108 protein-coding genes, 1 tRNA gene, 3 pseudogenes and 2 riboswitches (1 of these 114 only partly in view) are annotated in these 113,346 nt (G+C 73.2%); of the genes and pseudogenes, 64 read left to right on the top strand and 48 right to left on the bottom strand.

The genetic code is table 11. The annotated features are described in order from the left end of the window. The 4 genes and pseudogenes from AB0K25_RS22310 to AB0K25_RS22295 all read left to right on the top strand — a co-directional run. Positions 1-104 carry the final stretch of a MarR family transcriptional regulator gene (locus AB0K25_RS22310; protein WP_219462137.1) on the top strand. 421 nt of this gene lie to the left of the window's left edge, so 104 of the gene's 525 nt are visible here — the last part of the coding sequence; the start codon falls outside the window, past its left edge; it ends in the stop codon at positions 102-104. A 139-nt stretch (positions 105-243) separates the two neighbouring features. Beyond that, positions 244-1,860 carry a serine/threonine-protein kinase gene (locus AB0K25_RS22305; protein WP_219462135.1) on the top strand — a complete coding sequence of 539 codons (1,617 nt, stop codon included), beginning with the start codon at positions 244-246 and terminating at the stop codon, positions 1,858-1,860. An 82-nt stretch (positions 1,861-1,942) separates the two neighbouring features. Further along, a pseudogene (locus AB0K25_RS22300) lies at positions 1,943-2,662 on the top strand (hypothetical protein); the annotation flags it as partial. 551 nt (positions 2,663-3,213) lie between these two features. Further along, on the top strand, positions 3,214-4,488 hold the full coding sequence (locus tag AB0K25_RS22295) for an MFS transporter (protein ID WP_357538404.1): 1,275 nt from the start codon (positions 3,214-3,216) through the stop codon (positions 4,486-4,488). Between the two features lie 107 nt (positions 4,489-4,595). Here AB0K25_RS22295 and AB0K25_RS22290 read toward each other — a convergent pair whose 3' ends face one another. The 6 genes from AB0K25_RS22290 to AB0K25_RS22265 form a co-directional block, all read right to left on the bottom strand. Further along, positions 4,596-4,991: a YchJ family metal-binding protein gene (locus AB0K25_RS22290; protein WP_208570799.1), complete on the bottom strand. Its 396-nt coding sequence runs from the start codon at positions 4,989-4,991 to the stop codon at positions 4,596-4,598. Positions 4,992-5,088: 97 nt separating this feature from the next. Further along, positions 5,089-5,739 carry a C39 family peptidase gene (locus AB0K25_RS22285; RefSeq protein WP_219462126.1) on the bottom strand — a complete coding sequence of 217 codons (651 nt, stop codon included), beginning with the start codon at positions 5,737-5,739 and terminating at the stop codon, positions 5,089-5,091. Between the two features lie 576 nt (positions 5,740-6,315). Further along, a complete protein-coding gene (locus tag AB0K25_RS22280; protein WP_357533370.1) occupies positions 6,316-7,425 on the bottom strand; it encodes a magnesium and cobalt transport protein CorA in 1,110 nt (369 codons plus the stop codon). A 77-nt stretch (positions 7,426-7,502) separates the two neighbouring features. Next, entirely contained in the window at positions 7,503-8,135 is a 633-nt protein-coding gene (locus AB0K25_RS22275; RefSeq protein WP_219462124.1) for a class F sortase, read from the bottom strand. A gap of 137 nt (positions 8,136-8,272) precedes the next feature. Then, complete coding sequence (locus AB0K25_RS22270) at positions 8,273-8,761, bottom strand: hypothetical protein (protein WP_219462122.1); 489 nt, start codon at positions 8,759-8,761, stop codon at positions 8,273-8,275. 334 nt (positions 8,762-9,095) lie between these two features. Continuing rightward, a complete protein-coding gene (locus AB0K25_RS22265; RefSeq protein WP_357533372.1) occupies positions 9,096-9,956 on the bottom strand; it encodes a class I SAM-dependent methyltransferase in 861 nt (286 codons plus the stop codon). A gap of 111 nt (positions 9,957-10,067) precedes the next feature. On the opposite strand from AB0K25_RS22265, the gene AB0K25_RS22260 reads away from it, so the two are divergent. Next, positions 10,068-11,330 (top strand): MFS transporter, encoded by a 1,263-nt coding sequence (locus AB0K25_RS22260; RefSeq protein ID WP_357533374.1) that lies wholly within the window; start codon positions 10,068-10,070, stop codon positions 11,328-11,330. Here the strand turns inward: AB0K25_RS22260 and AB0K25_RS22255 are convergent. Next, entirely contained in the window at positions 11,313-12,383 is a 1,071-nt protein-coding gene (locus AB0K25_RS22255; protein ID WP_219462116.1) for a Gfo/Idh/MocA family oxidoreductase, read from the bottom strand. The genes AB0K25_RS22260 and AB0K25_RS22255 overlap by 18 nt on opposite strands. A gap of 73 nt (positions 12,384-12,456) precedes the next feature. Further along, complete coding sequence (locus tag AB0K25_RS22250; protein ID WP_363822392.1) at positions 12,457-13,554, bottom strand: serpin family protein; 1,098 nt, start codon at positions 13,552-13,554, stop codon at positions 12,457-12,459. Positions 13,555-13,683: 129 nt separating this feature from the next. Here AB0K25_RS22250 and AB0K25_RS22245 point away from each other — a divergent pair, with 129 nt between their 5' ends. Together AB0K25_RS22245 and rnhA are read left to right on the top strand one after the other, a co-directional pair. Further along, positions 13,684-14,871, top strand: a complete 1,188-nt coding sequence (locus tag AB0K25_RS22245; RefSeq protein WP_219462112.1) for a lycopene cyclase family protein — start codon at positions 13,684-13,686, stop codon at positions 14,869-14,871. A gap of 47 nt (positions 14,872-14,918) precedes the next feature. Continuing rightward, positions 14,919-15,395, top strand: coding sequence for a ribonuclease HI (gene rnhA, locus AB0K25_RS22240; protein WP_219462111.1), 477 nt, complete (start codon positions 14,919-14,921; stop codon positions 15,393-15,395). A 95-nt stretch (positions 15,396-15,490) separates the two neighbouring features. On the opposite strand, the gene AB0K25_RS22235 is transcribed toward rnhA, so the two are convergent. Further along, complete coding sequence (locus tag AB0K25_RS22235; RefSeq protein ID WP_357533382.1) at positions 15,491-15,742, bottom strand: hypothetical protein; 252 nt, start codon at positions 15,740-15,742, stop codon at positions 15,491-15,493. Positions 15,743-15,905: 163 nt separating this feature from the next. After that, positions 15,906-16,769: a pentapeptide repeat-containing protein gene (locus AB0K25_RS22230; protein WP_363822387.1), complete on the bottom strand. Its 864-nt coding sequence runs from the start codon at positions 16,767-16,769 to the stop codon at positions 15,906-15,908. A 156-nt stretch (positions 16,770-16,925) separates the two neighbouring features. Here AB0K25_RS22230 and AB0K25_RS22225 point away from each other — a divergent pair, with 156 nt between their 5' ends. Both AB0K25_RS22225 and AB0K25_RS22220 read left to right on the top strand, forming a co-directional pair. Then, positions 16,926-18,401 (top strand): NAD(P)/FAD-dependent oxidoreductase, encoded by a 1,476-nt coding sequence (locus tag AB0K25_RS22225; protein WP_363822384.1) that lies wholly within the window; start codon positions 16,926-16,928, stop codon positions 18,399-18,401. A 57-nt stretch (positions 18,402-18,458) separates the two neighbouring features. Next, on the top strand, positions 18,459-19,367 hold the full coding sequence (locus tag AB0K25_RS22220; RefSeq protein ID WP_363822381.1) for an SDR family NAD(P)-dependent oxidoreductase: 909 nt from the start codon (positions 18,459-18,461) through the stop codon (positions 19,365-19,367). Between the two features lie 25 nt (positions 19,368-19,392). On the opposite strand, the gene AB0K25_RS22215 is transcribed toward AB0K25_RS22220, so the two are convergent. Then, positions 19,393-20,841 (bottom strand): cryptochrome/photolyase family protein, encoded by a 1,449-nt coding sequence (locus AB0K25_RS22215; protein WP_219462097.1) that lies wholly within the window; start codon positions 20,839-20,841, stop codon positions 19,393-19,395. A 299-nt stretch (positions 20,842-21,140) separates the two neighbouring features. On the opposite strand from AB0K25_RS22215, the gene AB0K25_RS22210 reads away from it, so the two are divergent. The 5 genes from AB0K25_RS22210 (at position 21,141) to AB0K25_RS22190 (ending at position 25,564) form a co-directional block, all read left to right on the top strand. Further along, a complete protein-coding gene (locus AB0K25_RS22210; protein WP_363822378.1) occupies positions 21,141-22,523 on the top strand; it encodes an MFS transporter in 1,383 nt (460 codons plus the stop codon). Between the two features lie 68 nt (positions 22,524-22,591). After that, a complete protein-coding gene (locus tag AB0K25_RS22205; protein WP_208565879.1) occupies positions 22,592-23,680 on the top strand; it encodes an S-(hydroxymethyl)mycothiol dehydrogenase in 1,089 nt (362 codons plus the stop codon). Next, the gene (locus tag AB0K25_RS22200) at positions 23,677-24,306 is read left to right on the top strand and encodes an MBL fold metallo-hydrolase (RefSeq protein ID WP_219462094.1); all 630 of its coding nucleotides are present in this window, start codon (positions 23,677-23,679) and stop codon (positions 24,304-24,306) included. The genes AB0K25_RS22205 and AB0K25_RS22200 overlap by 4 nt, the downstream gene beginning before the upstream one ends. Before the next feature lie 59 nt (positions 24,307-24,365). After that, the gene (locus AB0K25_RS22195) at positions 24,366-24,683 is read left to right on the top strand and encodes a hypothetical protein (RefSeq protein ID WP_363822375.1); all 318 of its coding nucleotides are present in this window, start codon (positions 24,366-24,368) and stop codon (positions 24,681-24,683) included. Between the two features lie 188 nt (positions 24,684-24,871). Then, positions 24,872-25,564 carry a hypothetical protein gene (locus AB0K25_RS22190; RefSeq protein WP_219462092.1) on the top strand — a complete coding sequence of 231 codons (693 nt, stop codon included), beginning with the start codon at positions 24,872-24,874 and terminating at the stop codon, positions 25,562-25,564. A gap of 107 nt (positions 25,565-25,671) precedes the next feature. Here AB0K25_RS22190 and AB0K25_RS22185 read toward each other — a convergent pair whose 3' ends face one another. Both AB0K25_RS22185 and AB0K25_RS22180 read right to left on the bottom strand, forming a co-directional pair. Next, positions 25,672-27,093, bottom strand: coding sequence for an MFS transporter (locus tag AB0K25_RS22185; protein ID WP_308290747.1), 1,422 nt, complete (start codon positions 27,091-27,093; stop codon positions 25,672-25,674). Positions 27,094-27,238: 145 nt separating this feature from the next. Then, a complete protein-coding gene (locus AB0K25_RS22180) occupies positions 27,239-27,475 on the bottom strand; it encodes a hypothetical protein (RefSeq protein WP_204928348.1) in 237 nt (78 codons plus the stop codon). 139 nt (positions 27,476-27,614) lie between these two features. On the opposite strand from AB0K25_RS22180, the gene AB0K25_RS22175 reads away from it, so the two are divergent. Beyond that, positions 27,615-28,778 carry a geranylgeranyl reductase family protein gene (locus AB0K25_RS22175; protein ID WP_219462088.1) on the top strand — a complete coding sequence of 388 codons (1,164 nt, stop codon included), beginning with the start codon at positions 27,615-27,617 and terminating at the stop codon, positions 28,776-28,778. A 21-nt stretch (positions 28,779-28,799) separates the two neighbouring features. On the opposite strand, the gene AB0K25_RS22170 is transcribed toward AB0K25_RS22175, so the two are convergent. Beyond that, positions 28,800-29,834, bottom strand: coding sequence for an NAD(P)-dependent alcohol dehydrogenase (locus AB0K25_RS22170; protein WP_363822371.1), 1,035 nt, complete (start codon positions 29,832-29,834; stop codon positions 28,800-28,802). Between the two features lie 79 nt (positions 29,835-29,913). Between AB0K25_RS22170 and AB0K25_RS22165 the strand changes: the two genes are divergently transcribed. Next, complete coding sequence (locus tag AB0K25_RS22165) at positions 29,914-30,090, top strand: hypothetical protein (RefSeq protein WP_219462084.1); 177 nt, start codon at positions 29,914-29,916, stop codon at positions 30,088-30,090. A 68-nt stretch (positions 30,091-30,158) separates the two neighbouring features. On the opposite strand, the gene AB0K25_RS22160 is transcribed toward AB0K25_RS22165, so the two are convergent. Continuing rightward, positions 30,159-31,961, bottom strand: a complete 1,803-nt coding sequence (locus AB0K25_RS22160) for a 5'-nucleotidase C-terminal domain-containing protein (RefSeq protein WP_363822369.1) — start codon at positions 31,959-31,961, stop codon at positions 30,159-30,161. 234 nt (positions 31,962-32,195) lie between these two features. On the opposite strand from AB0K25_RS22160, the gene AB0K25_RS22155 reads away from it, so the two are divergent. Then, a complete protein-coding gene (locus tag AB0K25_RS22155) occupies positions 32,196-33,098 on the top strand; it encodes an SDR family oxidoreductase (protein WP_308290746.1) in 903 nt (300 codons plus the stop codon). A gap of 77 nt (positions 33,099-33,175) precedes the next feature. On the opposite strand, the gene AB0K25_RS22150 is transcribed toward AB0K25_RS22155, so the two are convergent. Further along, complete coding sequence (locus AB0K25_RS22150; protein WP_208565889.1) at positions 33,176-33,829, bottom strand: nucleotidyl transferase AbiEii/AbiGii toxin family protein; 654 nt, start codon at positions 33,827-33,829, stop codon at positions 33,176-33,178. Further along, positions 33,826-34,158, bottom strand: coding sequence for a hypothetical protein (locus AB0K25_RS22145; protein WP_357533401.1), 333 nt, complete (start codon positions 34,156-34,158; stop codon positions 33,826-33,828). Before AB0K25_RS22145 ends, AB0K25_RS22150 begins: the two co-directional genes overlap by 4 nt. Positions 34,159-34,532: 374 nt before the next feature. On the opposite strand from AB0K25_RS22145, the gene fdh reads away from it, so the two are divergent. The 8 genes from fdh (at position 34,533) to AB0K25_RS22105 (ending at position 44,030) form a co-directional block, all read left to right on the top strand. After that, the gene (fdh, locus tag AB0K25_RS22140; RefSeq protein ID WP_357533403.1) at positions 34,533-37,838 is read left to right on the top strand and encodes a formate dehydrogenase; all 3,306 of its coding nucleotides are present in this window, start codon (positions 34,533-34,535) and stop codon (positions 37,836-37,838) included. After that, positions 37,831-38,922, top strand: coding sequence for a 4Fe-4S dicluster domain-containing protein (locus tag AB0K25_RS22135; protein ID WP_357533405.1), 1,092 nt, complete (start codon positions 37,831-37,833; stop codon positions 38,920-38,922). Before fdh ends, AB0K25_RS22135 begins: the two co-directional genes overlap by 8 nt. Further along, positions 38,919-40,106 carry an NrfD/PsrC family molybdoenzyme membrane anchor subunit gene (gene nrfD / locus AB0K25_RS22130; protein ID WP_219462076.1) on the top strand — a complete coding sequence of 396 codons (1,188 nt, stop codon included), beginning with the start codon at positions 38,919-38,921 and terminating at the stop codon, positions 40,104-40,106. Before AB0K25_RS22135 ends, nrfD begins: the two co-directional genes overlap by 4 nt. Positions 40,107-40,151: 45 nt before the next feature. After that, a tRNA-Sec gene (locus tag AB0K25_RS22125) sits at positions 40,152-40,247 on the top strand. Positions 40,248-40,269: 22 nt separating this feature from the next. Further along, a complete protein-coding gene (gene selA / locus AB0K25_RS22120) occupies positions 40,270-41,568 on the top strand; it encodes an L-seryl-tRNA(Sec) selenium transferase (RefSeq protein ID WP_357533408.1) in 1,299 nt (432 codons plus the stop codon). Between the two features lies 1 nt (position 41,569). Next, positions 41,570-43,330 carry a selenocysteine-specific translation elongation factor gene (gene selB, locus AB0K25_RS22115; RefSeq protein ID WP_219462074.1) on the top strand — a complete coding sequence of 587 codons (1,761 nt, stop codon included), beginning with the start codon at positions 41,570-41,572 and terminating at the stop codon, positions 43,328-43,330. A gap of 183 nt (positions 43,331-43,513) precedes the next feature. Continuing rightward, positions 43,514-43,711, top strand: a complete 198-nt coding sequence (locus AB0K25_RS22110) for a hypothetical protein (RefSeq protein ID WP_091240450.1) — start codon at positions 43,514-43,516, stop codon at positions 43,709-43,711. A 142-nt stretch (positions 43,712-43,853) separates the two neighbouring features. Next, entirely contained in the window at positions 43,854-44,030 is a 177-nt protein-coding gene (locus tag AB0K25_RS22105; protein WP_208565895.1) for an amidophosphoribosyltransferase, read from the top strand. 89 nt (positions 44,031-44,119) lie between these two features. Here AB0K25_RS22105 and AB0K25_RS22100 read toward each other — a convergent pair whose 3' ends face one another. Then, complete coding sequence (locus AB0K25_RS22100) at positions 44,120-44,776, bottom strand: hypothetical protein (protein ID WP_357533410.1); 657 nt, start codon at positions 44,774-44,776, stop codon at positions 44,120-44,122. Between the two features lie 139 nt (positions 44,777-44,915). Between AB0K25_RS22100 and AB0K25_RS22095 the strand changes: the two genes are divergently transcribed. After that, complete coding sequence (locus tag AB0K25_RS22095) at positions 44,916-45,116, top strand: hypothetical protein (RefSeq protein WP_208565897.1); 201 nt, start codon at positions 44,916-44,918, stop codon at positions 45,114-45,116. 184 nt (positions 45,117-45,300) lie between these two features. Here AB0K25_RS22095 and AB0K25_RS22090 read toward each other — a convergent pair whose 3' ends face one another. Then, positions 45,301-46,182, bottom strand: a complete 882-nt coding sequence (locus tag AB0K25_RS22090; RefSeq protein WP_219462072.1) for a universal stress protein — start codon at positions 46,180-46,182, stop codon at positions 45,301-45,303. A 245-nt stretch (positions 46,183-46,427) separates the two neighbouring features. On the opposite strand from AB0K25_RS22090, the gene AB0K25_RS22085 reads away from it, so the two are divergent. From AB0K25_RS22085 to gcvP, 16 genes are all read left to right on the top strand, one after another. Further along, positions 46,428-47,603 (top strand): PP2C family protein-serine/threonine phosphatase, encoded by a 1,176-nt coding sequence (locus tag AB0K25_RS22085; RefSeq protein WP_219462071.1) that lies wholly within the window; start codon positions 46,428-46,430, stop codon positions 47,601-47,603. Between the two features lie 47 nt (positions 47,604-47,650). Next, the gene (locus AB0K25_RS22080; RefSeq protein ID WP_208565900.1) at positions 47,651-48,118 is read left to right on the top strand and encodes a MarR family transcriptional regulator; all 468 of its coding nucleotides are present in this window, start codon (positions 47,651-47,653) and stop codon (positions 48,116-48,118) included. 275 nt (positions 48,119-48,393) lie between these two features. Then, positions 48,394-49,026: a CDP-alcohol phosphatidyltransferase family protein gene (locus AB0K25_RS22075; RefSeq protein ID WP_363822359.1), complete on the top strand. Its 633-nt coding sequence runs from the start codon at positions 48,394-48,396 to the stop codon at positions 49,024-49,026. Continuing rightward, entirely contained in the window at positions 49,023-49,973 is a 951-nt protein-coding gene (locus AB0K25_RS22070) for a DUF881 domain-containing protein (RefSeq protein ID WP_219462070.1), read from the top strand. The genes AB0K25_RS22075 and AB0K25_RS22070 overlap by 4 nt, the downstream gene beginning before the upstream one ends. Then, positions 49,970-50,302, top strand: a complete 333-nt coding sequence (locus AB0K25_RS22065; RefSeq protein WP_067311500.1) for a small basic family protein — start codon at positions 49,970-49,972, stop codon at positions 50,300-50,302. Before AB0K25_RS22070 ends, AB0K25_RS22065 begins: the two co-directional genes overlap by 4 nt. A gap of 9 nt (positions 50,303-50,311) precedes the next feature. Next, positions 50,312-51,277, top strand: a complete 966-nt coding sequence (locus AB0K25_RS22060) for a DUF881 domain-containing protein (RefSeq protein ID WP_363822357.1) — start codon at positions 50,312-50,314, stop codon at positions 51,275-51,277. Positions 51,278-51,333: 56 nt separating this feature from the next. Continuing rightward, the gene (gene gcvH, locus AB0K25_RS22055) at positions 51,334-51,714 is read left to right on the top strand and encodes a glycine cleavage system protein GcvH (protein ID WP_208565904.1); all 381 of its coding nucleotides are present in this window, start codon (positions 51,334-51,336) and stop codon (positions 51,712-51,714) included. A gap of 220 nt (positions 51,715-51,934) precedes the next feature. Then, entirely contained in the window at positions 51,935-52,387 is a 453-nt protein-coding gene (locus AB0K25_RS22050; protein ID WP_067311506.1) for an FHA domain-containing protein, read from the top strand. Between the two features lie 50 nt (positions 52,388-52,437). Further along, positions 52,438-53,133, top strand: coding sequence for a MerR family transcriptional regulator (locus tag AB0K25_RS22045; RefSeq protein ID WP_208566438.1), 696 nt, complete (start codon positions 52,438-52,440; stop codon positions 53,131-53,133). 181 nt (positions 53,134-53,314) lie between these two features. Next, positions 53,315-53,779 (top strand): bifunctional nuclease family protein, encoded by a 465-nt coding sequence (locus AB0K25_RS22040; RefSeq protein ID WP_088647333.1) that lies wholly within the window; start codon positions 53,315-53,317, stop codon positions 53,777-53,779. Between the two features lie 165 nt (positions 53,780-53,944). Then, positions 53,945-54,556 (top strand): MerR family transcriptional regulator, encoded by a 612-nt coding sequence (locus AB0K25_RS22035; RefSeq protein ID WP_208565905.1) that lies wholly within the window; start codon positions 53,945-53,947, stop codon positions 54,554-54,556. Between the two features lie 404 nt (positions 54,557-54,960). After that, a complete protein-coding gene (locus AB0K25_RS22030; RefSeq protein WP_357533418.1) occupies positions 54,961-56,145 on the top strand; it encodes a nitric oxide synthase oxygenase in 1,185 nt (394 codons plus the stop codon). A gap of 2 nt (positions 56,146-56,147) precedes the next feature. Beyond that, a complete protein-coding gene (locus AB0K25_RS22025) occupies positions 56,148-57,377 on the top strand; it encodes a globin domain-containing protein (protein ID WP_208565906.1) in 1,230 nt (409 codons plus the stop codon). After that, a complete protein-coding gene (locus AB0K25_RS22020) occupies positions 57,374-58,012 on the top strand; it encodes a hypothetical protein (protein ID WP_357533420.1) in 639 nt (212 codons plus the stop codon). Before AB0K25_RS22025 ends, AB0K25_RS22020 begins: the two co-directional genes overlap by 4 nt. 49 nt (positions 58,013-58,061) lie before the next feature. Further along, a complete protein-coding gene (locus AB0K25_RS22015) occupies positions 58,062-58,961 on the top strand; it encodes an NAD-dependent protein deacetylase (protein WP_308290744.1) in 900 nt (299 codons plus the stop codon). Positions 58,962-59,039: 78 nt separating this feature from the next. Beyond that, positions 59,040-59,137, top strand: a riboswitch (glycine riboswitch). A gap of 79 nt (positions 59,138-59,216) precedes the next feature. Further along, the gene (gene gcvP / locus AB0K25_RS22010; RefSeq protein WP_363822348.1) at positions 59,217-62,039 is read left to right on the top strand and encodes an aminomethyl-transferring glycine dehydrogenase; all 2,823 of its coding nucleotides are present in this window, start codon (positions 59,217-59,219) and stop codon (positions 62,037-62,039) included. A 116-nt stretch (positions 62,040-62,155) separates the two neighbouring features. On the opposite strand, the gene AB0K25_RS22005 is transcribed toward gcvP, so the two are convergent. Further along, positions 62,156-62,356, bottom strand: a complete 201-nt coding sequence (locus tag AB0K25_RS22005; RefSeq protein ID WP_067311530.1) for a DUF5999 family protein — start codon at positions 62,354-62,356, stop codon at positions 62,156-62,158. Positions 62,357-62,479: 123 nt separating this feature from the next. Here AB0K25_RS22005 and AB0K25_RS22000 point away from each other — a divergent pair, with 123 nt between their 5' ends. Genes AB0K25_RS22000 through def form a run of 3 tightly spaced genes read left to right on the top strand, consistent with a single transcriptional unit; the run spans position 62,480 to position 65,007 of the window. Then, on the top strand, positions 62,480-63,673 hold the full coding sequence (locus tag AB0K25_RS22000; protein WP_363822345.1) for a chorismate-binding protein: 1,194 nt from the start codon (positions 62,480-62,482) through the stop codon (positions 63,671-63,673). Between the two features lie 28 nt (positions 63,674-63,701). Beyond that, a complete protein-coding gene (locus tag AB0K25_RS21995) occupies positions 63,702-64,487 on the top strand; it encodes a TetR/AcrR family transcriptional regulator (protein WP_219462062.1) in 786 nt (261 codons plus the stop codon). Between the two features lie 10 nt (positions 64,488-64,497). Further along, entirely contained in the window at positions 64,498-65,007 is a 510-nt protein-coding gene (gene def / locus AB0K25_RS21990) for a peptide deformylase (RefSeq protein ID WP_219462061.1), read from the top strand. A 9-nt stretch (positions 65,008-65,016) separates the two neighbouring features. Here def and AB0K25_RS21985 read toward each other — a convergent pair whose 3' ends face one another. Next, entirely contained in the window at positions 65,017-65,790 is a 774-nt protein-coding gene (locus AB0K25_RS21985) for a GNAT family N-acetyltransferase (protein WP_363822341.1), read from the bottom strand. A gap of 3 nt (positions 65,791-65,793) precedes the next feature. Next, on the bottom strand, positions 65,794-66,141 hold the full coding sequence (locus AB0K25_RS21980; protein WP_208565914.1) for a helix-turn-helix domain-containing protein: 348 nt from the start codon (positions 66,139-66,141) through the stop codon (positions 65,794-65,796). 97 nt (positions 66,142-66,238) lie between these two features. On the opposite strand from AB0K25_RS21980, the gene AB0K25_RS21975 reads away from it, so the two are divergent. Then, complete coding sequence (locus AB0K25_RS21975; protein ID WP_208565915.1) at positions 66,239-66,853, top strand: malonic semialdehyde reductase; 615 nt, start codon at positions 66,239-66,241, stop codon at positions 66,851-66,853. A gap of 46 nt (positions 66,854-66,899) precedes the next feature. On the opposite strand, the gene AB0K25_RS21970 is transcribed toward AB0K25_RS21975, so the two are convergent. Then, the gene (locus tag AB0K25_RS21970; RefSeq protein ID WP_363822338.1) at positions 66,900-67,658 is read right to left on the bottom strand and encodes a TSUP family transporter; all 759 of its coding nucleotides are present in this window, start codon (positions 67,656-67,658) and stop codon (positions 66,900-66,902) included. A gap of 189 nt (positions 67,659-67,847) precedes the next feature. Here AB0K25_RS21970 and AB0K25_RS21965 point away from each other — a divergent pair, with 189 nt between their 5' ends. Further along, positions 67,848-68,627 (top strand): endonuclease/exonuclease/phosphatase family protein, encoded by a 780-nt coding sequence (locus tag AB0K25_RS21965; RefSeq protein ID WP_357533427.1) that lies wholly within the window; start codon positions 67,848-67,850, stop codon positions 68,625-68,627. 11 nt (positions 68,628-68,638) lie between these two features. On the opposite strand, the gene AB0K25_RS21960 is transcribed toward AB0K25_RS21965, so the two are convergent. The 3 genes from AB0K25_RS21960 to AB0K25_RS21950 form a co-directional block, all read right to left on the bottom strand. Then, positions 68,639-69,535, bottom strand: a complete 897-nt coding sequence (locus tag AB0K25_RS21960; protein ID WP_357533429.1) for a tetrahydrofolate dehydrogenase/cyclohydrolase catalytic domain-containing protein — start codon at positions 69,533-69,535, stop codon at positions 68,639-68,641. Positions 69,536-69,548: 13 nt separating this feature from the next. After that, a riboswitch (ZMP/ZTP riboswitch) is annotated at positions 69,549-69,630 on the bottom strand. A gap of 93 nt (positions 69,631-69,723) precedes the next feature. Beyond that, complete coding sequence (locus AB0K25_RS21955) at positions 69,724-70,653, bottom strand: hypothetical protein (RefSeq protein WP_219462055.1); 930 nt, start codon at positions 70,651-70,653, stop codon at positions 69,724-69,726. Positions 70,654-70,728: 75 nt separating this feature from the next. Then, on the bottom strand, positions 70,729-72,054 hold the full coding sequence (locus AB0K25_RS21950) for a PLP-dependent aminotransferase family protein (RefSeq protein WP_219462053.1): 1,326 nt from the start codon (positions 72,052-72,054) through the stop codon (positions 70,729-70,731). Positions 72,055-72,272: 218 nt separating this feature from the next. On the opposite strand from AB0K25_RS21950, the gene AB0K25_RS21945 reads away from it, so the two are divergent. Further along, positions 72,273-74,171 (top strand): hypothetical protein, encoded by a 1,899-nt coding sequence (locus AB0K25_RS21945; RefSeq protein ID WP_219462051.1) that lies wholly within the window; start codon positions 72,273-72,275, stop codon positions 74,169-74,171. Here the strand turns inward: AB0K25_RS21945 and AB0K25_RS21940 are convergent. From AB0K25_RS21940 to AB0K25_RS21930, 3 genes are all read right to left on the bottom strand, one after another. Continuing rightward, the gene (locus AB0K25_RS21940) at positions 74,156-75,160 is read right to left on the bottom strand and encodes a tyrosine-type recombinase/integrase (protein WP_219462049.1); all 1,005 of its coding nucleotides are present in this window, start codon (positions 75,158-75,160) and stop codon (positions 74,156-74,158) included. The genes AB0K25_RS21945 and AB0K25_RS21940 overlap by 16 nt on opposite strands. 542 nt (positions 75,161-75,702) lie before the next feature. Next, complete coding sequence (locus AB0K25_RS21935) at positions 75,703-76,629, bottom strand: hydrolase (RefSeq protein WP_363822334.1); 927 nt, start codon at positions 76,627-76,629, stop codon at positions 75,703-75,705. Between the two features lie 91 nt (positions 76,630-76,720). Then, the gene (locus AB0K25_RS21930; RefSeq protein ID WP_219462046.1) at positions 76,721-77,449 is read right to left on the bottom strand and encodes an SDR family oxidoreductase; all 729 of its coding nucleotides are present in this window, start codon (positions 77,447-77,449) and stop codon (positions 76,721-76,723) included. 148 nt (positions 77,450-77,597) lie between these two features. Between AB0K25_RS21930 and AB0K25_RS21925 the strand changes: the two genes are divergently transcribed. Both AB0K25_RS21925 and AB0K25_RS21920 read left to right on the top strand, forming a co-directional pair. Beyond that, a complete protein-coding gene (locus tag AB0K25_RS21925; protein WP_308290743.1) occupies positions 77,598-78,056 on the top strand; it encodes a peroxiredoxin in 459 nt (152 codons plus the stop codon). A gap of 67 nt (positions 78,057-78,123) precedes the next feature. After that, a complete protein-coding gene (locus AB0K25_RS21920) occupies positions 78,124-78,828 on the top strand; it encodes a hypothetical protein (RefSeq protein WP_363822331.1) in 705 nt (234 codons plus the stop codon). Between the two features lie 154 nt (positions 78,829-78,982). Here AB0K25_RS21920 and AB0K25_RS21915 read toward each other — a convergent pair whose 3' ends face one another. The 3 genes from AB0K25_RS21915 to AB0K25_RS21905 all read right to left on the bottom strand — a co-directional run bounded on the left by AB0K25_RS21915 (position 78,983) and on the right by AB0K25_RS21905 (position 82,712). Then, a complete protein-coding gene (locus AB0K25_RS21915; protein WP_363822329.1) occupies positions 78,983-80,185 on the bottom strand; it encodes a GNAT family N-acetyltransferase in 1,203 nt (400 codons plus the stop codon). 116 nt (positions 80,186-80,301) lie between these two features. Beyond that, the gene (gene cydB, locus AB0K25_RS21910; RefSeq protein WP_363822327.1) at positions 80,302-81,300 is read right to left on the bottom strand and encodes a cytochrome d ubiquinol oxidase subunit II; all 999 of its coding nucleotides are present in this window, start codon (positions 81,298-81,300) and stop codon (positions 80,302-80,304) included. Between the two features lie 14 nt (positions 81,301-81,314). Beyond that, positions 81,315-82,712: a cytochrome ubiquinol oxidase subunit I gene (locus tag AB0K25_RS21905; RefSeq protein ID WP_363822325.1), complete on the bottom strand. Its 1,398-nt coding sequence runs from the start codon at positions 82,710-82,712 to the stop codon at positions 81,315-81,317. Positions 82,713-82,884: 172 nt separating this feature from the next. Here AB0K25_RS21905 and AB0K25_RS21900 point away from each other — a divergent pair, with 172 nt between their 5' ends. The 4 genes from AB0K25_RS21900 to AB0K25_RS21885 all read left to right on the top strand — a co-directional run bounded on the left by AB0K25_RS21900 (position 82,885) and on the right by AB0K25_RS21885 (position 86,667). Continuing rightward, positions 82,885-83,661, top strand: a complete 777-nt coding sequence (locus tag AB0K25_RS21900) for a lysophospholipid acyltransferase family protein (RefSeq protein ID WP_219462036.1) — start codon at positions 82,885-82,887, stop codon at positions 83,659-83,661. A gap of 69 nt (positions 83,662-83,730) precedes the next feature. Beyond that, positions 83,731-84,498 carry a glycerophosphodiester phosphodiesterase gene (locus AB0K25_RS21895; protein ID WP_219462035.1) on the top strand — a complete coding sequence of 256 codons (768 nt, stop codon included), beginning with the start codon at positions 83,731-83,733 and terminating at the stop codon, positions 84,496-84,498. 15 nt (positions 84,499-84,513) lie between these two features. Continuing rightward, a complete protein-coding gene (locus AB0K25_RS21890; protein WP_219462033.1) occupies positions 84,514-85,905 on the top strand; it encodes an MFS transporter in 1,392 nt (463 codons plus the stop codon). Positions 85,906-85,950: 45 nt separating this feature from the next. Next, positions 85,951-86,667 (top strand): thymidine kinase, encoded by a 717-nt coding sequence (locus tag AB0K25_RS21885; protein ID WP_208565933.1) that lies wholly within the window; start codon positions 85,951-85,953, stop codon positions 86,665-86,667. A 10-nt stretch (positions 86,668-86,677) separates the two neighbouring features. Here the strand turns inward: AB0K25_RS21885 and AB0K25_RS21880 are convergent, their stop codons facing one another. Next, on the bottom strand, positions 86,678-87,136 hold the full coding sequence (locus AB0K25_RS21880; RefSeq protein ID WP_219462031.1) for a hypothetical protein: 459 nt from the start codon (positions 87,134-87,136) through the stop codon (positions 86,678-86,680). Positions 87,137-87,246: 110 nt separating this feature from the next. Between AB0K25_RS21880 and AB0K25_RS21875 the strand changes: the two genes are divergently transcribed. Beyond that, positions 87,247-88,953, top strand: a complete 1,707-nt coding sequence (locus tag AB0K25_RS21875; protein ID WP_363822322.1) for an acyl-CoA dehydrogenase family protein — start codon at positions 87,247-87,249, stop codon at positions 88,951-88,953. Positions 88,954-88,986: 33 nt separating this feature from the next. Here AB0K25_RS21875 and AB0K25_RS21870 read toward each other — a convergent pair whose 3' ends face one another. The 9 genes and pseudogenes from AB0K25_RS21870 to AB0K25_RS21830 all read right to left on the bottom strand — a co-directional run bounded on the left by AB0K25_RS21870 (position 88,987) and on the right by AB0K25_RS21830 (position 96,439). Continuing rightward, the gene (locus tag AB0K25_RS21870; protein ID WP_255597580.1) at positions 88,987-89,517 is read right to left on the bottom strand and encodes a TetR/AcrR family transcriptional regulator; all 531 of its coding nucleotides are present in this window, start codon (positions 89,515-89,517) and stop codon (positions 88,987-88,989) included. Between the two features lie 108 nt (positions 89,518-89,625). Then, positions 89,626-90,624, bottom strand: a complete 999-nt coding sequence (locus AB0K25_RS21865; RefSeq protein ID WP_219462024.1) for a tyrosine-type recombinase/integrase — start codon at positions 90,622-90,624, stop codon at positions 89,626-89,628. A gap of 97 nt (positions 90,625-90,721) precedes the next feature. After that, the gene (locus AB0K25_RS21860; protein ID WP_219462022.1) at positions 90,722-91,144 is read right to left on the bottom strand and encodes an Hsp20/alpha crystallin family protein; all 423 of its coding nucleotides are present in this window, start codon (positions 91,142-91,144) and stop codon (positions 90,722-90,724) included. A 187-nt stretch (positions 91,145-91,331) separates the two neighbouring features. Continuing rightward, positions 91,332-92,030: a response regulator transcription factor gene (locus AB0K25_RS21855; protein ID WP_363822319.1), complete on the bottom strand. Its 699-nt coding sequence runs from the start codon at positions 92,028-92,030 to the stop codon at positions 91,332-91,334. 2 nt (positions 92,031-92,032) lie between these two features. Next, a complete protein-coding gene (locus AB0K25_RS21850) occupies positions 92,033-93,259 on the bottom strand; it encodes a histidine kinase (protein ID WP_363822317.1) in 1,227 nt (408 codons plus the stop codon). A gap of 88 nt (positions 93,260-93,347) precedes the next feature. Then, positions 93,348-93,944, bottom strand: a pseudogene (locus AB0K25_RS21845) (DUF998 domain-containing protein); the annotation flags it as partial. 173 nt (positions 93,945-94,117) lie between these two features. Beyond that, complete coding sequence (locus tag AB0K25_RS21840) at positions 94,118-94,507, bottom strand: cupin domain-containing protein (RefSeq protein WP_219462016.1); 390 nt, start codon at positions 94,505-94,507, stop codon at positions 94,118-94,120. A 44-nt stretch (positions 94,508-94,551) separates the two neighbouring features. Beyond that, positions 94,552-95,037 (bottom strand): GNAT family N-acetyltransferase, encoded by a 486-nt coding sequence (locus AB0K25_RS21835; RefSeq protein WP_219462014.1) that lies wholly within the window; start codon positions 95,035-95,037, stop codon positions 94,552-94,554. A gap of 454 nt (positions 95,038-95,491) precedes the next feature. Then, on the bottom strand, positions 95,492-96,439 hold the full coding sequence (locus tag AB0K25_RS21830; protein ID WP_363822314.1) for an alpha/beta hydrolase: 948 nt from the start codon (positions 96,437-96,439) through the stop codon (positions 95,492-95,494). A gap of 105 nt (positions 96,440-96,544) precedes the next feature. Between AB0K25_RS21830 and AB0K25_RS21825 the strand changes: the two genes are divergently transcribed. Beyond that, on the top strand, positions 96,545-96,736 hold the full coding sequence (locus AB0K25_RS21825) for a hypothetical protein (RefSeq protein ID WP_357533443.1): 192 nt from the start codon (positions 96,545-96,547) through the stop codon (positions 96,734-96,736). A 158-nt stretch (positions 96,737-96,894) separates the two neighbouring features. On the opposite strand, the gene AB0K25_RS21820 is transcribed toward AB0K25_RS21825, so the two are convergent. Continuing rightward, the gene (locus tag AB0K25_RS21820; RefSeq protein ID WP_357533445.1) at positions 96,895-97,623 is read right to left on the bottom strand and encodes a TetR/AcrR family transcriptional regulator; all 729 of its coding nucleotides are present in this window, start codon (positions 97,621-97,623) and stop codon (positions 96,895-96,897) included. 88 nt (positions 97,624-97,711) lie between these two features. On the opposite strand from AB0K25_RS21820, the gene AB0K25_RS21815 reads away from it, so the two are divergent. Both AB0K25_RS21815 and AB0K25_RS21810 read left to right on the top strand, forming a co-directional pair. Beyond that, positions 97,712-98,608 (top strand): NAD(P)H-binding protein, encoded by an 897-nt coding sequence (locus tag AB0K25_RS21815; RefSeq protein ID WP_363822311.1) that lies wholly within the window; start codon positions 97,712-97,714, stop codon positions 98,606-98,608. 52 nt (positions 98,609-98,660) lie between these two features. Continuing rightward, the gene (locus tag AB0K25_RS21810; protein WP_357533449.1) at positions 98,661-99,245 is read left to right on the top strand and encodes a maleylpyruvate isomerase N-terminal domain-containing protein; all 585 of its coding nucleotides are present in this window, start codon (positions 98,661-98,663) and stop codon (positions 99,243-99,245) included. 46 nt (positions 99,246-99,291) lie between these two features. Here AB0K25_RS21810 and AB0K25_RS21805 read toward each other — a convergent pair whose 3' ends face one another. Together AB0K25_RS21805 and AB0K25_RS21800 are read right to left on the bottom strand one after the other, a co-directional pair. Beyond that, positions 99,292-99,765, bottom strand: coding sequence for a DUF1992 domain-containing protein (locus tag AB0K25_RS21805; protein WP_357533451.1), 474 nt, complete (start codon positions 99,763-99,765; stop codon positions 99,292-99,294). Positions 99,766-99,861: 96 nt separating this feature from the next. Further along, positions 99,862-100,410, bottom strand: a complete 549-nt coding sequence (locus tag AB0K25_RS21800; RefSeq protein WP_219462005.1) for a GNAT family N-acetyltransferase — start codon at positions 100,408-100,410, stop codon at positions 99,862-99,864. Between the two features lie 140 nt (positions 100,411-100,550). Here AB0K25_RS21800 and AB0K25_RS21795 point away from each other — a divergent pair, with 140 nt between their 5' ends. Next, positions 100,551-101,201 (top strand): LysE family translocator, encoded by a 651-nt coding sequence (locus AB0K25_RS21795; RefSeq protein WP_363822308.1) that lies wholly within the window; start codon positions 100,551-100,553, stop codon positions 101,199-101,201. Between the two features lie 5 nt (positions 101,202-101,206). On the opposite strand, the gene AB0K25_RS21790 is transcribed toward AB0K25_RS21795, so the two are convergent. Both AB0K25_RS21790 and AB0K25_RS21785 read right to left on the bottom strand, forming a co-directional pair. Beyond that, entirely contained in the window at positions 101,207-102,493 is a 1,287-nt protein-coding gene (locus AB0K25_RS21790) for an O-antigen ligase family protein (RefSeq protein ID WP_308290739.1), read from the bottom strand. Between the two features lie 83 nt (positions 102,494-102,576). Further along, positions 102,577-104,607 carry a beta-galactosidase gene (locus AB0K25_RS21785; protein ID WP_219461999.1) on the bottom strand — a complete coding sequence of 677 codons (2,031 nt, stop codon included), beginning with the start codon at positions 104,605-104,607 and terminating at the stop codon, positions 102,577-102,579. 415 nt (positions 104,608-105,022) lie between these two features. Between AB0K25_RS21785 and AB0K25_RS21780 the strand changes: the two genes are divergently transcribed. The 4 genes from AB0K25_RS21780 (at position 105,023) to AB0K25_RS21765 (ending at position 112,226) form a co-directional block, all read left to right on the top strand. Then, positions 105,023-106,243: an ROK family transcriptional regulator gene (locus AB0K25_RS21780; protein WP_363822306.1), complete on the top strand. Its 1,221-nt coding sequence runs from the start codon at positions 105,023-105,025 to the stop codon at positions 106,241-106,243. Between the two features lie 234 nt (positions 106,244-106,477). Continuing rightward, positions 106,478-108,955, top strand: coding sequence for a glycoside hydrolase family 3 C-terminal domain-containing protein (locus AB0K25_RS21775; protein ID WP_363822303.1), 2,478 nt, complete (start codon positions 106,478-106,480; stop codon positions 108,953-108,955). Continuing rightward, entirely contained in the window at positions 108,952-110,010 is a 1,059-nt protein-coding gene (locus AB0K25_RS21770; RefSeq protein WP_357533458.1) for a LacI family DNA-binding transcriptional regulator, read from the top strand. The genes AB0K25_RS21775 and AB0K25_RS21770 overlap by 4 nt, the downstream gene beginning before the upstream one ends. After that, complete coding sequence (locus AB0K25_RS21765) at positions 110,007-112,226, top strand: glycoside hydrolase N-terminal domain-containing protein (protein WP_363822300.1); 2,220 nt, start codon at positions 110,007-110,009, stop codon at positions 112,224-112,226. Before AB0K25_RS21770 ends, AB0K25_RS21765 begins: the two co-directional genes overlap by 4 nt. Positions 112,227-112,263: 37 nt before the next feature. Here the strand turns inward: AB0K25_RS21765 and AB0K25_RS21760 are convergent, their stop codons facing one another. Continuing rightward, complete coding sequence (locus AB0K25_RS21760) at positions 112,264-112,773, bottom strand: NUDIX domain-containing protein (protein WP_219461990.1); 510 nt, start codon at positions 112,771-112,773, stop codon at positions 112,264-112,266. Between the two features lie 98 nt (positions 112,774-112,871). On the opposite strand from AB0K25_RS21760, the pseudogene AB0K25_RS21755 reads away from it, so the two are divergent. After that, positions 112,872-113,346: pseudogene (locus AB0K25_RS21755) on the top strand (hypothetical protein); the annotation flags it as partial.

Below are 113,346 nucleotides of genomic sequence, written 5' to 3'. Positions count from 1 at the left end.
CCGCGCTGCGGCAGCGGCCGATGCGGCAACGCATCGCCGACATCGCCCCGCAGTTCGCCCGTCCGCCCGCGACGGGCGGACAGCCCCCGACCCCACCCCGGTGACCGAAAGTAATCTTCGCAGCCGGACGACCGGAGGCGAGGAAACAACCGTTGCGCCGATTCACCGCAGCTCCCGCCGGGTAAGAATGATCAGTGTGGCCCTGACCTGTGACCAGTCCCGGCGGACCGGAAAGGCCGGCGGGTGACCGGCGACTGGCGGTTGTCCGGCTACACCCCGGTACGGCAGCTCGGCGCGGGCACGTCCGGCCCGGTGCTGCTCGCCACCCACGACGCCACCGGCACCCCGGTCGCCATCCGCTACCTGACCCCGGCCCTCGGCGGCGATCCGGCCTTCCGGATGGCCCTGCGCGAGCAGGCGCGACTGCTGGTCGAGGTGGACGACCCGCACGTCTGCCGCCTCTTCGAGTACGCCGAGACGCACGCCGCCGCGGCGATCGTGGTGGAGCTGGTCAACGGCGTGCCGCTGCGTCAGCTGCTGCGCACGCGCGGCCCCATCGGTCCGGAGGCCGCGCTCTGCGTCCTCAAGGGCTCCCTCGCCGGGCTCGCCGCTGTACACGCCCGCGGTGTGGTGCACGGTGACCACCGCCCCGACAACGTGCTCGTCACCCGCGACGGGTGGCCCACGCTCACCGACGTCGGCATCACCCCGCCCACCGGCAACCGGCACTACCAGGCCCCCGAGCAGTGGACCGGGGCCCCCGCCGAGCCGGCCGGTGACATCTACGCCGCCACCGCGACCTTCTTCGAGTGCCTCACCGGCCGACCTCCCTACGACGGACGGGACCTGGCCACCCTGCGCGCGCAGCACAGCGCCACCCCGATCCCCGGCACCCCGACCCCCGCCCCGGTGCACGACCTGCTCCGCCACGGCCTGGCCTGGTGCCCCGCCGACCGGACCCAGCCCGCCGAGATCTTCCTCACCGAGCTGGAACACACCGCCGCCCGCTCGTACGGCGGGGAGTGGGAGGAACGGGGGCGGCGTCAGCTGGCCCAACGGGTCGCGCTGCTCGCCGCCTGCCTCCCCTTCCCCGAGGGTGCCCCCGGGCACGTCGACCCGGCCGCCGTCGACCCCGCCGGGCCCCACCCGGGCCCCCGGCGCGGCGGCACCCGCAACGCCCTGGTCGGTGTCGGGCTGACCGCGGCACTGCTGGTCGGCGTCGTCGGGCTGGGCTACGTCGCCCGCGGGCCCGGGGCGTTCACCCTCGCCGACGGTGCCGTCGGGCCGGGAGCGACCGCCGCCACCACCCGCAGCCCCGCGCCGCTCGCCGCCGCCCCGGCCATCAGCGTCGTGCCGCCGGAGCCGAGCCGCAGCCCCACCCCGGCGGCGACCACGACGGACCCACCGCCCACCAGCCCGGCCCGGTCGGCCACCGCCGCCACCACCCGGGTACGCACCCCGAGTCCCACACCACCGGCCACGCCGATCAGCCCGCTGCTGCCCCCCGACGTGTTCCCGCCGACGGTGTCGGCCGTGGACGCCAGCCCGGCCACGGTGGAGCCGAAGGGCTGCCCCGACGTGGCCACCTCGACCACGGTCACCGCCCGGGTCCTCGACGACGGGGCTGCCGGCGACCTGCTGCGGGTGTCGTTGCGCTACACCCTCGACGGGGCCACCCGCACGGTCGCCATGACCCAGACCGGCCCGGACACCTTCGCGGGCACCCTCGGCGACCTGCCGACGCCCCCGGCGACCACCAGGATCCCGGTCCAGGTGATCGCCGTCGACGACGCCGGCAACGCCTCCGCCCCCACCGGCCCGGTGGTGGTGTCACTGCTGCCCACCTGCACGTCGGGCTGACCGTCCGGTCCGACCGGAGTTTCCAACGCACCGGCCGGGGGTAGCTTCGGGGGTCGACCGAGCTGACGGTGGAGGACCACGGATGACAGACAACTTCGGCGACGCGGCGGGTGACGCCCTCCGCGCGGTGCTGCTGTTCCTGCCCAAGGCGGTCGCCTTCGTGGCGATCCTGGTGGCCGGCTGGCTGATCGCGAAGGCCGTCCGCAGGATCGTCGACAAGGTGCTGGAGCGGGTGCACTTCGACCGGGCCGTCGAGCGTGGCGGCATCAAGACCGCCCTGGCCCGCTCCCGCTACGACGCCAGCGACATCGTCGCCAAGCTCGCCTACTACGGGGTGCTGCTGGTGACCCTCCAACTCGCCTTCGGCATCTGGGGGCCCAACCCGATCTCCGACCTGATCGCCGGGGTGATCGCCTGGCTGCCCCGGGCGTTCGTCGCCATCGTCATCGTGGTGGTCGCCGCCGCGATCGCCAACGCGGTCAAGGACATCATCAGCAGCGCGCTCGGCGGCCTGTCCTACGGCCGGGTGCTGGCCAACATCGCCTCGGTGTTCATCCTCGGGCTCGGGGTGATCGCCGCCCTCAACCAGATCGGTGTCGCCACCGCGGTCACCACGCCGGTGCTGATCGCCGTCCTCGCCACCGTCGGCGGAATCCTCGTCGTCGGGGTCGGCGGCGGACTGATCCGTCCCATGCAGGCCCGCTGGGAGTCCTGGCTGACCCGTGCCGAGCAGGAGTCCCGCACCATCGCCACCCACGCCCGTGCCTACCAGGCGGGCCGGCAGGACGTCGCTGCCCGGTTGGGCCCGTACGCGCAGGCCGAGCGCACCCCGCCGGTGCCCACCGCCGCCACACCCACCCCACCGACGTCGCTGGACGACGACGCCGAGCGCACCCAGGTGGTGACCCGCCCCGACGACGCCGAGGCGACCCAGGTCCTGCCACGGTCCGACGAGGCGGAGCAGACCCAGGTCGTGTCCCGTCCTGCCGACCCGGAACCGACCCCACCGGCAGCGCCGGGCGCGGACCGGGACGTCACCGACACGTCAGGCGTCGCGGTGCCGCGCCAGGCCGGGCCGGTGGACGGCTCCACCACCGACAGTGAGGCCACCATGGTCATTCCCCCGCTGGACCCGGGCACGCCCCGAGGCTGAACAGCGCAGGCGGCGGGGCGGGACCGGACCAGGGTCCCGCCCCGCCGCCGTGTGCACCCCGCAGGGCCGCACCCCAGGGCCGGGACGGGCTAGCATCGGCGGATGACCTGGCGATGTTGATCCGGCCCTGAAGGCCGAAGCCGCGGGCCGCCGCGGACGCCGTACCTCCCGCGTCCGTTCCGTCCCGTGGAAAGGCCCTGATGACCCTCACCTGCACACGGGTGCCCGACACCCGTGTCCGCCGACTGTCGACCACGCTCTACTGCTACCTGTTCCTCGACGACCTTGTCCTGCTCTATCCGGTGTACGTCCTGCTGTTCAGCGACACCGGCCTCACCGTCGGGCAGATCTCCGGGCTGTTCGTGCTCTGGTCGATGACGGCTGTCCTGCTGGAGGTCCCGTCCGGGGCCTGGGCCGACACCGTCTCCCGCCGCCTGCTGCTCTGCCTCGCGCCGCTGCTCACCGGGGCCTGCTTCACGTTGTGGGTGCTGGTGCCGTCGTGGTGGGCGTTCGCGCTCGGCTTCGTGCTCTGGGGTGCCGCCGGCGCGTTCGGCTCCGGCGCCCTCGAGGCGTTGGTCTACACCGAACTCGACCGGCTCGGCGCTGCCGGACGGTACGCCCGCACGATGGGCCGGGCCCGGACCGCCGGGGTGCTCGGCGTGCTCGCCTCGCTCGGTCTGGCCGGCCCGGTCCTCGCCGTCGGTGGGTGGCCGGTGGTCGGCGCGGCGAGCGTGCTGTCCGGTGTGCTGGCCGCCACCGTGGCCACCCGGTTCCCGGAACACCGTCCCGCCGCGCCGGCCGCCGGCTCGTCGACCGTGCCGGTCCCCGGGCCACCGGACGGCGCGGAGGCCGAAGTGGGCTGGTGGGCGAGCCTGCGCACCGGTCTCGCCGAGGCACGCGCCGACCGGCGGGTACGTGCCGCCGTGCTGCTCGTCCCGGCGGTGACGGCACTCTGGGGCATCCTCGACGAGTACACCCCGCTGCTGGCCCGGGACACCGGTGTCCCGACGTCCACGGTGCCACTGCTGCTCCTGCCGGTCTGGCTCGGGATGACCGTCGGCGGCCTGCTCGCCCCGACGGTGGAGCGCCTGTCCACCCGGGGGTACGCGGCGCTGCTCGCCCTGGCCGCGGTCGCGCTGGCCGGCGGGGCCGTCGTACGACATCCGGGCGGCTTCGTGCTGCTCGGCGTGGCGTTCTGCGCCCTGCAACTGGCCACGGTGCTCGCCGACGCCCGGTTGCAGGCCCGGATCACCGGCCCGGGGCGGGCGACGGTTACCTCGCTCGCCGGGATGGGCACCGACCTGGCGATGATCGTCGCCTACGGCGGTTACGCGCTGGTCGCCACGACGGGCGGGCACGCGATGGCGTTCGCGGCGGCGGCCGGGCCCTACCTGCTGGTCGCCGCCGCGTTGCTGGTGTCGGGGCGGTCCGGTGCGGTGCCGCGGCCCCGCCCGCCGGGGGAGGTGGTTTCGTGAGCCGGCACCGGGGCGGTGAGCGGGCGGCGGCGGACGTGCGCCGTTGCCGAGGGGCCGACGCCCGCCGCCGGGGCTCCCGGGCCCGGGCGCGATCGGCGTCGCCGGGATCAGCCCGGCAGCGCGTCGAGGTAGACCCAGTTGCCGTCCTCCCGGACGAACCGGCTGTGCTCGTCCACGGTGCCCGGCTGCCCGGCGTCGCGGTAGTGGGCGCGGAACGCCACAGTGCCGGTGCTGTCGAGCAGGCCGCCGCGCGTGCGTTCCACGATCTCCAACCGGGTCCACCGCTGGGCGGGATCGAGTCGTAGCCCGCCCGGCCGGGTGCGGGAGTGCCAACTGCGCAACAGGTAGGCGGGGTCGCCGACGGCGAAGGCGCTGAACCTGGACCGCATCAACGCCTCCGCCGTCGGGGCCGTACCCTCGCCCCGGTGCAGCGGCCCGCAGCAGTCGTCGTACGGCAGCCCGGTGCCGCAGGGGCAGGACCGCCGGGATGCGTCTTTGGCCATGACGCCCATCCTGCCGCACGCCCCGTGACCGACGATCGGGCCGCCCCCTGGGTGGGGGCGGCCCGTGTCGGTGTTCGAGGTCAGGACGAGTAGCGGGTCAGGAGGTGTAGCCGCGGGTGGCGATCCAGTCGGCGAGGTTGTCGACGCTCATCCGGTAGGACGCGGTGTTCGGGTTGGCGGAGTCGCCGATGGTGACGGTCTTGCCGGCGTCGCGGTAGCCGATGACGCTGATGTAGTGGCCGCCTTCGAAGGCGTGGGTGGTGCCGTCGGTGTCGGTGGCGGTGCCGGCGATGTTGGCGACTACGGCGCGGCCGTCGTCGATGGTGCGGACGATGTCGGTGCGGAGTTCGTTGGTCTGCTTGTCGTCGGCCTTGGTGGTGCGGATTTCGGTGCTTTCGTAGGCTTTGCGGCCGGTCTGCTTGTTGAGTACGGGGGTGATGTCGTTGATGCTGTCGGTGCCGTTTTCGGTGGTGCGCATTTCCTTGGCCATGGCGTCGACGTCGATGTTCTTGCCTTGGACGGACAGGGCGTTGCGGGTGGCGGCGGGGCCGCAGTAGTAGAAGTTGGGCTGGGGCTGGTAGTTCATCGTCAGTTCACGCTCGCCGGCGGGTCGGCGTTCGGTCTGCGCCGTGGTGGGGGTTCGGGCGTCGGCGGCGTGGGCGGTGGTCAGTGGGCCGGCGATGGCGCCGGTGGTGAAGGCGAGGCCGGCGGCGGTCAGGGCGGTCTTGCGGATCAGATCGGTACGCATGGTCGCGTGCTCCTCTGCATTCGGGGGTGTGGCGGACGCCCTCAGGGGGTGGGGCGTGGCCGGCAGTTCAGGGGATCGCCTGGCGGTCGGGGGGACCTGCTCGGGCGTCCAGGGAGGTGTAACCGACCCGGTGGCGACCGCATTCCGCGGTCGGGGTTCCGGGGCCGTCCCCCCCGGGGGGTGGGGGAGTGGCGGTGGTATGCCAGGTACAACGCCCCGGCCCCGGCGACGATTCCGCCGTGCGGGTGGCCCCGGCCACGGGACACCGCACCCACCGGGGACGGCCCGCCGATCACCGGACGACCGCGCTGCCACGGAACCGGACACCACGCCCGAACCCACCTCCACCGGCGTAAGCACGTCACCCGACACCATCCGCCGCCCGGTGACCGCCGCCGCCCGACCCCGCGCAGGGCGAACCCGCCATCCCGCGCGGAAACTGCGGTACCGGCACGAGGCGGGTGCCGGACGGGCATGGCGGCGGGTGCCCGGACCCCTCATCGGTCCCAGCCGGGCGTGCCGTGCCGGGCTGCCGGCGGTCCGGCTGTCGACGCGGCCGGACCCCGGCCGGCGGGATCAGAGCCAGCCGGATCGGCGGAACATCCGGTGCAGGGTGAATGCCGCCGTCGCCATCAACGCCAACGCGGCCGGGTAGCCGTACCGCCAGGACAGCTCGGGCATCCGGGCGAAGTTCATCCCGTAGACGCCGGCCACGGCGGTCTGGGTGGCGGCGATCGCCGCCCACGCCGCGATCTTGCGCATGTCGTTGTTCTGGTCGACCGCGAGCTGGGTGAGCCGGGACTGCAGGATCGAGTTGAGCAGCTCGTCGTAGGAGGTGATCCGGTCGACGGCCCGGGTGAGCCGGCCCTCCACGTCGACGTACCAGCGGCGCAGCCCCGCAGGCGGGCCGTCGTCCGGGCCGGAGACCAGGGCGCGCAACGGCTCCTGGAGCGGCAGCACCGCCCGCTTGAACTCCACCAACTCCCGTTTGAGCTGGTAGATCTGCTGAATGTCGGCGTTGTGCTCCGGGGCGAAGACGCTCTCCTCGACCCGTTCCAGGTCCTGCTCGAGGTGGGCGGCGACCTCCAGGTAGAGGTCGACCATCCGGGCGGTCACCGCGTACGCCACCGCCCACGGGCCCTCGGCGAGCAGCGACGGGCGGCCCTGGATCGCCTGGCGGACCGGCGCGAGGGCGCCGGAGGCGCCGTGCCGGACGGTGACCACGAACCGGTCGCCGAGCAGCACCATCACGTCACCGGTGTCCACCACCTCGGAGGTCGCGGTCAGCTCGCCCTGGGCGACGTAGGCGGCGGTGCGCAGCACCAGCAGGGTGACCGGGCCGTGCCGCTGCACGGTGGGCCGGTGCCCGTCGGCGAGGGCCTGCGCGACAGTCAGCTCGTCGAGACCGAAGACCTGCCCGACGGCGGCGAGCACCGCCGCGCCCGGGTCGTGCAGCCCCAGCCAGACGAACGCGTTGCGGCTGCGCCGGGCCCGGGCGTACGCGTCGGCGTAGTGTGGCCGGCCGGTCTCCCGGCGGCCGTTGACGTAGACCGCGCAGTCGACCACGGCATCGGGGTTGACCCGTCGGGTGGTGGCGGTAGTGGTCTCCCCGGCCTGTCGGCGTAGCCGGCCGACCAGGGTGTGCAGTCGGGGACCGAGCAGGGTCGTCAGCGCTCGCCGCTCCACCGGGTACCTCCGCCTCGCCGCCCGTCCGCCGGCCCACCGTAGTAGGCCGGCGCGACAGGGGTGGGGCCGGGTGACGGTCAGCCGACGGCGGTGGCCCGCACGACGATGTTGTCGGAGTAGTCGCGGGACCGTTCGTCGAACCGCCCCCCGCAGGTGACCAGGCGCAACGCCGGTCCAGGTCCGCCCGGCCCGTAGACCAGCGCGGTGGGGAAGCCCCGCTTCGGGTACGTCCCGACCCCGTCGACGGCGAAGGTGACGGTCCGCCCGTCGGCGCGGGTCACCCGGACGGTGTCGCCGGGGCGCAGCCGCCCGAGGTCGAAGAAGACCGCCGGCCCGTCCCGGGTGTCGACGTGCCCGACGACGACGGCGTTGCCCGCTTCGCCGGGGCTGGCCCCCGGCCGGTACCAGCCGGCGACGGCGGGACTGTCCAGTGGGGGCACCTCCAGGGTGCCGTTCGGATCGCCCGCCACCGGCACCAGGTCGGCGTGGACGCCGATGGCGGCGATGTCGATGCGGACCGGGGTGGAGCGGGGCAGGGCCGGGATCGGGGAGCGGCTGCTGTTGCCGCCGCTGACGTCGATGCTCGGCTGGGGTGGCCCGACCGGTCCGATGGTCAGCCCGGCGGCGAGCAGGGCGATCCCGGCGGCACCGCTGACCGTGACCGCCGTGACGGCGGTGCGGGTCCGGACCGTCCATTCGCGTACGCCCATCGCCCGTCCTCCCCGACGTCCGACGTGGTCGGGGTGCCCGCGCCGGTTCGCGCCGGTGCGGGCACCCGTCCCAGGGATGGTGTGTGGCTCGCCGTCAGGCGACCCGGCGTCGGTCGCGCCGGGGTCGCCGCCGGCCGTCAGCCGACGGTGGCCGCCGCCCGGCGTCGGCGGCGCAGCAGCACGGTGGTGCCGAGCGCGGCGGCCCCGGCGAGCGCGCCACCGGCGGCCAGCAGGCCGGTGTTGCCGGTGCCGCCGCCACCGCCGGCGGGTGCCCCGCCGATCGGTGTGACGGCGAAGGTGGCGCTGCCGGCGGCGCTGCCGTCACCGCAGGTGGCGGCGACGGTGTAGGTGCCCAGTGTGAAACCGGCGGTGAAGAGTTCGGCGCTCAGCCCACCGCCGGCGGCGGCGGTGGTGGAGCGGACGTTCTGGTCCCGGTCCGGGCCGGTGACGTGGAAGAGCACGTCACCGGACTTCGGGTTGCAGGTCGTCGCGGTGAGCACGACCGTTCCGCCGACCGGGGTGCTGGCCGGCGACACCGTGGTGTCCGCGAGCGCTGCCGTCGGGAGCAGGAGCGTGCCGAGTCCCACGCCGAGCGCCGTCGTTACGAGAACCTTCTGTGCCTTCATACGCGTCTTCCCTCACTTTTCGTCCGCTGTCTGCGTGGGACGTCGTTCGGGTGGCCAACTCCGTAACTCACCGGTGTGGCCAACACTAGGAGGGTTGACCCCCCGTAACGGGGTAAATGAGAAATCTTCGTTGCCGTCACGTGTTTTCCCCCGCGCCGCCGAGCGGCGGAATTGCCGGGACAGTGCGGACACCCCGCCCCGACCACAACCCAGCCTCCTAGGACGCCCTAGCGGCTGTGACCCACTGCGCGCGGCACAGACCGTACCCACCCCGACAAACCGCCAGCCGCCTTCCGGGACAGGAGGCGGCTGGCGGACACGGCCCGGCGAAAGGTCAGCGGCGACGGGCCTGGAGGGTGTACGTCTGGGGGAGTCGCCACGGGCGTTCGGTCAGCCGCCACTCGCCGTGCCCGTCGCGGACCTGCCGCCCCGGCAGCGCGTCCCAGGGGGCGCTGTCGTGCTCGCACAGCATGGTCAGCTCCAGCCCGGCGTCGAGCAGGGCGGTGACCACCTCGCCGAGACCGTGGTTCCACTCGTGCGTCGTGTTGTGGGTGAACGTCGCCTCGGTGCTCACATAGGTGCCGCCCTCGTCCCACACCACCGGTTCGGTGCGCTCGAAGTACGGGTGCTCGACGGCCAGCAGGCCGTCCGGGCGGGTCTCGTCCAGGGCCCACAGCATCGGGTGCCCCTCGCGCAGGAACAGCCGCCCGCCCGGCCGCAGCAGGGCGGCGACCACGCCCGCCCAACGCCTGATGTCCGGCAGCCAGCACAACGCGCCGACGCCCGTGTAGACCAGGTCGAAACCGCCGACACCGAGGACGTCGGGCGCGTCGTAGACGTCGGCCTGGACGAAGTCGACGGCCGCGCCGGTGCGCTCGGCCAGCGCCCGCGCCTGGGCCAGCGAGGCGCCGGAGAAGTCCAGGCCGGTCATCCGCGCGCCGAGCCGGTGCAGCGACACGGTGTCGGTGCCGATGTGGCACTGCAGGTGCACGCCGCGCAGCCCGGCCACGTCACCGAGGCGAGGCAGGTCGAACCGGACCACCTCGCTGAGGTACGCCGGGTCGGCGGCGAACCGGTCCACGGCGTAGTCCGGGGAGGCGGCGTGGGCGGCGGCCCGGTCGTCCCAGCTGGCCCGGTTGAGGGCGCGGTAGTCGGTGCCGGGCCGACCGGGGCCCGGGTGGTCGTTGTCAGTCACCGGCTGACGGTGGCAGATGCCGGTGGTCCGCTCAACGGCAATTCGGTGGCCGACCGCCCCGAGCCGGTGGACGACGGTGGGTGTCCGACCTGGCTGGTAGGTTGCCGGACCGTGACGGGGGAGGGCCTGGACGCCCGGTTCGGCCGGCTCTGGGCGGCGAGCACGCTGTCGGCGCTGGGCAGTGGCATGGCCACGGTGGCGGCCCCGCTGTACGCGGCGGCGCGTAGCGACGATCCGCTGGTGGTCGCCGCTGCCGCCGGGGCGGCCTGGCTGCCCTGGCTGCTCTTCGCCCTGCCCGGCGGGGTGCTGGCCGACCGGCTGGACCGGCGGCGGTTGATGGTGGTCATCGACTGGGTCCGGGTGGTCGCCCTGGTGTCGCTGGGCGCGGCGATGCTGGCCGGGCGGGCCGGCATACCGCTGCTGTACGCCGTGCTGTTCGTGGTGAACACCGGCGAGATCGTGTTCCGGTCGGCCAGTCAGGCGATGCTCCCCACGCTGGTGCCGACGTCCCGGCTGGAACGGGCCAACGGCTGGCTCGGCGGCGGCACCACGCTGGCCCAGGGGATGCTGGCGGGCCCGCTCGGCGGGTTCCTGTTCGTGCTCGCCGAGAGCCTCCCGTTCCTGGTCAACGCCGGCACGTACGCGCTCAGCGCGGTGCTCGTCGCGCTGATCGCCGGGTCGTACCGGGGCGGTGGGGAGGCGGTCCCGTCGGCGGCCCGGTCGGTGCGCGCGGAGATCGGGGCGGGTTTCCGGTTCCTGCTCGGCCAGCGGCTGCTGCGTGCGATGGCCGTGCTGATCGGCCTGCTCAACCTCACCCTGACGGCCGCGATGGCGGTGCTGGTGCTGCTCGCGACGCAGCGGCTCGGTCTGGACTCCGTCGGTTACGGCCTGCTGTTCACCAGCATGTCGGTCGGTGGGCTGCTCGGCGCGGTGGTCGGTGACCGGCTCATCGCCCGGGTCACCCCGACCTGGACGGTGCGGGTCGGGCTGCTGGTCGAGGCGGGGCTGCACCTGACGCTGGCCGCCTCGACCAGCGCCTGGCTGGTCGGGTTCGCGCTGTTCGCGTTCGGCGTGCACGGCGCCCTGTGGGGGATCGTGTTCCACTCGCTGCGGCAGCGGCTGACCCCGTCGGAGCTGCGGGGCCGGGTCGGTGCGACGACGCTGTTCATCGCGGCCGGCGGCAACTGCGCGGGCGCGCTGCTCGGCGGGGTGGTGGCCGGCACGTTCGGGTTGACCGCACCCTACTGGGCGGGGTTCGTGGTGGCCGTTGCCGTGTCCGCGGCGACCTGGCGGGTGTTCGACCGGTCCGCCGTCGCCGCCGCCTACGCGGGCACGGCACCCCGGCAGCCCGTCACGTCAGGCGGGGACGGGTAGCACCGTCCGTTCGGCGGCCGAGCGGTGCGCCAGCTCGATCAGCTCCACCGTGCGTACCGCGTCGCGGGGGTCCACCGGCAGCGGCCCGTCGCCGCGCAGCGCTGCGGCGACCTGGGCGTAGAAGTCCTGGTAGCGGCCCGGTTCGGTGGGCACCGGCCGGAGGTCGTCGCCCGCGCCGAGCAGGCCGTACCGGTCGGGGGTGACCTCGCCCCAGCCGGGGGTGCCGGGTCGGCCGCCGTGGCGCAGCGCGTCCTCCTGCCCGTCGAGCCCGTGGCAGGTGTATCCGGCCCGGTCGCCGAGGACCCGCAGTCGGGGGCCGAGTCGGGCGGTGACCGCGCTCATCCACAGGTGGGAGCGGACCCCGCCGACGTGGGTGAGCGCCACGAACGCGTCGTCGTCGACCTGTGCGCCGGGTCGCCGCCGGTCCACCTCGGCGTAGACGGTGCCGACCGGCCCGAACAGCTGTACGGCCTGGTCGACGAGGTGGGCGCCGAGGTCGTAGAGGACGCCACCGGCGTCGGCCGGGCTGCCGCCTTCCCGCCAGCCGGCCCTGATCTGCGGTCGCCAGCGTTCGAAGCGGGACTCGAAGCGGGTCACCCGGCCCAGCGCGCCGTCCTCGACCAGCCGTCGTACGGTGCGGAAGTCGCCGTCCCACCGGCGGTTCTGGAACACGGTCAGCGGGACGCCCCGGTGGTGTGCCTCGTCGACCAGTGCGCGGGCGTCGTCGGCGGTGGCGGCGAGCGGCTTGTCCACCACCACCGGCAGCCCGGCGGCGACCGCCGCGCGGGCGTGGGGCACGTGGGAGGCGTTCGGGGTGGCCACCACGACGAGGTCGAGGGCGTCCGGGTCGGCCCACAGCGCCCCGGCGTCGTCGACGACCCGGGCGTCGGGGTGCTCGGCGGCCAGTTGCTCCCGGCGTTGCGGGTCGGCGGTGACGACGGCGCTCAGCCGCAGGCCGGGGGTGGCGGCGATCAGCGGGGCGTGGAAGAACCGGCCGGCGACGCCGTAGCCGAGCAGCCCGACCCGCAGTGGCTGGCGCGTGCTGTCCGTCATGCTGGGTTTCCCCGATCGTCGGCGCTGGTCGTCCGGTCGCACCGAACCTACGCGTCGCCGGTGACCGGCCGGTTCAGGCCCCCGTGGGGTCGGTCACCCAGCCGGCGATCAGCACCAGACCGGTGGGGCGGTGCACGGCGAGGAAACCGAACGGGCGGTCGACGTCGAGGCGGATCCGTCGTCGACGGACGGTGGTGCGGGGTGGCGCGGAGCCGGCCCGCATGCCGATGGCGGTGACGGCTGCGGCGCGGAATCCGGTGGCGGTGAACTCGGCCCGGGCGCTCTGCCGGGCGTCGGAGACCGACAACTGGGGGCTGATGTCGGGGAAGTGGTCGCCGTCGCGTCCGGCGGCGACCAGGCCGAACAGGTCGGCGTGGTCGAGCAGGTCGTGGTCGCCGGTGACGGTGAACCCGACGGTACGCACCAGCAGCTCCGGGCGGTCGTCGTACCCCTGGACGGTGTCCTCGGTGACGCCCGGCCCGGCCGGTGCGGGCAGGGTCGCGGGGTGGTCGAGGGCGGTGAGCGCGGCGGGGAGCACCCGGGCGGCCGGTTGTCCGGCCGGGCCGAGGGCGAGCAGCACGTCGACGTCGGCGTCCCCGGTGACGGTGAGCAGGCTGATCGGGCCGGCGGGGGTGTCGGCGACCCGTAGCGAGGCCGGGTCGCCGCCGCAGCGGTGCAGTCCGGCCAGTGGGCGGCCCTGCCACGGCCCGGTCGTCGGCTGGCAGTGGGCCGGCCGGAACGGGGTGGCCCAGTCGACCAGCACGGTCAGCGCGTTTGCCAGCACCAGGGCGGTGCCCGGCCGGACCTGGATCGGCAGCCGGTCGATCAGGTCGTCGGTCTGCTCCCGTACCCACTGGTCGAGTCGCGGCTGGTCGACCGTCGGGTCGCCGGTCAGCTCACTCCGGGTCGTGTTGTCCAGTTCGGTGCGCCACCGCCGGCCCAGGGGCAGTCCGGCGCGGGACCAGAAGCCGGTTGCCAGCCGGGTGGTGGGGGAGTCGACGGGGGTGGCCGGGGTGGGGGCGACGGCGTGCAGTTCGTCGCGGGCCGGGCCGGTGGCGTACCGGGCGAGCAGGGCGAGCAGCGGGTACACCCCGGCGCCGGACAGGACGGTCTGCCGGTCGTCCAGTCGGGCGGCCCAGCGGGCGGTGAGGGCGTTGGCGGACGGGCTCATGGGGCGGCACGCTACCCGGGTACGCGGCCGGCGGCGTGCCGCCACCGGTGGGCGGCCCGGTGTGGGCGGGTGCGCGTGGTGGGGTGGGGTCCGTGCCGCTGGTCGGTGGTGGTGTGACAGCGTGGCCGGGTGGGTGTGCGCGTACCGGCCGAAGTCGACCTGGCCGTCGTCGGTGGCGGCGGGGCCGGATCGCTGGTCCTCGCGGCGTTGGCCCGGCACGTGCTGCCGGGGCTGCGGGTCGCCGTGGTGGACCCGGTGCGCAAGCGTGGTCAGGACCGCACCTGGGCGTTCTGGGGCACCCCGGGGGGCGACCTGGAGCCGATGCTCAGCGCCAGCTGGTCGCGGGTGGAGGTGGCCACCCCGGCCGTCGCCCGGGTGTTGGACCTGACCCCGTTGCGGTACGCGATGCTGCGCTCCGCGCCGGTGTACGAGCGGGCCGCCGAGGCGGAGCAGCGGCTCGGTGCGGTCCGGTACGACGCGGCGGTGGGGGTGCTCGACGACGACGGCTCGGCGGTGTCGGTGCGCGACACCGACGGGCGGGCGGTGCTGCGGGCCGGCTGGGTGCTCGACTCGCGTCCCCGTCTACCGCGTCGGCCCGGCCGGACGGCCTGGTTGCAGCACTTCCGGGGCTGGTGGTTGGAGTCGTCGACGCCGGTGTTCGATCCGGGGCGGGCGGTGCTGATGGATTTTCGCACCCCGCAGCCGCGACGGGGTGTCTCCTTCGGCTACGTGCTGCCGGTCAGTGACCGGTACGCGCTGGTGGAGTACACCGAGTTCTCCCCGGCGGTGCTCTCCGACGCGGGCTACGACGCGGGGCTGCGCGGGTATGCCGGGCTGTTGGGTCTGGACCTGGCGGCGTTGACGGTGCGGGAGGTCGAGGACGGGGTGATCCCGATGACGGACGCGCCGTTCGACCGGCGGCCGTCGCCCCGGGTGGTGCGGTTGGGCACCGCCGGTGGGGCGACCCGTCCGTCGACCGGGTTCACCTTCTCGGCGATGCACCGGCAGGCCGGGCAGGTCGCCGCCGCGCTCGCCGCGGGTCGGCCGCCGGTGCCCCGGGCGGCGTATCCGGGGCGGCACCGGTGGATGGACGCGGTGGCGTTGCGGGCGTGGGATTCCGGTGCGGTGGGTGGTCCGGAGTTCTTCGACCGGCTGTTCGACCGGAACCCGGCGTCGCGGGTGCTGCGTTTCCTCGACGGGGCGACCACCCCGGCGGAGGATCTGGCGGTGATGCGGTCCAGTCCGCTGTTGCCGATGACCTCGGCGGTGTTCGGTGACGCGGCCGGTCGGTTGCGCGCCCGGTTGACCCGGCGCTGAGGGCACGGCGACGGTCGCCGGTGGACCGGAGCGGTAGGTTCGGTGGCATGGTGGACGCGGCGGCCGGCAGGGTCGTGGAGATCTGGACCGACGGGGCGTGCAGCGGCAACCCCGGGCCGGGCGGTTGGGGTGTGGTGCTGCGTTTCGGCGGGCACGAGCGGGAGTTGTGCGGTGGCGAGGCCACCCCGACCACCAACAACCGGATGGAGTTGACCGCTGCGATCGAGGCGTTGGAGACGCTGACCCGGCCGTGCGTGGTGCGGTTGCACACCGACAGCACGTACGTGCGTAACGGCATCACCGGGTGGTTGGCGTCGTGGAAGCGTAACGGCTGGCGGACCGCGGCGAAGCAGCCGGTGAAGAACGCCGACCTGTGGCAGCGGTTGGAGGCGGCCTGCGCCCGGCACGAGGTGAGCTGGCACTGGGTGAAGGGGCACAACGGCCACCCGGAGAACGAACGCGCGGACGCGTTGGCCAACCGGGGCATGACCGAGGCCCGGTCGGCGGTGGGCACCTCCCGCTGAGTGCCGCCCCGGCTGTGGCCTTCCCGGTGGGCCGCCGTGCCCGCGACCGGTCCCGCCTGCCGCCGGCCCGGGTCGGTGGCCGGCGGTGGGTCGGGTCACTCGGTGGCGGGGTTGGCGGCTTCCTCCTCGGCGGGGTCGCCCGCGCCGGAGACCGCATCGACGTCGTACCCCGCGCGGCTGGTCTCCCGGGCCGACAGGTGTTCCTCGGCGGGCAGGTCGGCGAAGTCGTCGCCGGTGTCGCCGCCGCTGCCCAGCGACTCGCCCGGCGGGCGCAGCGACGCCTCGTACGCCGGTACGCCGTCCGGCTCGTCGGTGTCGGCCCGGTCGGTGTGTCGTTCGTCCGTCATGCCGACCTACCTGCCCGCCACACCGCCGGGCAAACCCGACCCGCCGTGCGGCGGTGCGGCCCGTCGAGCACCGCGCCCACCGGCCGGGTTCCCGCCGCGCTCGGTGCGGCCCGTGGAGCACGGGCCGACCACCGGCCGGGTCCACCACCACCCGGCTGGGATGTCAGCGGCGGGGGCGGCGTGCGCGGCGGGTGGCACCCAGGCGGCGGGTCGGGGTGAGGGTCAGCCCGGTCCAGTGCCCGGGGTGGCGCAGCCGGGCGGGCAGCGCGGTGTGCCGGTCGCCCCGGGCCGCTTCCAGCTGCGACTGGTGCAGGAAGAGGGTGCTGGACAGGTCCGCCCCGCGCAGGTCCGCCCCGCGCAGGTCGACGCCGGTGACGTCGGCCCGGCGCAGGTCCGCTCCCCGCAGGTCCGCGCCGACCAGGCACGCGCCCCGCAGGTTCGCACCGCGCAGGTCCGCACCGCGCAGGTTCGCGCCGAGCAGCATCGCGCCCCGCCGGTCGGCCCCGCCGGTGCCGGCGCGGGCGGCCTCGCTGGCGGCCGCGAGCAGCGGGTTCACCCGGCCCCGGTGGGCGTCAACGTCGACCGAGGCCAGCTCCCCGGGGGTGCCGGCGGCCAGGGTGTCGGTGGCGTCCCGGGCGGCGCGCAGCTGGTCACGCAGCGGGCCGTGCGGGGTGAGCGTCATTGCTTCGGTGAGGTACCAGAGCAGTTCGTGCAGCGGCCGCGCCACGGCGAACGCGGCGAACATGCCGGCGGCGGTGGTCGGGTCGTCGCGCCAGTCCCGCCCCGGGTAGGTGACCTGGCTGACCCGCTGGCCGGCGCCGAAGCAGTCGAACACGACGCAGCCGGGGTAGCCGCGTTCCCGCAGCTCGTCGTGGATGCCGCACCGGGAGTCGGCGCCCAGCCGGGGGCAGGGTCGGCCGGCGGGCTTGTCGTGGGCGAAATCGGCGGAGGCGGTGAAGGCGGGCGCGACGCAGCACAGCCCGACGCACCGGGCGCAGTCGGCCCGTAGCCCGCTGGTTTCCGACATGCCGTCCGTTCTCCCCGCCTCGACGCTGGTGCCGGCCGGTCGGGCCGGAGATCCCCGTGGGCCGGCTGCGGCCCCCACCATTGTCCGCCGGACGGCGACGGGGCGGCGACCGGGTGGGATATGGTCCGGTCACCGCCTCGGGACCCGGGAGGTGCGATGGCCACCGAGCATGTCGACGTGCTCATCGTCGGTGCGGGGTTGTCCGGGGTCGGTGCCGCCTGTCACCTGCGACGCGACTGCCCCGACAAGACGTACGCGGTGTTCGAGGCGCGCGACGCGATCGGCGGCACCTGGGACCTGTTCCGCTATCCGGGCATCCGTTCCGACTCGGACATGTTCACCCTCGGCTACTCGTTCCAGCCGTGGACCGACCCGAAGGCCATCGCCGACGGCGACTCCATCCGCCGCTACGTGCGCGACACCGCCCGGCGGTACGGCGTCGACGAGCACATCCGGTTCCGCCACCGGGTGGTCCGCGCCGGGTGGGACAGCGGCACCGCCCGGTGGACGGTCCACGCCCGACGCGACGACACCGCCGAGGAGGTGGTGCTGACCTGTGACTTCCTGTTCACCTGCACCGGCTACTACCGGTACGACGCCGGCTACACACCGGACTTTCCGGGTGTCGAGCGGTACGCGGGCCGTCTGGTGCACCCGCAGCACTGGCCGGGGGACCTCGACCACACCGGCCGGCGGGTGGTGGTGATCGGCAGCGGTGCCACGGCGGTGACCCTGGTGCCGGCGTTGGCGCGGCGGGCCGGGCACGTCACCATGCTCCAGCGTTCCCCCACGTACGTGATCGCGTTGCCGACCCGGGACCGGGTGGCCGACCTGCTGCGCCGCGGGCTGCCCGCCCGGCTGGCGTACCCGCTGGTGCGGGGTAAGAACGTGCTGCTCGGCACCGTCAACTACCAGCTCAGCCGGCGGGCCCCGAAGGCGGTGCGGGCGTTCCTGCTGCGGGCGGCCCGGGGGCGGCTGCCGGCCGGCTACGACGTGGACCGGCACTTCTCGCCCCGCTACGACCCGTGGGACCAGCGGCTCTGCGTGGCACCGGACGGGGACCTGTTCGCGGCCGTGGCGTCGGGGCGGGCGTCGGTGGTCACCGACACCGTCGACACGTTCACCCCCGGCGGCGTCCGGCTCGGCTCCGGCGTCGAACTGCCCGCCGACGTCGTGGTCACCGCCACCGGCCTGCAACTGTTGGCCCTCGGCGGGATGGCCCTCACCGTGGACGGTGTCGACGTCGACCTCGGCGCGACGGTGGCGTACAAGGGGATGATGCTCTCCGGGGTGCCGAACTTCGCGTTGACCATCGGTTACACCAACGCCTCCTGGACGTTGAAGGCCGACCTGGTCGCCACCTACGTCTGCCGGTTGCTGCGGCACCTGGACGCCACCGGCCAGCAGGTCGTCACCCCCGTCGCGCCCGCCGACGGGCCGTTGTCGCCGATCATCGACCTGCGGTCGGGGTACGTGCTGCGCAGTGTGGACGGTCTGCCCAGGCAGGGTCCCCGGACGCCGTGGCGGCTGCACCAGAACTACGTCCGGGACGTCCTGCTGATGAAGCACGGCCGGCTCGTCGACGAGGGGGTGCGGTTCTCCCGGGCGGCCGCCGACACCCCGGTCGGTTGAGTCGACCCACCGTCGACCACACTGCAATCCGTTCCTGTTTCGCAGCGAGGAGGCCGCGTGCGTAGCTTCGTTTTCCCGGCCGGGACCGCCGTGGTCACCGGTGCCGCCAGCGGAATCGGTGAGGCGCTCGCCCACGGGTTGGCCCGGCGCGGCAGCGACCTGGTCCTGCTCGACCGGGACGTCGACCGGCTCGACGCGGTGGCCGCCGCGATCCGTGCCACCCACCCCCGTCGACGGGTCGACACCCACGTGGTCGACGTGGCCGACCTGTGTGCCACCGCCCGGGTGGCCGAGGAGATCCAGGCCCGGCATCCCCGGATCCGGTTGCTGGTCAACAACGCCGGGGTGGCCCTCGGCGGCCGGTTCGACCAGGTCACCATGGACGAGTTTCACTGGGTCGTCGACATCAACTTCCGGGCGCCGGTGCAGCTCACCCATGCCCTGCTGCCGGCGTTGAAGGCCGAGCCGGGAGCGCACCTGGTCAACGTCTCCAGCCTGTTCGGCCTGATCGCGCCGGCCGGGCAGACCGCCTACGCGGCCAGCAAGTTCGCGCTGCGCGGGTTCACCGAGGCGCTGCGGCACGAGTTGGCCGAGGACGGCATCGGGGTGACGTCGGTGCATCCCGGCGGCATCGCCACCCGGATCGCCCGTAACGCCCGGGTCGGCAGCGGGGTGGCCCGCGAGGAGTTCGCGGCCACGCTGCGGCAGTTCGAGAAGTTGCTGTCCATCGCGCCCGAGCGGGCCGCCGAGGTGATCCTCGACGGCGTCGAACGGCGTCGCGGCCGGGTGCTGATCGGCTGGTCGGCGAAGTTGCCCGATCTGCTGGGCCGGGTCCTGCCCGGCTCGTACGGTCGGCTGCTCACCGCCGGTATCCGCCTCGCCGGTGGTGCGGCGGGGCGTTCCGCCCTGTCTCCCCGGTCGGCGGCCCCGGTCCCGACCGACCTGCCCGCCGGTGAGGTGGCGTGAGGGGCCCGCGTCCCGGCACCGCCGGTCAGGGCGGGTTGCTGCCCCGTTTCTCCTCCTGCGCCAGCACCGCCTCCCGGTGCTGCGGGTCGTCCCGGGCGGCCAGTTCCGCGGCCAGCCGGGGGTCGGCCACCAGCTTCTCCCGGTTGTGGTGCAGAAACGCCGCGAACCCCCCGGTGTACGGGCAGGCGAGATCGCCGAGTTCCCGGTCCGGCTGGTAGCGGCAGCCGGTGCAGTAGTCACTGATCTCGTCGATGTACCGGCCGTCCACGGCGTAGGGGCGGGTGTCGACCCGGGGCAGGTCGGCGTACTGGCTCAGGCCGATCACGGTGGTGTTCATCGCCCAGTCGACGCCGTCGACGAAGCAGCGCTGGAACCAGTCGGCCAGTTCGGCGGGGCGCCACCCGCGTTGCAACGCGTGGTTGCCCAGCACCAGGAGCCGTTGGGCCTGGTGGGCCCAGCCCCGGTCCCGGACTCCGGCGAGCACGTCGGCGAGGCAGCGTGCCTCCACCGCGTCGGCGTCGAGGTCGAGGAACCACGGTGGCAGCGGTTCGGTCGCGGCCAACCGGCCGGTGTCCGGCCGGGCCGGCTCGACGTGCCAGTAGAGCTGCCAGAGGAACTCGCGCCAGCCGAGAAGACCGCGCAGGAACGCCTCCACCGAGTCCAGTGGGGCGTCGCCGGCCCGCCAGGCGGCCTCCGCCCGGGTCACCGCCACCGCCGGGTCGAGTAGCCCGAGGTTGAACGAGGCGGAGAGCATCCCGTGGGCCAGCACCGGGTCCTCGGCGCTCATCACGTCGCCGTAGCGGCCGAAGTCGGGCAGCCGGTACCGCAGGAAGTGCTCCAGCCGCTGGTCGGCCTCGGCGTGGCTGGCCGGGTGCGCGCGGGGGGCGTCCCGGCCGACGAACCGCACCCCGTCGCGTTCCCACCGGTCCAGGTCGGCCCGTACCTCGGCGTCGATGTCGTCCTCGACGATCGGCGGTGCGGGCGGTACGTCCAGGGCCCGCCCGCCGGGGGTGGGTCCGGCGTGTGCGGTCGGCCCGGGGCCGGTGAGCACCCCGTGCCGTCGGGTCACGTGCCGGTAGAAGTCGATCATCCGGAGCGGTCCCCGTCGGGGCTGGTCGGCCCAGTGGGCGAAGTCGGCCCGGTCGGTGACGAAGCCGCGGGGTGGCAGCACGGTCAGTCCCGGGACGGACCTGACGAAGTCGTGGGTGGCCCGGGTGCTGGGGTGGCAGACCTCGACCGGGCCGTCGACCGACGCCAGGGCCTCCCGGAAGGTGCCGGCGCGCACCAGCAGCGCCCGGTCGCCCAGTTCGGCGGCGCGGTGGCGTAGGGCGCTGAGGATCAGGTGCGCCTTCTGCCGGTGCAGCCGCCGACGCCGGAACAACTCGCTGACCTCGATCAGCAGCACCGGTTGCCGGTCGTCGTCCAGGAAGTGCGGCCCGAGTTGATCGGCGAGCAACCACCGGCGGGGAGACATGTGTCGATTGTGCCCAGTCAGCCGATCACCCCGCGTGGCGGGGTCGATCGGTCGGGTGATCCTGCCCGGGTGGTCCGCCCCCGCGGTCGGTGCCGGCGCGGGCGACCGGGTGCCGGCGGGGTGCGGGCCACCCGGTGCCGGTAGTGGCGCGGACCACCGGCGGTGCACCCGCCGGGGGCGACCGGGCCCCGGGCGACGCACCATTGCTGCATGACGAAACGCCGTACGCCGGCACGGGTGCCCGCCGCGCGGGCCGACCGGCGGCCGGTCGGGGTGACGCGGGCGGGTACCGGGTCGGCGTGCCGGTGAGCGTCCCCGCCGGTCGTCGGGCCACCGCCGTCTGGGCGGTGGCCGTCACCGCCTACCTGGCGGCGGTGTTCCACCGCAGCTCCCTCGGGGTGACCGGGGTGGAGGCCACCCACCGCTTCGACATCAACGCCTCCGCCCTGGCGGTGTTCTCGGTCGCCCAGCTCGCCGTGTACGCCGCCATGCAGATCCCGGTCGGGGTACTCCTGGACCGGTACGGCTCACGTCGGCTGCTGCTGGCCGGTGGCGCGCTGATGGTCACCGGTCAGCTCTGCTTCGCCGTCGCCACCGACGTCCGGTTGGCGGTCGGCGGGCGGGTCCTGGTGGGCCTCGGCGACGCGATGACCTTCATCAGCGTGCTGCGGATCGTCGCGTTCTGGTTCCCGGGTCGACGCAACCCGCTGCTGGTGCAGCTCACCGGCACCTTCGGCCAGGTCGGGGCGATCCTCGCCGCGGTGCCACTGGTGGCGTTGCTGCACCTGGCCGGTTGGACCCCGGCGTTCCTGGTCGCCGCCGGGCTCGGGGCGACGGCGGTGGTGCTGGTGCTGGTGGTCGTCCGGGACGGCCCGCACGTCGGGCCGGGCGTCGCCGCCACCCCCGCCCTGTCCACCGTGCGCCGGGAGTTGGCCGCCGCGTGGGCCGAACCGGGCACCCGGCTGGGCCTGTGGTCGCACTTCGTCGCCCAGTTCTCCGGTGCGGTCTTCGCGCTGCTGTGGGGCTACCCGTTCCTGGTGCAGGGGCAGGGCCTGCCGCCGACCGTCGCCGCGTCCCTGCTCACCCTGATGACGGTCGGGGCGCTGCTCGCCGGGCCGTTGGTCGCGTACCTGTGCGCCCGGCACCCGTTCCACCGCTCGGTGTTGATCTTCGTCATCGCCGGGGCCAGCGCCGGGGTGTGGGCGGCGGTGCTGGCCTGGCCCGGCCGGGCACCGTTCTGGCTGCTGGTGATCCTGGTGCTGGTGTTGGCCCTCAACGGCCCCGGCGCGGTGGTCGGCTTCGACTACGCGCGCACGTCCAACCCGGTGCACCGCATCGGCAGCGCCACCGGCATCGTCAACGTCGGCGGATTCGTCGCCTCGATCGTGCTGGTGCTGGCGATCGGGGTGGTGCTGGACGTGACCACCCCGGCGGGTGCGGCCGCCCCACCGCTAGCGGCGTTCCGGTGGGCGTTCGCCGTGCAGTACCTGCTGTGGGTGCTGGGCGCGGTGCAGGTGCTGCGGTACCGCAACGCCGCCCGCCGCCGGCACGCCACCCGGCCGGGGGAAGCTGCGGCGGCGCCCGGCGACGCGGTGTGCGTACCCCGGGGGGAGTGGCCCGACGGCGGGGGTGACGGGCCGGCGGGTGGTGGGTCCGGCGGACCGATGGGGCGGGCGGCATGATCGCGGTAGGTTCGGCGGTGAGCGGGACCCCACCCGGCCGTCGTGCCGGCAAGCAGGGAGGACACAACGTGAGCCAGGAAGTCCGGGGCGTCATTTCACGGAGCAAGGGCGCTCCGGTCGAGGTCACCACCATCGTGGTGCCCGACCCGGGGCCCGGCGAGGCGGTGGTGCGGGTGCAGTCCTGCGGGGTCTGCCACACCGACCTGCACTACCGCGAGGGTGGCATCAACGACGACTACCCGTTCCTGCTGGGCCACGAGGCGGCCGGGGTGGTGGAGCAGGTGGGTGCCGGGGTCACCGACGTCGCTCCCGGCGACTTCGTGGTGCTCAACTGGCGGGCGGTGTGCGGGGTGTGCCGGGCCTGCCGCCGTGGCCGGCCGTGGTATTGCTTCGACACCCACAACGCCGCCCAGAAGATGACCCTCACCGACGGCACCGAACTGACCCCGGCGCTGGGCATCGGCTCCTTCGCGGAGAAGACGCTGGTCCACGCCGGCCAGTGCACCAAGGTCGACCCGGCGGCCCGGCCCGCCGCCGTCGGGCTGCTCGGCTGCGGTGTCATGGCCGGCCTCGGCGCGGCGATGAACACCGGGCAGGTCACCCGGGGTGACTCGGTGGCCGTCATCGGCTGCGGCGGGGTCGGCGACGCGGCGGTCGCCGGTGCCGTCCTGGCCGGCGCGACCACGATCGTCGCGGTGGACACCGACGGTCGCAAGCTCGACTGGGCGCGCAGGTTCGGCGCCACCCACACCGTCGACGCCTCCGCCGAGGACGCCGTCGAGGCGATCCGGGCCGCCACCGGTGGGTTCGGCGCGGACGTGGTGATCGACGCGGTGGGTCGGCCGGAGACCTGGAAGCAGGCGTTCTACGCCCGGGACCTCGCCGGCACCGTCGTCCTGGTCGGGGTGCCCACCCCGGAGATGACCGTGGACCTGCCGCTGTTGGACGTCTTCGGCCGGGGCGGCGCGCTCAAGTCCAGCTGGTACGGCGACTGCCTGCCCAGCCGGGACTTCCCGCTGCTCACCCAGCTCTATCTGCAGGGCCGGCTCGACCTGGACGCCTTCGTCACCGAGGAGATCGCCCTGGACCAGGTGGAGGAGGCGTTCCACCGGATGCACGACGGTGACGTGCTGCGTTCGGTGGTGGTGTTCCCGTGACCGCCCGGGTCGACCACGCCGTCACCTCCGGCACGTTCTCCCTCGACGGGCAGACCTTCGACGTCGACAACAACGTCTGGGTCGTCGGCGACGACACCGAGTGCGTGGTCCTCGACGCTCCGCACGACGTGGCCACGATCCGCCGGGCCGTCGGCGACCGCCGGGTGGTGGCGATCCTCGCCACCCACGCCCACGACGACCATGTCCGGGTCGCCCCCGAACTGGCCAAGGTCACCGATGCGCCGATCCTGCTGCACCCCGACGACCGGGTGCTGTGGGATCTGGTGCACCCCGGGCTGGCCCCGGACGGGGAGTTGTCCGACGGTCAGGAGATCACCGTCGGGGACACGGTGCTGCGGGTGCTGCACACCCCCGGCCACAGCCCCGGGGCGTGCAGCTTCCACGCCCCGTCGCTCGGCGCGGTTTTCACCGGCGACACCCTCTTCGCCGGTGGCCCCGGGGCGACCGGGCGGTCGTACAGCGACTTCGCCACGATCGTGGAGTCGATCCGGACCCGCCTGCTCACCCTGCCGGCGGACACGGTGGTGCACACCGGACACGGCGACGACACCACCATCGGCGCGGAGGCCCCCCACCTGCAGGAGTGGCTGACCCGCGGCCACTGACGGCACCGGCCGGGCGGCCTTCACCGCCGCCCGGCCCCGGCGGGCCCAGGATCGGCCGGGTGACCGACGACAACCGCCCCCCGGGCGTACGGCAGCTGCGCCTGGTGGTGGAGGCCGAGGACTACGACGCTGCGGTCGCCTTCTTCCGGGACGCCCTGGGGCTGCCCGAGCAGGCTGCGTACTCCGGTGCCGGGCAGGCCCGGGTGGTGATCACGGGTTCGGCACCGACGGCTGACCCGGGCGCCGGTCCGCCCGCTGGGCTCCTGCTGCCGGCCGTCCGGTGCCCTCCTGCCTGCGCGCGGGCGGCCCACGCCCCTCCGGACGGCCACGCCACTCCGGACCCGCGTCGTGCGATTCGGGTCGTCTGTCCGGTATGAGACCGCGCGAGTCGCCTGCCGGTGACCCGGACCACAGCCCGGGTCGGCCACGGCATTTCCGGAATGACCGACATGCCCGGCTGGTTGTGTCCCCCATACGCCGGCCACCACACCCCCGGCTGGCGTGGGAGTTCCCCCGAGGCCCGCTCACCCCGGAGCGCGTCGCCACGATCGAAAGGGCAACCATCGTGAAGCTGGACTTCACTCGATGGCTCCCGGCCATCGCGAAGGACCGCAGGACCGCACTGGGCATCGCCGGCGTCGCCGCCCTCGGCGGACTGGCGTTCGGCCCGGCGGCCGTGGCCGCCCCCGTCACCACCGGCCCCCACCAGGGGGCCCGCGCCGCGATCGACCTGGCCACCGGCAAGAGCCGGCAGGGCGTCACCGTCGAGTCCGGCCTGACCACGGGCAGCCCCACCACCGAGGTGCCGGCCGGCAAGCCGAGCACCGACGAACTCATCCCGCACGGGCTGGAGGGCGCCCAGTCCCGCGTCCCGCTCGACGACGCGCAGGTCGCCAACGCCAAGGCGATCATCGCCGAGGCCAAGCGGACCGGCGTGGGGGAGCGCGGCGCCGTGATCGGCGTGGCCACCTCGTTGCAGGAGTCGAAGCTGTACAACCTGGGGCACCTCGGCGCCTACAACGACCACGACTCGCAGGGACTGTTCCAGCAGCGCCCGTCGTCGGGGTGGGGCAGCCCGGAGCAGATCACCGACCCGCGGTACGCCTCCCGGGCGTTCTTCTCCGCGCTGAAGAACGTGCCCGGCTGGGAGGACCTGCCGCTGACCACCGCCGCGCAGACCGTGCAGGTCTCGGCCTACCCGTACGCGTACGCCCAGTGGGAGCAGCAGGCCGCGGACCTCGTCCAGCAGCACTGGTGACCAGTTGACGCAGCGCCGACCGGCCGGTTCCCGTCACGGGACCGGCCGGTCGGCGTCGGCGCGTCACGTCGGGGCATCCCCCCGGGTGCGACGTCGGGTCGGCGGGCTCAGCGGTGGTGCGCGGCGCGGTGGTTCAGCACGATGTCGGTCGCCGCGGCGACCAGCGCCAACGCGACGATGCCCATGGCCAGCAGCAGGGAATGCCGGAACGCGGCGGCCCACTGACCGTCGGTGCTGGCCAGCGACGAGAAGAACAACGCGCCGACGGCGGCGATGCCGGCGGCCGAGCCGATCCGCTGACCGGTCTGCAACATTCCGGCCGCGCTGCCCGCCTGCGGCACCGGCACCTCGGACAGGGTCAACGTCTGGTTCGGGGTGATCACCAGGCCGCTGCCGAGCCCGGCGAGCAGCAGCGGCAGCGCGGTGAGCAGCGGAATCGAGCCGTGCGGGTCGCCGCGCAGCACGAACACCACCCCGCCGAGCCCGACCAGCACCATGACCAGCCCGAGCCCGACCAGCGGCCGGCCGAACCGGGTGACCAGCCGGCCACCGAGGGCGGCGGCGAGCGCCGAGCCGAGGGCGAACGGGGTGATCGCCAGGCCGGCGGTCAGCGCCCGGTAGCCGAGACCGTTCTGGAGGTAGAGGGTGAAGATGAAGAAGATCGCGGTGAAGCCACCGAAGTAGATGAGCGCGATGACCGCGCCGATGGTGTACGACCGCAACCGGAACAGTCCCAGGTCGAACAGCGGTGTCCGGGTGCGGCCGAAGCGGCGCTCCCAGAGTCCGAAGGCGACCAGGACGACCAGCCCGGCGGGGATCAGCGCCCACTTCCACGGGCTGGGCCACTGTTCCCGCTGCACCAACGGCAGCAGCAGGAGTGTCACACCGGCCCCGAGCAGCAGCACCCCGACCGGGTCGAGCCGGTGCCGGTCGAGCCGGCCGGCGGCCCGGGTGGGCAGCAGCCGCCAGCCGAGCAGCACGGCGAGCACCCCCACCGGCACGTTCACGAAGAACACCCACCGCCAGCCGTGGTCCTCGCCGCCGAGTTGGATGAGCAGGCCGCCCAGCAGCGGACCGACGGCGGTGGAGATGCCGATGACGGCGCCGAGCAGGCCGAACGCGCGACCCCGCTCCGCGCCCCGGAACAGCTGCTGGATCAGGCCGGTGACCTGCGGGTTGACCACCCCGGCGGCGACGCCCTGCAGAAGTCGGGCGGCGACCAGCCAGGTCGGGGACTGGGCGAGCCCGGCCAGTGCGCTGGTGAGCGTGAACAGGGCGACCCCGACCACGAAGGCGTTACGTCGACCCCGGGCGTCGCCGAACCGGCCGGCCGGCACCAGGACCAGCCCGAAGGTCAGCGCGTAGCCGGACAGCACCCACTGCAGGTCGCTGGGGCTGGCCTGCAACGACCGGTCCATCGACGGGATGGCGACGTTGACGATGCTGACGTCCAGCAGCGTCATGAACGCCGCGACCAGGCCGACCCCGAGGGCCTGCCAACGGCGGCGGTCGTCCGTCGCTGTCACCACGGACCGGCGATCTGGCGCGTGACGGCGATCGGGCACGTACCGATGATCCCGTACGGACCGGTGATCGGGCATGCCGCAGCGCTACCCGGGGGACGGTGCGGCAAACCGGTGCCCGACCCGGCCGGCCGGCGGGGCGCGACTGCGCTCACGCCGGCTGGCGGGCGCACCAGCGGGGGCCGAAGTCCAGCCCGGCCAGCGGCGAGTCCTCCCGGTGCAGCAGGCCCTTCTCGGTGAGCTGGCGCAGCGGCGCGTGGACGTCCTGCTCGGCCAGCCCCGCCTCCTCGGCGATCAGGTCGGGGTAGGGAACCTGGCTGCGGGTCTCCAGCACGCTGACCGCCTCGTAGACGCGCACCTCGACCTCCGACAGACGTACCTGCTGCATGGTGCCCTCCTTGCCGTGGGCCCGGCCGACCGGTCGGGCGGTCCGGGTGACGCGGTCTACCCACTGGCCACCCGACAATGCCTGCCGCACGGCCGGTCGTACCCCTCGGCGCGGGGCCGGGTGCCCTAGGCTGACCGGCATGATCATCTGGGATCTCGTCGTGGTCGGCGCCGGGCCGGCCGGGCTCAGCGCGGCCCGGGAGGCCGCGGCGGCCGGGGTGCGGACGCTGGTGCTGGACCGGGCCGTGCACCCCCGTTACAAGACCTGCGGGGGTGGCCTGATCGGCACCTCGCTGTCGATGGTGGCCGGCCGCATCGAGGTGCCGGCGCACGACCGGGTCGACCGGGTCACCTTCACCCGGGACGGCCGGTGGGGCTTCACCCGCCGGCACGGCACACCCCTGGTGACGATGGTGCGCCGCGACGAGTTCGACGACCGGCTGCGCGCGGCGGCGGTGTCCGCCGGGGCCGAGGTCCGCGAGGGCGTCGCCGTGCGCGCCCTCGACCAGGACCCCGACGGGGTACGCGTCAGACTGGCCGACGGCACCACCCTGACCGCCCGCACGGTGATCGGGGCGGACGGCTCCGCCGGGGTGACCGCCCGGCACGTGGGCGTCCGGTTCCGCCAGGTGGATCTGGGTCTGGAACGGGAGTTGCCGGTGTCACCCGCCGAGGCGGCCCGCTGGCGGGGGCGGCTGCTGCTGGACTGGGGCCCGTTCCCCGGCGCGTACGGCTGGGTGTTCCCCAAGGGCGACGTGCTCACCGTCGGGGTGATCGGTGCCCGCGGCGAGGGCGACCGGACCCGCGCCTACCTGCACAATTTCCTCGACCGGTTGGGCCTGGCTCAGGTGGCGGCCGAGCACGACTCCGGGCACCTGACCCGCTGCCGGGCCGACGACGCGCCACTGCGCCACGGTCGGGTGCTGGTGGCCGGGGACGCGGCGGGCCTGCTGGAGCCGTGGACCCGGGAGGGAATCAGCTACGCGCTGCGGTCCGGGACGCTGGCCGGTGCGGCGGTCGCCGCCGGTGACCTGGACCGCTACCCCCGGGACGTGCACGAGCGGCTGGTGCCGTCGATGCGCGCCGGGCACCGGTTGCTGCAGACCTTCGCCCGTCGCCCCGAGGTGTGCCACGCCTTCCTGGCGACCCCGGCCGGCTGGGCGATGTTCGTCCGGTTCTGCCAGGGCCGGTCCAGCTTCGACCGGACCCTGGACCGGGGGCCGGTGCGCGCGACCCTGGCCCTGCTGGATCGGCTGCCCGCCCGGGGCGGCGGGCAGCCGCCGGCCCCCGGCGTCGGCCGCTGACCGCACCACCTACGCCGCCGCTCAGGGCACGATCACCGCGCGGCCGTGGATCTCACCCGCGCGCAGCAGGTCGTACGCCTCCGGGGCGCGTTCCAGCGGAAAGGTCTGCACGTCGGCGGTGAGCAGCCCGGCCCGGCCCAGGGCGATCACCTCCTGGAGTTCGGCCCGGGTGCCCCAGAACGGGACCTCGACGCTGGTCTCCAACGGCACGGTGGGCGGCTCGTCGGCGACCGGCCGCACCGGCATGGTGCCGCCGCCCAGGCCCACCAGCAGCAGCCGGCCACCGGTGGCCACGACGTCACGGGCGGTGGTGAGGGTGGCGTCCACCCCGACACAGTCGATGACCACGTCCGCGCCGTCGGGTGCCGGGCCGACGAGCTCCCGGATCCGCTCGACGGTGTCCGGGCCGGCCGGCACCACGTGGTGCGCGCCGACCCGGGTGGCCAGGTCGAGGGCGGCGACGTTGCTGTCCACCGCGATGATCCGCACGGCGGTGGTGGCGGCGAGGATCTGCACCGCCATGTGCCCCAGGCCGCCGATGCCGATCACCACGACCGACGTCCCGGGCCGCAGCACCGGCCGGGCCAGCTCGATCGCGTGGTAGGGGGTCAGCCCGGCGTCGGTCAGCGGCGCGGCCTGGGTCAGCTCCAGGTCACCGACGGGCAGCAGCCGGGAGGCGGGCACCACCACGTGCTCGGCCAGCCCACCGTCACGGCTGAGCCCGATCCCGCCCACCGGCACGGTGCGGCACTGGTTCTCCCGGCCCCGCAGGCAGCCCCGGCAGGTGCCGCAGCCGATGATCCCGTAGACGGCTACCCGCTCCCCGGCGGACCAGCCGGTGACGCCGTCGCCGAGGGTGTCCACGGTGCCGGCGATCTCGTGGCCGAGGGTGATCGGGGTGGGGAAGACCCCCGGCCCGGCGTCGAGGATGTGCAGGTCGGAGTGGCAGGCGCCGACCGCGCCGACGCGTACCAGCACCTCGCCGGGGCCGGGCGTCGGCGTCGGCACCTGCACCTGTTCGAGCACCCCGGGGGCGGTCATCCGTACCGCACGCATGGTTTCGTCCTCTCGTCGCCGACGGAACCGCCCGCTTACCCCTCCCGCCGGCCTTGATGCCGGGTGCACACTGAGCGTCATGAGCGAACCGTTCACCGACGAGCAGCACGCGTTGCTGCGGCACATGCGCTTCGGCGAGTTGCCGCCGCCGGTCCGACCCGAGGACCGGACGACGTCGACCGAGACCGAGCCGCCCCGCTACCAGCCCGACCCGACCCCCGGCCGGCACGAGCAGGACCTGCGTTCGGGCGGCTGAACGGCGCGACGGGCCCCGGGGTGGCACCCCGGGACCCGTCGGGTGTGGCAGTCGCCGGCCGGGGTGGCTCAGAACACCGGCACGCCGGCCCGGACCAGCCGCCAGTTCGGCACGAAGAAGTCGGCCGGGTCGATGGTGCCCCGGGCCTGCGCCCAGTCGATGAGCAGCTGACGGATCTCCTGCTGCGCGTTGTAGACCTGGGTTTTCACGATGCCGGGGAAGTTCCCGCCGCCGCTGCGCCGGTAGTTGTTCACCGCGACGACGAACTGCGCGTCGGCGGCGACCGGGGTGTCGGTGCCGGGCAGCACCAGCCGGGTGATCCGCTGACCGACCGGCCGGGAGACGTCGACGTCGTAGTCCAGCCCGGAGATCACGTCGTAGTTGTAGTCCGGCACGGCCGGGTCGCTGATCGTCGCCGGGTCGACCGGTGCGCCGACCGGCAGCGTGGTGAAGTACTTCGCCGAGAACTCCAGGTACGCCTTCACCTCGGCGCCGGTGAGCACCACCGCCTCCAGGGTGTTGTCGTAGACGTACAGCCCGGCGACGTCACGGATCCGCACGTCACCCTGCGGGAAGACGGCGGTGCGGCTGAACGGCGCGGCGATCGACAGCACCGGCAGCGCCGCGTACGGGCCACCGGTGAGCGCGGCGGTGACCACCTCGGTCTGGACGTGGTTGATGAAGTCCAGAATCGGGGTGTCCCGGTAGCGTGACTCGGCGGCGGACAGTTCCTGCGTGGACCGGGCGACCACCGTGTTGACGTAGCCGACCGTCTTGGCGTGCTGGCCCCGCACGGCGGCGAGCACCTTGGGGTCCTCGACCACGGTGTTGGTGTTGAGCATGGTGGCGCCCTTGCCGACGACCTTCCAGCGGCCCCGCTCCCGGGTCAGGGTGAAGTCCATCCGGGTCAGCCGCTGGCCCCATTTGGAGGGTTCGGCGGTGAGCACCTGCGCCCCGGTGGCGGTGTTCGTGACGAACTTCTCCACCACCTCGTTGTGGGCGTGGCCGAACAGGATCGCGTCGATGCCGGGGACCTGCTGGGCGACCAGCGCCACCGGGTTCTCGTTGGGCAGCTCCGGGCCGTAGCTGGAGGTGCCGCTGTCGCCACCGTGGGCGGAGACGATGACCAGGTCGGCACCCCGCTGCCGCATGACCGGCACCCACTTCGCGGCGGTCTCCACCATGCCCGGGAAGAGCAGTTTGCCCTCCACGTTGCCCTTGTCCCAGATGGCCACGCCGGGGTTGGTCAGGCCGAGGATGCCCACGGTCAGCGTCGGCGTCCCGGGCCCACCGGGCCGCACCCGCTTGAGCACGAACGGCCGGAACGCCGGCTTGCCGGTGCGGGCGTTCACCGCGTTCGCGGCCAGCGCCGGGAAGCCCAGCTGGTCGATCCAGGTCGCCAGCAGCGGCAGCCCGTAGTTGAACTCGTGGTTGCCCAGCGTCACGGCGTCGTACCGCAGGATGTTCATCGCGCGGGCCATCGGGTGCGTCGCGCCGGTGACGGTGATCGGCTCCTGCTTGGCGTAGTACGTGGCCAGCGGGGTGCCCTGGATGGTGTCGCCGGCGTCGAGGACCAGGGTGGCCCGGCCCCGCCGCTCGGCGCGGATCTGGTTGACCAGGGTGGCGAGCTTGGCGATGCCGACGTCGTTGTGCTTGCTGTCGTCGAACTCGGCGTCGCGGTAGTAGTCCCAGTTGTAGACGTTGCCGTGGGTGTCCGAGGTGCCCAGGACGGTCAGGTCCCAGGTCTTCGCACCCTGCGGGCCCTGCCGCTGGGCCGCCTGGGCGGGCCCGCCGGCGATCAGCGGGGCGGTCGCCGCGGCGGCGGCGACGGCCAGCACCTGGCGGCGCGACGCGCCGGAGGAGGAGGTCATGAAAAATGCCTTCCATCGGGGGTGGACGCGCCTCGTGGGGCGCCGCTGCGCACCATAACGAGCAGCCGTCGCTCCCGCCACAGTGGTCGGGGGTGTTTCACCACACCGACCCCACCGGCCATCTCCCTGTCACATCCGGTTCCACCGTCGGGTCCGACTGTTGTTTCCGGCGTACCGGTCGGGGTAGGTCAGCCAGGGACCCAGAACGGACCAAACCAGGCAGGGAGCGGCACGGTGAGCCAGGACCAGTACACCCCGCAGGACCCCACCGAGCAGTACGGCCACCAGGATGGTCAGCCGGCCCAGCAGCAGTCGGCTCCCGGCCGGACCGACCGGATGGGCCCGGCGCCCGACCACGGGGAGACGTCGTACCGGGGCAGCGACCGGTTGACGGGCAAGCGGGCCCTGATCACCGGCGGCGACTCGGGTATCGGTCGGGCGGTGGCGATCGCCTTCGCCCGGGAGGGCGCCGACGTCGTCGTCTCCTACCTCGACGAGGAGGAGGACGCCGACGCCCGGGAGACGGTGCGGCTGATCGAGGAGGCCGGCCGGCGGGGCGTGGCGGTGCGCACCGACCTGACCGACGAGCAGCACTGCCGCGACCTGGTCGACCGGACCGTCACCGACCTCGGCGGGTTGGACATCCTGGTCAACAACGCGGCCTACCAGATGGCCCAGGACGACGGCATCACGTCGATCAGCACCGCGCAGTTCGACCGGGTGATGAAGACCAACCTGTACGCCATGTTCTGGCTCTGCCGCAGCGCCGTGCCGCACCTGAAGGAGGGCGCGACGATCATCAACACCACCTCGATCCAGGCGTTCGACCCGTCGCCGCCGCTGCTGGACTACGCCACCACCAAGGCGGGCATCGCGAACTTCACCAAGGGTCTCGCGGCGCAGCTCGCCGACCGGGGCATCCGGGTCAACGCGGTCGCCCCGGGCCCGATCTGGACGCCGCTGATCCCGGCGACCATGCCACCTGCGAAGGTGGAGAAGTTCGGCACCGACACCCCGCTGGGCCGGGCCGGGCAACCCGCCGAGTTGGCCCCGGCGTACGTCTTCTTCGCCTCCCAGGAGTCCAGCTACGTCACCGGGGAGATCCTCGGCGTCACCGGCGGCCGCTTCACCAGGTGAGCTGCCCACCCGCGCGCACCCGGCCCGGCCTGCCGACCGCCGGCCCGCGCCCCGTGGCACGGGCCGGCGGCGGACGCTCAGCGGGGCCAGCCGGCCATCCGGCGGCGGACCTGCGCGATCTGCGCCGGGTCCAGGCCGTAGCGGGCGAGCCGGCGGTCCGGCAGCCGGTCCAGGTAGCGGCCGGCGGCCCGGACGTCCTCGTCGACCAGCGCCGGGTCCACCTGCCGGGCCAGCGCCAGCAGCTCGTCGACCGGGTACTGCGCCAGCGCGGCGGCGACGTCGATGTAGTCGCGGGCCTCCCGGCGGTTGACCAGGGCGGCGGTCTTGTTGGCGATCAGGTCGCGCAGGTCCATCACCGGGCCGAGGTCCATCACCACCGGTGAGCGGTACCGGTCGAGCCGGGCCAGGCTGAGCCGGATCCGCCGGTCGTCCCGGCCGACGACGAAGTCCCGGATGTCCCGGTCGAAGCCCTCGAACAGGTCACCGAGGTCGCTGTCCGGGTCGGCCGGCGCGACCGTGTACCCGGCCTGTTCCAACGCGGCGCACACCTCCGCCGCCGCCGCGGCGGCCGCCCCCTCCACGTCGGCGAACAGGTCGACGTCCTCGGTGGGCCGGGTGACCAGACCGTGCGCCGCCCAGGCCACCCCGCCGCCGAGCACGAACCGGTGCGGCCCGGCCGCGGTGAGCGCGACCCGGGCGACCTCCCGGTAGAAGTCGTGCAGGTGGGTCACGCGGTCCGCAGGCCCCGGTGTCGGCTCTCCCAGGCCGCCCGTACCCCCCGGGGCAGGTTGAGCCGCCGCCACACCCGGCGCAGGGTGCGCCCGTCGATCAGCGCCCGCAGGTCGTCGGCGCGGGTGGTCTCCCGCAGCACGTTCTCGTACAACCAGAGCAGATCGTCCGGTTCGGCCAGGTCGAAGGTGCGTTCGCTGCTCCACATCAGCCGGACCGGCAGCTCCACCACCCCGCCGGTGGGGCCGGTCAGCTCCGCCAGGGTGCGCGCCACCACCACCGGTCGGCCCGGCCGGGCCAGGTGGGGGGCGGTCGCCAGGGTGGCCTGCATGGTGTCAGGGTAACGCCGGTTCGACCAGCTCAGGTACGTGGCTTCCGACGAACCGCCGCCGCCGGTGCCCGCGACGGGCGCGCGGAAGGGCCCGGCGGGGTAAGCTGGCGGCAGGAGCGTCGGTGTGTCCAGTGTCCCCGGGCCTCACCTGAATTGCCGTCGCGGAGTTCCGTTCGGCTGGAGCCGCGTTGCGCCACGCGCCGAGAGGCGACATGCACATCGGCGCTCCGCCATCGCGATACGGCGCTGCCCCCGACCGGTCCGGTCGGGGGCAGCGCCGTATCGGTGCGTGGAGATCCCCGCACCGGGTCGCATCCTCCGCCGCGCTGGCCTATGTTCAGAGGGTCGGTTCATGCCGGGGAGGGAGGAGCGCAGTGGGTCTGCGTACCTTCATCGCGGGCTGGCCGGTCTACCGCCAGCTCACCGGCACCGACCCGCTCGGCCGGGGCGCGGCGGCGCAGTCGGACCGCTCTGCCGGGCTGACCGCCCGCACCGAGACCGCCGACCGGGTGGCCCGCTCGGTCTGCCCGTACTGCGCGGTCGGCTGCGGGCAGCGGGTGTACGTCTCCGACGACCGGGTCACCCAGATCGAGGGCGACCCGGACAGCCCGATCTCCCGGGGGCGGCTCTGCCCGAAGGGCTCGGCCAGCAGGAGCCTGGTCACCAGCCCGCTGCGGCAGACCACGGTCCGCTACCGGCGACCGTATTCCACCGAGTGGGAGGACCTCGACCTCGACACCGCGCTCGACATGATCACCGACCGGATCCTCGCCGCCCGCGAGCAGACCTGGGAGGACGTCGACAGCGACGGCCGGCCGTTGCACCGCACGCTGGGCATCTCCAGCCTGGGTGGGGCGACGCTGGACAACGAGGAGAACTACCTCATCAAGAAGCTGTTCACCGCGATGGGGGCGCTCCAGATCGAGAACCAGGCCCGCATTTGACACTCCGCCACCGTCCCCGGTCTGGGGGCCAGCTTCGGTCGCGGTGGCGCGACGGACTTCCAACAGGACCTCGCCAACGCTGACGTCATCGTCATCCAGGGCTCGAACATGGCCGAGGCCCATCCGGTGGGCTTCCAGTGGGTCATGGAGGCCAAACGGCGCGGTGCGAAGGTCTTCCACGTCGATCCCCGGTTCACCCGCACCAGCGCGGTCGCCGACACCTACCTGCCGATCCGGGCGGGCACCGACATCGCCCTGCTCGGCGGCGTGGTGCGCTACATCCTGGACAACGAGCTGGACTTCCGGGAGTACGTGCTGGCGTACACGAACGCGGCGACGATCGTCAGCGAGCAGTTCGCCGACACCGAGGACGGCGACGGCCTGTTCTCCGGCTACGACCCGAACACCGACAGCTACGTGGAGACCAGCTGGCAGTACGCCGGGCACGAGGGGGACTCCGGCAACGGGCACACCGCCAAGGAACGCGACAACGCGGCCGGCCTGCGGCACGAGTCGCACGGCGCGCAGGTGCACGGGCAGACCCAGCGGGACGAGACCCTGCAACATCCACGTTGCGTCTACCAGATCCTGCGCCGGCACTTCGCCCGCTACACCCCGGAGATGGTGGAGCGGGTCTGCGGCATCCCCCGGGACAAGTTCCTGGAGCTGGCGCGGGCCTGGACGGAGAACTCGGGCCGGGACCGCACCGGCGCGCTGGTCTACTCGGTGGGCTGGACCCAGCACAGCGTCGGTGTGCAGTACATCCGCACCGGGGCGATCATCCAGTTGCTGCTGGGCAACATGGGCCGGCCGGGCGGCGGCATCCTGGCGTTGCGCGGGCACGCCAGCATCCAGGGCTCCACGGACATCCCGACGCTGTTCAACCTGCTGCCCGGTTACCTGCCGATGCCGCACCACGCCGACCACCCGACGTTCGACGACTGGGTGGACAGCATCCGCCACCCCGGGCAGAAGGGTTTCTGGGGCGACGCGCGAGCGTACGCGGCGAGCCTGTTGAAGGCGTACTGGGGGGACGCGGCGACCCCGGACAACGACTTCTGCTATGACCACCTGCCCCGGATGACCGGCGACCACGGCACCTACCAGCAGGTGCTCAACATGATCGACGGCAAGATCAAGGGGTACTTCCTGCTCGGCCAGAACCCGGCTGTCGGCTCGGCGCACGGGCGGGCGCAGCGGCTCGGCATGGCCAACCTGGACTGGCTGGTGGTCCGCGACCTGTTCATGATCGAGAGCGCCACGTTCTGGAAGAACGGCCCCGAGGTGGCCACCGGCGAGATCGTCCCGACCGAGTGCCGCACCGAGGTGTTCTTCCTGCCGGCGGCCTCGCACGTGGAGAAGGAGGGCACCTTCACCCAGACCCAGCGGCTGTTGCAGTGGCGGGAGAAGGCCGTCGAGCCACCGGGCGACGCCCGCTCCGAGCTGTGGTTCTTCTACCACCTGGGGCGGCGGCTGCGGGAGCGGCTGGCCGGTTCCCCCCACCGCCGCGACCGCGCCCTGCTCGACCTGGCCTGGGACTACCCCACCGACGGCCCGCACGACGAGCCGAGCGCCGAGGCGGTGCTGCGCGAGATCAACGGGTACGACGTGTCCACCGGCCGTCCACTGTCCTCGTTCACCGAGGCGAAGGACGACGGCAGCACCGCCGTGGGCTGCTGGATCTACTCCGGCGTCTACGCCGACGGGGTCAACCAGGCCGCCCGCCGCCGGTCCCGGCACGAACAGGACTGGGTCGCCGCCGAGTGGGGCTGGGCGTGGCCGGCGAACCGGCGCATCCTCTACAACCGGGCGTCGGCCGACCCGCAGGGCCGCCCGTGGAGCGAGCGCAAGAAGTACGTCTGGTGGGACCCGCAGGCCGGCGAGTGGACCGGTCACGACGTGCCGGACTTCGAGCGGACGAAACCGCCGACGTACCGGCCGCCGCAGGGGGCGTCCGGCCCGGCGGCGCTGGCCGGCGACGATCCGTTCATCATGCAGGCCGACGGCAAGGGTTGGCTGTACGCGCCGAGCGGGGTGCTCGACGGTCCGCTGCCGACGCACTACGAGCCGGCGGAGTCGCCGCTGCGCAACCCGCTCTACGGCCAGCAGGCCAACCCGACCCGCAAGGTGTACGCCCACCCGGTGAACTCGGTGAACCCGAGCCCACCGCAGGAACACAGCCAGGTCTTCCCGTACGTGTTCACGGTCAGCCGGCTCACCGAGCACCACACCGCCGGGGCGATGAGCCGTACGGTGCGTCCACTGGCGGAGCTGCAACCGGAGATGTTCGTGGAGGTGTCCCCGGAGTTGGCCGCCGAGACGGGGCTGACCCACCTCGGCTGGGCGCACCTGATCAGCGGCCGGGCGGTGATCGAGGCGAAGGTGCTGGTCACCGACCGGCTCACCCCGCTGCGGGTGGACGGTCGGATCATCCACCAGCTCTGGCTGCCATACCACTTCGGCTACGAGGGGCTGGTCACCGGCGACTCGGCCAACGACCTGTTCGGCATCACCCTGGACCCGAACGTGCTCATCCAGGAGAGCAAGGTCGGCACCTGCGACGTCCGGCCGGGCCGGCGACCGACCGGCCCGGTGTTGCGGGACCTGGTCGAGGACTACCGTCGACGGGCCGGGATCGTGCCCGGGGAACGCCCGCCGACGGTGACGACCCCGGTGCTGCGGCCGGCGGGTCGCAGCGACGACGGGCCACGGGAGAAGGGCGCCGACCATGCCTGACGGCAACAGCCTCTACGGCCCGCTCGATCCGGCCCCGGACGCGGGCTGGACGGCTGCCGGCCCCCGGATGGGGTTCTTCACCGACACCAGCGTCTGCATCGGCTGCAAGGCGTGCGAGGTGGCCTGCAAGGAGTGGAACGCCGTCCCCGAGTCCGGCTTCGACCTGCTCGGCATGTCGTACGACAACACCGGCGCGTTGACCGCGAACTCCTGGCGGCACGTGGCCTTCGTCGAGCAGCCGGTGCCGGCCGGGCACCGCACCGCACCGTTCGCCGGGAACCCGACCGGTGCTTCGGCCGGCGCGACGTCGGCGGCGGTCGCCGCCGGCACGACCGGCACCAGCGGCACCGAACCGGGCGTACCCCCGGGCGACGCCGACGCCGCCGCCCGGATGGCCACCGCGCCGGGTGGCACCGTCGGTGCGTCGGCGGGTGGCGCCGGCGGCACGGGCACCCGGTTCCTCGGCATGCCCGGGGCCGCGCCACCCGGCCGGGACACCGGTGTGGAGACCCGCACCGACTTCCGCTGGCTGATGATGTCGGACGTCTGCAAGCACTGCACCCACGCCGCCTGCCTGGACGTCTGCCCCACCGGGTCGCTGTTCCGCACCGAGTTCGGCACGGTGGTGGTGCAGGAGGACATCTGCAACGGCTGCGGTTACTGCATCTCCGCCTGCCCCTACGGGGTGATCGACCAGCGTAAGGGCGACGGCCGGGCGTGGAAGTGCACGCTGTGCTACGACCGGCTCGGCGCGGGGATGACCCCGGCCTGCGCCCAGGCCTGCCCGACCGAGTCCATCCAGTACGGCCCCCTCGACGAGCTGCGGGAGCGGGCCGCGCAGCGGGTCGCCACGCTGCACGACCGGGGCGTCCCGGAGGCCCGGCTGTACGGTCACGACCCGACCGACGGCGTCGGTGGCGACGGCGCGTTCTTCCTGCTCCTCGACGAGCCCGAGGTGTACGGCCTGCCCCCGGACCCGGTGGTCACCACCCGGGACCTGCCCCGGATGTGGCGGCGGGCGGGGCTCGCCGCGTTGGCCATGACGGCGGCGGCCGTCGCCGCGTTCGTCGGAGGGTCGTCGTGACCGCCGGCCGGATTCCGGTGGGGGAGCGGTTCCGGGGCTTCCGCGCCCGGCTCGCCGCCGACGGTGTGTTCCGGCCGCAGCGCTCCTCGGTACGGCTCGGCCACGGCCCGAAGGTCGGTGCCGGACCGGCCGAGGGTGCGCACCCGGCCGGCGCCCCGGGTTCGGCCGACGCGCCGGTGCCGCCCCGGGACGTGCCGCCGGTGGCGCGGCGGCGTGGCCGGGGTGGGCGCGGCGGCGAGGAGCTGCGCGTCCCGGAGGCGGAGTTCACCTCCTACTACGGCCGGCCGATCCTCAAGGCCCCGGTGTGGCGGTGGGACATCGCCGCTTACCTGTTCACCGGTGGGCTGGCCGCCGGGTCGTCGCTGCTGGCCGCCGGGGGGCAGCTCACCGGCCGGCCGGCGTTGCGGCGGGCCGGCCGGGTCACCGCGTTGGGCGCGGTCACCGCCAGCGCGTACTTCCTGGTCAACGACCTGGGCCGGCCGGCCCGGTTCCACCACATGCTGCGGGTGGCGAAACCGACCTCGCCGATGTCGGTGGGCACCTGGATCCTCACCGCGTACGGCCCGGCCGCCGGGCTCGCCGCCGTCGCCGAGGGCGCCCGGCTGCTGCCCGGGGGCGGGGTGTCCGGACTGGCCCGGCGACTGCTGCCGCCGGCCGGGCAGGTCGCCGGGCTGGCCGCCGCCGCCGTCGCGCCCGCGCTGGCCACGTACACCGGGGTGCTGCTGGCCGGGACGGCGGTGCCGTCCTGGCACGAGGCGTACCCGGAGCTGCCGACCATCTTCGCGGGCAGCGCGCTGGCCAGCGGCGCCGGTGTGGGATTGCTCGCCGCGCCCTGTGCCCAGGCCGGGCCGGCCCGCCGGATGGCGGTGGCCGGGGCCGCCCTGGAACTGTGGGGTGCGCACTCGGTGGAAACCCGGCTGGGTCTGCTCAGTGAGCCCTACCGGCTGGGTAGGGCGGGTCGGCTGCTGCGCGCGGGTCGCCTGCTCACCGCCGCCGGGGTGGTCGGGGCGCTGGCCGGCCGGCGCAGCCGGGTGGTGTCCGCGTTGTCCGGCACCGCGCTGCTGGCCGCTTCGGTGGCCACCCGGTTCGGCATCTTCCACGGCGGGGTGGCCTCGGCGCGGGACCCGAAGTACACGGTCCTGCCGCAGCGGGAACGGATCCGTCGCCGGTCGGAGCAGGTCTGACACCTCACCGCGCCGTCGGGGTGGCGCTGTGGTTGACTCGGGGGCGGAGGCGTTCAGGCGGCTGGTGCCCCTCCCAGCCTTCAAAGCTGGTGTGGTCCGGGATCCGGGCCAGGCGGGTTCGATTCCCGTCCGTCTCCGCCAACCACCGGGGGAGCTGACACGCATGGGCGAGGCGGCGGTCGATCCGCGACGGCGGGTGCCGCGTACCGACGTGCTGTTGGCCGATCCGGCGGTGGCCGCCGCGGTGGCCACCCTCGGCCGGGCCCGGGTGAAGGTCGCCGTCGCCCGCGCCCAGCAGCGGGCCCGGCACGGTGAGATCACCCCCGACGAGGTACGCGACGCCGTCCTCACCGACCTGCCCGCCCCCGGGCCCCGGGCGGTGCTCAACGCCACCGGGGTGGTGCTGCACACCAACCTCGGGCGGGCCCCCCTGTCCCCGGCCGCCGTCGACGCGCTGGTCGCCGCCGCCGGCTGCACCGACGTGGAACTGGACCTCGGCACCGGTCGGCGGGCCCGCCGGGGCCGCGACGCACTCGCCGCGCTGGCCGCGGCGGTGCCCGACGCCGCCGCCGTGCACGTGGTCAACAACGGCGCGGCGGCCCTGGTGCTCGCCGCGACCGCGTTGGCCGCCGGCCGGGAGATCGTGGTCAGCCGGGGTGAACTGGTGGAGATCGGCGACGGGTTCCGCCTGCCCGACCTGCTGGCCAGCACCGGTGCCCGCCTGCGCGAGGTCGGCACGACCAACCGCACCACCCGCGACGACTACGCCCGGGCGGTCGGCCCGGACACGGGTTTCGTGCTCAAGGTGCACCCGTCCAATTTCGTGGTCACCGGGTTCACCTCGGCCGTCGGTGTCGGTGACCTGGCCACCCTCGGCGTGCCGGTGGTGGCCGACATCGGTTCCGGCCTGCTCACTGCCGACCCGTTGCTGCCCGCCGAGCCGGACGCGGCGGGCACCCTGCGCGCCGGGGCGCACCTGGTCACCGCCAGCGGCGACAAGCTCCTCGGCGGCCCGCAGGCCGGGCTGCTGCTCGGCGACGCCGACCTGGTCGACCGGTTGCGTCGCCATCCGCTGGCCCGGGCGCTGCGGGTGGACAAGCTGACCCTCGCCGCGTTGGCGGCCACCCTGCACGGGCCGACCACCCCCACCCGGGCCGCCCTGCACGCCGACCCAACCGTGCTGCGGGACCGCTGCGAACGGCTGCGCGACGCCCTCGGTGCCGAGGGACACAAAGCCGAGGTGGTGCCCAGCGTCGCCGTCGTCGGTGGGGGCGGCGCCCCGGGCGTCGAGCTGGACTCGTGGGCGCTGAGCCTGCCCGAGCGGTACGCCGCCGCCCTGCGGCAGGGCGACCCGCCGGTGCTGGGCCGGGTGGTCCGGGGCCGGCTGCTGCTGGACCTGCGCTGCGTACCCGCCGACGCCGACGACACGGTGCGCGACGTGGTGCTGCGGGTGGCCGACTGAGATGCACGTCGTCGCGACCGCCGGGCACGTCGACCACGGCAAGTCCACCCTGGTCCGGGCGTTGACCGGGATGGAACCGGACCGGTGGGCCGAGGAACGCCGCCGGGGGATGACCATCGACCTCGGCTTCGCCTGGACCGCCCTGCCCACCGGTGACACGGTCGCGTTCGTCGACGTGCCCGGGCACGAGCGGTTCGTGCCGAACATGCTCGCCGGGGTGGGACCGGTGCCGGCGGCGTTGGTCGTGGTCGCCGCCGACGAGGGCTGGATGCCGCAGTCGGCCGAGCACCTGGCCGCCCTGCACGCCCTCGGGGTGTCCCACGGGCTGCTGGTGGTGACCCGGGCGGACCTGGCCGACCCGGGGCCGGCGGCGGCGCAGGCCCGTGCGCGGCTCGCCGCGACGTCGCTGGGCGCGGTCGAGTCGGTGGCGGTCAGCGCCGTCACCGGTGTCGGCCTGCCCGAGCTGCGCGCCGCCCTGGGCCGGCTGGTGGCCCGGCTGCCCCCGCCGCGCACCGACGGGCCGGTGCGGCTGTGGATCGACCGGGCGTTCACCATCCGGGGCAGCGGCACGGTGGTCACCGGCACCCTCGGCGGTGGTGAGCTGCACGTCGGTGACCAGGTGGCGCTCGCCACCACCGGCGAACCGGTCCGGGTCCGGGGCCTGCACCGGCTCGGGACGGCCGCGTCTCGGGTCGCCGCGGTGTCCCGGGTGGCGGTCAACCTGCGCGGGGTGCCCCGGGACCGGCTCGGCCGGGGCGACGCCCTGCTCACCCCCGGTGAGTTCCACCGGACCGACCTGCTCGACGTGCGGTTGGCCGGCGACCCGGCCGGTGACCTGCCGGTCACGCTGACCCTGCACGTCGGGTCGGCGGCGGTGCCGGCGCGGGTCCGTCCGCTCGGCGCGGACACCGTGCGGTTGCGGCTGGCCCGTCCGTTGCCGCTGCTGATCGGGGACCGTGCGGTGCTGCGCGATCCGGGGCGGCACCACGTCTGCGGTGGCGTGACCGTGCTGGACGTGGCACCGCCACCGTTGAGCCGACGCGGTGCCGCCGCCGCCCGCGCGACCGTCCTCACCGACCTGGACGGGCAGCCCGACCTGGCGGGGGAGCTGCGCCGCCGCCGGCTCGTCCGGGCCGGTGAGCTGACCCGGATGGGAGTCACCGGCGCAGTCGCCCCGGTCGCCGGGGACTGGCTGGCCGACCCCGGGCACTGGCGGTGGCTGGGCGGACGACTGGTCGAGGAGGTGACCGCCTGGGTGGCCGCGCACCCGTTGGAGGCGGGCGCCCCGGTGGAGGCGCTGCGGCAGCGCCTCGGCCTACCCGACCGGGCCCTGGTGGAGGCGTTGGTCCGGCCGCCGTTGACGCTGCGGGCCGGCCGGATCGGCACCGGGGCGTCCGGCGGCCTACCCGAGCCGGTGGCCCGCGCGGTCGACCGGGTCCGCAGCGAGTACGCCACCCACCCGTTCCGCGCGCCGCAGGCCGACCGGCTGGCCGCGCTGGGCCTCGGCCCCCGGGAGGTCGGTGCGGCCGTGCGGGCCGGTGCGTTGCTACGGCTGGCGGACAACGTGGTGCTGCTGCCCGACGCGGCCGACGAGGCGGTGAGGGTCCTCGCCCGGCTGCCGCAGCCGTTCACCCTCAGCGCCGCCCGGCAGGCCCTGGACACCACCCGTCGGGTGGCGGTGCCGCTGCTGGAGCTGCTGGACCGCCGTGGGGTGACCCGCCGGTTGCCTGACGACGCCCGCGAGGTGACCGGGACGGGTTGACCGGTGGGCCGGGCCGGCCGGCAGCCGGCGCGGGTCGCAGCCGGCGGCGTTCCCCGTCGACCCCGGTGCCGGGCGGTGGCCCTACCCGACGGTGGGCGCTGAACCTGCCCCCGCCGGCCGGCCGGACCGGGCACACCGGCGAACCGCCCTCCGGGTGGCTCCGGGTCGCCTACCGTGACGCCCATGGACCCTTCGGCGGTCTGGCGGGACCGGAACCATCGCTGGCGGATCGAGGCGTACCGGGCCCCGGACCTGCGGTTCGCCATCTTCGCCACCAACGGCCCCACCGAGAGTGCGCCGCTGTGGTTGTTCGGCATGGCCGCGTTGGCCCGCTGGTTGATGACCCACGCCATCTCCCTGGACGACCTGGAGACCGACTGACCGGGCGGACCCATCCCGCCCCGGCGGTCGGCGCGGTGGACCCGCCCGGTCCGTCGGCGTCGCCCGGAAGGGGGAACCGGGTCTGATCGCCCGGCCCGGCAGGGCGGGTGCTCGTACGGTGCGGGGCGTGAAGGACCGAGGAATGCGGACGTTTCTGGCGGTGGTCGCCGGCCTCGCGGTGATCTACTTCGGGGTGACCGGGCGGAGCTCCACCGAGGACGGCGGTGGGGTCTCCGGCGGGGTGGTGCTGTTGGCCCTGCTCGCCGCCGTGCTGGTGTGGTACCTGACCAAGCCGGCGGGCAACAAACCGGTCGACTGACCGCTGCTCCGGTGGCCCCGTGCGCCACCCGGCTCGTCCAGCGCGATCAACGTCTGCGGCGGCGACGGGATCGCGGCGGGGGCGACCGGTCAGCGGGTCGCGGCGGCGGTGCGGGTCACCTCACCGGCCGACTCCTCCCCGAGGGCCACCCGGACCAGCGCCGACGCCAGCCGGCCGAAGTCCGGTTCGGCGACCAGCCCGGCCAACCCGTGCGGGTCGGCCGGTAGGCCGAGTCGTTTCGCGCCGGCCAGGGTGCGCCGGTCGGCGTACGGACGCACGTCCGGCCAGACCGTCTGCGCCTCCCGCAGGAAGATGTCCGCCCCGGTCGGGCCGATGCCGGGAAACTCGGTCAGCCGCCGTCGCAGCGCCGCCGGTTCGCCCCCGGCCTCCCGGTGCATCCGCCGCAGGTCACCGTGCCAGCGGTCCAGGCACAGGCGGGCCGCGGTGCCGAGCATCGTGGCGGTCCGCTCGTCGTAGCGGCGGTAGTGGCCGCGACCCAACGCGTCCACCCGGTCCTGCCATGGTGCCGCCTCCATCGCCTGCGGGGTACGCCACCCGGCGGCGAACAGTTCCCGGGCGGCGGCCACCGCCACCTGGGCCCGGATCCGGGTGCTCAGCAACGTGGTGAGCACCAGCAGTTGGTAGAGCGGGCCGGGCCGGTCGGCAAGCGTGATGCCGGCCTCCTCGGCGTAGGTGCGGCTCTGCCGGTCCAGCAGCGTCCGGGCCAGCCGTCGATCGTCCCCCATCACCCGGTACTACCCGTCCTGCCGCAGCTCACCCCTGGCCCCCCGGGGTCGACCTGCCGGGGCCCGCATGCGGCTCCCGGTGGCGGGTAACCGCTGCCGGGCGCGGAACACCGTGCCCCCACCCGGGAAGGAGACAGCCGTGACGAACGTGCAGCAGCCTGAGATGCGCCGCAACGGGAACAACCCGACCGTGCAGGACAGCGCGGGGCCTCCCGCGACCGGACACCCCGCCAACCGGGGCACCTCGCGCGGTGACCGGGGTCGCCCGACGCCCCGTGGCCAGGCGTCCCCGTACGGTCCGGGCGCGCAGACCGCCGACGACGACAGCGACCGGGGCTGACCACCCCGACGGCGGGGCCCGTGCGGGTGCCGGTGAGCTGCCGTCACCGGGCCCGGTTCCACCCGCCCGGACCGGGCCCGGTGCGCTGCGGAAGGGCCGTGATCGGATCGGCACTCCTCTGTGGCGTGTCGCCCACGTTCCGCAGTCTGGTCACGCGCCGGGCCGGGTGTGCCCGGCGGTGCCGTCAGGTCGGGGTGCGGACCACGGCGACCGGGCAGGCGCTGTGGTGCAGCACCCGGTGGCTGACCGAGCCGAGCAGCAGGCCGCCCAGCTCGCCGTGACCCCGACCGCCGACCACCACCAGCTGCGCCCGGCGGGACGCCTCGGTGAGCGCGGCGACCGGCCGGGCGTGTACGGGCTCCCGGTCGACGGGCACGTCGGGGTGTCGTCCGGCGAGCCCGACGAGGCACCCGGCGAGCACGTCGTCCTCCTCGTCGCGCAGCCGGGACTCGTCGTACACCAGGGGTTGGATGTCGCCGGGGCGGGTGGAGGCCGGGTGGGTGTAGGCGTGCAGGGCCCGCAGTCGGACGCCCCGGGCGGACGCCTGCGCGGCGGCGAAGTCCACGGCGGCGCGGGAGGCCGGCGAGCCGTCGACCCCCACGACCACCGGGCCGTCGGGGTGTTCCTCGCCCCGGGCGACCAGGACCGGACAGTCGGCGTGCGTGGCGACCTGGATCGCCACCGAACCGACCAGCAGCGCGGTGAATCCGCCGAGGCCCCGGTCACCCAGCACGATGACCGCCGCGCCGGGTGTCTCGCCGAGCAGCACCGCCGAGGCCTCACCGTCGATGATCTCTCCGGTCACCCGGACGCCGGGCTGCGCCGTGCGGGCTTCGGCCACGGCCGCCTCCACCAGGTTCTGTGCCTGCTGGCGCAACCCGCCGCCGGGTGGGTTGCCGGCGAGCGGGTCGATCGGCACCCGCAGCAGCGGCCAGATGAAGCCGTGCACCACCCGCAGTGGCCGGTGCCCCCGCACCGCCTCGGTCGCGGCCAGCCGGACGGCGCGTAGCGCCGACTCCGAGCCGTCCACGCCCACCACGACCGCCGCGCCGTTCGCCGAGTTCACCCCGCGCACCTCCCGCCCGCGCCAGTATCACGGCCGGGCGGGGGTCGGCGGGGCGGAAACCGCCGACCCCGACCCGGCCGGTACGGCTGTCGGCGTCGGTCGGGTCGGGTCGGGTCGAAGGAGGGTGTCGTCGGTTGCGGTGCGGCGGTGCGGGGGGCGGTCCCAGCCGTGGTGACCCCGGTCGGAACGGGGCCGATCGCTCCGTATGATGCTTGCCCTGTAGCAAGAATCTCGGAGGGACGATCATGTCGGATGCGCTCGCAGCGATGTCGCGTGCGCTACGTGAGGCTCCACCCGACCAGGTGGTGGAGGCCGTCGACCGGGCCCTCCGGTCCGCCCTCGACGCGGTGCGGGTCGACGTGTTCCTGGCCGACTACCGGATCAGTGGGCTGTGGTCGGTGCTCGACCCGGAGCTGTCCGCCGGGTCCCTCAGCGGCCAGGGCGCGGCGCAACGCTGCTTCAGCGGCCAGCGACCGGTGCTCGACCCGCACGACGGCGGGCCCTTGCGGGTGTGGGCGCCGCTGACCGCGTGGGGGGAACGCCTGGGGGTGTTCCTGGTCGAGCTGGCCGGTGGTCCGGACCACCCGACCGTGGACCTGATCGCCGACCTGGCCGTCGACCTGGCCACCACGTTGCGGGCCGCCGACCGGGAGACCGACCGCTACCGGCGTACGCGGCGTCGGGAGCGGCTGAGCATGGCCGCCGAGATGCAGTGGGAGCTGTTGCCTGGGCGCAGCGTCACCAACGAGGCGTTCCTGCTGGCCGGGCAGCTCGAACCGGCGTACTCGGTGGGTGGCGACCACTTCGACTGGTCGGTCGACCCGGGGCGGCTCACCCTCACCGTCCTCAACGGGGCCGGGACCGGGTTGGCCGCCGCGATGCTCACCGCGCTCACGGTCAACGCCATCCGCAACGCGAGACGCTCGGGCGGTGGTCTGGTGGAGCAGGCCGAACTGGCTTCGGACACCCTGTTCTACCAGCATCGCGGGCAGCGGCACGTGGCGACGTTGCTGCTGTCGGTGGACACCGCCACCGGTCGCGCGCGGGCGGTCGACGCCGGTTCGCCGCGGGTGCTGCGGCTGCGGGGGAGCGCCATCGAACGGATCACCCTGGAGCCGCAGCTGCCGTTGGGCATGTTCGCCGAGACCCGCTACACGGTCCAGGAGTTCGACCTGCTGCCCGGTGACCGGCTCTTCGTGGTCAGCGACGGCGTGTACGACGCGCAGCCGGGCGGCCAGGAGGCATACGGTGAGCGGGCCATGGCCCGGTCGATGCGGTCGACGCGGCTGCAACCGGCGACGGAGGCGGTCGGTACGGTGATGCGCGAGCTGTTCGCATATCATGCCGACACTGATCTCCGTGACGACGCCGTCGTCGTGTGCCTGGACTGGTGCGGTCCGGGCGGGTGGCGCGCTCGGTGATCGGTCGTCAGCGACACACGACAGCGGAGAATCGCAGGGGACAGCGGGTGGATCGACCTCCGGATCTTGCTGCGGCGATCGATGCCGCCGCCGAGGCGCTCGTCGGTGTGCTCGACTCGGCCACTTCCCGTCACCAGGTGGCGGTCCCGCCGACCCAGCTGCGGGTGCTGGCGTTGATCAGGGAGCGGCCGGAGACGAACGTCAACGGGTTGGCCGAGCTGCTGGACGTGGTGCCGTCGTCGGCCAGCCGGCTCTGTGACCGGCTGGAGGCCACCGGCCTGCTGCGTCGCACCCCGGACCCCCGGGACCGGCGGGAGGTGCGGCTGGTCCTGACCGCCGCGGCGGTCACCCTGTTGGCCGAGGTCCGGGAGCGCCGGCACCGGGCGGTGCAGGCGGTGCTGGACCGGATGCCGGCGCGGGCCCAGCACGAACTGCTGTTGGCGCTGGTGGCCTTCGGTCAGGCGGCTGCCTCGGGCACGCCGCCCCAGACCGACACGGCCGTGCGTACCGCCTGAGGTCGGACCGCGTTCCCCTATTATCCTAGGATGCCTTAGCGGTGGTGACGCAGCACACGACAGACCACGTCGCCGACAGCGAACGCGTCGTACCGAAAGGCCACAACGAGCCCGATATAGTGGCTGCCGGCCCGGGGTGTCGACCACCGCGGGCCGCATCAGGGGGAGGTCCCGGCCGGGATCACCGAGACGCCGGCACCCGCCGGCCCGGTAGCGCACGACTGATCGCGGCACCCGTGCGGGGTGCCGCGGATCGTGCTGCGGAGGGAGGTTCGGTGTCACGTCGGCCGGCTCGGGCAGAGCATCCGGGTGCACCGGGTGGGGCAGACCGGGTGATGACCCTGCCGAACCTGATCAGCTTCGTCCGGCTGCTCGGCGTACCCCTGTTTCTGTGGCTGTTCCTGGTCGTGGAGGCGGACGTCGCGGCGATCGTGGTGCTCGCCCTCGGCGGCACCTCCGACTGGGTGGACGGGTGGATCGCGCGCCGGCTCGGGCAGGTCAGCCGGCTGGGCGAGCTGCTCGACCCGCTCGCCGACCGGCTCTACATCCTCGCCACCCTGCTCGCCTTCACCGCCCGGGAGGTGGTGCCGTGGCAGTTCACCGCGGCGCTGCTGGCCCGGGAGCTGCTGCTGCTCGGTTCACTGGCGGTGCTGCGCCGCTACGGCTACGGCCCGCCGCCGGTGCACTACGTCGGCAAGACCGCCACCTTCCTGCTGCTGGCCGCCTTCCCGCTGCTGCTCGTCGCGTCGGTGACCACGTCGGTGACGGCGACGACCGTCGGGGCGATCGGCTGGGGGGCGGCCTGGTGGGGGCTGGTGCTGTACTGGGTGGCCGGGGCGATGTACGTGATGCAGGCGACCCAGCTGGTCCGGGCGGCACGGTCGGGTCCCGGGGGAGCTGCCGCGTGAGCGCGCCACAGGACGGGTCGAAGCCCCCGGTCCGGTTGTTCACCCCGGACTTCCTCACCGAGCTGTTCCAGAATCCGTTGGATCCGGGCTACGCCGACGCGGCGGCCCGTCGGCGGGAGGCGCCGCCGACGGCCGGTTGGCGGGGTGGCTCGGCGCGGGTGGTGGCGATCGTGGTGGTCGTCGCGGTGGGTTTCCTGTTCGCGGTGGCCTACCGGGAGACGATGGCCGACGAGCCGAGTCGCAGTCAGGCGCGGGCCGCGTTGATCGCGCAGATCAAGCAGCGGGAGGCGGAGACCGACGCGATGACCGTGCGGGCGGCGCGGTTGCGGGAGGAGGTCGGTCGGCAGCGCGACGCGGCGTTGAGTGGTTCGCAGGCGGCCCGGTTGCGCAACCTGGAGGCGGGGACCGGTCTCGGTCGGGTGCGTGGTGACGGGGTGGTGGTGCGGTTGGCCGACGCGCCGTCGCAGGACGACGGGGCGGTGGGCGGTGACTCGGGGGCCGGACCGTCCCGGGTGATCTACTCGGATCTGCAGAAGGTCGCCAACGATCTGTGGGCCGCGGGTGCGGAGGCGATCGCGATCAACGGTCAGCGGTTGACGGCGACGTCGACGATCCGGTCGGCGGGCGCGGCGATCCTGGTGGACTTCCGTCCGGTGACCAGCCCGTACGAGGTTTCGGCGATCGGGCCGAAGGCGTTGCGGGACCGGTTCGACGACAGCCGTTCGGCGTATCTGATGCGTCGGGTGGCCCGGGACACGGGGTTGTCGTTCGAGGTGCGCCGGGCGGACGACCTCACGCTGCCGTCCGCTCCGGAGCCGCGGCTACGCTACGCGCGGCCGTCGGTGAGTCCGAGTCCGTCGTCGACGGGTTCGGGTGCTGTTCGTTCGTCCGGTGCCGGGTCGTCCGGTCCGGGTTCGTCTTCCCGCCCTTCCGGAGGTGTCCGATGATCGCGGTGCTGGCGTTGCTCGCCGGTGTGGTGCTGGGGATCTATCTTGATCCGACGGTGCCTGCGGCGTTGCAGCCGTACCTGCCGATCGCGGTGGTGGCCGCGCTCGACGCCGTGTTCGGTGGGGTGCGGGCGAAGTTGGACCGGATCTTCGACGACAAGCAGTTCGTGGTGTCGTTCATCTCGAACGTGCTGGTGGCCGGGTTGATCGTGTATCTGGGTGACCAGTTGGGGGTGGGGGGTCAGTTGTCCACGGGTGTGGTGGTCGTGTTGGGGGTGCGGATCTTCGGCAATGTGGCGGCGATCCGCCGGCACCTGTTCCGGGCGTAGGTTGGTGACGTGAGCGACGAGCATCGGGAGACGGGTACCGGGTGGCCGCAGCCGGAGGCGGGTCGTCCGGCGGTTGGCCCGGATCCGCGTCCGGACGCGCCGGATGCGGACGAGGTGAGTTCGCTGGTGCCGGACGAGGGTGGCCCGGGGTCCGGTGACGACGGCGGCGAGACGGTGAACCTGGCGCAGGTGGCGTCGTCCGGGGCGCGGCCGGTGGAGTCCGGGCCGGTGTCGTCGGCGGCGGAGCCCGTGGAGTCGGCGTCGTCGCGGATGCCGGGTCGGAAGGTGTCGTCGGCGGCGGTGATGATCGCGGCGTTGCTGGCGTTGTTGGGGTTCACGTTGGTGGTGCAGTTGAAGACCACGTCGACGGATCCGACCCTGGCGGCGACCCGGCAGGAGGACCTGGTGCGGATCTTCTCGGATCTGGATTCCCGGGAGAAGCGTCTGCAGCAGGACATCGAGGGCCTGGAGGACAGCCAGCGGCAGTTGCGGTCGGGGGAGCAGGGTCGGCAGGCGGCGTTGGAGGAGGCGACGAAGCGGGCCGACGAGATGGGCATCCTGGCGGGTACGTTGCCGGCGCGGGGGCCGGGGTTGGCGGTGCGGTTCGAGCCGGGTGGCAAGCCGATCCGGGCGGACCGGGTGTTGGATGCGGTGCAGGAGTTGCGGGGTGCGGGTGCGGAGGCGATGCAGATCTCGGGTGGGGATCGGGCGACGGTGCGGATCATCGCCTCGACGTACTTCCTGGACGGGTCGGGGGATGCGTTGGTGGTGGACGGGCGGACGTTGACGGGTCCGTTCACGATCACGGTGATCGGTGATCCGGAGACGATGCGTACCGCGTTGAACATTCCGGGCGGGGTGGCCGCATCGGTTCGCGGTGACGGCGGTAACGTGAGCGTCGAGGATCGTGAGGTTGCCGAGGTTTCGGCGCTGCACGCGCCGTTGAAGCTGGAACACGCCCGTCCGGTCTCCTGAGGCCGGCGCGGCCGCGCCGGGTGGTCCCGGTGCACCGATGGATGAGGGACGCGCTGGTGATTCCTGAGGATCTGCGTTACACCGCCGAGCACGAGTGGGTGGTGGGTGCCGAGGGTGGCACCGTCCGGGTCGGTATCACCCAGTTCGCGCAGGATGCGTTGGGTGACATCGTGTTCGTGCAGTTGCCGGACTCCGGTGTGGTGGTGGAGGCCGGTGAGTCGTTGGGTGAGATCGAGTCGACCAAGAGTGTGTCGGAGCTCTACGCGCCGGTGAGCGGGACGGTGTCGGCGCGTAACGAGGCGTTGGGTGACTCTCCTGAGGTGATCAACTCGGATCCGTACGGTGCGGGTTGGTTGGTGGAGATCGTGCCGGCGGATCCGGCGGCGGTGGATGGTTTGTTGACCGCTGACGCGTACCGTGAGCTCACCGAGAGCTGATTGGTGTCGTGCCGGGCGTGGGTGATGTTTGCCGCGCGTCCGGTTGCCCTGCATTTCGGCGCTGGCTAGGCTCGCCCAGTCGACCGAGAACCCCAAATGGTTGAGCGTTGGGTGATTGCCTTCCTGGGCACGGGGAGCCAGCCGCCGGGTGTGTGATCTGCCCGGCGGCCATACCCGCCGTTATCCTGATGCTGACCGAACTGATCCGTGAGGTGGTCCCATGACGCGCCCAGGCGACGAGTTCCCCCCGCTCGACGTCACTTCGACGCTCAATCTCGGTTCGCTGGACGAAGTGCTGGAGGGTCCGGACACCGATGTGGTGCCGAGTCGGATGTCCGGCTCGTTGCCGCCGGGGATGGCGCTGCTGGTGGTTCGTCGGGGTCCGAATGCGGGTGCCCGGTTCCTGTTGGACCATGATGTGACGACGAGTGGCCGGCATCCGGACAGTGACATCTTCCTGGACGATGTGACGGTGTCGCGGCGGCATGCTGAGTTCCATCGGGATTCGGGGACGTTCACGGTGCGGGACGTGGGGAGCCTGAACGGCACCTACGTGAACCGGGAACGGGTCGAGGCGGCCACGTTGAGCAATGGTGACGAGGTGCAGATCGGTAAGTTCCGGGTGGTGTTCATCGCCGGTCCTCGCCCGGAGGAGGAGGCCGGCCGGGGGTGAACGAGCCTGCGGCCTCCATGCCGTCCGGGGCGGCCCGGTCACACCCGCTGATGAGTATCGGTGAGGTGCTGGGTCAGCTGCGGGTGGAGTTTCCGGACGTCACGATTTCCAAGTTGCGGTTCCTTGAGGCCGAGGGCCTGGTGGAGCCGCAGCGGACGGCGGCGGGTTACCGGAAGTACAGCTGGGACGATGTGGCCCGGTTGCGTTTCGTGTTGACGGCGCAGCGGGATCAGTTTCTGCCGTTGCGGGTGATCCGTGAGCAGTTGGCGCAGTGGGACGGTGGTGACGAGACGCCGGGCCGGCAGCGGCCGACGTTGGTGGCGGTGGGTCCCGGTGGTGAGGTGCCGGGCCGGTCGGTGGAGGAGCCTGAGTCGCAGGTGCGGCTCGGGCGGGCCGATCTGGTGGCGCGTAGTGGGATCGCCGAGTCGACGTTGGGTGAGTTGGAGCGGCTGGGTGTGTTGGTGCCGGACCCGCCGGGGTGGTACGACGCGGATGCGTTGATCATCGCGCGGGCGGTGGCGGGTCTGGCGGCGTACGGGTTGGAGCCTCGGCATCTGCGGGGTTACCGGTCGTCGGCGGATCGTGAGGTGGGTTTGTTCGCGCAGTTGGTGGCGCCGTTGGCGCGGCAGTCGGATCCGGCGGCGCGGGCGCGGGCGGCGGAGACGGCGCGTGAGTTGGTGGCGTTGTCGCAGCAGTTGCATGCGGCGTTGGTGCGGGTGGGGTTGCGGTCGACGTTGGGTCGGTGACCCGGTTCGATGGTGTGCGCGGAAGGTTCTGCCCCGGGAAGCGTGTCGTAGGCTTGCCGGGGTAACCCCTTTTCTGGCGCGGTGCGGGTGCTGGTGCGGATGGGACGGCCGTGTCGAGGTCCGTGTACCGTGCAGGGACAGGCGCGGTGCGGGTGTAGGTGACAACGACACGGAGGCGGCGGTGCGCGAGCTGAGCGTGGTCGGGGTTCGGGTGGAGCTGCCCAGCAACCAGCCGATCGTCCTGCTCAGGGAAGTCGAGGGCGACCGCTATCTGCCGATCTGGATCGGTGCGGTCGAGGCCACGGCTATCGCTTATGAGCAGCAGGGGGTCAAACCGGCCCGGCCGTTGACGCATGATTTGTTGCGGGACGTGCTGGCGGCGTTGCAGGCGCCGTTGCGGGCGGTGGAGATCACCGAGTTGAAGGAGAACGTCTTCTACGCTGATCTGTTGCTGGGTGACGGGGTGCGGGTGTCGGCCCGGCCGAGTGATTCGATCGCGTTGGCGTTGCGGGTGGGTGCGCCTATTCGTTGTGCGGAGCAGGTCCTCAGTGAGGCGGGGATCGTGATTCCCGACGAGCAGGAGGACGAGGTGGAGAAGTTCCGGGAGTTCCTGGAGCAGGTGCGTCCGGAGGATTTCGCCGGTTGAGGCCGGGGCGTCGTGGTGGCGGCGTCGGTGTGTGGTGTGTCGTCGCGCGGCGTGTCGCGGCGGTTTCTCCGTGGTAACCCCTTGGTGCGGCGTTAGGGTTGCCGTGTCGAGGGGTGGGCGTCGGCGTAGTCGACGTGGTGCCGCACTGACGGGGAGGTTGTCGGGATGCACGAGCCACGGGAGCCTGAGCCAGGCGTGGAGCGGGGCGGGTCGGGCGCGGTGTCGTCGTCGCTGGAGGGCGACGGTGCGGTCGGGTACCGGGGTGTGACGGCCTGTTCGGCGGTGGGGATCAGTTACCGCCAGCTGGACTACTGGGCGCGGACGACGTTGGTGGTGCCGAGTGTCCGGGACGCGTCGGGTTCGGGTACGTCGCGGTTGTATTCGTTTCGGGACCTGGTGGTGTTGAAGGTCGTCAAGCGGTTGTTGGATGCCGGGGTGTCCCTGCAGAACATCCGGAAGGCGATCGAGGCGTTGCGGTCGCGTGGGGTGGAGGACCTGGCGGGGATCACGCTGATCTCGGACGGGACGACGGTGTACGAGTGCCGGTCTCCGGAGGAGGTGGTGGACCTGTTGCAGGGTGGCCAGGGGGTGTTCGGTATCGCGATCGGTGGGGCGTTCAAGGAGATCCAGGGGTCGTTGTCGCATCTGCCGGCGGAGCCGGCGGTGGCCGGGGGTGGGGAGTCCGTGTCGGCTGCGGGTGGTGTCGCGCAGGGGTCGTCGTCGGAGGTGGTGGGTGACGAGTTGGCGGCGCGTCGGGCGCGGCGGCGGGCGGGGTGATTCGTGGTGTCGTCGACGCCGCGGCCGGGGTTCCGGTCGCGGCGTTTTGTTGTGTGGGTGGTGGGGTGTCGTATCGATGTGGCTCGTGACCTGGGTGGTGGGGTGGGCGGGTGGGGTCCATGGTGGATGTTCCCGGGTGGAGTCGGGTTTGTTGACAGCGGTGGTTCGGCCGTGAATCCTGTCCAGGGCGATCACCAGAGAACATCGATCGGTCACGGTGAGTGACGGTTGGTGGTGGCGTCGGGTTGATGCGTGGAGCATGGTGCGGGGGTCGCATCCGTGGTCCCGCCGAGGACGGGAAACGAACCACAGTGCACATTGATCACTATGTCGGCGTGGGTGCCGTGCGGGCCGGTGGTGTCGTCGCCGGTCACGATGCCGGGTCGCGGTGTCCGGTCTCCGCTGTGTCGCCGCCGGGTGTCGCGGTCCACTCCGGTGGGGAGGTGGTGGCGGAGGCGACGGAGTTCCTGGAGGCGTTGCACGCCGAGCGGCAGTTGCCGGGGTTGGCGGCGCGGTTGGCGGAGGTGCGCGAGGAGATCGCGTTGACCGGTTCGTACCGGCACACCCGGGAGGAGTTGGTGTACGGGGCGCGGGTGGCGTGGCGGCAGTCGGCGCGGTGTGTGGGGCGGGTGCGGTGGGCGGGGTTGCGGGTGCGGGACCGTCGGCACGTGACGACGGCGGCGGGTATCGCCGGGGAGTTGTCGGCGCATCTGGCGGCGGGGGACAACGGGGGTCGGATCCAGTCGGTGATCACGGTTTTCGCGCCGGACCGGCCGGGGGTGGGTCCGCGGGCGCGGATCTGGAACGACCAGTTGGTCCGTTACTGCGGTCATCTGCGGGACGACGGTGTGGTGGTGGGTGATCCGGCGCAGGTGGCGATGGTGCGGGCGGCTCGCCGGTTGGGGTGGCGGCCGCCGCCGGTGCCGGGGCGGTTCGACCTGTTGCCGTGGGTGATCGAGACGGCGCACGAGTCGCCGTCGGTGTGGCAGGTGCCGCGGGAGTTGGTGCGGGAGGTGGCGTTGACCCATCCGGACCATCCGTGGTTCGCGGATCTGATGCTGCGTTGGCATGCGCTGCCGGTGATCAGTAACATGCGTCTGCGTATCGGCGGGGTCGACTACAGTTGCGCGCCGTTCAACGGTCACTATCTGGGTGATGAGATCGGGACCCGGAACATGGGTGACCGGCAGCGGTATGACCAGTTGCCGGTGGTGGCGGCGGGGTTGGGGTTGGACACGTCGCGGGAGGACACTCTGTGGCGGGAGCATGCGGCGTTGGTGTTGAACCAGGCGGTGTTGCACTCGTTCCGGGAGGCGGGGGTGCGGGTGTCCGATCCGCACACCGAGTCGGAGTTGTTCATGAAGTTCTGTGCGCAGGAGGAGCGGGCGGGTCGTCCGGTGCACGGTGACTGGTCGTGGCTCAACGGGAGTGTGGGGTGGGCGGCGTTGCACGCGGTGCACCACCGCTACTACGACACCCGGGTCCCGAATCCCAATCTTTGGCAGACTGACCGCGCCTACGACCCGGATGGTGTGGTGGAGATGACGTTGCGTGAGCGTCATGACGTGGCTCGCGCGCAGGAGGACTGAGGATGGACAACGCGGCGTTGCGCCAGAGTTGGAGCCAGTTCTCCGCTGCCGGCCCGGAGGCGGCGAAGTATTTCTATGCCACGTTGTTCGTGGTGGCGCCGGAGGCGCGGTCGATGTTCCCGACGAACATGCAGTATCAGGAGGACAAGCTCCTGGCGGCGTTGGGGCACATCATCACCAGTTTGGACGATCCGGGGGCGTTGTCGGCGTTCGCGCAGCGGTTGGGTGCCGACCATCGGCGGTTCCATGGTCAGGACCAGCGGGGTAATCCGGTGGTGTTGGCGGAGCGGCACTACATCTGGGTGGGTCAGGCGTTGCTGGCGACGTTGGAGCGGTTCCTGGGCCCGTACTTCACGCCGGCGTTGCGGGCGCAGTGGGCGGCGGCGTACGAGTTGGTGGCGAAGCTGATGCTCGATGGTGCGGCGGAGGCGGAACGGACGTCGCCGCCGCACTGGGAGGCGGAGGTGTTGACGGCGGAGCGGCGCCGCGCCGACATCATGGTGTTCACGGTGCGTCCGAACTACCTGTGCAGCTACCGGCCGGGGCAGTCGTTGCCGGTGCAGGTGCCGCAGTTGCGGACGTGGCGGTACCTGTCGCCGGCGAACGCGCCGCGTGCGGACGGGACGATCGAGTTCCATGTGCGGGCGGCGGGCCGGTTCTCCACGCATCTGGTGCGCCGGTTGCGGGCGGGTGAGCGGTTGTTGTTGGGGCATCCGACGGGGACGGCGTTGTCGTCGTTCGACCGGTCGCCGCACCTGCCGTTGTTGTTGATCGCGGGGGGTACGGGGTTGGCGCCGTTGCGGGCGGTGGTGGAGGCGGTGCAGCAGGGTGCGGGGCGGCGCACGACGCTGGTGGTGGGTGGGCGTACCCCGGACGACCTGTATGACGAGGTGGCGGTGTCGCGGTTGGCGGCGTTGTCGCCGGCGGCGGGGTGGCCGCATGGGGGGACGGGGTGGTTGCGGTACGTGCCGACGGTGGAGACGGGTTGGGGTTGGCAGGGGGCGATCGGTCGGGCCGGTGACACGGCGGTGCGGTTGGGGCCGTGGGCGGACACGGAGATCCTGGTGTGTGGCAGTCCGGAGATGACCCGGGAGACGGTGGCGATCCTGGCGCGTTCGGGTGTGGATCCGGAGCAGGTCCTGACGGAAAGCTATGATCATTCCCTCTATCCGCCGCTCGCCGAGGCCGGTGCCGGTGCTCCGCGTGACTTCAGTGGGACGGGTGCCCGATGAGCGTGGACCACTCCGATCGGCTCGGCGCGGAGGAGGGTGAGATCGCCCGCCAGTTGTCGGTGTTGGAGGAGCGGCGGTTCCGGGGCAGTCACTGGTTGTCCGCTGATGAGGTCGCGGCGTTGGTCCGGTCGGCGGATGACCGGATCGGGGTGTTGACGGCGGAGTTGGCGCGGCAGCGGCGGGAGAACCAGGGGCTGCTGAGTCAGGTGGAGATGCTGCGGCACGGGACGTTGCCGAGTAGCGCGCCGCAGGGCCCGGATCCGATGACTGTCGAGTTGGCGATGCGGGCGCAGGACGAGGCGAACCGGACGATCGGTGAGGCCAGCGCGGAGGGCGCGGAGATCATCGCGGATGCGCGGCGGCAGGCTGAGGAGATCGTCGCTGACGCGCACCGGCGGGCCGGTGAGGTGGGTGGGGCGGGGCCGCCGGCCGGTGGGGGTCCGTCGCCGGAGTTGGCGGGGAAGTTGCAGGCGTTGGAGGAGCGGCACGCGGCGGCGTTGGCGGCGGTTGCGGCGGCGCAGCAGCAGCTGAACCGGTGGCAGTCGTATCTGGCGGCGCAGTCGGAGCAGCTGCGGGCGGATGCGGCGGCGGCGGGTGGGGCGAGCGCCCAGCTGCGGGCGGTCCTGGGCGGCTGAGTGGACCCGCAGGGTCGCCGGGGTGCGGCGGCTGAGGCAGCATGGACGGGTGACGGAGACGATCGACGCGTTGGCGGGCCTGGTCGCCGCTGGTGGGGTCGTGGTGTTGAGTGGGGCCGGGTTGTCCACGGAGTCGGGTATTCCCGACTACCGGGGGCCGACGGGTGTGGCCCGCCGGCATCCGCCCATGACGTATCAGGCGTTCACCCGGGAGCCGGCGGCCCGGCGGCGGTACTGGGCGCGTAGTCACCTGGGGTGGCGGATGGTCGCGCGGGCGTCGCCGAACGACGGGCATCGGGCGGTGGCCCGGTTGCAGGCCGCCGGTCTGGTCGACGGGGTGATCACCCAGAACGTCGATGGTCTGCACACGGCGGCGGGTAGCACCGGGGTGGTGGATCTGCATGGCCGCCTGGACACGGTGGTGTGTCTGGGGTGTGGTGACCGCACGTCGCGGGAGGAGCTGGATCGGCGGTTGGTGGCGGCGAACCCGGGGTTCGACGCGACGGTCGCGGTGGTGAATCCGGATGGTGACGTGGAACTCGACGATGAGCGGGTGGCCGCGTTCCGGTTGGTCGACTGCACGCGTTGTGGTGCGGGGATGCTGAAACCGGACGTGGTGTTCTTCGGGGAGACGGTGCCCGCCGACCGGGTGTCGCGGTGTTTCGCGATGGTCGACGCGGCCCGGTCGTTGCTGGTGCTGGGGTCGTCGTTGACGGTGTGGTCGGGGCGGCGGTTCGTGTTGCGGGCGGCGAAACTGGGCACGGCGGTGGTGATCGCCAATCAGGGTGTCACCCGGGGTGACGGGTATGCGGCGCTGCGGGTGGATGCCCCGTTGGGGTGGGTGTTGCCGCAGGTGGTGCAGCGGGTGGTGGCGGGCGCGGACCGCGCTGCGGGTGACGGGGTCGGCGGGTCCGCCCCGGTGGTGGCGGTCACGCCCGTGGCGGGTTGATCTCCGCCCGGTGGGGTCGACCCGGGGGGTACGACATCCGCCGGTAACGGTGGCGCTGGTAGCGTTGACCATGCCGACACCACCCACGCGGGAGAGATCGCCCAGCAGTATCCGGGCGGCGCCGAAGGGGCAGATTCTCCCCGGAACCTCTCAGGCAGAAGGACCGCGACGGGCAGGCACTGTGGAGCGCCGTGCGGCGTGACTCAGGGGGAGGCCGATCCGTCGACCTCGCCCCGTGGAGTCTGGAGCGCACGCATGACCGCAGAACAGTTCGCCGACCGGCACATCGGTCCCGGCCCGGATGACGAGCGCCGCATGTTGGACGTCGTCGGGCACGGCTCGATCGACGAGCTGATGGACGCGGCGATTCCCGAGGTGATCCGGTGGCACGGCTCCCTGGATCTGCCGGCGCCGGCCACGGAGCGGGAGGCGATCGCCGAGCTGCGCGCGTTGGCGTCCCGCAACACGGTCGCGGTGTCGATGATCGGCCTGGGTTACCACGGCACCCACACCCCGGCGGTGATCCGCCGCAACGTGTTGGAGAACCCGGCCTGGTACACGGCGTACACCCCGTACCAGCCGGAGATCAGTCAGGGCCGGTTGGAGGCGCTGCTGAACTTCCAGACGATGGTGACGGACCTGACGGGGTTGGCGACGGCGAACGCGTCGATGCTCGACGAGGCGACGGCGGCGGCGGAGGCGATGACGCTGGCGCGGCGGGCGTCGAAGAGCCGCAGCACGGTGTACGTGGTGGACGCGGACGCGTTGCCGCAGACCGTGGCGGTGCTCGCGGGTCGGGCCGAGCCGCTCGGTATCGAGGTGCGGGTGGTGGACCTGGCCGTGGAGGAGTTGCCGGCGGAGTTCTTCGGTCTGCACCTGCAGTACCCGGGGGCGTCGGGTGCGGTGCGTGACCATGCGCCGCTGGTCGATGCGGCGCACGCGGTGGGGGCGTTGGTGACGGTGGCGGCGGACCTGTTGGCGTTGACGGTGCTGCGGGCGCCGGGGCGCATCGGGGTGGACATCGCGGCGGGCACCACGCAGCGGTTCGGGGTGCCGATGGGTTTCGGTGGGCCGCACGCCGGTTACCTGGCGGTGCGGGCCGGGTTGGAGCGGATGCTGCCGGGTCGGCTGGTCGGGGTGTCCCGGGACGCGGCCGGTGAGCCGGCGTACCGGTTGGCGTTGCAGACGCGGGAGCAGCACATCCGGCGGGAGAAGGCGACCAGCAACATCTGCACCGCGCAGGTGTTGCTGGCGGTGATGGCCGGCATGTACGCCGTGTACCATGGGCCGGACGGGTTGCGGCGGATCGCCGACCGGACCCGGGGGATGGCGTTGCGGTTGGCGGCGGGGTTGCGCGCCGGTGGCGTCGAGGTCGTCGACGGGGTGTTCTTCGACACGGTGACGGCGGTGGTGCCGGGTGGGGCGGCGCGGGTGGTGGCGGCGGCGCGGGAGCGGGGGGTGAACCTGCGGCTGGTCGACGCCGACCGGGTGGGGGTGTCGTGTGACGAGACGACCACCGGGGCGCACCTGGCGGTGGTGTGGGAGGCGTTCGGGGTGGATCCGGTCGTCGGTGACGTGGAGGTGGCGTTGCCGGCGGGGTTGGCGCGGGACACCGACTTCCTGTCCCATCCGGTGTTCCGCAGTCACCATTCGGAGACGGCGATGCTGCGGTACCTGCGCCGGTTGGCGGACTTCGACTACGCCCTGGACCGGGGCATGATCCCGTTGGGGTCGTGCACGATGAAGCTGAACGCGACCACCGAGATGGAGCCGGTGACGTGGCCGGAGTTCGCGCATCTGCACCCGTTCGCCCCGGATGAGCAGACCGCCGGTTACCGGGAGCTGATCGGGCAGTTGGAGGGGTGGCTGGCGGAGGTCACCGGGTACGACGCGGTCAGTGTGCAGCCCAACGCCGGGTCGCAGGGGGAGTTGGCGGGGTTGTTGGCGATCCGCGCCTACCACCGGGACCGGGGTGACACCCACCGGGACGTGTGTCTGATCCCGTCGTCGGCGCACGGCACGAACGCCGCGTCGGCGGTGATGGCCGGGATGCGGGTGGTGGTGGTCGCCTGTGACGCCGATGGCAACGTCGACCTGGTCGACCTCGACGCGAAGATCGACAAGCATCGGGACGCTCTCGCGGCGATCATGGTGACGTACCCGTCGACGCACGGGGTGTACGAGACGGGCATCGCGTCGTTGTGCGCGAAGGTCCACGACGCCGGTGGTCAGGTGTACGTCGACGGGGCGAACCTCAACGCGTTGGTCGGGTTCGCCAAGCCGGGCCGGTTCGGCGCGGACGTGTCGCACCTGAACCTGCACAAGACGTTCTGCATTCCGCACGGTGGGGGCGGGCCGGGGGTGGGTCCGGTGGCGGTGCGGTCGCACCTGGCGGCGTACCTGCCGGGGGACCCGTCGGGTGCCCGGGTGCAGGGGGCGCCGGCGATCTCGGCGGCCCGGTACGGGTCGGCGGGGATCCTGCCGATCCCGTGGGCGTACCTGCGGATGATGGGCGCGGCGGGGCTGGCCCGGGCGACGGGGGTGGCGGTGCTGGCGGCGAACTACGTGGCGGTGCGGCTGCGGGAGCACTTCCCGGTGCTGTACGCCGGCAACAAGGGCCTGGTGGCGCACGAGTGCATCCTGGACCTGCGTCCGCTGTCGAAGGCGACCGGGGTCAGTGTCGACGACGTCGCGAAGCGGCTGATCGACTACGGGTTCCACGCGCCGACGATGTCGTTCCCGGTGGCGGGGACGCTGATGGTGGAGCCGACCGAGAGTGAGGACCTGGCCGAGTTGGACCGGTTCTGCGACGCGATGATCGCGATCCGGGCGGAGATCGACCAGGTGGCGTCGGGACAGTGGCCGGCCGGGGACAATCCGCTGGCCAACGCTCCGCACACCGCGGCGATGGTGTCGGCCGACGAGTGGCCGCATCCGTATCCGCGGTCGGTGGGGGCGTACCCGGGTGGGGTGGACCGGGCGGGGAAGTACTGGCCGCCGGTGCGGCGGGTCGACGGCGCGTACGGCGACCGGAACCTGATGTGTTCGTGCCCGGCGCCGGAGGCGTTCGAGGGTTGAGGCGCGGTGCCGGGGCGGCGGACGTGCCGCCCCGGTGCGGCGACCGGGGAGGGCGGCCCCTGTCGGGGGGCCAGCCTGCGATGATGTGGCTGGTGACGCCGACGGACCGTGATCGGTCAGGCGACGAGGGCGTGCCGGGCCGGCCCGCGGTGCGGGGCGATGGTGCTGCCGTCGGGAAGGAGTTCACCGGTGTCCTCGAAGACGATGACACCGTTGCAGAGCAGGCTCCAGCCCTGCTCAGGGAAGCAGGCGATGACCCGGGCGGCGTCCCGGTCGGTCGCTTCGGCGGAAGGGCAGGTGATCTGGTGCTGACACATCGGGTTCTCCGGACTGTGGGGGCACTGTGTCATGGTTCACATGACCAGTGACGCACAGTACCAAGGGACAGCGCACCGGATCGAGCAGCCTTCGGTCATGTTGCCCCGAAATCCGCTGAACGGATGAGCAGGAATGGGCCACCCGGCGTGGAAACGCTCCCAACGGTGCCGGTCGACGTACCGGGGGTGCCGGCGCGGTGCCGCAGCGTGCTCGTCGAACGTGACCGCTTCGAGTGGCGGATCACCGACGGTGGTGACCCGGCCGCGCAGATCGCCGGTTTCCTCGCCGCGCACGGCCTGCCCGGCGACGACCTGACCCGCCCGGCGACCCACCGCACCGACGGCCCCTGCGGCGCCGCCCTGTTCGTCTCCGCCGCCGCCGGCGCCCGGATGGTCGGCGCACCCACCGGCGCGGCCAGCCCGGCACCGGACCTGCCCGACGTCGCCGTCGTCGTCTACGACCACGGCACCCGCCGCCCGCCCCCGACCGGGCCGGTGCCGGGGCACCTGCGGGTCGGCCCCTGGCGGGACAGCTGGACCCCCGGGCAGCACGCCGACGCGGTGCGCACCGTCCGGGCCGCCATCGGCCGCGGCGACGTCTACCAGGTCAACGTCGTCGGCCACGCCGCCGCCACCTACACCGGTGACCCGCGGCCCGCGCTGGCCCGCCTCGCCGGCCTGCCCGGCGCCCGCTACGGCGGCACCCTGCACGGCGACCGTTGGACGATCGGCTGTGCCTCACCGGAGACCCTCGTCGCCGTGCACGCCGGCCGGGTCGTCACCCGCCCGATCAAGGGCACCCGCCCGGCCACCGCCGCCGGCCGCCGCGAGCTGCTCGCCTCCGCCAAGGAACGCGCCGAACACGTCATGATCGTCGACCTGGAACGCAACGACCTGGCCCGGATCGCCCGCACCGGTTCGGTGACCGTCGACGACCTGTTCACCGTGCGCCGCTGGTGCGACCTGTGGCAGGCCGAGTCGACCGTGTCCGCGGCCCTCGCCGACGGGATCGGCCTGGCTGACCTGCTGCGCGCCACCTGCCCCGGCGGGTCGGTCACCGGCGCCCCGAAACACGCCGCGCTGGCGTTGGTCGCCGCCGTCGAACCCGTCGGCCGGGGCGCCGGCATGGGCGGGTTCGGCTGGATCGGCCCCGACCACCTCGACCTGGGCCTGACCATCCGCACCGCCGCCGCCGACACCGACCGGTTGCACCTGTGGGCCGGCGGCGGCATCACCTGGGACAGTGACCCCGACGCCGAGGTCGCCGAGGCCGCCGCCAAGGCCGCCCCGGTGCGTGCCCTGCTCGCCGCCGACTGACCACCGCACCGGCCGCTATGGTGGCCGCATGCACGTCGAGTACAGCGGCACCGGCGACCCCGCCCGCAGCCTCGCCCTGCTCTGGCGCACCCGCGAACGCACCAGCCGCAGCGGCGACCTGGGCGTCGACCGGATCGTCCGGGCCGCCATCGACGTCGCCGACACCGACGGACTCGCCGCGCTGTCCATGCGTCGGGTCGCCGAACGTCTCGGCGTGGGCACCATGTCCCTCTACACCCACGTGCCGGGCAAGGGTGAACTGCTCGACCTCATGCTCGACACCGTGCACGGCGAGACCCCCCGACCGGCGGACGTCCCGGGCGGCTGGCGGGACCGCCTGGAACGCGTCGCCCGCGACAACTGGGCGCTGTACCTGCGCCACCCCTGGCTGTTGCAGGTCGCCACCACCCGCCCACCCCTGGGTCCGCAGGTCACCGCACGCTACGACCACGAACTACGTGCCGTCGAGGGCATCGGCCTGACCGACCTGGAGATGGACGCCGTGATCACCCTCGTCGACTCCTACGTCCACGGCGCGGTACGCGGCGCGGTGGAAGCCGCCCAGGCCACCGCCCGCACCGGCCTCACCGACGAACAGTGGTGGCACGCCCACGCCCCCTACCTGGAAAAGGTGATGGACCCGGCCCGTTTCCCCACCGCCGCCCGGGTCGGCGCCGCCGCCGGACAGGAGTACCAGGCCGCCACCGACCCGACCCGTGCCTTCGACTTCGGACTGGCCCGCATCCTCGACGGTATCGCCGCCCTGGTGGCCGACCGGTGCGCCGGTCCACCGCCGCCGGTGACCCCCCGATAGCCTTCCGGGCATGACCGTACGCCCGATCAGGATCATCGGTGACCCCGTCCTGCGCACCGCCTGCACCCCGGTGACCCGCTTCGACACCGCCCTGCAGCAGCTCGTCGACGACCTGATGGACACCCTCACCGGCGAACCGGGCCGGGCCGGTGTCGCCGCCCCGCAGATCGGCGTCGACGCCCAGGTGTTCGTCTACGACGCCGACGGCCACCGCGGCCACCTGATCAACCCCACCATCGAGTTGTCCGACGAGACCCAGGACGACGACGAGGGGTGCCTGTCCATTCCCGGGCTGTACTTCCCGACCCGCCGGGCCCTGCACGCCACCGTGCACGGCGTGGACCGGCACGGCGACCCGCTGACCATCTCCGGCAGCGGGTTCCTCGCCCGCGCCCTGCAACACGAGACCGACCACCTCGCCGGTCGGCTCTACGTCGACACCCTGCGCGGTGACATCCGCCGCAAGGCGCTGCGGGAGATCCGCGCCGGCCGGTTCGACTCACCGAGCCGCCACCGCTGACCGGCCGGCTCAACCCGCCCCGCTGGTCAGCGTGTACTCACCGAACCGTGCCACCGTGGTGAAACCGAGCCGCCCGTAGAGGCGTACCGCCGTGGTGTTGTCGGCCCGCACGTTCAACGTCACGTGATCGACGCTGTCGCGTAGCCGGGCGCACAGCGCGGCGACGACCGCCTGGGCCAACCCCCGACCCCGCGCCTGCGGGCGGGTGGTCACGTTGCCCACCGCGGCCACCCGGTAGGTCGGCGACCACACGTGCACCCCGGCCACCGCGACCAGCTCACCACCCGCACGTACCCCCAGGTAGTGGCCGGTGTCGAGCATCCGCGGGTCGAACCAGTTACCGGGGTACGCGTCGGCGTACAGGGCCCGCAGCGCCGGCAGGTCCGCCCCGGTCAGCACCTCACCCGAGGTGGCGACCCCGGCCAGCCGACCCGGGTCGGTCAACGCCATCCGCAGGTGCGCCCCCGCCGGGGTGATCACGTACCGGCCCGCGAGGACCTGTTCCAGCCCGGGGGACAGGTGCGCGTACAGCCGGGCGGGCAGCACCGGGGCCAGTTCGTCGAGCAGCGCCGCCGCCGGCCGGTCCTCTTCGGCGGCGAACAGCAGCAGCACCGGCTGTGCCGCCCCGTGGTAGAGCAACGCCACCTGCTCACCCCGACGGAACCACGACGTGTAGGGCCAGAAGAAGTCGTCCAGGTCACCCAACTGGTAGGCGTGCAGCACCGGATCGCGCCGCAGCAGCCCGGCCAGCACGGCACGGTCGTGTTCGGCGCGGACCGGCACCGCTCAGCAACGACCTGCGGGAAGGTTCTCGTCGGCCCAGCGGGCCAGCTCGTCCAGCGCCGGCAGCAGGGCGGCGCCCCGACCGGTCAGCTGGTAGCTGACCCCCAGCGGGGGGCCCTCCCGCACGGTGCGGCTGACCAGGTCGACCCGGGCCAGCTCACCGAGGCGGTCCGACAGCACCGACTCGCTGATCCCCGGCAGTGCCCGGGCCAGCTCGGCGAAGCCCGCCGGCCCCTGGGCGAGGGTGCCCAGGATCATGCCGTTCCACCGTTTGCCCAGGAACGCGAACGCCCGGGACAGCCCCCCGGGACAGGCGCGGGGCCCGTCGTCGATCGGGGAGCACGTCGTCATAAGCCCAGCATACGTGGTCCGTAACTCACCCTAGCCACTTCGAAAAAACTAGCTGCTACTGTGGTCGCAGCAATCGCCGATCCGACCGGAGGACACCATGACCGACGTACTGCCCAACCACCTGATCACCCTCGACCCGCAGGCCCAGGCCCAACTGTTCACCGAAGCCCGCACCGCCAACACCTTCACCGACACCCCCGTCAGCGACGAACAACTCCACGCGATCTTCGACCTCGCCAAGTACCCACCCACCGCCATGAACGTCCAACCCCTGCGGGTGCTGTTCGTCCGCCCCGGCGAAGGCCGCGACCGCCTCCTCACCCACGTCGCCGAAGGCAACCGCACCAAAACCGCCACCGCCCCCGTCGTCGCCGTCCTCGCCGCCGACACCAACTTCCACGAACACCTCGACACCGTCTTCCCCATCCGCCCCGGCATGCGCGAACACTTCGCCGCCGACCCCACCGTCCGCGACGGCATGGCCCGCTTCAACGCCGGCCTCCAGGTCGGCTACTTCCTGCTCGCCATCCGCGCCGCCGGCCTCGCCGCCGGACCCATGGGCGGATTCGACGCCACCGGCGTCGACAACGAATTCTTCACCGACACCGGCTGGAAGTCCCTGCTCCTGGTCAACATCGGACACCCCGGCCCCGACGCCTGGCACCCCCGCCTGCCCCGCCTCGACTACGACACCGTCGTCCGACACGCCTGAACCACCCCAGACCCACCAGTGGCTGGCCCGCCGAGCACCCACCCGCTCAGCCGGCCAGCCACTGGTCGTAACCCAACCGCACCACCAACGCCACCACCACCACCAGCAACACCACCCGCACGAACCCCGCACCCCGCCGCAACGCCATCCGCGCCCCCACCGCCGCCCCCGCCACGTTGCACACCGCCATCGCCAACCCCAACCACCACCACACGTGCCCCGTCACCGCGAACACCACCAACGCCCCCAGATTCGTCCCCGCGTTGACCACCTTCGCCATCGCCGAACCACCCAGAAAATCCGCCCCCACCAACACCGTGAACGCCACCACCAGGAACGTCCCCGTCCCCGGCCCGATCAACCCGTCGTACAACGCGATACCCACCCCCGCCACCCCCACCGCCGCCACCACCCGCACCCGGGTCCGCCGCGCCGGCACCGCCACCGTCCCCAACCGCGGCCGCAACACCACGAACAACGCCACCCCCACCAACACCACCAACACCACCGGCCGGTACGCCCCCGCCGGCACCACCCCCGCCAACGCCGCACCCACCCCCGCACACCCCACCGCCAACACCGCCGCCGGACCCGCCACCGCCCAATCGACCCGCGTGCGCCGCGCGAACGTCACCGCCGCCGTCGACGTACCCGCGATCGCCGCCAACTTGTTCGTCCCCAACGCCGTCGCCACCGGCACCCCCGGCGCCGCCACCAACAACGCCGGCAACAACAACAACCCACCCCCACCGACCACCGCATCCACCCACCCCGCCAGGGCAGCCGCAGCCAGCAGAGTCGTCAACGACACAGGATCCACGGCCGGCCATTCTCCCCACCCCACCCGGCCACCCGCCCGCTCAAGTGGCCCACCTCACCGCCCACGTCGCCGCCGCAGCCACACCCCCACCACACCCAACGCCACGAACACCAACACCGAACAACACAACAACTTGATCATTCGGTAACTGTGCCACGGACGTAGGGTGCACAGGTGCGCCTGGCGACCTTCAACCTGCTACACGGCCGCTCCCTGACCGACGGGCTCGTCGACCCCGCCCGGCTCACCGCCGCCGTCCACGCCCTCGACGCCGACATCCTCGCCCTCCAGGAAGTCGACCGCGACCAGTCCCGCAGCGGCCACCACGACCTCACCACCCTCGCCGCCCAGGCCCTCGACGCCCCCGAACACCGCTTCGCCGCCGCCGTCGTCGGCACCCCCGGCGAACACTTCCGCCCCCTACGCCACGACGACGACGGCCACGGCGAACCCTGCTACGGCATCGGCCTGATCAGCCGCCACCGGGTCCGCAGCTGGCACGTCACCCGCCTCAACCCCGCACCCGTCCGCTCACCCATCTACGTCCCCGGCCCCGGCGGCGGCCTCATCCTCCTGCGCGACGAACCCCGCGTCGTCCTCGCCGCCGTCCTCGACACCCCCCACGGCCCCCTCACCGTCGCCGCCACCCACCTGTCCTTCGTCCCCGGCTGGAACGCCCACCAACTCCGCCGCGCCGTCCGCGCCCTACGCGCCCTACCCGCCCCCCGCATCCTCCTCGGCGACCTCAACCTCCCCGCCGGCCCCGCCCGCCTCCTCACCGGCTGGCAACCCCTGGCCCGCCGCCCCACCTACCCCGCCACCGCACCCCGCGTGCAACTCGACCACATCCTCGCCGACCCCCACGACCGGCACCTCCTACCCCCCGTCACCGCCACCGACAACCCACGCTCCACCATCTCCGACCACCGCCCCCTCGTCGTCGACCTCGGCTGACCCACCACCGGTCACCCCCGACCCGCAGCCCGCTGCGCCGCCCGCAACGCATTACGGAACAGCATCGCCACCGTCGTCGGACCCACCCCACCCACCCGAGGCGTGATCGCCCCCGCCACCCGCGCACACGCCTCGTCCACATCCGGCAACAACCGGCGACCCGCATACCGCACCCCACCACCCACCACCACCGCACCCGGACGCACATGCTCCGGCCGCACGATCCCCGGCACCCCCACCGCCGCCACCAGAATCTCCGCCCGCCGCGTGTACCGCGGCCAGTCCGCCACCCCCGTGTGCACCACCGTCACCGCCGCATTCGCCGTCGGCCGCTTCTGCGCCAACAACATCGCCAACGGACGACCCAACGTCGCACCCCGACCCAGCACCACCACCTCCCGCCCCGCCACCGGCACCCCGTGGAACGCCAACAACGCCTCGATCCCCGCCGGCGTACACGGCAACGGCCCCGGCAACCCCAACGCCAACCGGCCCATGTTCACCGGATGCATCCCGTCCACGTCGGAATCCGGATCCAACACCTCCAACGCCCGGTCGTAATCCAGATGCCCCGGAACCGGATGCTGCACCAACACCGCATGCACCCCGGCATCGTCGTTGAGATCCCGCAACACCCGATGCAGATCCGCCTGCGTCGCCGACCCCGGCAACCGCACATGCGGCGACGCGAAACCCAACTCCGCCGCCTGCCGGGACTTGATCCGGATATACCCGACACTCGCGTCGTCGTCACCGACCAGCACCGTCGCCAACGACGGCACCACCCCGACCGCCCGCAACGCCGCCACCCCCTCGGCGACCTCGGCGAGAATCCGCTCCGCCACCGGCCCACCCGGCAACAACCGGGCCGTACCAGACGTGGGGGAGGGGCAAGAGGAAACAGACATGGCGCACCTCGACCACGAAGGCCCAGGCGGTCGACCTCCGCGACGAGCTCCCCGATGGTTGACCCATCCCCGTGCCGCCAGTCGCATCCACCCCCACCATGCCACACCCCACCGCCCACCGGGCCCCGCCACCCCACACGCGCCGGGCCCGGCCGCCACACGACGACCGGGCCCCACTGACCGACCTGCTACGAGACCGTGATCTGCGCGACCCCACCAGCCGGATTGCTGATGATGCCGACCATCGACCGACGACACGACCCGATGACCGGATCGTTCGCACACCCCGGGGCGCTGTAGTCCACCGCCACCACCTGGATCCGGTGATTGGCCACCGTCGGCGAGTAGTTGAACGGCGAACCCACCGGACAGCTGCTGCCACTCCACTGCGAACCCAACAGACCCAGATCCGTCCAGACACCCCCGGCGTCCATGTCGTTGATCCAGATGCGCAGCGGCCGCCGGTCGTTGTGACAGTTGTACGTCAACAACGTCCGCACCCCCGTCGCCCCCGAATCCGGCGGCGTGACCATCGCATCACCCGACCAGATCAGGTTGACCCCCCACGGCCGGCTGCCATACACCACATAGTCGTTACGGCTGCGATTGAACAACGCCTGACCACCCGCCGTGGTGATCACGTTCCACTCGTAGACCGCAGTGGCCGACCAGACCAGGTCGATGCCCCAGCTCTGCGCACCCCACCGCAGGTAACCCCCGCCCGGAACCCGCAACGCCACCTTCGTGGTGTTCGTGATCGGCGCGTTCGTCGGCAGACCCTCCCCGTACACCTCCCACCGCGAATTCGGCCAGTCGGTCCAGTTCAGATTGATGCCGTAGTCGCGCTCCGCGTACCGCAGCGCCTTGAGACCATTGCTCTGGTTACGCATCGGGCCGTACCCACCACTCCACGTCGGCAGGCCCTCCCAGTCGACGACCGCACTCGGCGGCGTCGCCAACACACCCGACCCCGCCGACACCGGGACCGCTGACACACCCGACCCCGCCGACACCGGGACCGCTGACACACCCGACCCGGCCGACGCCGGCACCGCACCGGTCAACCCGGCGAGGACCACCGCCACCAGCAGGCAGAGCACTCTGTGAACACGGGACATGTCTCCTCCGAATCAGGACACCAGCACGGACACCCCTAACGGCGTTCCACCCCGTGCCACCCCGTTCCGGCCCCCTCAGTACGCCGCACCCACCTCCTCCGGCGCCCCCCGCGCAATCGCCGCCAGCAACGCCACACTGCCCCGCAACGTCTCCACATCCGGCGACGACGTCGACAACCGCACCGCATCCGGCACCGGCACCCCCACCACCGCATAGTCGGCCGCCGGACTGATCACCACCCGCTGCCGGGCCGCAGCCGACACGAACGCCCCCGTCGACCACCCACCCGGCAACCGCCACCACACGTGGTACGACCGAGGATCAGCACGCACGTCGAACCCGGCCAGCACCTCCGCCACCACCGCCTGCCGCAACCGCGCGTCCTGCTGCTTGAGCCGCACGATCCGCTGCGCCGTACCATCAGCCAACACCGCCGTCGCACACGCCAACGCCACACCCGGCACCCCCCACGTACCGGAACGCACCGCCGCCGCGACCCGCCCGGCCAACCCCGCCGGACACACCAGCAACCCCAGATTGAGCCCCGCACCCACCCGCTTGGACAAACTGTCCACCAGGATCGTCTGCTCCGGAGCATGCGCGGCCAACGGCAACTCCTCGTCGTGCAGAAACGAATTGATCCGATCCTCGATCGCGACCAGACCCAACCGCGCGAGCCGCCCACCCAACTCGATGCGCCGCGCCGCCGACATCGTCACCCCCAACGGGTTGTGCAACGTGGGCTGAAGGTAGACCGCCGCGAGCGGCGCCCGACGATGCGCCTGCTCCAACGCCGACGCACTCAACCCCTCCCCATCCATACCGATCGGCACCAACGTCACACCGTGCCGCGCCGCGATCGTCTTCACCACCGGATACGTCAACTCCTCCACCCCGAGCCGCTGCCCCGGCGCCACCAACGCCACCATGGCCGCCGCGATCGCCTGCCGCCCACTACCGGTGAACAACAACCGCTCAGAGTCCACCACCCACCCCGGCCGGGACAGGAAGGACGCACCGACCCGCCGCGACTCCCGCGACCCGGTCACCGGCACCGGATGCATCGCCGCCTCCAGGCCCGCCGGTGCCAACACCCGCCCCAACGCCCGCGCCACCATCGACGACTGCCCCGGCAACACCGGAAAGTTGGCCTCCAGATCGACCAGGTCCGCGTCCCCCGACCGCACCGAGAAATCCACCACGAACGTGCCCCGACCCACCGCCCCGGCCACCAGACCCCGCCGCGCGAGCTCCTGATAGACCCGGGCCGCCGTCGACACCGCCATCCCGTGACGCCGGGCGAACTCCCGCTGGGGCAGCAGCCGCTGCCCCGGCCGCATCCGCCCGGACCGGATATCAGCCGCCACCGCATCGGCCACCAGCCGGAAATCGTCCCGCACCGTCACCCCTCACCTCCACCGAACCCTGCCCGCACCGCGCCCCCGCAACACCTCCGAGCAATCCGACCACAACCTCGGTGCAATCAACAGACACCCAGCCACGCAAAACCCCCCAATGTCGGATTCCCGGCCGCGAACGCAGTTGACGCCACCAACCAAACCGATGCGAGACTCACCTCAATCACCCCATTGACTCGGTTCATTGAGAGGTGTGACCCGTGAGGACACCCACCACATCCACCCACCCCACCGAACTGCTACGCCGCGCCACCGATGCCCTGTGGACCGACGGCGACCTCACCACCAGCCGCATCCACTTCGACGCCGCCTACCGCGCCGCAGAAGCCACCGGCGACCACCACACCCGCACCCTCGCCGTCACCGGCATGGGCGGCCTCTGGGTCCACGAACACCGCACCACCAGCGACGCCACCCTCCTGCTCCACCGCCTCCACCACGCCATCGCCACCACCGACCCCCACACCCCCCTCGGCATCCGACTACGCGCCCGACTCGCCGCCGAACAGGACTACCGCACCGCCACCCACAACGACACCCTCACCCTCGTCACCCAGGCCCGCGCCACCGGCGACCCCGTCGCCCTCACCGAAACCGCAAGCCTCGCCCACCACTGCCTCCTCGGCCCCGACCACACCCGACTACGCCACGAACTCAGCCAGGACGCCCTCACCGCCGCCCTCGCCACCGGCCGCCCCAGCGACCTCACGGTCGCCCTCCTCTGGCGCACCGTCGACCAGTTCCTCGACACCGACCCCCAAGCCGAACGCAGCCTCGCCGAACTCCACACCCACCTCACCCACCACAACCACCTCGCCGTGTCCTACGTCGCCCACGCCATCGACGTCATGCTCACCATCCGCGCCGGCAAACTCACCGAAGCCCGCGCCCGCGCCGCCACCTGCGCCCAACGCGGCACCACCGCCGGCGACGCCGACACCACCGGCTGGCACGGCGCCCACCTCACCACCATCGCCTGGTACCAAGGCCACCTCGCCGACCACCTCCCGATGCTGCGCGCACTGGCCGTCTCACCCACCCTCAGCACCGTCGACCACTCCTACCAGGCAGCACTCGCCGTCGCCTCCGCCCTCGCCGGACACCGCCGCGAAGCCACCGCCGCCCTCGCCCGCCTCCACGGCAACGACCTCACCACCCTGCCCCGCTCCAGCAGCTGGCTCGTCACCCTCCACGGCATCGTCGAAGCAGCCCACCTCCTCGACGACGGTCACCTCGCCACCGAGGCATACGACCTCCTCACCCCCTACGCCGACCGACCCATGCTCGCCAGCCTCGCCATCACCTGCTTCGGCAGCACCCAACACACCCTCGGCACCGCCGCCCTCACCGCCGGGGAAACCGACCGCGCCATCACCCACCTCCACGCCGCAGTACACGACAACCTCAGACTCGGCCACCTCCCCGCCGCCACCCTCTCCCGCGCCCGACTGGCCCAGGCCCTCGACCAACGCTCCGGCCAACACGACCGCCGAGAAGCCGAACGACAACGCCAACTCGCCCACACCGACGCCACCGAACTCGGCATGACCCTCCCCACCCCACCACCACGCCCACACACCCCCCACCGCCCCCACATCCGATGCCACCGCCACGGCCGACACTGGCAACTCACCCTCGGCCACCGCACCGCCACCATCGACGACTGCGTCGGCGCCCGATACCTCGCCATCCTCATCGCCAACCCCGGACACGACATCCCCGCCATCCAACTCGCCGGCGACGCAGCGGACACCACCACCGACCGCCAACCCGTCCTCGACGACACCGCCAAACGGGCCTACCGGCGACGACTACGCGACCTCGACACCACCATCGACGAAGCCGACAACGCCCACGACCCGCACCGCGCCGAACAGGCCCGCACCGAACGCCAGTGGCTCATCGACGAACTCGCCGCCCGCACCGGACTCCACGGTCGCGACCGCACCTTCACCGGCAACACCGAACGGGCCCGCATCGCCGTCGGCAAGGCCATCCGCCGCGCCCTGGACCGCATCACCACCAGCGACCCCGTACTCGGCGACCACCTACGCACCACGATCAGCACCGGCACCCGCTGCTCCTACCGCCCGAGCTGATCCGACACCAACCCCACCAACACCCGGTTCGTCCGGTTCGACCGCACCGCCGCCCGTTGCTGACCCGCCGTCACCTCGATGTACGTCTGCGACGACGCCAACGACGCGTGCCCCAACAACCGCATGATCTCCGCCGCCCCCGCCCCGTCCTCGGCCAACCGGGTGGCGAACGTGTGCCGCAACGCGTGCAACCGGGCCCCCGCCGGCACCCGGTCGGTGATCCCCGCCCGCCGGTAACAGGAATCCACCAGGTACTGCAACCCGCCCCGACGCAGCGGATCACCCTGCCGGTCAACCAACAACACCCCGTCCGGGCGTACGCTGCGCGCCCCGAACCGCCGCCGCCGACTGTCCAGGTAGGCCGACACCACCTCGTCCAACTCCGGCTCCACCGGCACCACCCTCGGCCGGCCACCCTTACCGGCCACCGCCACCCGCCGCTCACCGGCCCGCCCCGACACCGACGACACCCGCAACGCCAGCAGCTCCGCCAGGCGCAGCCCCGCGCACAACGCCAACGCCAGCACCGCGACGTCCCGCTCCGGCCACGGATCACGCTGCCGCCCGTCCTCCCGCGACACCGACGCCAGCAGCAACTCCGGGGTGTCCTCACCGCGCAACGGCTTGGGCTGGGGGAGCGGGGTACGGGGACGCCCCACCGCCGGCATCGGGTTGCCCGCCACCACCTGCTCGGCCACCAGGAACGAGAAGAACCCGTTCCAGCTCGACCAGGCCCGGTGCACCGACGCCGCCGCCCGGGGTGCGGCGAACCGGGCGAACGCCGCCCGCATCACCCGGGGGGAGAGGGCGGAGATCATCAGGGCGTCCAGGGGCAGGGCAGGGGAGTGCTCCGCGCCGGCCAACGCCGCGACGCTGCGCAGGTCCCGCCGGTAGGCATCCTGGGTGTGCGGGGAGGGCTTACGGGTGGCCCGCGCGGTCAGGAACTCCTCGATGAGTCGTTCAACCGATTCGTGCCGAATGTCATGCATAAGGGATATTATGCAGCTTTCTCGGGTTCATGGCCACCGGGAAGGGGAGTGGCGCGCGGGACGCATGCCGTCGGGCGGATCCCGGCCACACGCTGCCGAAACCGGTCCGGCCCTCCGTGCCGGTCCGTGCGCCACCTGAGGTGGCCACGGGCTGCTCACCGGGCTCGTGATGCCGCTGCTCAGACGGCGGCCAGGAGCGGCTCGCCAGCCGGGGTCCGGGTTTCGTGCCCGCCAGGCCGGACGGCGGTCGACCCATGACGGCGACCGCACCGGCAGCCACGTCGCCACCCATGGTCACGCCGCAGGCGCGGACCATGGGTGGAGCGCCCCGATCCGGTCAACTTTACATAATGTGCATTATCGAATCTTCGGAGAGGGGTCGGCCCGGCAGGTCGACGACCGTTCGGCGTTCAGCCCGGTGGCCCGCAGCGCGGCGTCGGTCGGCCCGGCAGTGTGCGACGGGTGCGTCGCCGTGCGGTTCCGGAGAGGAACCAGGGAGATCGGCGGGCCGGGCGCGGCGCGGTGTCCGTCTCGGCGTCGGGTCAGCGGGTCGCGCTGTTTCCCTTCTCGACCGCGACCAGGGATCCGCTCTCCATCGCCACCCACACCAGGCGGTCCTCGACCCACAGGCCGTGCGGTTCCCGCCCGGGCAACTGGTGGAGGGTCACGTCTGCGTCCGCGGTGATCCGGGCCAGCTGGGCGGTGCCCCAGAGGGTGACCCAGCATCCGCCGTCGGTGTCGGCCGCGACGGCGTGGGGCCGACAGGCGGGGTCGGCGAAGCTGATCTTCTCTGTCGAGCCGGACGAGTCGACCCGACCGACGCAGCCGCCGGCGATGTCCGCGTACCAGATCCCCGTGGCGCAGGCGGCGATGCCGACCGGTGCGGCCGGTGCCCGGCCGCCGGGTAGTTCGACGGTCCGTACCGCGCCGTCGTGCACGTAGGCGAGGGCGCCGGCAGCGTTGAGCGCGACCCACGGTCGTCCTGCGTCGTCGACGGTGAGCATCGCCGCCCGCGCGTCGGGAATCGGCAGGTCGAGCATGGTGATGTCCCCCGATGTGGTGACGATCCTGCCGATCTGGTTGAGCCCGGGTGCGGCGAACCAGACCTCCCCGTCCGGTGCGGCGGCGATGCCGTAGGGCGCTGAGCCGGGTGCCAGGTCGATAACCGTGTGGTCGCCGTGGAGGTCTCGGCGGCTGAGCCGGTCGTCGGTGCTGGTGCACCAGAGCGCGCCGTCGGGGGCGACGGTCAGCTGCATCGGATGGCCGTCGCTGTGTGGGAGGCGTTCGTGGCGCACCGCGGAGGTGGCCCCACCGCCGGTGGCGGTGTCCGCGGGATCGAATCGCGCGAGTCCCGGCGGGGTCACCAGTGTCATCCACAGGTTCCCGGTGGTGTCCCCGGTCACGGCATACGGGGCCCAGCCCGGTGGCAGGGCCACCTCGCGGTGCGGCGCTGTCTCAAGTGGTGACATCAGCTCTCCTTAAATGCTACGGATGTAGCATTAGCTGCCTGCGTCGGGTGCGCAAGTCCCTTTCCGTGCCCCTGGGCGAGCACCGGGCCGGCTACAGGCCGCCGGCGACGCGCAGCACGGTGCCCGTGGTGTAGGTGGCGTCGGGGCCGAGCAGCCAGGCGACGGCGCCGGCGACCTCGTCGGGCTCGCCGGCGCGGCCCAGTGGGATGCGCCCGGCGGCGGTGTCGGGTCGGTCGGGTACGCCGGAGTCGGCGTGGATGTCGGTGCGGATGATGCCGGGGGCGACGGCGTTGACCCGGATGCCGCGGGGGGCGAGTTCCTTGGCCAGACCGATGGTGAGGGTGTCGGTGGCGGCTTTGACGGCGGCGTAGTGGACGTACTCCCCCGGGCTGCCGAGGGTGGCGGCGGCGGAGGAGATGTTGACGATGGCTCCGCCGGAGGTGAGTCGGCGGGCGGCCTGTTGGGCGCAGAGGACGTAGCCGATGAGGTTGACGTCGACGACCCGGCGCAGGTCGTCGGGGCGCAGGTCGGTGAAGGGGCCGATGGGGCTGGTGACACCGGCGTTGTTGACCAGGGCGGTGAGGGGGCCGAGGTCGGCGGCGGCGGTGAAGAGGCGGTCGATGTGGGTCGGGTCGGTGGTGTCGGCGGGGACGGCGACGGCGCGGCGGCCGAGGCGGTGGATGTCGGCGGTGACGGTGGCCGCGGCGGCGTGGTCGCGGCGGTAGCCGATGACGAGGTGGTGGCCTTCGGTGGCGAGTCGGCGGGCGGTGGCGGCGCCGATGCCGCGGCTGCCGCCGGTGATGATGGTGACCGGAGTCAATGCGGTACTCCCCCTGTGGGCCTGGCGTGCGGTGGGCCGACGGTACCGCGGGTGGGCGGGGTGCACGGGTTGCGGTGCGGTGGTGGGTGGGTTGGTGGGTCGATCGCTTACGCTCACCGCGTTTCGGACGGACCGGTGGAGGTGTGTGGTGGGTGTGAGTGTCGGCGATCTGGTGGAGGATTTCGAGCTGCCGGATCAGACGGGTACGCCGCGGCGGTTGTCGGAGTTGTTGGCGTCGGGGCCGGTGGTGTTGTTCTTCTATCCGGCGGCGATGACCCGGGGGTGCACGGCGGAGAGTTGCCATTTCCGGGATCTGGCGGCGGAGTTCGCGGCGGTGGGTGCGCAGCGGGTGGGGATCAGTCGGGATCCGGTGGCGAAGCAGGCTGAGTTCTCCCGGTTGCACGGGTTCGACTATCCGTTGTTGTCGGATGTCGAGGGTGTGGTGGCGCAGGCTTTCGGGGTGCGGCGGCGGTTGCCGTTGGGGCCGTTGAGCACCCGGCGGATGACGTTCGTGATCGGGGTGGATCGGCGGGTGCTGGCGGTGGTGCACAGCGAGTTGGGGATGAACGAGCACGCCGACGAGGCGTTGCGGGTGCTGGGGGGTTGATCTTCCGGATGTCGCCGTCGACTGGTATCAAGGCAGGAATGACACACGTGTACGAAAGAGGGTTGTGATGGTGGGCCAGGGTTTGTCCGATGACGAGGTACGCGGCATCCGGGAGGCGTTGACGGCGGGGCGCAAGCCGAAGGTGGTGTTCACCGCGTCGGCGGGGCAGATCGCCGGTCAGGTGGGTCAGGTGGTGGAGCTGACCGATCCGGCGGTGTCCGACGAGTTCGTGGTGGTGCGGTTCGGGCGCGACGAGTTGCCCTTCTCCCCCGCCGATGTGGCGGTCGCGCCGCGGGGGGCGGGTCGTCGGGTGGTGGAGGCGAAGGCGGAGCCGGTGGTGGAGCAGGTGGAGTCGATGGCGAAGGCGGAGCCGGAGTTCGTGCTGGACACCCCCCGGGTGCCGGTGCAGCGGCGGGAGGAGTCGAGGGTGGAGTCGAAGCCGGAGCCGGTGGTGGAGAAGCCGGCGGCGCGTCGGCCGGCGAAGGTGGCGAAGCCGAAGGGTCCGGCGGGGTTGACGGTGACGTTGGCGTACGCCGACGGTGAGTGGACGGTGGCGGCGCAGCAGGGGGCGAAGGCGTTGGCGAAGCCGTACGTGGTCAAGCCGGCGGAGGCGTTGCGGATGGTGGCGCTGGTGGATGTGCCGGGGGTGCAGGAGGCGGTGGAGCAGATCCTGTCGGCGGAGCGGTCGGAGGCGGAGCAGCAGGCGGAGAAGTTGCGGGCGGAGTTGGCGGAGATCGAGGCGCGGTTGGCGGAGTTGCGCGAGGCCCGTTGAGGTTGGTTCGTGGTGGGCGGCCCGGCGGCTGTTGCGGCGGTCGGGGCGTCACCGCGGCGCGGGTGGGTGCGTGTGCCGGGGTGGTGTAGCGGCCGGTGTGGTGCGGTGGGGGCGTTGTGGCCGGTCGCGCGGTGGGTGCCGGAACCTGTGGGGGTCAGAAGTAGTCGCCGAGTTGGGCGGGGCCGGCGGCGGCGAGCAGGTCGAGGGGGGCGGGGTCGGTGCCGGTGGGGTGGTGCAGCAGGCCGGCCTGGGCGATGGTGCGGGCGGTGGCGGCGCCGGTGTAGAGCAGGGCGAAGCCGCGCACGGTGAGGTGCAGGTCGGCGGGGGTGGTGGTGCGGCGTAGGTCGGCGTCGCCGTTGGTGATCTCCAGGTGCCAGGTGCCGGTGTTCCAGTCGGCGAGGGGGTCGTCGAGGGTGAAGGTGGTGGTGCCGTGCAGGTGTGCCGGCCAGCCCCGGTCGCGGATGGCGCGGGTGACGTCGACGGGGCGGTGCATCCAGGTGTCCTGTTCGTGTTCGCGGGCCTTCTCCACGGGCAGGTGGGGGGTGAGGGGGTCGCCGGACAGCAGGGTGAGGCGCAGGGTGGGGGCGACGCTGTGCCAGCTGGCGAGGATGCCGACGAGTTCGCGGGCGGCGTCGGCGGTGGTGGCGGTGAGGTCTTCGATGGTGAGGGTGCCCTGGTCGCCGTAGCCGTCGCGGCGGTTCCAGCCGGCGTAGCCGACGAGGTGGCCGTGGTGTTCGACGAGGGTGAGGCCGTCGTAGGGCAGGGTGTTGGCGGTGGTGTGGCGGGCGCGGTGGTGTTCGTGCAGGGGGCCGGTGCGGGCGAGTAGGCCGCGACGGTGTCGGGTGGTGTGGGTGTGTAGTTCGTCGACGGCGGTGAGGTCGGCGGAGGTGCCGGGGCGGACGGTGAGGTGTGGGCTGGGCTGGTGGCGGGTGAGCAGGGCGGTGGGTAGGTCGACGGTGCGTAGGGTGCCGGCGGTTTCCCAGCCGCAGGCCCGGTAGGGGGCGGCGACGGTGGGGAAGAGTGCGCTGATGGCGGCCCCCCGGTCGTGTGCGCCGCGCAGCAGGGTGGTGAGTAGGGCGCGGGCGACGCCCCGGCCGCGGGCTTCGGGGGTGACGGCGACGCTGGCGATGTCGGCGGCGGCGACGGTGTGGCCGTCCCACCACTGGCCGTGGTGCAGGTCGACGGCTTTGCCGATGAGGCGGCCGGTGTGGTCGAACGCGCCGTAGCGGGTGGTGCCGGGGGTGTTGGTGGGTGGTGGTGGGGGTTGCGGGTCGGAGCCGAAGGCGGTGCGGCCGAGGTGCCAGGCGGCGGTGGCGTCGTCGTCGGTGAGTTCCCGGACGTGGGGGGTGTGGTGCATGCGGGCGACGATAGCGGTGGGTGGGTGGGGTGGCGATCGGTTTGTGCCGGGGCGCGTTGCGGGGCCGGTGCGACCCCCTCGCCCCGGCCCCGCGTCCCCGCGCCCCTCGCGCGCTTTCAGTGTTGCGGGATGTTCTGTACCCCGATTCGCTTGCGGAACACCCAGTAGGTCCAACCTTGGTAGGCGAGGACGATCGGGGTGAAGATCACCGCCACCCAGGTCATGATTTTCAGGGTGTAGGGGGTGGAGGCGGCGTTGGTGGCGGTGAGGGTGCCGGCGGGGTCCAGGGTCGAGGGCATGACGTTGGGGAACAGGGCGGTGAAGAGGGTGGCCACGGCGAGGGCGATGGCCAGGGCGGTGCCGGTGAACGCCCAGCCTTCGCGGCGTACCCGGGCGGCGGCGAGTACGCCGATCAGGGCGAGGGCGGCGCCGACGGCGAGCACGACGGCGGCCGGGTTGGAGCGGATGGTGAGGGTCCAGGTGAGGAAGGCGACGGCGACGACGGCGGTGCCGGCGCCGAGTCGGACGGCGAGGGTGCCGGCGCGGTGGCGGATGTCGCCGGTGGTCTTGAGGGCGAGGAAGACTGCGCCGTGGGTGAGGAACAGGCCGAGGGTGGTCAGGCCGCCGAGCAGGGCGTAGGGGTGCAGCAGGTCGATCAGGCCGCCGACGTATTCGTGGTCGGCGTCGAGGGGTACGCCGCGGAAGATGTTGGCGAAGGCGACGCCCCAGAGTAGGGCGGGGATGGCGGAGCCCCAGAAGATGGCGTGGTCCCAGCGGCGTTTCCAGGAGGCTTCGGGGCGTTTGTGGCGGTATTCGAAGGCGACGCCGCGGGCGATGAGGGCGAGCAGGATGAGTAGCAGGGGCAGGTAGAAGCCGGAGAAGAGGGTGGCGTACCACTCGGGGAAGGCGGCGAACATGGCGCCGCCGGCGGTGATGAGCCAGACCTCGTTGCCGTCCCAGACGGGGCCGATGGTGTTGATGAGGACGCGGCGTTGCCGGTCGTCGCGGCCGAGGATGGGCAGGAGCATGCCGACGCCGAAGTCGAAGCCTTCGAGGATGAAGTAGCCGGTGAAGAGCACGGCGACGAGGAGAAACCAGATGGTGGTGAGTTCCACGGTGGGGCTCCGGGTCAGTAGGCGAAGGCGAGCGGGCGCTCGGCGTCGTCGGGGGTGGGGGTGACGTCGGGTACGCCGGCGCGGGCGTAGCGGATGAGGAGTTTGAATTCGATGACGGCGAGGACGGCGTAGATGAGGGTGAAGGCGGTGAAGGAGGTGAGGACTTCGGTGAGGGAGACGCTGCGGGAGACGCCGTCGCGGGTGAGCATTTCGCCGAAGACGATCCAGGGTTGGCGGCCCATCTCGGTGAAGATCCAGCCGAAGGAGTTCGCGAGCAGCGGCAGGGCGGGCATGATCAGGCCGGCGCGCAGCAGCCAGCGGTTGGTGGGGGTGCGGCCTTTGCGTTGGGTCCAGAGGATGAGCAGGGCGATGGCGGCGGCGGCGAGTCCGAAGCCGATCATGAAGCGGAAGCTCCAGTAGGTGACCGGGATGATCGGGGTGTAGCTGCCGGGGCCGTACTGGCTGGCGTACTGGGCCTGGAGGTCGTTGATGCCGTGGACGGTGCCGTTGGGGTCGCCGGTGCCGAGGTAGGACAGCAGGTAGGGGATCTTGAGGGCGAAGACCTCGCGGCTGCCGTCGAGGCTGCCGATGGTGAGTACGGAGAACGAGGCGGGGCTCTCGGTGGTGTAGAGGCCCTCGGCGGCGGCCATCTTCATCGGCTGCACCTGGGTCATGATCTTGCCTTGGATGTCGCCGGTGAGCAGGACCAGGGTGGAGGAGATCAGGACGACCCAGGCGCCGAAGCGGGTGGCGTACCGGTAGGCGTCGGTGTCGGGGCTGGTGCGGTGGCGCATGAGGTGCCAGAGGCCGACGGTGGTGACGAGGGAGCCGGCGACGAGGAAGGCGCCGGCGAGGGTGTGCGGGAAGGTGATCAGGGCGACCTTGTTGGTGAGGACGGCGACGAAGTCGGTGAGTTCGGCGCGTCCGGTGTCGGGGTTGAAGCGGTAGCCGACGGGGTTCTGCATGAACGAGTTGGCGGCGAGGATGAAGTAGGCGGACAGGTTGGTGCCGATGGCGGCGGCCCAGATGCTGGCCAGGTGCAGGCGTTTGGGGAGCCGGTCCCAGCCGAAGATCCACAGGCCGATGAAGGTGGATTCGAGGAAGAAGGCGACGAGGGCTTCGATGGCCAGGGGTGCGCCGAAGATGTCGCCGACGAAGCGGGAGTAGTCGGACCAGTTCATGCCGAACTGGAATTCCTGCACGATGCCGGTGACGACGCCCATGGCGAAGTTGATCAGGAAGAGTTTGCCGTAGAACTTGGTGAGTTTGAGGTATTTCTCGTCGCCGGTGCGGTGCCAGCAGGTCTGGAGGATGGCAACCAGGACGGACAGTCCGATGGTCAGTGGTACGAAGAGAAAGTGGTAGACGGTGGTGACACCGAACTGCCAGCGGGCGACGTCCAACGCGTCCACCGAGATCCCCCTGCCGTTAATACTACGAGACGTAGTAAATACTACTGCGTGTCGTAGCTCGGGTGGCAGGGCCGGGGGTCCCGATCCGGCCCGGGACCAATGACCCTGATCACCACAGGCCGCACGACCCGGGTCCGGCCCTCCCCCACACCCGTGCGACCATCGGCGACTGATGGACACCCCGCCCCCCGGCTGGCAGCCACCCCTGTTCTGGCGTGCCGCCCAACTGTTCGCCCGGCTGGTCGTCGCCCTGTTCGCCCGGCTGGAGGTCAGCGGGGACGTCCCCGCGCACCTGCGCCGGGGACCACTGATCCTGGCCGCCAACCACATCAGCCCCTTCGACCCCATCGTGCTGGGCGCCGCCTGCCGCGCCCGGGGCATGGCACCCCGCTTCATGGCCACCGGCGGGCTGTTCCGCACCCCGGGCCTCGGCGCGCTGATGCGCCACGCCGGGCACCTGCGCGTCGACCGGGGCACCACCGGCGTACGCCGGGCGCTCGACGACGCCGCCGCCGCGGTCACCGCCGGGTCGGTGGTGCTGGTCTACCCGGAGGGACGCATCGGCCTGGACCCCGGCATGTGGCCCGAACGCGGCAAGACCGGCACCGCCCGCCTCGCCATGGCCTGCGCCGCCCCGGTGGTGCCCGTCGCCCAGTGGGGGTCGCACGAGGTGCTGCCCTACCGGGCGCCCCGGGGGATGCTGCGGGCGCTGGCCCGGGCGCTGGTGCACCGCCCGGTCATCCGGGTCCGCTTCGGTGCGCCGCTGGACCTGCGGGACCTCTCCCCCACCGCACCCGGTGCGGCCCGCCGGGGCACCGACCGGATCATCGACGCCATCACCGACACCCTGGCCCCGCTGCGCGCCGACGAACCCGACCGGCCCCGGCACGTCGACCCGGGCCGCCCCGTCGACACCAGCCGGGTCCACCGCCGCCCCACCGTCAGCTGACCCGCCACCCACGGAACACGTTGCCGGTCGGCCACCCGGGGGTCGCCGCGGACGGGCATACTGCGTTGCGTGCTGATCCGTCCCGGTTTCCTGGACGCCCCCGCCCCGCTGGCCTTCGCCCACCGTGGGGGTGCCGCCGACGGAGACGAGAACACCGTCGCCGCGTTCACCCGGGCCGTCGACCTGGGCTACCGGTACGTGGAGACCGACGTGCACGCCACCGCCGACGGGGTGTGCGTGGTCTTCCACGACGCCACCCTGCACCGGGTCACCGGGCAGCGGGGACGCATCGCCGACCTGCGCTGGGCCGACCTGGCGTCGGTGCGGGTCGGCGGTGCGACGGTCGTACCCCGGCTCGACGAGGTGCTGGCCGGGTGGCCGCAGGTCCGGTTCAACATCGACGTCAAGGCCGACGGTGGGGTCGCCCCGGCGGTGGCGGCGGTGACCCGGGCCGGCGCGGCCGACCGGGTGCTGCTGGCGTCGTTCAGTGACGCCCGGCTGGCCCGGTTGCGGGCGGCCACCGCAGGGCGGGTCGCCACCGGGCTGGGCATGCGGGGGGTGGCCCGGCTGTGGTGGGCGTCGCGGCACGGCCGGCCGGTGCGGCTGCCGGAGTCGGTGGTGGCGGTGCAGGTGCCGCCCCGCTACGGCGGGGTGCCGGTGGTCGACCGCCGGTTCCTGGCCTACTGCCACCGGTCGGGGTTGCAGGTGCACGTCTGGACGATCGACGAACCTGCCCAGATGCACGACTTACTGGATCGTGGTGTGGATGGCATCATGACCGATCACGTCGGCGTGCTGCGCGACGTCTACCGCAGCCGCGGCCACTGGGCCGCCTGAGCCCCGAGGACCATGATGGCCGACCCGGTCACCACCCCCACCGCCGTCGACGCCCCGGCGGGTCTGCGCCGGGAACGGCGTGGCTGGTACCTGTACGACTGGGCCAACTCGGCCTTCCAGACGACCGTCATCACGGTCTTCCTCGGCCCGTTCCTCACCACCGTCACCGAGTTGGCGGCCGGCTGCGAACTCGGCGCGGACAGCTGCGACGGGTACGTGCACCCGTTGGGCATCCGGATCGCCGCCGGCTCGTACTACCCGTACCTGATCTCGTTGTCGGTGTTCCTGACCGTGTTCGTGCTGCCCGTGGTGGGGGCGATCGCCGACCGGACCCTGCACAAGAAGCGGCTGCTGGCCGGGGCGGCGTTCACCGGGGCCGGGGCGACCGTCGCGATGGCGTTGGTCACCGGCGAGCGGTACCTGCTCGGTGGGGTGTTGTTCCTGGTCGCCAACATCGCCTTCGGGGCGGCGGTGGTGGTGTACAACTCGTTCCTGCCGCAGCTCGCCGGCCCCGACGAACGTGACGCCGTGTCCAGTCGCGGCTGGGCGATCGGTTACCTCGGTGGTGGTGTGCTGCTGGCGTTGAACCTGGTGGCGGTCACGCTGCTCAGCGAGGACGACAACCCGCAGCGCACCCTGGACCTGGCGCGCTGGTCGATCGTGTCGGCCGGGGTGTGGTGGGCGGTGTTCACCCTGGTGCCGTTGCGGTGGCTGCGCGACCATCCCACCGTCGAGGCGGTACGCGGTGCGGGCCGCAACGTCGTCACCGACGGGTTCCGGCAGCTGGGGCGGACCCTGCGGGAGGTCAAGGCGTACCCGTTGACGTTGTACTTCCTGCTGGCGTTCCTGGTCTACAACGACGGCATCCAGACGGTGATCACCCTGGCCAGCCAGTACGGCACCGAGGAGCTGCGGCTGGGGCAGAGCACCCTGATCGTGACGATCCTGCTGGTGCAGTTCCTCGCCTTCGGTGGGGCGTTGGCGTTGGGGGCGTTGGCCCGGCGCATCGGCGCGTGGAAGACGGTGCTGCTGTCGCTGGTGCTGTGGACCGGGGTGATCATCGGGGCGTTCCGGCTGCCCGCCGAGGCGCCGCTGCCGTTCATGATCCTCGGTGGGGCGATCGGTCTGGTCCTCGGCGGCAGCCAGGCGTTGAGCCGGTCGCTGTTCAGCCAGCTCATCCCCGCCGGCAAGGAGGGCGAGTACTACGGGTTCTACGAGATCAGCGACAAGGGCACCAGTTGGCTCGGCCCACTGGCGTTCGGGTTGGTCTTCCAGCTCACCTCCTCCTACCGGGTGGGTCTGGTGTCGTTGCTGATCTTCTTCGTGGTCGGGTTCGCGTTGTTGGCGGCGGTGCCGATGCGCCGGGCCATCATCGCCGCCGGCAACACCCCGCCCCGGGTGCTCTGACCATCGGCCCGATCCACCCGTGCCGATGGGCTAGGCTGCCCCGACGTGACCGACGACGCCGCTGCCACCCCTACCTGCCTGGCCCGCCCGCTTCCCGGCCCGGATGACGGCGGGGCCGGCTGCGCCGCCGCGCGGGGCGTCGACGGCCGCCCGTTGCACGCCGCCGCGTTGAAGTTCTTCTGGGGTCCGATGGACTGCGGCAAGTCGACGATGGCGTTGCAGATGAACTACAACCACGCCCGGCAGGGGCGGCGGGGGCTGGTCACCACCCGCATCGACAGGTCGTTGGGCCCGCAGGTGACCACCCGCATCGGGTTGGCCCACACGGCGGTGGAGGTGACCGACGAGTTGGACCTGCGGGCCCTGGTCCGCGACACCTGGGCCGAGGGGGTCCGCATCGACTACCTGATCTGCGACGAGGCGTCGTTCTACGACGTGGCGCACGTCGAGCAGATGGCCGAGCTGGTCGACGGCTACGACGTCGACGTGTACGCCTTCGGCCTGGCCACCGACTTCCGGTCCTGCCTGTTCCCGGCCGCCCGGCGGTTGTTCGAACTCGCCGACGAGGTGGCCCGCATCCAGGTGGAGGTGCTGTGCTGGTGCGGCCGGGAGGGCCTGCTCAACGCCCGGGTCGTCGCCGGCCGGGTGGTCCGTGAGGGGGCGCAGGTCGTCATCGGGGACACCGTCGACACCGCCGACGTGCGCTACCAGGTGCTGTGCCGGCGGCACTACCGCTCCGGCGACCTCGGCCCCCGGGCCTGAGCGGACGGGTTCAGTACGGGTCCCCGCAGACCCGCCACCTGCCGTCCTCCTTCACCACCGGCAGTTGACGCTGCTCGGCGGCCCCACCGTCGCGGGTGACCCGCACCGCCACCTCACCGGCGGGCCGACCCCCCTTGGTGCGTACCGACACGTCGAGGATCTCGTAGCCGGTGACCACCGGTGGGGTGCGGACCCACCCGGCGAAACCGATCTCGCTCCACCGGCCCCGGGTCTGCGCGCACAACCGGCGGTAGGCCTGCTCCACCTGCCCCGCGGACAACTCCCGGAAGAACCCGTCGGCGGTCTCCCGCACCGGGCCGGTCGCGCCCACCACGACCTGCGCGTTCCACACGCCCAGCCCGGCCACCCCGACCAGGCACAGGCCGGTGGCGAGGCCACCCAGGAACAGCCCGGTGCGCACCGGGCGGTGCCGCCGCGCCGGTCGGGTCCACGCCTGTTCCACACCCATCACCTGCGACGGTATGCGGGCGGGGCGGTGCCGCGCAGCCGCTTCGCCCCTGTCGCGCCGCCGCGCCGATCGTCTACCGTCGGCGCACACCCCTGGTGAAGGAGCGACGGATGAGCCGTTACGTGCAGCCGGTGACGGACATCGACGACCCGTACGCCGGGGACGGGTTGCTGCGGTCGTGGTTGACCCGGCAGCTCGGGCCGGCCGGGCACGCCGCCGCGCAGGACCAGCTGACCGCGCTGGCCGCCGACGTGGTCGGGCCGTTGCGGGCCGCGCACGCCGACGCCGAGGCCCACCCGCCGACGCTGGTGCGTTACGACCCGTGGGGTGCCCGCGTCGACCGGATCGACACCAGCGCCGGTTGGCAGGCGCAGCGGGCCGCCGCCGCCCGGCACGCCGTGGTCGCGTTGCCCTACCTGGAGTCGGCGCGTGGCAGGTGGGGGGCCGCCGCCCGCGTCGTCCAGCACGCCCTGCTGCACCTGTACGGGCCGGAGTCGGCCACGTTCTCCTGCCCGGTGGCGATGGCCGACGGGGCGGCGGCGCTGCTGAGCAGCCCCGACGTCGACGTGCAGGTCCGTGACGCCTGGCTGCCCCGGTTGATCGCCACCGACCCGGACACGGCGATCGTCAGCGGGCAGTGGATGACCGAGTCGCAGGGCGGTTCCGACCTGTCCGGCACCAGCACGCTGGGGCGGCCGGCCGCCGACGGGTCGTGGCGGCTGACCGGGGAGAAGTGGTTCTGCTCGGCGGCCGACGCGACGGTGGCGGTGGCGTTGGCCCGGCCGGAGGGCGCCGGGCGGGGCAGCCGGGTCCTCGCCCCGTTCCTGGTGCCCCGGTACGCCGCCGACTCGCCGCTGGCGGGGAGCACCGCCGCCGCGCACCACCCCGCACCGGGGGTGGTGGTGCACCGGCTGAAGGACAAGTTGGGCACCCGGGCGTTGCCGACCGCCGAGATCGGGTTGCGTGACGCGTACGCGTTGCCGTTGGGTGACCCGGTGGTGCCGGGCCTGGTGCGGGCGATGACCCTGGTGGTGGTGACCCGGGTGCACAACGCCTCGGCCGCCGCGTCGGGGATGCGGCGGGGTCTGGCCTACGCGCTGGCGTACGCGCGCGGCCGGCACGTCGCGGGTGGGTCGTTGCTGGACAACCCCCTGCACCGGGCCACCCTCGGTGCGTTGGCGGTCGACGCGGCGGGCGCGTTCGCCCTGGCCGGGCATGCGTTCGCGTTGCTCGGCCGGGTGGAGGTCGGTGGTGATCCGCAGGCTGCCGCCGAACTGCGGGTGGTCGCGCCGTTGGCGAAGCTGGCCACCGGTCGGCTGGCCGTGGCCAGTGCCGCCGAGTACGGGGAGGCGTTCGGCGGGGCCGGTTACGTCGAGGACACCGGGGTGCCGAGGTTGCTGCGCGACGCCCAGGTGCTGCCGATCTGGGAGGGCACCACGAACGTGTTGGCCCTGGACGTGCTGCGCGCGGTCACCCGGGAGGACGCCGGCGCACCGCTGCTGCGTCGGTTGGCCGGGGCGGTGGACCTGGCCCGACCGTTGTCCCCGGCACTGGCGGACACCCTCGCCACGGTCGTCGGGGAGCTGCGGGACACCCTGGGTGAGGTCACCGCCGAACCGGCTGCGGTGGCGGTGCTGGCCGGCGCGCGTAGTCTCGCCCTGCGGATGGCGTACGCGCTGGCCACGGCGTTGCTGGTCGAACACGCCGCCTGGGGTGACGGGCAGGCCGAGGTGGCCGCCCGGTTGTGGGCCCGGCGGTGGCTGCGGCACGAGGACATCTCCGCCGACGCCCACCACCACCTCGACCTGCTCTGCTGACCACGAGGCCCCGCCGACCGCGACGGCCGGGGGTCAGTGGCCGTCGGGGTGGGTGAGTGCGCCGTGCAGGAACAGGTCGACCAGTGCCGTGGTCGACGGCGGTGTGGTGCCCAGCGGCCCGGGTGGGGACAGCAGGCCGAGGAAGAGGTCGGCGAGCCGGTCGGCCGGCAGCCGCAACCGGTCGGCGTCGGGGGTGAACAGCGCGGCCACCGCCGACCGGACCGCCCCCACCGCCGCGCCGGTCGGCGGTGGGGTCTGGCGGGACCGGCCGGCGGCGTGCAGGGCGCCCAGCACCGCACCCAGTCGGGCCAGGTGAGCGTGGATCACCGTGGCGGCCTCGGTGAGTCGGTCGGTGAGGGCCTGTTCCCGGTCGATGCGGGTCAACCGGTCGAGCAGCGCGTCAGGTCGCAGGACCTCGGCGACGCAGGCGTCGAGCAGGGCCTGCTTGTCGGCGAAGGCGCGGAACACCGTCGCCTCGCCGATCCCGGCGGCCCGGGCCACCTCGGCGGTGGTCAGGGCGGTGCCCCGGCGGGTCAACAGCGGCAGGGCCGTCTGCACGATCATGGCGCGACGTCGGTCGGCGCTCATGGCCGGCGCGCGCCGCCGACGTCCCCCGGGTGCCGTCATGACACCAGGCTCGGGAGTGAGCGCTTACTCCGTCAATCGGTTTTCTCAGCTGCGCCGCCGCGCCCGGGCCGCCCAGATGACGTACGCCGGGTCCCGGTCGAGGTTGTGCCGGTCCCGGTCGTAGCGGCGGGTGGTCCGTGGGTCGGCGTGTCCCATCGCGTCCTGGACGTCCTCCAACGGCACCCCCTCCTCGCGGGCGGTGGTGGCGAAGGCGTGCCGCAGCGAGTGCGGGGACAGCTTCGCCGCCGCCGCGATGCCGGCGGTCTCGGCCAACCGGCGCACCAGCCGGAACACCGAGTGCCGGTCGAGGCGGCCACCGGTGGCGGTGGCCAGCAGCGGACCGGTCAACGCGTCCACGCTCACCCCCGCGGTCGCCGCCCGGTCGGCGAGGTAGGCGTCGACCGCGTGGGCGGTGCCGGGGGTGAGCGCGCGACGGCGGGCCTTGCCGCCCTTGCCGACGAACCGGACGCTGCGGTGCCCGCGCTCGGCCCCGAGATCGGTCAGGTCGAGCGAGACCAGCTCACCGACGCGTAGGCCGAGGTCGGCCAGCAGGGCGACGGCGGCCCGGTTGCGGGCGGCGGTCGGGCCGGTGTCGGTGTCGGCGGCGGCGAGCAGGGCGTCGACCTCCTGCGGGGTGAGCCCCACGGTTGCCGAGTGGTCCCGGTCGATGCGTGGCCGGTCGGCGCCGGCGACCGGGTTGGCGTCCACCGCCCGCAGTTTGACCAGGAATTCGTACCAGCTGGACAGCGCGGAGAGTTTCCGGGCGACGGTGGCCGGGGTCAACGGCCGCCCGCTGCGCGCCGACGGGGTCGCCTCCAACTGCCGGGCGTAGGCGTTGACGTCGAGGAAGTTGGCCCGCAACGGGTCCAGGTCACCGGCGGCGCACCAGGTGAGCCAGCCGGCGATGTCGCGCCGGTACGCGTCGCGGGTGTGCGCCGATAACCGACGGTTACGCAACCACGCCTCGGTGAAGTCGACCGGTGTGCCGGTGAGCGCCGGGCGGGCCGAGGCGCGGGGCAGGACGGGGACGTCGGGACGCAGCATGCGAAAAAGACTCTCAGCCTCGGTGGGGATTCACCGTGAGGCGCGCCGGTGCACCGCTGCGGTGGGGCCGGGCCGGGCCCCACCGCAGCGGTGGCGATCAGGCGGTGAGCTGCTTGCGCCCGTTACTGGCGGTGACGGGCACCCGGCGCGGCTTGGCCCGCTCCGCGATCGGGATGCGCAGCGTCAGCACCCCGTGCTCGTAGGTGGCTTCCAGCCGGTCGGTGTCGAGGGTGTCGCCGAGGAACAGCTGCCGGGAGAAGGTGCCCATCGGGCGTTCGGCGGCGACCAGCTCGACGGTGTCGGTGGTGGCCCGGCGGCGCTGCGCGCGGACGGTCAGCACGTTGCGCTCCACGGTGCAGTCGATGCTGTCGGGGTCCACCCCGGGCAGGTCGAACGCCGCGTGGAAGTGGTCGCCGTCGCGCCAGGCGTCCAGGTGCATCACGGCGGGGCGGCTGGTGGTGCCGAAGAGCTGCTCGGCGAGCCGGTCGATCTCACGGAAGGGGTCGGTACGCATCAGCATGGTCGTGCCTCCTCGGTTTCCTCGGGCCGAAGGTCCTTGAGTTGAGTCAGGTCGACTCAACTCGTACTTCAGTATTTACCGCGTCGCGGCGCGCCCGTCAACCCGAAGATGGCCGACCATCCACCGGTCCCGCCGCCGCCGTCGCACCACCGCCCGCTCGGGGTGACGCGACCCCGCTGCGCCGGCGTCAACCGGCGGACGGTGCCTGTCCGGTGGGCGCGGCGGCCTCGCCCGGACGGATCAGCCCGGTCTCGTACGCCAGGATCACCAGTTGGACCCGGTCGCGGACGCCGAGCTTGGCGATGGCCCGGGTGACGTGGGTCTTCACCGTCAGCGGGCTGATCACGAGGTGACCGGCGATGGCGTCATTGGACAGGCCCGTCGCCACCAGCCGGACGATCTCCCGTTCGCGCGCGGTGAGCACCGCGAGCGGCACCCCGCCGGTGCCGGCCGCCGGCCGGTGGGCGAGTTGCGCGACCACGCGGCGGGTGACGCTCGGGGAGAGCAGCGCCTCGCCGGCCGCCACGACCCGGACGGCCCGGCGCAGGCCGTCCGGGTCGACGTCCTTGGTGAGGAACCCGCTTGCCCCCGCCGCCAGGGCGGTGAAGACGTACTCGTCGGTTTCGAAGGTGGTGAGGATGACCACCCGGCAGCCGCGCAACTGCGGGTCGGCGACGATCTGGCGGGTGGCCGTGATGCCGTCCATGCCCGGCATCCGGATGTCCATCAGCACCACGTCGGGCCGTAGTGCCCGGGTGGTGCGGACCGCCTCGTCGCCGGTGGACGCCTCACCGAGGACGGTGATGTCACGGTCCCGCTTGAGCAGGCTGCGGAACCCGGCCCGCACCAGGTGCTGGTCGTCGGCGAGCAGTACGGAGATCGCCATGGTCACCTGGCCACCGGAATCGATGCCTGGACCGTGAACCCGGCTCCGGCGGCGGGACCGACCCGTAGCAGGCCGCCGAGCGCACGGACCCGTTCCTGCATTCCGGCGATGCCGTGCCCGGCGGTGTCCGGGCTGCCGGGTTCGCCGGCCGGCCGGCTGGTCCCGAGATGGACCGGATCGCCGGTGGTGGCTGGCCGGTCGCACTCGGCCGGCGTGCCGTTGTCGGTGACGGTGACGGTGACCTGTGCCGGTTCGTAGCACAGCGTCACCACGGCTCGGGTGGCCGCAGCGTGGCGGACGGTGTTGGTCAACGCCTCCTGCACGATCCGGTAGCTGGCCAGCGCCACCGGGGCGGGCACCGCCGCCCGGTCGCCCGTCTCCTGCAGTTCCACGTCGATCCCGGCGGCCCGCACCTGCGCGACCAGGCCGGCCAGCCCGTCCAACTGGGCCGCCGGTGACTCGATGGTCGCCGTGGACCCGTCGCGTAACACGTCGACCAGGGCCCGCAGGTCGGCCATCGCCCTGCCGCGCACGTCCTGGGCGAGCTGGAGCGCGTCCCTGGCCTCGTCGGGCGCGGACTCCAGCGTGTCCAGGGCCACGTTGAGGTGGACCCCGACGACGGCGAGGGTGTGCGAGACCACGTCATGCAGCTCGTGCGCGATGCGTATCCGTTCCTCCGCCCGCCGACGCCGGGCGTCGAGGTCGCGTTCGTAGGCGGACTGCCTCACCCGGGCGGCCAGTTCCTGCTGCCAGCCGCGCCGGTTGCGGTACGCGACACCGACCGCCACCACGAGAGCCAGCCAGAGCGCCTCGCCACCGACCCGGGCGACAACCAGATCCGGGCTGTGCCCGAGCACCGTCCACTCCCACCCGGCGGCATAGGCCAGGACGACGACGCCGGTCCCGACCGCCCCGCCGATGCGTCCGATCATGACAGCGTGGGCGACCAGCACGGTGGCAGGCCAGATCCAGCCCACCTCCACCAGAGCGGCGCCCCTCATCGCCGCCACCGCTGTGAGCAGCGCGGCGACGGGCCACCGCCGACGGAGCACCACCAGGACGGCGAGCGTCCCGGCAAGCGGAAGGACGCCGTACAGGGTCACGCTGCCACCGGCGAGCGCGGTGGCGGTCGGCACGGCGACCAGAGTCAGCACGGCCAGGACCACGGTGACGGCCCGACGCGGCAGCCCCGTCCCGCTCCCGGGCAGCGCGGCGCAGGAGCGATCCATCGATGACGTAGGACCACACCATCACCCGCTCGGCCAGACCGGTGACGGTCGACCACGCGCCGACCGCCAGGGACGGACCACCCATCACGTCGAAGAACGTGATCATGAACAGTGCGCAGGTGACCACCGACGACGCCGCCGTGACGGCCAGCCCACCGGCGACCGGACGCCACCGGGGATCCCGACGCCACACCCGGCTCAGCACGGCCGCGGCTACGGGCAGCGTCGTGAAGGCGAGCAGCGCGGCGATCCCGTGCAGCGTGCCGGCGATGCTCGGCGGCTGGTCCCACTGGCCGGGCGGGTCGGTGGGGAACACCCCGGCGACCAGCAGGCCGACGGTCCAGACCCCGAGCAGCGCCAGGCCGGTGCGGCCACCCCGGGTGTACCCGGCAGCCAGCCACGTCAGCATCCCGGAGGCGACGGCCATGCTCAGCGTGCCGAGCGGCACCAACCACCCACCGTGCGGAGCGTGTACGTAGTGGCTGATCATCGTCTCGACCGGACTCCAATCCGGGTTGATCAGATCGGCCACGGCGAAGCCGACCAGCGGCAGGACCAGGCCACCCGCGGCGATGTCCACGGCGATCCGGCGGCCGGTACGCGGCGGGCGCGGCACCGTGGCCGGCGGGATCCGCCGCGCTCCACGGGATGGCGACGAGGTGCTGACCGGGTCGGAGCGGAACATGGGGCCTCCTCGATCGGGGATGCCCCGACGCTAGGGAAGTCCCGTCCTGTGCCGCGTCGTCCCGCGGATGTCACAGTGGTCGACACCCACCGCGTACTCCCTACACCAATTGGCGTAGGCGTCGCCCGCTCCCGGACACCCCAGGTCCGACAGCCGGGTGGGAGTCGTCCGGCTCAGAGGGCGTGGCCGGTGGTGGCGTCCACGTGCGCGGGCACCTCGTCGTGCCGGTCCCCCACACTGGACGTCCCCGACGGTTCGAACATCAGGATCGACGCCCCGTCGGGAGCCGACGGACGGTGCGCCACCCCGCGCGGCACCACGTACACCGCGCCGCGCGGCAACACCACCGTCCGCTCGCCGGCGTCCTCCCGCAGCCCGATGCGCAGTTCGCCGTCGAGCACCAGGAAGAACTCGTCGGTGTGGTCGTGGGTGTGCCACACGTGCTCCCCGGCCACCTTCGCCACCCGCACGTCATAGTCGTTGACCCGGGTGACGATGCGCGGGCTCCACAACTGGTCGAAGGAGGCCAGCGCGGACACCAGGTCGATCGGCTCGTCGCTCATCGCCCCATCCTGGCACCCGGACCGAGGGCCCACCGCACCGCCGTTCAGAGGAAGCGGTGCATGACGTGCAGCCCGACCCTCCCCCGGGTCGGATGGTCGAAGGCCGCCGGCACGGTGCCGACCACGGTGAACCCCAGCCGCCGGTACAGCCGCTCGGCAGCGTCGTTTCCCTCGACCACCGCGTTGAACTGCATCGCCGCGTAGCCCTGGTCGCGTGCCCAGTCGAGAGCCTCCTCGGCCAAGGCGCGACCGACCCCCCGCCCCCGGGCGTTGCGGGCCACCATGAAGCTGGCGGTGGCGACGTGCCGGCCGGGGCCTGGCCGGTTCGGGCCCATCTTCGCGGTGCCCAGCACCCGGTTCCCCACCACGGCGACCGTGGTCCGACCGGGCGGACGCTCCACCCAGACGTCGCGCAGCGCCTCGGTCGACCACCGGGGGTCGTACGGAAAGGTGTCGCCTGCGGCGACGACGGCTTCGACGATCGCCCGAACCGCAGGCCAGTCGTCCTGGTGAAAGTCCCTGACCGGCATCGGCGCAGGCTACCGCCCCCCACGGCCAGGCGGCTGTCCGGTCCCACGACCATGCCGTGGGGTGACCGCGCCCTGCTCTTCCGCGACCCCGACGGCAACATGGTCAACTTCTTCACCCCGGTGACCCCCGAGGCGATCGATCCGCCGCTGACCGGACCGGCGTAGCGGCGGTGCCCGTCGGGGCAGGACAACCGCAGCGGATAGCCAACCCCTGCACCTGGACCGGGAAACAACAGAACAGTCATTATGGTGCTACACCGTTATGCCCGTTTTGGCTGATCCAATTGCTGGTTTTTCATTACTGGTAATCCGTTAATTAATGCAGAGGTGGGTGGGTGACCATCCGGACGTCCTCCCTCCGGATGGTCACCACGGTGGCTCCCGCCGGGACCGACCGCACCCGGGCCACGCAGGATCCGTGCCGGGCCGTGGCCCGGGTGCGGGGTGGGCCGACTCAGCTCGTGTGGCGGATGATCGAGCCGGCGATCCGTTCGGTGAGCCCGGGCGAGAAGAACGGGTGGTGGCCCATCCCGGGCACGATCTCCAGCCGCGCGGTGGGGATCTGCGCCGCGACGGCCTCACCGTGGGCCGGCGGGAACAGCGGGTCGTCGCTGCCGTGCAGGACCAACGTCGCGGCCGTGATGCCAGACAGCGCCGCCCGCCGGTCGCGGTCCCAGCGCCGGCCGGCCAGATCGTGGTTCGCGGCGGCAGCGAGGTTGTCGGCCCGCTGGTGACAGTGCTCGACGAACCGCCGCGCAGCCGGCTCGTCGAAGGGCAGGACACTACCGTTGAGCACCCGCCAGGTCCGCACGTCGGCGTCCACGCGTTGACGGGCCGTCGCGCGGGGCGCCTTCGCCGCGTCCATCAGATGGCCGAGGAACCACGCCGTCGGCGGCGGGAGTTCATCAGCCGCAGGCGGTTGGCCCGCCATCGCCCGCGCCCACGCCGGACCGGGGTTGTTTCCCATCGGAGAGGAGGCCATCGCCGTCAGCGTGCGGACCCGTGACGCCTGGTGCAGGGCGAGCCACTGCCCGATCGCCGCGCCCAGCGACGTCCCCACGACGTGCGCGGCGGTGACGCCGTGACCGTCCAGGACACCTGCCGCGTCGGCCGCCAGGTCGGCGAGCGCGTAGGGGTGCGCCGTGAAATCGACGGAGTCGGAACGGCCGGTGTCACGGTGATCGAAGCGGATCACCTGCCGGCCACTGTCCACCAGTGCCTCCACCAGCTCGTCGGGCCAGCCGATGCCCTGGGTGGACGTGCCCATGATCAATAGGACGGTGGGGTGGTCCGGGTGGCCGAAACGCTCGGTCCACAGCCGGACGTGCCCGCGACGAACGAACTTCTCCTCGCCAGTAAGCATGCCGGCACCGTAGCGGTCACCGGATCGCACGTAATCCACTACCTGTTGTAGTGAAAGAATGCGCTCGTGGGATAATGGAGGGGTAGGGCGGCGGCTGCGGTGAGCCGGATCGCGGTCGCACACCACCGGCCTGACAATCGACGGGTGACGACGGCCCTGCACTACTACGTGGTCCACGACGGTGTCGGCGAGCCCGAGGGGTTGCTGGCCGAGGAGTTCCTTCTCGCGGGGGACCACTCCTGCGTCGGGCTGGTGGGTGGCGGCTGGAGTCGCTCGGAGGGCCGGTGGTGCGACGCGTCGGCCACCAGCCGGCGCCTGCGCTACGGGCCCGGGTGACACCCGTCAGTCGGACCGGCGCGGCGACGCTCTACCAGGAGCTCTGCGGGGCCGCCCTGCCGCACGAGGCCGTGCTGCGGACGTGCTTCGGTGCACCTGCCGTACCGCCGTCGCCGCCCCTGCTGCCCGGGACCGGGACGCCGGCGGGTCCGGGTCGGCTACGGCTGCGGGTGGCGCAGCCGGGCCAGTGACCGGTCGAGCCACTCGGTCAACAGCGTGCGTTCGGCGTCGGTGAGGCCGGGCAGGTCCGGCGTCAGCGCCGCGAGGGTCACCGCGACGGTGCGCAGGGTCGGGTCGGGGGTCACCGGGGCGGCGGTGAGGATGCCGCCGAGGACGGCGTCGAACACGGCGTCACCCAGTCCGGGGTCGCGTTCCGGCGTGGGGGTCCCCAGCAGGGTGAGGATGACGCCGGTACCGGCGGCGTGGATCATCATGGTGGCCCGCTGCTCGTCGACCCGCAGCAGGCCGGCGGCGGCGAGCCGGCGCACCCGCGAGCGCAGCACCGCGAGACCCGCCACCGACGCCGGTGACGGGTCGCCGGGCCCGCGCGTGCCGAGCAACCGGAACAACTCGGGGTTGGCCAGGCCGAACTCCAGGTGCGTACGCCACCCGGCGCGCAGCTCGGCCACCGGGTCCTGCGGGGCGGCATCCGTGAGGTGCGTCTTGGTGGCGACGTAGCTGGCCAGCACGTGTTCGGCGACGGCGTCGACGAGGCCGTTCTTGTCACCGAACAGCCGGTAGATGGTGGGTGCCTGTACGCCTGCGGCCTGGGCGACGGCCCGGGTGGTCACCGCGTGTGCCCCGTGTTCACGAAGCAGGCGGGCGGCTGCCGCGACGATGTCGGATCGCACGTCGTCGCGGGGCGGGGTGTCGGGCGTCACGGTCACGAATCAACGATAACAGCCCCTTGTTAGCGGCGAAATATCGGTGTTAACGTCTACAGCGTAACGTTGATTAGCCGAAGGGGTCGCTCTCGTGTTCGTCATCACCGGTGCCACCGGGCAGCTCGGCTCCCGGATCGTCGACCAACTGCTGGCCCGGGTGCCCGCCACCACCGTGCAGGTGAGCGTGCGCGACGTCGACAAGGCCACCCACCTGGCCGAACGCGGCGTACGGGTCCGCCGGGGGGACTTCACCGAGCCCGCCACGCTGGAGCACGCCTTCGCCGGGGCCGACCGGGTGCTGATCGTGTCCGCCGCCATCCGGGGCGGCGACGCGGTCACCGCGAACCGGGCCGCCGTCGACGCCGCCCGCGCCGCGGGAGCCGCCCGCATCCTCTACACCAGCCACCAGGCCGCCTCCCGCGAGTCGCTCTTCCCCGCCCAGGTCACCCACGCCGCCACCGAGGAGCACCTGGCCGCGACCGGGGTGCCCTTCACCGCCCTGCGCAACGGCTTCTACGCCGGCGCCCTCGGGTCCGTCATCGGCGACGCCCTGACCACCGGCCGCCTGGTGGCACCGGCCGACGGGCCGGTGTCCTGGACCGCGCACGACGACCTGGCCGAGGCCGCCGCCATCGCGCTGACCGGTCAGGGCGTGCTCGACGGCGTCACCCCCGCGTTGACCGCCGGGGAGATGCTCGACCTGGCGGACGTCGCCGGCATCCTCACCGACCTCACCGGACGTACCGTCACCCGGGTCGTCCTCGACGACGACGAGTGGCGGGCCACCGCCGTCGCCCGGGGCATGCCCGGGGCCGCCGCCGACTTCACCCTCGGCATGTACCGGGCGGCCCGGCGGGGCGAGTTCGCCGTCACCGACCCGACCCTGGGGGCACTCCTCGGCCGGCGTCCGACGCCCGCCCGGTCGGTGCTCGAAACCCTCGTGGCCGCCGCGTCTGCCACCGGCCCGCAGCCCGCACGTCGGGCCTGAGCCACGCCACACGGCCCGGCGCACGGGACACGGTGGTGCGAGGATCGGTCGCATGCCCACCGAGGAACGGCTGACCGGTCGCGGGGTCCGGGACGCCATCGACGAACTGACCCGCACGCTCGGCCCGCACACCGACCGGGACTGGACCGCTCCCGCCGGTGACCTGGACTGGTCGTGCTGGACGACCGCCGCGCACATCGCCCATGACCTGCTCGGCTACGCCACCCAGCTCACCGGCCGCCCCGACACCGCCTACCTCCCGCTCGACCTGCGGGTACGCCCCGACGCCACCCCGGCGCAGGTGCTGGTGGTGGTGGCCGCCTGCGGGGGGCTGCTCGCCGCCGCGCTCGACACCGTGCCCGCGCACACCCGGGCCTGGCACTGGGGGCCCTGCGACCCGCCCGGCTTCGCCGCCATGGGCATCGCCGAGACACTGCTGCACACGTACGACATCACCGGTGGGCTCGGGGTGACGTGGCGGCCCCCGGCGGCGCCCAGCGCGGCGGTGCTGGGACGACTGTTCCCCGACGCACCCGCCGGTGATCCGGCCGACGTGCTGCTCTGGATGACCGGGCGGATCGCCCTGGACGGCCGGCCGCGACGCATCGACTGGACCTGGCGGGCCGCCGTCGGCTGAGCCGCAGCCGGGCCGGATCGGGCACCGGCGGGTCGACGGCGGTCGTTCAGGCCCGCCGCCACGGCCAGCGCCACCGTCGCCCGGGACGCGGCGGGAGCGCCCGTGCCGGCGCGGCCCCGGCGGCGACGTTCCGGGCGGCGCGGTGGGCCCGCCACTGGCGCAGCACCGCCTCGGTGTCGACCGGGCGGACCACCACCCGGGGGCCCTCGGGGTACCGCAGCCAGGCGACGATCTCCTGGTTGAGCAGCCCGACGAACTCCCGGACCGACTCCTCGGTGGGCAGGTCACGGACCTCGTCGGGGACCTGCTCGACCCGGCGTCGCAACTGCAACGGGGTGGGCAGCAGCAGGTCGGTGGGCAGCGCCTCCCGCTCCAGGAAACTCCTGATCCACCAGGACTCGTCGTAGGGGAGGTCCCGGCCGGGGATCGGTTTGCCCATGCCGGGCAGGTTGTCGAACTCGCCGCGCTCCTGGGCGCTGCGGATCTGCGCCTCGACCGCCGCCTCCCACGCGTCCACCATCGCGGGCACCTCCCACACGTCCACCGTATCCGCCCTGGCCGTCACCGGTGCAGCGCCGACGCGGGGGCCGGCATTCCCGGCTGCCCGGTGGCCGGCTCAGCCGCGGTGGCGGACGTGGCGGTGCCCGTCGCGGGGAAACGGTGGCCGGGCTGGCAGCACCTCGACGAAGGGGAACCCCGCCTTCTCCGCCACCCGGCAGGACGCCGGATTGTCGACCTGGTGCAGCAGTTCCAGCCGGGTCAGCCCGGTCGCGGCGAACCGGGTGAACGCCCAGCGGCTCACCGCGTCCACCGCCCGGGACGCGACGCCACGGCCACGGGCCGGCCCGGCCGTCCAGTAGCCGATCTCCGCGTCGGCGCGTCCCGGCACCACGTCCTTGAGCAGGACGCAGGCGACCAGTCGTTCCCCGGCGGGCAGCGGCTCGCAGACGGCGAAGCTGAACCGGCGGTCCGCCGCCCAGCCCTGCCGGTTGCCGGCCACCCAGCGTCTCGCCTGCGCCGGGGTGGTCAACGGGTTGCGGGTCCGGGCCCGCAGCTCCGGGTCCCGGTGCGCCTCGACCAGGGCGTCGACGTCGTCGTCGCGCCACCAGCGCAGGACCAGTGCAGGGGCGGCGGCGGTGGGGGCGGTCCGCAGGGTCACCGACATCTGAGCAGTGTGGCCGCTGTCACCGCCGGTCCGGAACCCCTGCCTTACCGGGTTCGGGGCCGGCGTCACGTCGTACCGGGACGGCCGGTGACGGCGCGGCGGCGTAGGGTGCGGTCGGGGACGGCGGAGCGGGGGCGGCGATGGTCACGGTCGGTGCGGTGGTGGGAATCGCCCTGGTGGCGCTCGGTCTGGTGCTCACCCCCGGGCCGAACATGGTCTACCTGGTGTCGCGGTCGGTCAGCCAGGGCCGCCGGGCCGGGCTGGTGTCCCTGCTCGGGGTGGCCGCCGGGTTCGGGGTCTACCTGGCCGCCGCCGTCGCCGGCATCGCCACGGTCTTCGTGCTGGTGCCGCCGCTGTACACGGCGGTGAAGCTGGCCGGTGCGGCGTACCTGCTGTGGTTGGCGTGGCGGACGTTGCGCCCGGGTGGGCGGTCGGCGTTCACCCCGCAGGAACTGCCGGTGGACCGGCCGCGCCGGCTGTTCGCCATGGGACTGCTCACCAACCTGCTCAACCCCAAGATCGCCATCTTGTACGTGTCGCTGCTGCCGCAGTTCGTCGATCCCACCCGGGGTGCCGTGGCGGTGCAGAGCCTGCTGCTCGGTGGCACCCAGATCGTCGTGGCCCTGTCGGTGAACACCCTGATCGTGTTGACCGCCGGGTCGGTGTCGGCGTTCCTGGTGCGCCGGCCGGGCTGGGCACGGGTCCAGCGGTGGGTGACCGGCAGCGTGCTCGCCGCGATGGCGGTACGGATCGCCGCCGACCGGTCCCGGGCGGCCGTGGCCAGCGGCTGATCCGCTCAGACCGGCGACGGTCGGGACGCCGCCGTCGGTAGTTCCCGGTTCACCGGGCCGTCCACGGCAGCCACGGCCAGCGCGATGGCGAAGAACATCACCGACAGGTTCATGTCGGTGAACCCGTAGAACGGGGCGAGGGCCAGGGCGACCACCGGCACCACGCTCAACCAGCGGCCGGCGGCGGACACCGCGACCGCCGTGCTGCGGACCAGCACCACGAGCAGCGCCAGCAGGGCCAGCAGCGCGGGGACGCCGTGGCTGTACATGGTCAGCCAGACCTGCCCCTGGGTGCCGAGCGGCTCCGCGCCGGTGGTGGTGTCGGCGCTGCGCGGGGCGCCGTAGCCGAGCAGCGGCGAACGCAGGACCGCGTCGAGGGTCTGCCGGTAGAGGTCGGCACGGTCGCGGGTCGAGTCGGTGTTCTCCACCCTGTTCATGATCATGTCGCCGACCGGGACGACCAGGGTGATCACCCACGCCACCGCCACGCCGGCGGTGATGGTGCCGATGAGCCGGACGTCGCCGCGCAGCAGCGCCCGCAGCCCCAGGTAGGCCAGCCCCACCCCCAGGCCGATGAACATGCCCCGGTTGAGGGTGAGGAACGCCGGCACCAGGGCCAACGGCAGGGACACCACCAGCACCCGGCGCAGCGGGCCGGTCCGCACCGCCGACAGGTACGCCAACACGCACGGCACGAGCAGCGCGAAGCCGGTCCCCCAGTTGTTGGTGTACGGGTACGGGGCCGCCGTACGGAAGTACGGGTTACGGCCGGTGGGGTTGAACTCGGTGGAGTGCACGTGGGTGACCGCCCGGATCATCCGCTGCCCGGCCAGCCCGTCGGGTAGCAGCGACTCCACCGGGGTGGTCAACGCCAGGCGGGGGGCCAGCACGCCGACCCAGCCGAGCGCCACCATCCCCAGCCAGAACAACAGCACCGGCTGGAACAGCCGTTCCCACCGGGCTCCCTGCCGGGCGGCGGTGTAGACGTACAGGTAGACCACGAAGGCGGTCAGCACGAATCCGAGCCGCAGGCCGTAGACGAGCAGCCCACTGGCCTTCTCCAGTCGGGTGGCGCTGATCAGGACGAGCCCGACGAGGACGAACCACAACGCCGAGCCGGGCGGCCACACCACCTTGCCGTGGGTGAGCAGGACCACCGCCAGCAGCATCCCGAACAGCGCCCACCCCAGGTAGAGGCCGCCGAGCAGCCACCACAACGGCATCGCCGCGAACATGGCGTACAGCGGCCAGAGGGGTAGCGCCCGCTGCGGTGCCGTGTTTCTCGTCCACACCGGGGCAAGGGTAGGCGGGGCCGGGCCGGGTGGTCATCGGCGGACCGGCTGTGACGGGTGTCATCGGCGGACCCACCCGCGGGTCACCGGGGGTGCTCGCGCAGCACCGCCGCTGCACCGGCGGGCAGGGTCACCGCCCCGTCGGCGGGGACGCCGGTGAGCAGGTCCAGCCCGTCGGCCGGCACCCGCTGCGGCCGGTCGGTGTGGTTGAGCAGGAACAGCCAGCTCGCCCCGGGTGCGGTGCGGCGGACCGCCTCCACCCCGGGTGGGGCGTCCGGGCAGACCGGGTGCACGCCGGCGGTCCGGGCCGCCTCGGTGAGCAGGCGACGGTAGGTGGCGTCGTCGGGTCGGGTCGACACGTACCAGGCGGTGCTGTCGCCGACCCGGTGCCGGGTCACCGCCGGTCGGCCGTCGAGGACCCCGCCGACGTACGTGCCGACCGGCTCGGCGCCGTGCAGCTGGACGGTCTCCGACCAGATCCGGCCGGTCCCGCCGCCGGAGAGCAGCACCTGCTCGTCGGCGGCGAGCGGATGGAACTCCTCCACCCGCAGGCCGAGCAGGTCCCGGTAGGCGCCGGGGTAGCCGCCGAGGTGGACCCGGGCGTGCGGGTCGGCGACCCCGCTGAGGTAGCTGACCAGCAGGTGCCCGCCCGCTTCGACGTGGGCGCGGACCCAGCCGGCGGTGGTGTCGTCGGCCAGGTAGAGGGCGGGCAGGACGAGCAGCCGGTACCGGTCGAGGGGGTCACCGGGGACGACCACGTCGCAGCCGTACCCGGCCCGCCACAGCGCCCGGTGCGCGGCGGCCAGCTCGGCGTGCCCGTCGAGCAGCTCGGACGGCATCCCGGGGTGGCGCAGCGCCCAGCCGCTGGCGGCGTCCGTGGCCAGTGCGACGGATGCGGCCGTCTCGCCCGCGGTGACCTCGGCGAGCCGGTCGAGGTGCTCACCGAGGCGTACCGACTCCCGGAACACCCGGCTGTCGGCCCCGGTGTGCGGCACCAGGGCGGAGTGGAAGCGCTCCGCGCCGCCGGCCGGGGCCCGCCACTGGAAGAACATCGCCCCCCGGGAGCCGCGGGCGACGTGGGAAAGGCTGTGCCGGGCCATCCGGCCGGGCTCCTTGGTGTGTGCCCGGCCGGGGGTGTGGATCTGGCTGGCGGCGCTCTCCATCAGCAGCCACGTCGCCGGGGCGGTGGCGCGGGCCGGGTCGGCGGACCGCAGGCGTCCGTGTCGGGCCCACCCGCGGGCCAGGTCGGCGGCGAGGGCGGTCTGTTCCTCGGCGCCGCCGTCGACCGCCGACGGGTAGTGGTCGATGGCGACGAGGTCCACCTCGGCGGCCCAGCGGGCGTGGTCGACGGGCACCCAGTCGCCGAGGACGTAGTTGGTGGTGACGGGGATCGCCGGGTTGGCCGCTTTGAGCAGGTCGCGTTGTTCGACGTACGCGGCGAGCAGGGTGTCGGACCAGAACCGCCGGAAGTCCAGCAGCTGCCCGGGGTTGCCGAGGTACTGGGTGGCCCGGGGGGTGCTCACGTACGCCCAGTCGGCGTAGTGCTGGCTCCAGAAACTGGTGGCCCAGGCGGCGTTGAGGGTGTCCAGGTCGCCGTGGTGGTCGACGAGCCAGCGGCGGAACGCGGCCTCGGTGTGCGGGCAGTGGCAGGTGGTGCCGTACTCGTTGTGCACGTGCCACATCGCCAGCGCCGGGTGGTGGGCGTAGCGGGCGGCGAGGGTGGCGGCGATACCCCGGGCGGCGGCCCGGTAGGCGGGTGCGGCGGCGCAGTAGGTGTCGCGGCTGCCGTGGTGCAGTCGTACGCCGTCGGCGGTGACCGGCAGCGCGTCGGGGTGCGCCAGGGAGAACCAGGGCGGCGGCGAGGCGGTCGGGGTGGCCAGGGCGACCCGGATGCCGCCGTCGTGCAGCAGGTCCAGCACCTCGTCGAGCCAGCCGAAGTCGTAGCGGCCGGGGGCTGGCTCCAGGCGGGACCAGGCGAAGACGCCGACGGTGACCAGGTTGACCCGGGCCCGGCGCATCAGGGCGACGTCCTCGCGCCAGGTGGTGGCGGGCCACTGCTCGGGGTTGTAGTCACCGCCGTGGCAGAGCCGCCCGTCGTCCCACATACCCACCATCCCGTTGACTTTGTTTGATAGGTGTCCAAACTATGAAGACTATTTGCCCATGTCAATCGGTTGCATCGTGGTCCAATCAAACCTAATCGTTGACAGTTCGTTGGGAAGGCAAAGAAACTGTCGGTACCGCCGCAGAGCGCTGCCGAGGAGACGCCGATGCCGTACCGACCACCGTTGGTCCCGGACGAGACGATCGTGGCCGACCCTTCCCCGGCGGGGTGACACCGGCCCGGACACCCCGCCACCGGGGGCCGGTAGAGTTAGTTGAGTTTCCAGCCGAACAGACTTTCCGACGGTGCACCGGCCCGCCGGGCATCGTCGCCCACCGGCCGACCGGCGTACCCGTGCGGGGGGCCGGCGGTGGGCGACGATGCACCGGCACCACCCACCGTCGGGCGCAGGGAGCGGGCAGATCGTGATCAGCATCCACAACGAACCGCAGCCGACCGACCTGGGCGACGTCCGGGTGGCCAACCGGGCCGTGGTCCTGCGACACGTCCGCCTGCACGCACCCTGCTCACGGGCCGACATCGCCGCCGCCACCGGCCTCAACAAGGCCACCGTGTCGAGTCTGGTGACCGAACTGCTCGACCGGCGGCTGGTCCGCGAGACCGGGCTGACCGGCAACCGGGTCGGCCGGCCCGCCACCATGCTCGTCCTCGACGGCGCCCCGTACGCCGCGTTGGGCCTCCAGATCGGCGCGGACGACCTGGTGGTGGTCGCCGTGGACCTGGGCGGCAACCGGCTGCTCACCTGGCGACGGGCGTTCCCCGCCCCGACCGCCTCCCCCGCCGAGACCGTCCGGGCCCTGGTCACCCTGGCCCGGCGGGCGATCGGCCGGGCCACCGGACAGGGGCGAACGGTGCTCGGCCTCACCGTCGGGGTGCCCGGCCTGGTCGACACCGCCGGGGGTGTGCCCCTGGCCAGCGGACTCGGCTGGCGGGACGTGCCGCTCGCCGCCGACCTACGGGCCGCGCTGCGGGAGACCGGGTTCACCGTGGCCGTCGACACCGACGCCAACCTCGCCGTCCTGGCCGAACAGCGACACGGCGGGTACGCCGCAGCCACCGACCTGGTCCACCTCACCGGCGGGATCTCCGTCGGCGCCGGGGTGCTCGCCGGTGGCCGGCTGCTGCGCGGCGGCCGGGGCCACGCCGGCGAACTCGGCCACCTCTGCCTCGACCCGGCCGGACCACCCTGCCCGTGCGGTCGACGCGGCTGCCTGGCCGCGTCGACCGCGCTACCGGCCGTGGTCGACCGGCTGCTGCCCGACGCCGGGCGGGACGGCCCGGTCACCGACTACCTGCCGGAACTCGACCGGATCGTGGCGTCGGCCCGGCAGGGGGACCCGGCCGTGCTGGCCGGGCTCGCCGAGATCGGCCGGCACCTCGGGCACGGGGCGTCGATCCTGGCCAACCTGCTCAACCCCGAGGCGATCGTGGTGGGCGGACACTTCGCCACCCTGGCGCCCTGGCTGCTGCCGGCCGCCCGCATCGAGCTGGCCGCCCGCACCCTCGCCCCGCAGGCCGGCGGGTGCCGCCTGGAAGCCTCCACGCTGGACTCCGCCGCCGCCGCGCTGGGCGGCGCCGCCGCCGCGCTGGCCACCATCGAGGCCGGTCGACTCCCCACCGCCTGATCCGGGTGCCGGTCACCCCTTGACCGACCGACGCGCAGGTGCCAACCTCGAACCGCCGCCCCGTCGTTTCGGGCACCCGGGGCGGCATGTTCTCCGCGATCGTCGAAGCGCTTCGCCGCTCCGGGCCGACGACCGCCGCAGCCACCACGACGCGATGCCGCACGTCACCATGGCCGTCGAAGCGCTTCGACCGCCGGCCGGCGCCTCACCGCGAGCCCACCGGAAGGTAACCGCATGAACGACCCCACCGACCGCGCCACCGGCCCGTCCCCCGCCGGGCACGCCGACGACCTGCTGGCCCGGCTCACCCTGCCGGAGAAGATCGGCCTGCTGCACCAGTGGCAGGCCCCGGTGCCACGCCTGGGCCTACCCGGATTCCGCACCGGCACCGAGGCGCTGCACGGGGTCGCCTGGCTCGGCCCGGCCACCGTCTTCCCCCAGGTCGTCGGCCTGGCCAGCAGCTGGAACCCCGACCTGATCCGGGCGGTGGGCGCCGCCGCCGGCGACGAGGTCCGGGTCAAACACCAGGCCGACCCGGCCGCCGTCGGGCTCAACGTGTGGGCACCGGTGGTCAACCCGCTGCGCGACCCCCGGTGGGGCCGCAACGAGGAAGGCTGGTCGGAGGACCCGTGGCTGACCGGCCGCCTCGCCACCGCCTACGCGTTCGGGCTCCGCGGCGACCACCCCCACCGGCTGCGTACCGCCCCGACGGTCAAGCACTTCCTCGGCTACAACAACGAGACCGACCGGGCCACCACCTCCAGCGACCTGCCACCCCGGGTGCTGCACGAGTACGAACTGCCCGCGTTCCGCGCCCCGCTCGCCGCCGGTGCGGCAGTCGCCGTGATGGCCTCGTACAACCTGGTCAACGGGGTTCCCGCGCACCTGAGCCCACTACTGAACGACGAACTGCGGCGGTGGACCACCGACGAGGTGATGGTCGTCGGCGACGCCGGGGCGGTCACCAACATCGCCGGGGTGCAGGGTCACCTGCCCGACCACGTCACCGGTTTCGCCGCCGCCCTACGCGCCGGCATCGACAACTTCACCGAGGACGACACCGACAGCGGACAGACCATCCGACGGCTCACCGAAGCCCTCGACCGGGGGCTCATCGACGAGTCCGACGTGGACCGGGCGGTGCGGCGCATCCTCACCGTCCGGATCAGGCTGGGTGACCTGGATCCACCCGGGCAGGACCCGTTCGCCGGGGTGTCCCCCGACGTGCTCGACAGCCCCACCCACCGGGACCTGGCCCGGGAGGCCGCCCGCCAGTCGGTCGTGCTGCTCCGCAACGACGGGCTGCTGCCCCTGCCGACCGACCCGACGACCCGGGTGGCGGTGCTCGGCCCGCTCGCCGACACCGTCCACACCGACTGGTACAGCGGCACCCTGCCCTACACGGTCACCGTCCGGGAGGGCCTCGCCCGGGCGCTGCCGACGGTCACCCACCACCCCGGCGCCGACCGGATCGCGTTGCGCGTCGGCAACCGGCACGTCCGCTGCCCCCGCTCGTCCGAGGGGGGACCGCTGACCGCCGACGAGGGCCGCGACGGCACCTGGTTCGACGTGTTCGACTGGGGACGCGACGTGGTGGCGCTCCGCGCCGTGGCCAACGGCCGGCACGTCGGCGTCGACGACGACGGAACGTTGATCAACGACCGGCCCGGACCGGGCGGCTGGATCGTGCGGGAGACCTTCCGGTTGCACCACCGCCCCGACGGCACGACCCTGCTGCACCACCTCGCCACCGGCGCGTACGTGCGGGTCGGCGACGACGGACGGTTACGCGCCGACGCCACCGACCCGGACACCGCCACCGGATTCACCGTCGAACTCGTCGCCGACGGAGTGGCCGAGGCCGCCGCGTTGGCCGCCGCCGCCGACGTGGCGGTCGTCGTCCTGGGCAACCACCCGATGGTCAACGGCCGGGAGACCGAGGACCGGGTCGACCTGGACCTGCCCGCCGGACAGGACCGGCTGCTGCGCGCCGTACACGCGGCCAACCCGCGCACCGTGCTGGTGCTCACCAGCAGCTACCCGTACGCGGTGGGGTGGGCGCAGGAACACGTCTCGGCGGTGCTGTGGTCGGCGCACGGCGGGCAGGAACACGGCACCGCCCTCGCGCAGGTGCTCCTCGGCGACGCCGACCCCGCCGGCCGGCTCACCCAGACCTGGTACGCCGACACCGCCGACCTGCCCGACCTGCTCGACTACGACGTCATCGGCGCGGACAGCACCTACCTCTACTACCGGGGCGAACCGCTGTACCCGTTCGGCCACGGCCTCAGCTACACCCGGTTCGACTACGCTGACCTGCAGGTGAGCGCACCGACAGTGCCCGTCGGCGACGAGGTCGAGGTGAGCGTCGAGGTGAGCAACACCGGCGACCGGGAAGGTACGGAGATCGTGCAGCTCTACACCCGGCAGCGACACTCCCGGGTCAAGCAGCCCCTGCGGCAGCTGCGCGACTTCGCCCGGCTCACCCTCGCCCCCGGCGAACACCAGCGGGTCACCCTGCGGCTGCGCACCACCGACCTGTCCTGGTGGGACGAACACCGCGACGGCCCCGTCGTGGAGGACGCCACCCACACCCTGCTGGTCGGCCGTTCCTCCCGTGACATCCGGGCCGTCGGCGCGGTGACCGTACACGCCCGCCCCGCCCCGCAGCAGTCCCGCCCGGCGGTCCCGGCCGGCGGCGGTACCCGGTGACCGGCGCACCCGGGCGCGGACGCAAGTCACCCGACCAGGTCACCATCGTCGACGTCGCCCGGCACGCCGGGGTCGCCGTCAGCACCGTGTCGTACGTCCTCAGCGGCAAACGAGCCATCTCCGAGGTGACCCGCACCCGGGTGCTGGCCAGCATCCGGGAGTTGGGCTACCACCCCAACGCCGGGGCGCGGGCACTGGCCAGCCGCCGGGCCAACACCATCGCGCTGGTGCTGCCGCTGCGCGCCGGCATGCAGGTGCCGGTGGTGATGCAGTTCGCCATCGCGGTCGTCACCACGGCCCGCCGCTTCGACCACGACGTCCTGCTGGTCACCTCCGACGAGGGACCGGCCGGGCTACGCCGCATCGCCGGCAGCGCCATGGTCGACGGGATGCTGGTGATGGACGTCGAGCTGGACGACTCCCGGGTGCCGCTGCTGCGGGACCTGACCCGACCCAGCGTCCTGATCGGTGTCCCCGCCGACCCGACCGGCCTGACCTGCGTGGACCTGGACTTCCACCGCGCCGGGCAGGTGTGCGTGGAACACCTGGCCCGGCTCGGGCACCGCCGGGTGGCGCTGCTCGGCGCCCCCGCCGCCGTCTACGACCGGGGCACCGGGTTCGCCCACCGCACCCGCGCCGGGGTGGCCGCCGCCGCCGACCGGCACGGCGTCACCGTCGTCACCCAACCCTTCGAGGAGGGACCCGCCTCGATCCGGCAGGAACTCGCCGACCTGCTCGACCGGCACCCCGACCTGTCCGCGCTGGTGGTGCAGAACGAGGCGGCGGTGGGGCCGGTGCTGGCCTGCCTGCCCACCCTCGGCCGGCGGGTGCCGCAGGACATGTCGGTGGTGGCGATCTGCCCCGACCAGTTCGCCGAGCAGGCCGGGCCCCGGCTCACCTCGGTACCGGTGCCAGCCGAGGAGATCGGCCGGCAGGCGGTGGCGTTGCTGATGCGCAAACTGCACGACGAGGCGGTGCCGGAGGTGACCCTGCTGCCGCCCCGGCTGACCATCCGGGACAGCACCGTCGCACCGACCGTGCGGGCCCGGCCGTGACCTGCGGGCCACCACCGGCAGAACACCGGATCTGGGACGACGCCCCCGCCGTCGACTGGCCCGACGCGTTCCTCACCGGCAACGGCGAGTACGGGCTGATGGTGCACGGCGAACCGCACGCCGAGCGGCTCGTGCTCAACCACCACCGGTTCGTGCTGCCCAACGGCACCCACGACGCGCGGGCACCGCAGCTGGCCGCGCTGCTGCCCCGGATCCGGGAACTGGTCCTCACCGGCCGGCGGGCCGAGGCCGGCGAACTGCTCACCGGCGGCCGGGAGCTGGCGTGGACCCAGCCGTACCACCCGGGCTTCGCGTTGACCGTCGACGCCGCACCCGCCCCGGTGCGTGACTACCGGCGGCACACCGACTTCCGCACCGGTGAGGTGGTGGTGTCGTGGTCCGGGCGACGGCGACGCAGCTTCGTCTCCCGCGCCGACCGGCTCGTCGTCACCCACCTCGACCAGGGCGGGTGTGTCGTCGGGGCCACCGGTGACCTGCCCGGCCGCCCCGACACGGTGCACTACGACACCACCGCCTACCGCCACGACGGGCTGGTGTTCCTGCGGGTACGCGGCCGCTACCCGGACGTCGGCGGGGCGTACGGGTTCGAGGGGGTGACCCTGGTCCGGGGGGATGCCGAACCCGCCGGCGACCGGGTGCTGGTGCACGGGCCGGCGCTGCTGACCACCGTCCTGGACCGCACCCGCAGCCCCCGGTGGCGCACCGCCGCGCAGGAACGTCGGCTGGCCGCCGGCCCGGACGACTACCCGACCCTGCTGGCCCGGCACGTCGCCCGGCACACCGGCCCGTACCAGCGCGTCGACCTGGACCTGGCGGTGCCGGCGGCGGACCGGGACCTGCCCGTCGGTGTGCTGACCGCCCGGCAGGTCGCCGCCGACCGGTTGGACCCGGCCCTGCTGGAACGGCTCTTCCACGCCGGCCGGTACCTGCTGTTCAGTGCCAGCGGGGTGCTGCCGCCCCGGCTGACCGGGATCTGGACGGGGTCCTGGGACGCCGCCTGGGCGGGGGACTTCACCACCGACGCCAACCTCAACCTGCAACTGGCCGGCGCGAACGTCGGCGCGCTGCCCGAGGTGACCGCCGCGCACGCCCGGCTGGTCCGCGCCCAGGTCGACCACTGGCGGGACAACGCCCGCGCCGTCTACGGGGCGCGGGGCCTGCTGGCGCCCAGCCGCACCGACGGCGAACACGGGCACCTGTTCCACGTCCACCCGCACTGGCCGTTCACCGCCTGGCTGACCGGTGCGCACTGGCTACTGCACCCGCTGTACGAGCACCACCAGGTGACCGGGGAGCCACTGGGGGAGGTGGCGGGGTGGCTGGCCGAGGTCGCCGACTTCTTCACCGACGTGCTCACCGACGTCGACGGGCAGCCGGCGCTGGTGCCGTCGTACTCGCCGGAGACCGGGCCGCTCGACGACACCGGGCGGCCGGTGCCCGTCGCGGTGAACGCCACCATGGACGTCGCCGCCGCCCGGCACGCCATGACGGTCGCCGCCGAGGTGACCGGGTCGCAGCGGTGGGCGGCTACCCGGGACCGGCTGCCCGGCTACCGCATCGACGAGCGGGGTGCGCTGGCCGAGTGGGCGTGGCCCGGCTACCGCCCCGACGACGACCACCGGCACGTCAGCCACCTCTATCCGGTGTGGCCGACCGGGGAGGTCGACCCCGACGACACCCCGGAGTTGGCGGCGGCGGCGCACCGGGCGTTGACGGTCCGCGGCGACGAGGACGGCTCCGCGCACGGCACCCTGCACCGGGCCCTGGTGGCGGCCCGGTTGGGCGACGGGCCACTGGTCGGGGCGTACCTGCGGCGCATCGTCGCGGCGGACATGTTCTTCCGGTCGCTGATGAGTGCGCACAACCCGGGCCGGGTGACCTACAACGCCGACGCCGCGCACACCCTGCCGGCGGTGCTGATCGAGGCGCTGGTGCAGTCCCGGCCGGGGCTGCTGCGGCTGCTGCCGGCGCTGCCACCGGGCCTGACCCGGGGGACGCTGCGCGGGGTGACCTGCCGGGGGCGGATCACCGTCGAGGAGCTGACCTGGGACGAGGGTCGGGTCACCGCCCGCCTGGTCGCCGTGTCCGCTCAGCGGGTACGGGTGCGCAGCCCCTACGGCGACGCCGTCTGTGACCTGCCGGCGGGCACGGCGGTGCGGGTGGCCTTCGACGGTCGGCCGGCCGGCACCGGGTGAGCGGCACACCTCCGGCCGGACACAGCGCGTCGGTGGGTCACAGCGCGTCGGGTCGACACAGGGCGGGATGCCGCTCACCGGGCCGCGCATACCAGGGGGCGTCGTCGGGGGCGGCGGCCGTGTCCAGCCGCAACCGCGCCCACTCGTCCAACTCCGGCAACGCGTCGGGGGTGAACCAGCCGACCTCGGTGGACTCATCACCGTCCGCGCGGGGCCACCCACCGACCGGCCGGCACCGGAACCACACGTTGAGGTACTCGCAGGCGTCGCCGTTGGGGTAGACCACCGGGTGGGTGGCGACCCCCGCGATCCGGTCGACGACGACCCGTACCCCGGTCTCCTCCCACACCTCCCGCACGACGGCCTCGGCGGGCTGCTCACCCGGGTCGACCACCCCGGCCGGCAGCGACCAGCGGCCGTTGTCGCCCCGACGGGCCAGCAGCACCCGACCCGCGTCGTCACGGACCACCCCGGTCACCCCGGGCAGCAGCAACAGGTCGTGCCCGACGTGGGCACGCAACTTCACGATGTACGGGGAGACGGCCACCGGCCCACGGTAACGGTCGTGGTACCGGTGGACCATCCCGACGCCCGCGCGACGCCGCCGCACCCTGGGCCGGGTGCAGCCTCTAGACTTGCCCGGCGATGGACCCGCAGCCCTCCCCCACCGACCTGCGCCCCTGCGCGCACTGTGGACGTGACGTGCCGCAACGTGCCGGCGCGGGACGCCCGTTCCGCTACTGCCGGGACAACGACGGCGCCTGCCAACGGGCGTCACGCAACTCCCGGATGCGCCACCGCAACGCCCCCGGCCTGCCCGGCCAGGTGGCCCGCACCTGGGAGGCCGTCGACCGCCTCGACCAGGTGGTGGAAACCCTCACCGAGGCGCTGCACGCCGAGTTGTCCCCGGTCGGGGTGGAACGGCAACTCGCCCAGGCCCGCGCCGACGCCGCCACCGCCATCGCCCAGGCCCACGCCGCCCGCGACGAGGCCCGCGAAGCCGCCGAGACGGCCGCCGCGGAGACCACCCGGGCCCGGCAGGAGACCCGGGCCCGGGTGACCCCGGCTGCCCGGTTGTCCACCACGATCTCGCCGTCGGCGGTGGGCGGCCAGCTCAGGA

Origin of the sequence: Micromonospora sp. NPDC049257, from assembly GCF_040678915.1 — a bacterium.
GTDB lineage: Bacteria > Actinomycetota > Actinomycetes > Mycobacteriales > Micromonosporaceae > Micromonospora > Micromonospora antibiotica.
Note: the sequence above shows the minus strand (reverse complement) of the source record. Positions and strands in the feature narration are given on the sequence as shown.

Bases quoted from the DNA above. Each gene is read 5' to 3' on its own strand.
- AB0K25_RS22295 (WP_357538404.1), top strand. From the start codon at position 3,214: ATGACCCTCACCTGCACACGGGTGCCCGACACCCGTGTCCGCCGACTG.
- AB0K25_RS22290 (WP_208570799.1), bottom strand. From the start codon at position 4,991: ATGGCCAAAGACGCATCCCGGCGGTCCTGCCCCTGCGGCACCGGGCTG.
- AB0K25_RS22285 (WP_219462126.1), bottom strand. From the start codon at position 5,739: ATGCGTACCGATCTGATCCGCAAGACCGCCCTGACCGCCGCCGGCCTC.
- AB0K25_RS22275 (WP_219462124.1), bottom strand. From the start codon at position 8,135: ATGGGCGTACGCGAATGGACGGTCCGGACCCGCACCGCCGTCACGGCG.
- AB0K25_RS22270 (WP_219462122.1), bottom strand. From the start codon at position 8,761: ATGAAGGCACAGAAGGTTCTCGTAACGACGGCGCTCGGCGTGGGACTC.
- AB0K25_RS22255 (WP_219462116.1), bottom strand. From the start codon at position 12,383: ATGACGGACAGCACGCGCCAGCCACTGCGGGTCGGGCTGCTCGGCTAC.
- AB0K25_RS22250 (WP_363822392.1), bottom strand. From the start codon at position 13,554: ATGAGCCCGTCCGCCAACGCCCTCACCGCCCGCTGGGCCGCCCGACTG.
- rnhA (WP_219462111.1), top strand. From the start codon at position 14,919: ATGGTGGACGCGGCGGCCGGCAGGGTCGTGGAGATCTGGACCGACGGG.
- AB0K25_RS22235 (WP_357533382.1), bottom strand. From the start codon at position 15,742: ATGACGGACGAACGACACACCGACCGGGCCGACACCGACGAGCCGGAC.
- AB0K25_RS22230 (WP_363822387.1), bottom strand. From the start codon at position 16,769: ATGTCGGAAACCAGCGGGCTACGGGCCGACTGCGCCCGGTGCGTCGGG.
- AB0K25_RS22225 (WP_363822384.1), top strand. From the start codon at position 16,926: ATGGCCACCGAGCATGTCGACGTGCTCATCGTCGGTGCGGGGTTGTCC.
- AB0K25_RS22215 (WP_219462097.1), bottom strand. From the start codon at position 20,841: ATGTCTCCCCGCCGGTGGTTGCTCGCCGATCAACTCGGGCCGCACTTC.
- AB0K25_RS22180 (WP_204928348.1), bottom strand. From the start codon at position 27,475: ATGCAGCAGGTACGTCTGTCGGAGGTCGAGGTGCGCGTCTACGAGGCG.
- AB0K25_RS22175 (WP_219462088.1), top strand. From the start codon at position 27,615: ATGATCATCTGGGATCTCGTCGTGGTCGGCGCCGGGCCGGCCGGGCTC.
- AB0K25_RS22170 (WP_363822371.1), bottom strand. From the start codon at position 29,834: ATGCGTGCGGTACGGATGACCGCCCCCGGGGTGCTCGAACAGGTGCAG.
- AB0K25_RS22165 (WP_219462084.1), top strand. From the start codon at position 29,914: ATGAGCGAACCGTTCACCGACGAGCAGCACGCGTTGCTGCGGCACATG.
- AB0K25_RS22160 (WP_363822369.1), bottom strand. From the start codon at position 31,961: ATGACCTCCTCCTCCGGCGCGTCGCGCCGCCAGGTGCTGGCCGTCGCC.
- AB0K25_RS22145 (WP_357533401.1), bottom strand. From the start codon at position 34,158: ATGCAGGCCACCCTGGCGACCGCCCCCCACCTGGCCCGGCCGGGCCGA.
- AB0K25_RS22135 (WP_357533405.1), top strand. From the start codon at position 37,831: ATGCCTGACGGCAACAGCCTCTACGGCCCGCTCGATCCGGCCCCGGAC.
- selA (WP_357533408.1), top strand. From the start codon at position 40,270: ATGGGCGAGGCGGCGGTCGATCCGCGACGGCGGGTGCCGCGTACCGAC.
- selB (WP_219462074.1), top strand. From the start codon at position 41,570: ATGCACGTCGTCGCGACCGCCGGGCACGTCGACCACGGCAAGTCCACC.
- AB0K25_RS22110 (WP_091240450.1), top strand. From the start codon at position 43,514: ATGGACCCTTCGGCGGTCTGGCGGGACCGGAACCATCGCTGGCGGATC.
- AB0K25_RS22105 (WP_208565895.1), top strand. From the start codon at position 43,854: ATGCGGACGTTTCTGGCGGTGGTCGCCGGCCTCGCGGTGATCTACTTC.
- AB0K25_RS22100 (WP_357533410.1), bottom strand. From the start codon at position 44,776: ATGGGGGACGATCGACGGCTGGCCCGGACGCTGCTGGACCGGCAGAGC.
- AB0K25_RS22085 (WP_219462071.1), top strand. From the start codon at position 46,428: ATGTCGGATGCGCTCGCAGCGATGTCGCGTGCGCTACGTGAGGCTCCA.
- AB0K25_RS22065 (WP_067311500.1), top strand. From the start codon at position 49,970: ATGATCGCGGTGCTGGCGTTGCTCGCCGGTGTGGTGCTGGGGATCTAT.
- AB0K25_RS22050 (WP_067311506.1), top strand. From the start codon at position 51,935: ATGACGCGCCCAGGCGACGAGTTCCCCCCGCTCGACGTCACTTCGACG.
- AB0K25_RS22045 (WP_208566438.1), top strand. From the start codon at position 52,438: ATGAGTATCGGTGAGGTGCTGGGTCAGCTGCGGGTGGAGTTTCCGGAC.
- AB0K25_RS22035 (WP_208565905.1), top strand. From the start codon at position 53,945: ATGCACGAGCCACGGGAGCCTGAGCCAGGCGTGGAGCGGGGCGGGTCG.
- AB0K25_RS22025 (WP_208565906.1), top strand. From the start codon at position 56,148: ATGGACAACGCGGCGTTGCGCCAGAGTTGGAGCCAGTTCTCCGCTGCC.
- AB0K25_RS22020 (WP_357533420.1), top strand. From the start codon at position 57,374: ATGAGCGTGGACCACTCCGATCGGCTCGGCGCGGAGGAGGGTGAGATC.
- gcvP (WP_363822348.1), top strand. From the start codon at position 59,217: ATGACCGCAGAACAGTTCGCCGACCGGCACATCGGTCCCGGCCCGGAT.
- AB0K25_RS22005 (WP_067311530.1), bottom strand. From the start codon at position 62,356: ATGTGTCAGCACCAGATCACCTGCCCTTCCGCCGAAGCGACCGACCGG.
- AB0K25_RS22000 (WP_363822345.1), top strand. From the start codon at position 62,480: ATGAGCAGGAATGGGCCACCCGGCGTGGAAACGCTCCCAACGGTGCCG.
- AB0K25_RS21995 (WP_219462062.1), top strand. From the start codon at position 63,702: ATGCACGTCGAGTACAGCGGCACCGGCGACCCCGCCCGCAGCCTCGCC.
- def (WP_219462061.1), top strand. From the start codon at position 64,498: ATGACCGTACGCCCGATCAGGATCATCGGTGACCCCGTCCTGCGCACC.
- AB0K25_RS21980 (WP_208565914.1), bottom strand. From the start codon at position 66,141: ATGACGACGTGCTCCCCGATCGACGACGGGCCCCGCGCCTGTCCCGGG.
- AB0K25_RS21975 (WP_208565915.1), top strand. From the start codon at position 66,239: ATGACCGACGTACTGCCCAACCACCTGATCACCCTCGACCCGCAGGCC.
- AB0K25_RS21960 (WP_357533429.1), bottom strand. From the start codon at position 69,535: ATGTCTGTTTCCTCTTGCCCCTCCCCCACGTCTGGTACGGCCCGGTTG.
- AB0K25_RS21955 (WP_219462055.1), bottom strand. From the start codon at position 70,653: ATGTCCCGTGTTCACAGAGTGCTCTGCCTGCTGGTGGCGGTGGTCCTC.
- AB0K25_RS21940 (WP_219462049.1), bottom strand. From the start codon at position 75,160: ATGCATGACATTCGGCACGAATCGGTTGAACGACTCATCGAGGAGTTC.
- AB0K25_RS21935 (WP_363822334.1), bottom strand. From the start codon at position 76,629: ATGTCACCACTTGAGACAGCGCCGCACCGCGAGGTGGCCCTGCCACCG.
- AB0K25_RS21920 (WP_363822331.1), top strand. From the start codon at position 78,124: ATGGTGGGCCAGGGTTTGTCCGATGACGAGGTACGCGGCATCCGGGAG.
- AB0K25_RS21915 (WP_363822329.1), bottom strand. From the start codon at position 80,185: ATGCACCACACCCCCCACGTCCGGGAACTCACCGACGACGACGCCACC.
- AB0K25_RS21900 (WP_219462036.1), top strand. From the start codon at position 82,885: ATGGACACCCCGCCCCCCGGCTGGCAGCCACCCCTGTTCTGGCGTGCC.
- AB0K25_RS21890 (WP_219462033.1), top strand. From the start codon at position 84,514: ATGGCCGACCCGGTCACCACCCCCACCGCCGTCGACGCCCCGGCGGGT.
- AB0K25_RS21880 (WP_219462031.1), bottom strand. From the start codon at position 87,136: ATGGGTGTGGAACAGGCGTGGACCCGACCGGCGCGGCGGCACCGCCCG.
- AB0K25_RS21875 (WP_363822322.1), top strand. From the start codon at position 87,247: ATGAGCCGTTACGTGCAGCCGGTGACGGACATCGACGACCCGTACGCC.
- AB0K25_RS21870 (WP_255597580.1), bottom strand. From the start codon at position 89,517: ATGATCGTGCAGACGGCCCTGCCGCTGTTGACCCGCCGGGGCACCGCC.
- AB0K25_RS21865 (WP_219462024.1), bottom strand. From the start codon at position 90,624: ATGCTGCGTCCCGACGTCCCCGTCCTGCCCCGCGCCTCGGCCCGCCCG.
- AB0K25_RS21860 (WP_219462022.1), bottom strand. From the start codon at position 91,144: ATGCTGATGCGTACCGACCCCTTCCGTGAGATCGACCGGCTCGCCGAG.
- AB0K25_RS21855 (WP_363822319.1), bottom strand. From the start codon at position 92,030: ATGGCGATCTCCGTACTGCTCGCCGACGACCAGCACCTGGTGCGGGCC.
- AB0K25_RS21850 (WP_363822317.1), bottom strand. From the start codon at position 93,259: ATGGATCGCTCCTGCGCCGCGCTGCCCGGGAGCGGGACGGGGCTGCCG.
- AB0K25_RS21840 (WP_219462016.1), bottom strand. From the start codon at position 94,507: ATGAGCGACGAGCCGATCGACCTGGTGTCCGCGCTGGCCTCCTTCGAC.
- AB0K25_RS21835 (WP_219462014.1), bottom strand. From the start codon at position 95,037: ATGCCGGTCAGGGACTTTCACCAGGACGACTGGCCTGCGGTTCGGGCG.
- AB0K25_RS21810 (WP_357533449.1), top strand. From the start codon at position 98,661: ATGCCCACCGAGGAACGGCTGACCGGTCGCGGGGTCCGGGACGCCATC.
- AB0K25_RS21805 (WP_357533451.1), bottom strand. From the start codon at position 99,765: ATGGTGGACGCGTGGGAGGCGGCGGTCGAGGCGCAGATCCGCAGCGCC.
- AB0K25_RS21800 (WP_219462005.1), bottom strand. From the start codon at position 100,410: ATGTCGGTGACCCTGCGGACCGCCCCCACCGCCGCCGCCCCTGCACTG.
- AB0K25_RS21795 (WP_363822308.1), top strand. From the start codon at position 100,551: ATGGTCACGGTCGGTGCGGTGGTGGGAATCGCCCTGGTGGCGCTCGGT.
- AB0K25_RS21785 (WP_219461999.1), bottom strand. From the start codon at position 104,607: ATGGTGGGTATGTGGGACGACGGGCGGCTCTGCCACGGCGGTGACTAC.
- AB0K25_RS21775 (WP_363822303.1), top strand. From the start codon at position 106,478: ATGAACGACCCCACCGACCGCGCCACCGGCCCGTCCCCCGCCGGGCAC.